Source organism: Sphingomonas sp. P3_C5 (genome assembly GCF_056402635.1).
Genome location: NZ_JBFUHA010000001.1, coordinates 170,363 through 285,705, shown reverse-complemented (window position 1 = coordinate 285,705; position 115,343 = coordinate 170,363). Strand labels below are relative to the sequence as shown.

The 115,343-nt window shown below is 63.9% G+C and carries 97 protein-coding genes and 1 tRNA gene (2 of these 98 running past the window's edge); 57 read left to right on the top strand and 41 right to left on the bottom strand.

Translation table 11 applies throughout. The features are described from left to right. Positions 1-848: the 5' portion of a threonine aldolase family protein gene (locus tag AC1DVS_RS01305; protein WP_478019557.1), read on the bottom strand. The gene continues 154 nt to the left of window position 1, outside the view; 848 of the gene's 1,002 nt are visible here — the first part of the coding sequence; its start codon is at positions 846-848; its stop codon lies off the left edge, out of view. 56 nt (positions 849-904) lie between these two features. Continuing rightward, positions 905-3,016 (bottom strand): transglycosylase domain-containing protein, encoded by a 2,112-nt coding sequence (locus AC1DVS_RS01300; protein WP_478019555.1) that lies wholly within the window; start codon positions 3,014-3,016, stop codon positions 905-907. Positions 3,017-3,213: 197 nt separating this feature from the next. Between AC1DVS_RS01300 and AC1DVS_RS01295 the strand changes: the two genes are divergently transcribed. Together AC1DVS_RS01295 and AC1DVS_RS01290 are read left to right on the top strand one after the other, a co-directional pair. Further along, positions 3,214-3,798, top strand: a complete 585-nt coding sequence (locus AC1DVS_RS01295) for an NADPH-dependent FMN reductase (RefSeq protein ID WP_478019553.1) — start codon at positions 3,214-3,216, stop codon at positions 3,796-3,798. A gap of 5 nt (positions 3,799-3,803) precedes the next feature. Then, positions 3,804-4,259, top strand: coding sequence for an SRPBCC family protein (locus tag AC1DVS_RS01290; RefSeq protein ID WP_478019551.1), 456 nt, complete (start codon positions 3,804-3,806; stop codon positions 4,257-4,259). A gap of 3 nt (positions 4,260-4,262) precedes the next feature. Here AC1DVS_RS01290 and AC1DVS_RS01285 read toward each other — a convergent pair whose 3' ends face one another. The 6 genes from AC1DVS_RS01285 to AC1DVS_RS01260 form a co-directional block, all read right to left on the bottom strand. Continuing rightward, positions 4,263-5,132, bottom strand: coding sequence for a 3-hydroxyacyl-CoA dehydrogenase NAD-binding domain-containing protein (locus tag AC1DVS_RS01285; protein ID WP_478019549.1), 870 nt, complete (start codon positions 5,130-5,132; stop codon positions 4,263-4,265). 409 nt (positions 5,133-5,541) lie between these two features. Continuing rightward, positions 5,542-6,519, bottom strand: coding sequence for an L-histidine N(alpha)-methyltransferase (egtD, locus tag AC1DVS_RS01280; protein ID WP_478019547.1), 978 nt, complete (start codon positions 6,517-6,519; stop codon positions 5,542-5,544). 1 nt (position 6,520) lies between these two features. Beyond that, positions 6,521-7,795, bottom strand: coding sequence for an ergothioneine biosynthesis protein EgtB (gene egtB / locus AC1DVS_RS01275; protein WP_478019545.1), 1,275 nt, complete (start codon positions 7,793-7,795; stop codon positions 6,521-6,523). A gap of 45 nt (positions 7,796-7,840) precedes the next feature. After that, positions 7,841-8,425 carry a cob(I)yrinic acid a,c-diamide adenosyltransferase gene (locus AC1DVS_RS01270; RefSeq protein WP_478021205.1) on the bottom strand — a complete coding sequence of 195 codons (585 nt, stop codon included), beginning with the start codon at positions 8,423-8,425 and terminating at the stop codon, positions 7,841-7,843. Positions 8,426-8,429: 4 nt separating this feature from the next. Further along, a complete protein-coding gene (locus tag AC1DVS_RS01265; protein ID WP_478019543.1) occupies positions 8,430-8,663 on the bottom strand; it encodes a twin transmembrane helix small protein in 234 nt (77 codons plus the stop codon). A gap of 9 nt (positions 8,664-8,672) precedes the next feature. Further along, the gene (locus tag AC1DVS_RS01260) at positions 8,673-9,641 is read right to left on the bottom strand and encodes a glutamyl-Q tRNA(Asp) synthetase (RefSeq protein ID WP_478019541.1); all 969 of its coding nucleotides are present in this window, start codon (positions 9,639-9,641) and stop codon (positions 8,673-8,675) included. 91 nt (positions 9,642-9,732) lie between these two features. On the opposite strand from AC1DVS_RS01260, the gene AC1DVS_RS01255 reads away from it, so the two are divergent. From AC1DVS_RS01255 to ppc, 3 genes are read left to right on the top strand one after another with little or no spacing between them, the layout of a single operon-like run. Continuing rightward, entirely contained in the window at positions 9,733-10,299 is a 567-nt protein-coding gene (locus AC1DVS_RS01255; RefSeq protein WP_478019539.1) for an HNH endonuclease, read from the top strand. Between the two features lie 45 nt (positions 10,300-10,344). Then, a complete protein-coding gene (locus tag AC1DVS_RS01250; protein ID WP_478019537.1) occupies positions 10,345-10,755 on the top strand; it encodes an EF-hand domain-containing protein in 411 nt (136 codons plus the stop codon). A 54-nt stretch (positions 10,756-10,809) separates the two neighbouring features. Beyond that, positions 10,810-13,485, top strand: coding sequence for a phosphoenolpyruvate carboxylase (gene ppc, locus AC1DVS_RS01245; RefSeq protein ID WP_478019535.1), 2,676 nt, complete (start codon positions 10,810-10,812; stop codon positions 13,483-13,485). Positions 13,486-13,515: 30 nt separating this feature from the next. On the opposite strand, the gene AC1DVS_RS01240 is transcribed toward ppc, so the two are convergent. Next, the gene (locus AC1DVS_RS01240; protein ID WP_478019534.1) at positions 13,516-13,905 is read right to left on the bottom strand and encodes an acyl-CoA thioesterase; all 390 of its coding nucleotides are present in this window, start codon (positions 13,903-13,905) and stop codon (positions 13,516-13,518) included. Further along, complete coding sequence (locus AC1DVS_RS01235) at positions 13,905-15,965, bottom strand: S9 family peptidase (protein ID WP_478019532.1); 2,061 nt, start codon at positions 15,963-15,965, stop codon at positions 13,905-13,907. The genes AC1DVS_RS01240 and AC1DVS_RS01235 overlap by 1 nt, the downstream gene beginning before the upstream one ends. Before the next feature lie 80 nt (positions 15,966-16,045). Here AC1DVS_RS01235 and AC1DVS_RS01230 point away from each other — a divergent pair, with 80 nt between their 5' ends. Next, on the top strand, positions 16,046-17,842 hold the full coding sequence (locus AC1DVS_RS01230; protein ID WP_478019530.1) for an aminopeptidase P family protein: 1,797 nt from the start codon (positions 16,046-16,048) through the stop codon (positions 17,840-17,842). Here the strand turns inward: AC1DVS_RS01230 and AC1DVS_RS01225 are convergent. Continuing rightward, positions 17,832-17,960, bottom strand: a complete 129-nt coding sequence (locus AC1DVS_RS01225) for a hypothetical protein (RefSeq protein ID WP_478019528.1) — start codon at positions 17,958-17,960, stop codon at positions 17,832-17,834. The two genes, AC1DVS_RS01230 and AC1DVS_RS01225, sit on opposite strands and share 11 nt — an antisense overlap. A 95-nt stretch (positions 17,961-18,055) precedes the next feature. Between AC1DVS_RS01225 and AC1DVS_RS01220 the strand changes: the two genes are divergently transcribed. The 4 genes from AC1DVS_RS01220 (at position 18,056) to AC1DVS_RS01205 (ending at position 19,983) form a co-directional block, all read left to right on the top strand. Next, a tRNA-Thr gene (locus AC1DVS_RS01220) sits at positions 18,056-18,130 on the top strand. A 377-nt stretch (positions 18,131-18,507) separates the two neighbouring features. Then, on the top strand, positions 18,508-18,705 hold the full coding sequence (locus AC1DVS_RS01215; RefSeq protein WP_478019527.1) for a hypothetical protein: 198 nt from the start codon (positions 18,508-18,510) through the stop codon (positions 18,703-18,705). A 510-nt stretch (positions 18,706-19,215) separates the two neighbouring features. Continuing rightward, a complete protein-coding gene (gene rnk / locus AC1DVS_RS01210; protein ID WP_478019525.1) occupies positions 19,216-19,587 on the top strand; it encodes a nucleoside diphosphate kinase regulator in 372 nt (123 codons plus the stop codon). A 90-nt stretch (positions 19,588-19,677) separates the two neighbouring features. After that, a complete protein-coding gene (locus AC1DVS_RS01205; RefSeq protein WP_478019523.1) occupies positions 19,678-19,983 on the top strand; it encodes a hypothetical protein in 306 nt (101 codons plus the stop codon). Between the two features lie 66 nt (positions 19,984-20,049). On the opposite strand, the gene AC1DVS_RS01200 is transcribed toward AC1DVS_RS01205, so the two are convergent. Then, the gene (locus tag AC1DVS_RS01200; RefSeq protein WP_478019521.1) at positions 20,050-21,090 is read right to left on the bottom strand and encodes a hypothetical protein; all 1,041 of its coding nucleotides are present in this window, start codon (positions 21,088-21,090) and stop codon (positions 20,050-20,052) included. Positions 21,091-21,530: 440 nt separating this feature from the next. Between AC1DVS_RS01200 and AC1DVS_RS01195 the strand changes: the two genes are divergently transcribed. Both AC1DVS_RS01195 and AC1DVS_RS01190 read left to right on the top strand, forming a co-directional pair. Further along, positions 21,531-23,282: a flavin monoamine oxidase family protein gene (locus AC1DVS_RS01195; RefSeq protein WP_478019519.1), complete on the top strand. Its 1,752-nt coding sequence runs from the start codon at positions 21,531-21,533 to the stop codon at positions 23,280-23,282. Between the two features lies 1 nt (position 23,283). Then, on the top strand, positions 23,284-24,984 hold the full coding sequence (locus AC1DVS_RS01190) for an alpha-keto acid decarboxylase family protein (RefSeq protein WP_478019517.1): 1,701 nt from the start codon (positions 23,284-23,286) through the stop codon (positions 24,982-24,984). A 38-nt stretch (positions 24,985-25,022) separates the two neighbouring features. On the opposite strand, the gene AC1DVS_RS01185 is transcribed toward AC1DVS_RS01190, so the two are convergent. Next, entirely contained in the window at positions 25,023-25,250 is a 228-nt protein-coding gene (locus tag AC1DVS_RS01185; protein ID WP_478019515.1) for a hypothetical protein, read from the bottom strand. Between the two features lie 227 nt (positions 25,251-25,477). Between AC1DVS_RS01185 and AC1DVS_RS01180 the strand changes: the two genes are divergently transcribed. Further along, on the top strand, positions 25,478-26,656 hold the full coding sequence (locus tag AC1DVS_RS01180; protein ID WP_478019513.1) for a mechanosensitive ion channel family protein: 1,179 nt from the start codon (positions 25,478-25,480) through the stop codon (positions 26,654-26,656). Here AC1DVS_RS01180 and AC1DVS_RS01175 read toward each other — a convergent pair. Continuing rightward, entirely contained in the window at positions 26,653-27,030 is a 378-nt protein-coding gene (locus AC1DVS_RS01175) for a hypothetical protein (RefSeq protein ID WP_478019511.1), read from the bottom strand. The genes AC1DVS_RS01180 and AC1DVS_RS01175 overlap by 4 nt on opposite strands. A gap of 127 nt (positions 27,031-27,157) precedes the next feature. Here AC1DVS_RS01175 and AC1DVS_RS01170 point away from each other — a divergent pair, with 127 nt between their 5' ends. Further along, the gene (locus tag AC1DVS_RS01170; protein WP_478019509.1) at positions 27,158-27,931 is read left to right on the top strand and encodes an SDR family oxidoreductase; all 774 of its coding nucleotides are present in this window, start codon (positions 27,158-27,160) and stop codon (positions 27,929-27,931) included. A 31-nt stretch (positions 27,932-27,962) separates the two neighbouring features. Here AC1DVS_RS01170 and AC1DVS_RS01165 read toward each other — a convergent pair whose 3' ends face one another. Further along, positions 27,963-30,188, bottom strand: coding sequence for a hypothetical protein (locus AC1DVS_RS01165; protein ID WP_478019507.1), 2,226 nt, complete (start codon positions 30,186-30,188; stop codon positions 27,963-27,965). A 322-nt stretch (positions 30,189-30,510) separates the two neighbouring features. On the opposite strand from AC1DVS_RS01165, the gene AC1DVS_RS01160 reads away from it, so the two are divergent. The 4 genes from AC1DVS_RS01160 to AC1DVS_RS01145 all read left to right on the top strand — a co-directional run bounded on the left by AC1DVS_RS01160 (position 30,511) and on the right by AC1DVS_RS01145 (position 36,254). Beyond that, positions 30,511-32,436: a hybrid sensor histidine kinase/response regulator gene (locus AC1DVS_RS01160; RefSeq protein ID WP_478021203.1), complete on the top strand. Its 1,926-nt coding sequence runs from the start codon at positions 30,511-30,513 to the stop codon at positions 32,434-32,436. Positions 32,437-32,496: 60 nt separating this feature from the next. After that, positions 32,497-33,264: a histidine phosphatase family protein gene (locus AC1DVS_RS01155; RefSeq protein ID WP_478019505.1), complete on the top strand. Its 768-nt coding sequence runs from the start codon at positions 32,497-32,499 to the stop codon at positions 33,262-33,264. Further along, complete coding sequence (locus AC1DVS_RS01150; RefSeq protein ID WP_478019503.1) at positions 33,261-34,142, top strand: NAD(P)H-hydrate dehydratase; 882 nt, start codon at positions 33,261-33,263, stop codon at positions 34,140-34,142. The genes AC1DVS_RS01155 and AC1DVS_RS01150 overlap by 4 nt, the downstream gene beginning before the upstream one ends. Positions 34,143-34,208: 66 nt before the next feature. Then, the gene (locus AC1DVS_RS01145) at positions 34,209-36,254 is read left to right on the top strand and encodes a M13 family metallopeptidase (RefSeq protein ID WP_478019501.1); all 2,046 of its coding nucleotides are present in this window, start codon (positions 34,209-34,211) and stop codon (positions 36,252-36,254) included. A gap of 4 nt (positions 36,255-36,258) precedes the next feature. On the opposite strand, the gene AC1DVS_RS01140 is transcribed toward AC1DVS_RS01145, so the two are convergent. Beyond that, complete coding sequence (locus AC1DVS_RS01140) at positions 36,259-37,359, bottom strand: pyridoxal phosphate-dependent aminotransferase (RefSeq protein ID WP_478019499.1); 1,101 nt, start codon at positions 37,357-37,359, stop codon at positions 36,259-36,261. Positions 37,360-37,531: 172 nt separating this feature from the next. On the opposite strand from AC1DVS_RS01140, the gene AC1DVS_RS01135 reads away from it, so the two are divergent. Together AC1DVS_RS01135 and AC1DVS_RS01130 are read left to right on the top strand one after the other, a co-directional pair. Then, a complete protein-coding gene (locus AC1DVS_RS01135; RefSeq protein WP_478019497.1) occupies positions 37,532-38,137 on the top strand; it encodes a DedA family protein in 606 nt (201 codons plus the stop codon). A 127-nt stretch (positions 38,138-38,264) separates the two neighbouring features. Next, positions 38,265-40,553 carry a hypothetical protein gene (locus AC1DVS_RS01130; RefSeq protein WP_478019495.1) on the top strand — a complete coding sequence of 763 codons (2,289 nt, stop codon included), beginning with the start codon at positions 38,265-38,267 and terminating at the stop codon, positions 40,551-40,553. 196 nt (positions 40,554-40,749) lie between these two features. Here AC1DVS_RS01130 and AC1DVS_RS01125 read toward each other — a convergent pair whose 3' ends face one another. After that, positions 40,750-42,006 carry a NupC/NupG family nucleoside CNT transporter gene (locus AC1DVS_RS01125; protein WP_478019493.1) on the bottom strand — a complete coding sequence of 419 codons (1,257 nt, stop codon included), beginning with the start codon at positions 42,004-42,006 and terminating at the stop codon, positions 40,750-40,752. A 157-nt stretch (positions 42,007-42,163) separates the two neighbouring features. Between AC1DVS_RS01125 and AC1DVS_RS01120 the strand changes: the two genes are divergently transcribed. The 7 genes from AC1DVS_RS01120 to AC1DVS_RS01090 all read left to right on the top strand — a co-directional run bounded on the left by AC1DVS_RS01120 (position 42,164) and on the right by AC1DVS_RS01090 (position 46,529). After that, on the top strand, positions 42,164-42,805 hold the full coding sequence (locus AC1DVS_RS01120; protein ID WP_478019492.1) for a queuosine precursor transporter: 642 nt from the start codon (positions 42,164-42,166) through the stop codon (positions 42,803-42,805). 72 nt (positions 42,806-42,877) lie between these two features. Continuing rightward, positions 42,878-43,777 carry an acetylglutamate kinase gene (argB, locus tag AC1DVS_RS01115; protein WP_478019490.1) on the top strand — a complete coding sequence of 300 codons (900 nt, stop codon included), beginning with the start codon at positions 42,878-42,880 and terminating at the stop codon, positions 43,775-43,777. A gap of 62 nt (positions 43,778-43,839) precedes the next feature. Next, positions 43,840-44,127, top strand: a complete 288-nt coding sequence (locus tag AC1DVS_RS01110) for a YggT family protein (RefSeq protein WP_478019489.1) — start codon at positions 43,840-43,842, stop codon at positions 44,125-44,127. 11 nt (positions 44,128-44,138) lie between these two features. Next, on the top strand, positions 44,139-44,441 hold the full coding sequence (locus tag AC1DVS_RS01105; protein ID WP_478019488.1) for a DUF167 domain-containing protein: 303 nt from the start codon (positions 44,139-44,141) through the stop codon (positions 44,439-44,441). Further along, complete coding sequence (gene folD / locus AC1DVS_RS01100; protein ID WP_478019487.1) at positions 44,438-45,313, top strand: bifunctional methylenetetrahydrofolate dehydrogenase/methenyltetrahydrofolate cyclohydrolase FolD; 876 nt, start codon at positions 44,438-44,440, stop codon at positions 45,311-45,313. Before AC1DVS_RS01105 ends, folD begins: the two co-directional genes overlap by 4 nt. Continuing rightward, positions 45,310-45,909 (top strand): hypothetical protein, encoded by a 600-nt coding sequence (locus AC1DVS_RS01095; protein WP_478019485.1) that lies wholly within the window; start codon positions 45,310-45,312, stop codon positions 45,907-45,909. Before folD ends, AC1DVS_RS01095 begins: the two co-directional genes overlap by 4 nt. Beyond that, on the top strand, positions 45,909-46,529 hold the full coding sequence (locus AC1DVS_RS01090; RefSeq protein ID WP_478019483.1) for a MarC family protein: 621 nt from the start codon (positions 45,909-45,911) through the stop codon (positions 46,527-46,529). Before AC1DVS_RS01095 ends, AC1DVS_RS01090 begins: the two co-directional genes overlap by 1 nt. On the opposite strand, the gene AC1DVS_RS01085 is transcribed toward AC1DVS_RS01090, so the two are convergent. Beyond that, the gene (locus AC1DVS_RS01085) at positions 46,526-48,301 is read right to left on the bottom strand and encodes an AcrB/AcrD/AcrF family protein (RefSeq protein WP_478021201.1); all 1,776 of its coding nucleotides are present in this window, start codon (positions 48,299-48,301) and stop codon (positions 46,526-46,528) included. The two genes, AC1DVS_RS01090 and AC1DVS_RS01085, sit on opposite strands and share 4 nt — an antisense overlap. 89 nt (positions 48,302-48,390) lie before the next feature. Here AC1DVS_RS01085 and AC1DVS_RS01080 point away from each other — a divergent pair, with 89 nt between their 5' ends. Together AC1DVS_RS01080 and AC1DVS_RS01075 are read left to right on the top strand one after the other, a co-directional pair. Next, entirely contained in the window at positions 48,391-48,810 is a 420-nt protein-coding gene (locus AC1DVS_RS01080) for a GtrA family protein (protein WP_478019481.1), read from the top strand. Position 48,811: 1 nt separating this feature from the next. Beyond that, entirely contained in the window at positions 48,812-49,555 is a 744-nt protein-coding gene (locus tag AC1DVS_RS01075; RefSeq protein WP_478019479.1) for a class I SAM-dependent methyltransferase, read from the top strand. On the opposite strand, the gene AC1DVS_RS01070 is transcribed toward AC1DVS_RS01075, so the two are convergent. From AC1DVS_RS01070 to AC1DVS_RS01040, 7 genes are all read right to left on the bottom strand, one after another. Further along, a complete protein-coding gene (locus tag AC1DVS_RS01070) occupies positions 49,474-50,541 on the bottom strand; it encodes a glycosyltransferase family 2 protein (protein WP_478019478.1) in 1,068 nt (355 codons plus the stop codon). The genes AC1DVS_RS01075 and AC1DVS_RS01070 overlap by 82 nt on opposite strands. A gap of 97 nt (positions 50,542-50,638) precedes the next feature. Next, positions 50,639-50,872: a type II toxin-antitoxin system ParD family antitoxin gene (locus tag AC1DVS_RS01065; protein WP_478019476.1), complete on the bottom strand. Its 234-nt coding sequence runs from the start codon at positions 50,870-50,872 to the stop codon at positions 50,639-50,641. A 96-nt stretch (positions 50,873-50,968) separates the two neighbouring features. Further along, positions 50,969-51,862, bottom strand: coding sequence for a lipase family protein (locus tag AC1DVS_RS01060; RefSeq protein WP_478019474.1), 894 nt, complete (start codon positions 51,860-51,862; stop codon positions 50,969-50,971). 101 nt (positions 51,863-51,963) lie between these two features. Beyond that, on the bottom strand, positions 51,964-54,282 hold the full coding sequence (locus tag AC1DVS_RS01055) for a TonB-dependent receptor (protein ID WP_478019472.1): 2,319 nt from the start codon (positions 54,280-54,282) through the stop codon (positions 51,964-51,966). An 8-nt stretch (positions 54,283-54,290) separates the two neighbouring features. Further along, positions 54,291-54,758, bottom strand: a complete 468-nt coding sequence (locus tag AC1DVS_RS01050; protein WP_478019470.1) for a MarR family winged helix-turn-helix transcriptional regulator — start codon at positions 54,756-54,758, stop codon at positions 54,291-54,293. An 819-nt stretch (positions 54,759-55,577) separates the two neighbouring features. Further along, the gene (locus tag AC1DVS_RS01045) at positions 55,578-57,668 is read right to left on the bottom strand and encodes a RelA/SpoT family protein (RefSeq protein ID WP_478019469.1); all 2,091 of its coding nucleotides are present in this window, start codon (positions 57,666-57,668) and stop codon (positions 55,578-55,580) included. 138 nt (positions 57,669-57,806) lie between these two features. Further along, positions 57,807-58,127, bottom strand: coding sequence for a CC_3452 family protein (locus AC1DVS_RS01040; RefSeq protein ID WP_478019467.1), 321 nt, complete (start codon positions 58,125-58,127; stop codon positions 57,807-57,809). 129 nt (positions 58,128-58,256) lie between these two features. Between AC1DVS_RS01040 and AC1DVS_RS01035 the strand changes: the two genes are divergently transcribed. Next, positions 58,257-58,745: a winged helix-turn-helix transcriptional regulator gene (locus tag AC1DVS_RS01035; protein ID WP_478019465.1), complete on the top strand. Its 489-nt coding sequence runs from the start codon at positions 58,257-58,259 to the stop codon at positions 58,743-58,745. Between the two features lie 8 nt (positions 58,746-58,753). On the opposite strand, the gene AC1DVS_RS01030 is transcribed toward AC1DVS_RS01035, so the two are convergent. Both AC1DVS_RS01030 and AC1DVS_RS01025 read right to left on the bottom strand, forming a co-directional pair. Next, positions 58,754-59,182, bottom strand: coding sequence for an acyl-CoA thioesterase (locus AC1DVS_RS01030; RefSeq protein WP_478019463.1), 429 nt, complete (start codon positions 59,180-59,182; stop codon positions 58,754-58,756). 51 nt (positions 59,183-59,233) lie between these two features. Further along, positions 59,234-60,439: an LL-diaminopimelate aminotransferase gene (locus AC1DVS_RS01025; protein WP_478019461.1), complete on the bottom strand. Its 1,206-nt coding sequence runs from the start codon at positions 60,437-60,439 to the stop codon at positions 59,234-59,236. Positions 60,440-60,645: 206 nt separating this feature from the next. On the opposite strand from AC1DVS_RS01025, the gene AC1DVS_RS01020 reads away from it, so the two are divergent. The 3 genes from AC1DVS_RS01020 (at position 60,646) to clpS (ending at position 63,946) form a co-directional block, all read left to right on the top strand. After that, positions 60,646-62,319, top strand: coding sequence for a PHA/PHB synthase family protein (locus AC1DVS_RS01020; protein WP_478021199.1), 1,674 nt, complete (start codon positions 60,646-60,648; stop codon positions 62,317-62,319). Between the two features lie 123 nt (positions 62,320-62,442). Next, positions 62,443-63,288, top strand: coding sequence for a phasin family protein (locus tag AC1DVS_RS01015; protein ID WP_478019460.1), 846 nt, complete (start codon positions 62,443-62,445; stop codon positions 63,286-63,288). Positions 63,289-63,610: 322 nt separating this feature from the next. Continuing rightward, on the top strand, positions 63,611-63,946 hold the full coding sequence (gene clpS / locus AC1DVS_RS01010; RefSeq protein WP_343891223.1) for an ATP-dependent Clp protease adapter ClpS: 336 nt from the start codon (positions 63,611-63,613) through the stop codon (positions 63,944-63,946). A gap of 14 nt (positions 63,947-63,960) precedes the next feature. Here clpS and AC1DVS_RS01005 read toward each other — a convergent pair whose 3' ends face one another. Beyond that, positions 63,961-64,659: a Crp/Fnr family transcriptional regulator gene (locus tag AC1DVS_RS01005; RefSeq protein WP_478019458.1), complete on the bottom strand. Its 699-nt coding sequence runs from the start codon at positions 64,657-64,659 to the stop codon at positions 63,961-63,963. 184 nt (positions 64,660-64,843) lie between these two features. On the opposite strand from AC1DVS_RS01005, the gene murA reads away from it, so the two are divergent. From murA to AC1DVS_RS00990, 3 genes are read left to right on the top strand one after another with little or no spacing between them, the layout of a single operon-like run. Next, the gene (gene murA / locus AC1DVS_RS01000) at positions 64,844-66,127 is read left to right on the top strand and encodes a UDP-N-acetylglucosamine 1-carboxyvinyltransferase (protein ID WP_478019456.1); all 1,284 of its coding nucleotides are present in this window, start codon (positions 64,844-64,846) and stop codon (positions 66,125-66,127) included. Positions 66,128-66,131: 4 nt separating this feature from the next. After that, positions 66,132-66,602, top strand: coding sequence for a DUF2269 family protein (locus AC1DVS_RS00995; RefSeq protein WP_478019454.1), 471 nt, complete (start codon positions 66,132-66,134; stop codon positions 66,600-66,602). Continuing rightward, entirely contained in the window at positions 66,596-67,711 is a 1,116-nt protein-coding gene (locus AC1DVS_RS00990) for a saccharopine dehydrogenase family protein (RefSeq protein ID WP_478019452.1), read from the top strand. The genes AC1DVS_RS00995 and AC1DVS_RS00990 overlap by 7 nt, the downstream gene beginning before the upstream one ends. Positions 67,712-67,755: 44 nt before the next feature. Here the strand turns inward: AC1DVS_RS00990 and AC1DVS_RS00985 are convergent, their stop codons facing one another. Together AC1DVS_RS00985 and AC1DVS_RS00980 are read right to left on the bottom strand one after the other, a co-directional pair. Continuing rightward, positions 67,756-68,529, bottom strand: coding sequence for a hypothetical protein (locus AC1DVS_RS00985; RefSeq protein ID WP_478019450.1), 774 nt, complete (start codon positions 68,527-68,529; stop codon positions 67,756-67,758). Between the two features lie 137 nt (positions 68,530-68,666). Next, positions 68,667-69,509, bottom strand: coding sequence for a LytTR family DNA-binding domain-containing protein (locus tag AC1DVS_RS00980; RefSeq protein ID WP_478019448.1), 843 nt, complete (start codon positions 69,507-69,509; stop codon positions 68,667-68,669). Between the two features lie 144 nt (positions 69,510-69,653). Between AC1DVS_RS00980 and AC1DVS_RS00975 the strand changes: the two genes are divergently transcribed. Continuing rightward, on the top strand, positions 69,654-70,646 hold the full coding sequence (locus AC1DVS_RS00975) for an alpha/beta hydrolase family protein (RefSeq protein WP_478019446.1): 993 nt from the start codon (positions 69,654-69,656) through the stop codon (positions 70,644-70,646). Here AC1DVS_RS00975 and AC1DVS_RS00970 read toward each other — a convergent pair. The 5 genes from AC1DVS_RS00970 to lgt all read right to left on the bottom strand — a co-directional run bounded on the left by AC1DVS_RS00970 (position 70,639) and on the right by lgt (position 76,052). Continuing rightward, on the bottom strand, positions 70,639-71,967 hold the full coding sequence (locus tag AC1DVS_RS00970; protein WP_478019445.1) for a cystathionine gamma-synthase family protein: 1,329 nt from the start codon (positions 71,965-71,967) through the stop codon (positions 70,639-70,641). The two genes, AC1DVS_RS00975 and AC1DVS_RS00970, sit on opposite strands and share 8 nt — an antisense overlap. A gap of 630 nt (positions 71,968-72,597) precedes the next feature. Next, positions 72,598-73,368, bottom strand: a complete 771-nt coding sequence (pgeF, locus tag AC1DVS_RS00965) for a peptidoglycan editing factor PgeF (protein ID WP_478019443.1) — start codon at positions 73,366-73,368, stop codon at positions 72,598-72,600. After that, on the bottom strand, positions 73,365-73,874 hold the full coding sequence (locus AC1DVS_RS00960; protein WP_478019441.1) for an N-acetyltransferase family protein: 510 nt from the start codon (positions 73,872-73,874) through the stop codon (positions 73,365-73,367). Before AC1DVS_RS00960 ends, pgeF begins: the two co-directional genes overlap by 4 nt. Further along, positions 73,871-74,941, bottom strand: a complete 1,071-nt coding sequence (locus AC1DVS_RS00955; RefSeq protein WP_478019440.1) for a class I SAM-dependent methyltransferase — start codon at positions 74,939-74,941, stop codon at positions 73,871-73,873. The genes AC1DVS_RS00960 and AC1DVS_RS00955 overlap by 4 nt, the downstream gene beginning before the upstream one ends. 229 nt (positions 74,942-75,170) lie before the next feature. Further along, on the bottom strand, positions 75,171-76,052 hold the full coding sequence (gene lgt, locus AC1DVS_RS00950) for a prolipoprotein diacylglyceryl transferase (RefSeq protein WP_478019439.1): 882 nt from the start codon (positions 76,050-76,052) through the stop codon (positions 75,171-75,173). 64 nt (positions 76,053-76,116) lie between these two features. Between lgt and AC1DVS_RS00945 the strand changes: the two genes are divergently transcribed. The 4 genes from AC1DVS_RS00945 (at position 76,117) to phbB (ending at position 81,954) form a co-directional block, all read left to right on the top strand. Then, a complete protein-coding gene (locus AC1DVS_RS00945; RefSeq protein WP_478019437.1) occupies positions 76,117-77,814 on the top strand; it encodes a class I adenylate-forming enzyme family protein in 1,698 nt (565 codons plus the stop codon). Positions 77,815-77,943: 129 nt separating this feature from the next. Next, positions 77,944-80,196 carry a xanthine dehydrogenase family protein molybdopterin-binding subunit gene (locus AC1DVS_RS00940; RefSeq protein ID WP_478021197.1) on the top strand — a complete coding sequence of 751 codons (2,253 nt, stop codon included), beginning with the start codon at positions 77,944-77,946 and terminating at the stop codon, positions 80,194-80,196. Further along, positions 80,193-81,200, top strand: a complete 1,008-nt coding sequence (gene hemH, locus AC1DVS_RS00935) for a ferrochelatase (protein ID WP_478019435.1) — start codon at positions 80,193-80,195, stop codon at positions 81,198-81,200. Before AC1DVS_RS00940 ends, hemH begins: the two co-directional genes overlap by 4 nt. A gap of 31 nt (positions 81,201-81,231) precedes the next feature. Continuing rightward, complete coding sequence (gene phbB / locus AC1DVS_RS00930; protein WP_478019433.1) at positions 81,232-81,954, top strand: acetoacetyl-CoA reductase; 723 nt, start codon at positions 81,232-81,234, stop codon at positions 81,952-81,954. 202 nt (positions 81,955-82,156) lie between these two features. Here the strand turns inward: phbB and AC1DVS_RS00925 are convergent, their stop codons facing one another. Continuing rightward, positions 82,157-82,534: a glycine zipper 2TM domain-containing protein gene (locus AC1DVS_RS00925; RefSeq protein WP_478019431.1), complete on the bottom strand. Its 378-nt coding sequence runs from the start codon at positions 82,532-82,534 to the stop codon at positions 82,157-82,159. 132 nt (positions 82,535-82,666) lie between these two features. On the opposite strand from AC1DVS_RS00925, the gene AC1DVS_RS00920 reads away from it, so the two are divergent. Next, on the top strand, positions 82,667-83,677 hold the full coding sequence (locus AC1DVS_RS00920) for an esterase-like activity of phytase family protein (protein WP_478019429.1): 1,011 nt from the start codon (positions 82,667-82,669) through the stop codon (positions 83,675-83,677). 66 nt (positions 83,678-83,743) lie between these two features. On the opposite strand, the gene rpmB is transcribed toward AC1DVS_RS00920, so the two are convergent. Further along, positions 83,744-84,043: a 50S ribosomal protein L28 gene (gene rpmB / locus AC1DVS_RS00915; protein ID WP_343891180.1), complete on the bottom strand. Its 300-nt coding sequence runs from the start codon at positions 84,041-84,043 to the stop codon at positions 83,744-83,746. Between the two features lie 176 nt (positions 84,044-84,219). On the opposite strand from rpmB, the gene AC1DVS_RS00910 reads away from it, so the two are divergent. The 3 genes from AC1DVS_RS00910 to AC1DVS_RS00900 all read left to right on the top strand — a co-directional run bounded on the left by AC1DVS_RS00910 (position 84,220) and on the right by AC1DVS_RS00900 (position 86,439). Beyond that, entirely contained in the window at positions 84,220-84,507 is a 288-nt protein-coding gene (locus AC1DVS_RS00910) for a hypothetical protein (RefSeq protein WP_478019427.1), read from the top strand. A gap of 96 nt (positions 84,508-84,603) precedes the next feature. Next, positions 84,604-85,032 carry a nucleoside deaminase gene (locus AC1DVS_RS00905; protein WP_478019425.1) on the top strand — a complete coding sequence of 143 codons (429 nt, stop codon included), beginning with the start codon at positions 84,604-84,606 and terminating at the stop codon, positions 85,030-85,032. Positions 85,033-85,125: 93 nt separating this feature from the next. After that, positions 85,126-86,439 (top strand): hemolysin family protein, encoded by a 1,314-nt coding sequence (locus tag AC1DVS_RS00900; protein WP_478019424.1) that lies wholly within the window; start codon positions 85,126-85,128, stop codon positions 86,437-86,439. A gap of 3 nt (positions 86,440-86,442) precedes the next feature. Here AC1DVS_RS00900 and AC1DVS_RS00895 read toward each other — a convergent pair whose 3' ends face one another. Together AC1DVS_RS00895 and purD are read right to left on the bottom strand one after the other, a co-directional pair. Next, positions 86,443-87,000 carry a helix-hairpin-helix domain-containing protein gene (locus AC1DVS_RS00895; RefSeq protein ID WP_478019422.1) on the bottom strand — a complete coding sequence of 186 codons (558 nt, stop codon included), beginning with the start codon at positions 86,998-87,000 and terminating at the stop codon, positions 86,443-86,445. 90 nt (positions 87,001-87,090) lie between these two features. Next, positions 87,091-88,365 carry a phosphoribosylamine--glycine ligase gene (purD, locus tag AC1DVS_RS00890; protein WP_478019420.1) on the bottom strand — a complete coding sequence of 425 codons (1,275 nt, stop codon included), beginning with the start codon at positions 88,363-88,365 and terminating at the stop codon, positions 87,091-87,093. Here purD and xseA point away from each other — a divergent pair. From xseA to AC1DVS_RS00865, 5 genes are all read left to right on the top strand, one after another. Next, positions 88,364-89,752 carry an exodeoxyribonuclease VII large subunit gene (xseA, locus tag AC1DVS_RS00885; RefSeq protein WP_478019418.1) on the top strand — a complete coding sequence of 463 codons (1,389 nt, stop codon included), beginning with the start codon at positions 88,364-88,366 and terminating at the stop codon, positions 89,750-89,752. The genes purD and xseA overlap by 2 nt on opposite strands. 10 nt (positions 89,753-89,762) lie before the next feature. After that, positions 89,763-89,963, top strand: a complete 201-nt coding sequence (locus AC1DVS_RS00880) for a DUF2093 domain-containing protein (protein WP_478019416.1) — start codon at positions 89,763-89,765, stop codon at positions 89,961-89,963. 146 nt (positions 89,964-90,109) lie between these two features. Continuing rightward, on the top strand, positions 90,110-90,895 hold the full coding sequence (locus AC1DVS_RS00875; protein ID WP_478019415.1) for a M23 family metallopeptidase: 786 nt from the start codon (positions 90,110-90,112) through the stop codon (positions 90,893-90,895). 292 nt (positions 90,896-91,187) lie between these two features. Further along, positions 91,188-94,370 (top strand): TonB-dependent receptor domain-containing protein, encoded by a 3,183-nt coding sequence (locus AC1DVS_RS00870; RefSeq protein ID WP_478019413.1) that lies wholly within the window; start codon positions 91,188-91,190, stop codon positions 94,368-94,370. Positions 94,371-94,437: 67 nt separating this feature from the next. Continuing rightward, positions 94,438-95,418: a 2OG-Fe(II) oxygenase gene (locus tag AC1DVS_RS00865; RefSeq protein ID WP_478019411.1), complete on the top strand. Its 981-nt coding sequence runs from the start codon at positions 94,438-94,440 to the stop codon at positions 95,416-95,418. Between the two features lie 272 nt (positions 95,419-95,690). Here AC1DVS_RS00865 and AC1DVS_RS00860 read toward each other — a convergent pair whose 3' ends face one another. Continuing rightward, positions 95,691-98,705: a TonB-dependent receptor domain-containing protein gene (locus tag AC1DVS_RS00860; RefSeq protein WP_478021195.1), complete on the bottom strand. Its 3,015-nt coding sequence runs from the start codon at positions 98,703-98,705 to the stop codon at positions 95,691-95,693. 711 nt (positions 98,706-99,416) lie between these two features. Between AC1DVS_RS00860 and AC1DVS_RS00855 the strand changes: the two genes are divergently transcribed. From AC1DVS_RS00855 to AC1DVS_RS00840, 4 genes are all read left to right on the top strand, one after another. After that, on the top strand, positions 99,417-102,596 hold the full coding sequence (locus AC1DVS_RS00855; protein WP_478019409.1) for a TonB-dependent receptor domain-containing protein: 3,180 nt from the start codon (positions 99,417-99,419) through the stop codon (positions 102,594-102,596). Positions 102,597-102,718: 122 nt separating this feature from the next. Further along, positions 102,719-104,731, top strand: coding sequence for a tetratricopeptide repeat-containing sulfotransferase family protein (locus AC1DVS_RS00850; protein ID WP_478019408.1), 2,013 nt, complete (start codon positions 102,719-102,721; stop codon positions 104,729-104,731). Beyond that, positions 104,650-105,882 (top strand): aspartyl/asparaginyl beta-hydroxylase domain-containing protein, encoded by a 1,233-nt coding sequence (locus tag AC1DVS_RS00845; RefSeq protein ID WP_478019406.1) that lies wholly within the window; start codon positions 104,650-104,652, stop codon positions 105,880-105,882. Before AC1DVS_RS00850 ends, AC1DVS_RS00845 begins: the two co-directional genes overlap by 82 nt. Continuing rightward, entirely contained in the window at positions 105,879-107,375 is a 1,497-nt protein-coding gene (locus AC1DVS_RS00840) for a putative 2OG-Fe(II) oxygenase (RefSeq protein ID WP_478019404.1), read from the top strand. The genes AC1DVS_RS00845 and AC1DVS_RS00840 overlap by 4 nt, the downstream gene beginning before the upstream one ends. Before the next feature lie 68 nt (positions 107,376-107,443). Here AC1DVS_RS00840 and clpB read toward each other — a convergent pair whose 3' ends face one another. Continuing rightward, positions 107,444-110,023: an ATP-dependent chaperone ClpB gene (gene clpB, locus AC1DVS_RS00835; RefSeq protein WP_478019402.1), complete on the bottom strand. Its 2,580-nt coding sequence runs from the start codon at positions 110,021-110,023 to the stop codon at positions 107,444-107,446. Positions 110,024-110,256: 233 nt separating this feature from the next. Here clpB and AC1DVS_RS00830 point away from each other — a divergent pair, with 233 nt between their 5' ends. The 3 genes from AC1DVS_RS00830 to AC1DVS_RS00820 form a co-directional block, all read left to right on the top strand. After that, positions 110,257-112,596 (top strand): TonB-dependent receptor, encoded by a 2,340-nt coding sequence (locus tag AC1DVS_RS00830; protein WP_478019400.1) that lies wholly within the window; start codon positions 110,257-110,259, stop codon positions 112,594-112,596. Positions 112,597-112,701: 105 nt separating this feature from the next. Next, positions 112,702-114,843 (top strand): penicillin acylase family protein, encoded by a 2,142-nt coding sequence (locus tag AC1DVS_RS00825; RefSeq protein WP_478019398.1) that lies wholly within the window; start codon positions 112,702-112,704, stop codon positions 114,841-114,843. Positions 114,844-114,907: 64 nt separating this feature from the next. After that, a protein-coding gene (locus AC1DVS_RS00820; protein WP_478019396.1) for a M16 family metallopeptidase crosses the window boundary here: on the top strand, positions 114,908-115,343 show its beginning. 2,408 nt of this gene lie beyond the right edge of the window; the window shows 436 of its 2,844 coding nt (coding positions 1-436); its start codon is at positions 114,908-114,910; its stop codon lies off the right edge, out of view.

Below are 115,343 nucleotides of genomic sequence, written 5' to 3'. Positions count from 1 at the left end.
ACTTCATTGGCCTCGACAGGATTGACCAGCCGGTCGCCCGCCGCCCGTGCCAGCAATGTCGCGCCGGCATTGGCGATGTGGGCATTCTCAAGCCACAAATCGCCGTCGAGCATCGCGAGGATCTGCGCTGCAAGGTAGCGGCCCTTGGACAGCAGCAATCCCGCGCGCTTGCGGCGATAGAGCGTCGCGTCCGCAAGCTCGGGCTTGAAGAAGATGAGGCACTCAGCACTCATCCCGCCATTCTTGACGAAGCCGAAGCTCAGCGCATCGACCCCGGCCCGCCACGTCACATCGGACGGCGCGCAATCGAGATGCGCGACGGCATTGGCAAAACGGGCGCCGTCCATGTGGAGGCCAAGGTTGCGGGCGCGGGCGAGGTCGCCGATCGCGGCGACGTCGTCGGGCGAATAGACCAGGCCATATTCAGTCGCATTGGTGATCGAGATCGCGTGCGGCTGGACCTGGTGGACGTCGTTGCGGGTCGCATCGAGCACCGCCTTGATCGCATCCGGCGTCAGCTTCGCGCCCGCCCCCTCGGCGAGCAGCAGCTTGGCGCCGTGGGTGTAGAATTCGGGCGCGCCGCATTCGTCATTCTGGATATGGGCATCGCGGTGGCAGACGATCGCGCCGTGCGGCGGGCAGAGCGCCGCGAGCGCAAGGCAATTGGCCGAAGTGCCCGACGGCACCCAGAGCGCGCGGACATCGGTTTCGAACAGATCCGAGAAGCGCCCGTCGAGCTGCTTGCTCCAGGCATCGCCGTCATAGGCGGTGTCGAGGACATTCGCATCGGCCAGCGCGGCGAGCACAGCTGGATGTACTGGGGCGGCGTTGTCGGAGAAGAAGCGCATGCTCAGCGCCTTGCTGCGAGAGGGCGGGCACGTCAACACGAACCCTTGCTTATGCCCTATTCGTCATTCTCTCGCTCCCGCTGCGGCGCGCGATCGTCACGACGGGGCGGTGGCGGGGCATCGTCGCGGCGTGACGGTTTGAGATCGATGCTGCCGTCGCGGCCGATATGGAGATTGAGGCCGAGCCCGTCGATCACGCCCTCGAGCGTCGGGCCGGGGCCGGCATCCGGATCGATCATATTGTCGGGGTCGTCGGAATTGTCGTTCACCGGCTCGGGCGCAGCCTTGGGGCCGACGCCAAGCGCCTGCTGCATGAAATCACGCCATACCCGGGCCGGGATGCCGCCGCCCGACAGGCCGGGATTGGGGCTGTTGTCGTCATTGCCGATCCAAACGCCGCAGACCAGGCCGTTGGCGAAGCCGAGGAACAGCGCATCGCGATTGTCCTGCGTCGTGCCGGTCTTGCCATAGGTGTTGACGGAGAGCGCGGCCTGTCGGCCAGTGCCGGTTTCCGCCGAGGCCGACAGCAGATCCAGCATCTCGTCGCGGATCTGCCCGGTCAGCGGGTGCGATCGCTGGGTGAGATTCTCATACCAGCTCTGGTCACGCGCTTCCTCGAGCCCGCGGGCACTGACCGGATAGGATTCATTGGCAACCGCCGCATAAGCGGAGGTCAGTTCAAGCAGCGATACGGTCGAGGTGCCGAGCGCGATCGTTGCCTCATTGGGGATCGGAGTCGAGATGCCGAGATCGCGCGCCGCCTCGATCACCCTGTTCACCCCGACCTTCTGGATCAGCCGGGCGGCGGCGACGTTGCTCGACTTGGCGAAGGCCTGGCGGAGCGTAATCGGCCCCTGATAGCGGCCGTCGCTGTTCTTCGGCGACCAGTCGCCGATCGTGATCGGCGAATCGTCGACCATCGAATCGGGGGTCATGCCGGCGCGCATCGCCGCCAGATAGACGAACAGCTTGAACGCCGAACCCGGCTGGCGCCGCGCCTGGGTCGCGCGGTTGAACGGGCTCTCGGCATAGGATTTGCCGCCGACCATCGCCACCACCCGGCCATCGGGATGCATCGCGACCAGCGCGATCTGCGCCTGGCGGAGCCCGACACGCTTCACCGCGCGCTCCGCCGCGCGTTGCAGGCGCCGGTCGAGCGTCGTCTTGACCGTCGTCTCCGTGACGATCTCGCCAGCCCGGTCGCGGGCCTCGGGCAGCACCCAGTCAGCGAAATAGGTGCCGTCGGGCAGCGGCACGATCCGGTCAGCCGCGAGCCGGGCCGGCGAGACATTGGCGGCGGTCGCCTTGTCGAGGAAGCCGGCCTCGACCATCGCCGCGACCACCAGTTTCTGGCGTTTGCGCGCCCCCTCCAGATTGACGGTCGGGGCGAGCCTGGAGGGTGCCTTGACCAACCCGGCCAGCATCGCTGCCTGGCCGATCGACAGCTTCTCCGGCGAGCGGTTGAAATAGTGTCTGGCGGCGGCGCGCAGGCCATAGACATTGTCGCCGAAATAGACGTTCGACAGATAGCGCGAGAGGATCTGGTCCTTGGACAGCCATGCCTCGAGCCAGAAGGCGATCATTACCTCGCGGACCTTGCGCGCGGCGGTGCGATCCGAATCGAGGAAGCTGTTCTTGGCGAGCTGTTGGGTGATGGTGCTGCCGCCCTCGTGCAGACGGCCCGAGCTCATATTGTGGAAAAAGGCGCGCGCGATGCCGCGTGGATCGATTCCCCAGTGCGAACGGAAGCGCCGGTCCTCAATCGCGAGGAAGGCGTTGGTGACGTTCTTGGGCAGGGTCGCGGCATCGACTGGTTTGTCGATGATCGCCCCGCGCCGCGCGATCGGCGAGCCATCGGCGGCGAGCAGGGTGATGCTCGGCGGCGTCAGCGGTTTGAGCGATTGCGAGAGTGGCGCCGTGACCGCCAGCCAGCCGACCACCAGCACGAACAACAAAATGAGCACGCCGAGCCCGCGCATGACCCAGCGCAAGCGCCGCGGCCGCCGCACGACCGGCAGGTTGGTGGTATAGGTTTCGGGGGCTTCGGGCTGGTCGAAATAATCGGCTGCGTAGCGGCCATAGCCGCTCGGCGGCGGCAGGCCCTCGGTCAGGTCGAGCGGCGTCTGGGCGCCGGGCCCGGCGGCCGGATCAAAGGGATATGGACGCATCGTCTCTCTCAACCCGTCCTGTTACGCCGCCCGAAGGTGTGTTAGCGTAATAGAACAGTGATCGCAAGCATTTGCCATAGCGCGTCCTAACAGCAGGCGCGCCAGCTTGCGAGGGCTCCGACGCGAACTGGCCATTGAGGCACAAGTGCGCAATCGCTATCCAGCTTGAGCGCGCCTCCGCGCCCTAAGGATCCCGAATGACCGATTCCCCCGCCCCATTACCACTCGTCGTGGGGATCGGCGGCACGATCGGCGGGATCTCGTCGACCGAGCGCGCACTCCGGATCGCGCTCGATGCTGCGTGCAAGGAGGGTTTCCGCACCCGTATGTTCGGCGGCGCCGACATGGCGCGGCTGCCGCTTTACGATCCGAGGGCGACCACGCGGACCGAACATGAACGCGAGTTCGTGGAGACGGTGCGCCAGGCATCGGCGCTGATCATCGCCAGCCCCGGCTATCACGGCAGTATCTCGGGCGTGGTCAAGAACGCCCTCGATCTCCTCGAGGAGACCGCGCGCGACGAGCGGCCCTATCTCGCCGACATGCCGGTCGGGCTCATCGCAACCGCATATGGCTGGCAGGCGACTGGGAGCACGATCGCGGCGCTGCGCTCGATCGTCCATGCGTTGCGCGGCTGGCCGACACCCTTTGCCGCGGCGATCAATACCCAGCTCACCAAGTTCGACGATGAAGGCGGCAGTAGCGATCCGGCAGTGCTCGAGCAGCTCTCGCTGATCGGCCGCCAAGTCGCCCGCTTCGCGCCGCTGGCCCAGAATGGATGACCATCATGGATGACGGGATCAGATGGGCGCGAGGGTTTGAGCCCGAAGCGTCCCCTGTCCATGTCGTCAACCGGATCGATACCGGGACAGCGGCCCCGATCGTCTGGCGGCGGCTCATCAATGCCATGGGCTGGCCCGCAATCTATGAGAATGCCAGTAATGTGAAGGTCGAGGGCGGCGGCGGCGATCTGTTCGCGGGCGCGCGCTTCACCTGGAAGACCTTCGGCATCGCGCTCGAAAGCGAAGTGAAGGAGTTCGAACCCGAGACCCGCATCGCCTGGCTCGCAACCGGCCTGGGCGTCCAGGCCTATCACGCCTGGCTGATCACGCCGAAAGCCAGCGGCTGCACGATCCTGACCGAAGAGACCCAGCACGGCCTGGTCGCTCGCTCGGGCCGGCTGATCTTCCCGAGCCGTATGGAGCGCTGGCACCAGAAATGGCTCGAGGCGCTCGCCGCCTGAGCCTTACCGCGTCGGCACTGGCTCATCACCCGAGTAATCATAGAAGCCCCGGCCCGTCTTCCGACCGTACCAGCCGGCCTCGACATATTTGACCAGCACAGGCGCCGGCCGGAATTTGGGATCTCCCGTCCCTTCGAACAGCACCCGGGTGATTTCCAGGCAGGTGTCGAGCCCGATGAAATCTGCGAGCGTCAGCGGACCCATCGCGTGATTGAGGCCGAGCTGGCAGGCGAGATCGATGTCGCGGATCGTCGCCACGCCTTCGCCGAGCGCGAAACAGGCCTCGTTGAGCATCGGCATCAAGACACGGTTGACGATGAAGCCCGGCGCATCATTGGCGCGGACGACCTGCTTGCCGAGCGCTTTCGCATAATCCTCGACCAGCTGCACCGTCGCGTCTGAGGTGGCGAGGCCGCGGATCAGTTCGATCAGCCCCATTACTGGGACCGGATTGAAGAAATGCACGCCGACGAAGCGCTTCGGATCGGGCGAGGCCTGGGCGAGGCGGGTGATGGGGATCGACGAAGTGTTCGAGGCGAGCACCGCCTGATGGCCCAGTACCTTGCCGACCTCAGCGAAGATCGAACGCTTGATCTCCTCACGCTCGGTCGCCGCCTCAATGACGAGCCCGCAAGAGGCCATGCCATCGACGCCCTCGATCGGCTCGATCCGGGCGAGCGCCTGGTCACGCGCTTCGGGAGCGATCTTCTCCTTCGTCACCAGGCGGTCGAGCGCCTTGGCGATCCCGGCCTTGCCCGCTTCGGCGCGCTCCTTCGAGACGTCGGTCAGCAGCACATGATAGCCGGCCTGTGCCGAGACCTGTCCGATCCCCGCGCCCATCTGCCCCGCCCCGATCACGCCAATCGTCTGCATTGCTTTGCTCCGCTCATCGCTCGTCGCGCCGCTCCTATCGACTCGAGCAAGCCCGGGCTAGGACCAGCAACGCATGGCCCGATCGGGCTGGCTGTTCCGGCAAAATTTTTTCTGGCTGTTATGTTGGAAAATCTGGCTGAAAAACACGCCTATTTTCAGTGTGTTATGATATGTCTGGCTGTTATTCAATAACAGCCAGGAACAGCCAGCATAACAGCCAGCTATCAGCCAGCAAAACGGCAATAACAGCCAGCTATCAGCCAGGAACAGCCAGCCCCGCCGGACAGGCCGAGGCTGTTTCGCTCCCGCCCGAGGCAGTGAGGATATGAAGCCAGTCATGGGAAAGAGCGGGATGGGATATGCCCATCCGGCTCCGGGCTGCCATGATCCGCGCTCGGGTTGAATCAATCTAAGGTGCGAACCGTGCCGGCTGCGCTTCGGCGAGGATCACCGCGAATAGGCCCTCGGGGTCAGTCCATTCGGCAATCGGCGTCCAGCCGCCCGCGCGGAGCAGGATGCGCCCGTCGCGACGGCCATATTTGTGGCTGTTCTCGGTGTGGATCATTTCGCCCGCCTGCATCGCGAAGGGGCGCCCCTCGATGGTGAAGGCAATGTCCTCGAGCGCCTCGAGATGCATCTCGATCCGGGCGCGATCGTCATTCCAGATCGCGCGGTGGCGGAAGGCATGGATCGGGATCGTCGCACCGAGCTCGCGGTTGATCCGTTCGAGCAGGTTGAGGTTGAACGCAGCGGTCACGCCCTGCGCATCGTCATAGGCTGAGACCAGTCGCTGCTCGTCCTTGATCCGGTCCATCCCAATCAGCAGCATCGATCCCTCGCCGAGCGATTCCTTCATCGCGCGCAGCAGATCGACCGAGGAATGCGGGATCATGTTGCCGATCGTCGATCCGGGGAAGAAGCCGAGCTTCGGCGTCTCTGCGATCTGCTCCGGCAGGGCGATGGGGCGGAGGAAGTCCGCCTCGACCGGCAGGACCGGAAGCCCCGGAAACGCCGAGGCGAGCCCAGCTGAAGATTCGCGGAGGAAATCGCCCGAGATATCGATCGGCACATAGGCAGCCGGGCTGACGCTCTGGAGCAGGATCGGCGTCTTGGTCGAGGAGCCCGACCCGAATTCGACGACCGCCCGGCCCTCGCCGGCGAGCGTCGCGACCTCGGGACAGGCCTCGCGCAGGATCGCCGTCTCGGTGCGGGTCGGATAATATTCGGGGAGCTCGGTGATTTCCTCGAACAGTTCGGAGCCGCGCCTGTCATAGAACCAGCGCGCCGGGATCGCGCGCGGCCTTACCTCGAAGCCGCGCAGCACATCGGCCCGAAACAACGGATCGGCGAGCGTGACATCGCCGTCCTCGATTTCCTGTTTGAGCACGTCAGACGTCCTTTGCCAGGCGAACGCCGGTGAATTGCCAGCGCTGGTGGGGATAGAAGAAGTTGCGGTAGCTCGCGCGGACATGGCCGCGCGGCGTGGCGCAGGAGCCGCCGCGCAGCACGAACTGCCCGCTCATGAACTTGCCATTATATTCGCCGACCGCGCCGTCGGCTGGCCTGAAGCCGGGATAGGGACGGTAGGCGCTGCCGGTCCATTCCCACACATCGCCGAAGAAAGCTGGGCTCTGCGTGGCAGGTCGGGGCTCGACCGCGCCGGCAACATCAAGTTGGTTGCCGCCGAGCGGGTCATGCTGGGTAGCTGCCGCCTCCCACTCCGCCTCGGTCGGCAACCGCGCGCCGGCCCAGCTCGCATAGGCATCCGCCTCATAGAAGCTGACATGGGTAACCGGGGCGGCGGGGTCGATCGGGCGGCGTCCGTCGAGCCCGAAGCGAGTCCAGACTCCGTCCTGTTGTTCCCAGTAAAGCGGGGCGGTTATGCCCTCTGCCTTTACCCAAGCCCAGCCGTCGGAGAGCCAGTGGCGTGGCTCGGCATAGCCACCATCGGCGATAAAGGCGGCCCATTCGCCATTGGTGACGGTGCGATCGGCGATTGCGTGAGGGCTGAGCAAGGTCGCGTGGCGCGGCGTTTCGCAATCGAACGCGAAGCCTTCACCCTGATGGCCGATCTCGGTGACCTCGGCAGCACCGGTGATCCAGCCGATCGGCCCGGGCATTTCGACCGGCACCTTGCGCTCGCCCGGCCAGATTGCAGGTTCGATCGGATTCTGCGCCATAAGATGGAGCACATCGGTGATCAGCAGTTCCTGATGCTGTTCCTCGTGATGACAGCCGAGCATTATCAGTTCGGTCGCGGCGGCTGGCAGGTCAGGTAACGCGGAGAGGATCGCGGCGTCGACATGCGCGCGATACGCCAGCACCTCGGCGAGCGTCGGCCGCGTCACCATGCCGCGCCGCGCCCGGCTATGGCGCTGACCTTCAGCTTCGTAATAGCTGTTGAACAGGAACGGGAAGCGACCGTCGTGGAGCGTATAGCCCTTCACGAAATCGCGCAGGATGAAGGTTTCGAGGAACCATGTGGTGTGCGCCAGATGCCATTTGGCGGGTGACGCATCCTCCATCGACTGGACGGTGGCGTCTGCGTCGGAAAGCGGCGCGACCAGCGCCTCGCTCAGCGCGCGAACACCGGCGTAGCGCGCCGCCAGCGCATCGCGGTTCAGGAGGGGGCGGTTCAGCAGAGGCTCGGATTTTGTTCGCATTCTGTTCTCCTCTTTCCAGAACGCGCACATGAAAGTCAAGCCGAGCTACGGCCCTGTCTGGCCGCGGGATGCGCCCGGCACCCACAAAACGTCGCCTGCGCCCTTTTGGTTCACGGCGCGGGCGGCGACGAACAAATAGTCCGACAAGCGGTTGAGATAGGAAAGCGCCGCCGGATTCAAAGGGGTGATCTGCGTTGCCGCCACCGCAGTGCGCTCGGCGCGGCGAGTGATGGCCCGGGCGAGGTGAAGCGCAGCCGCGCCCGCGCTGCCGCCGGGCAGGATGAAGCTTCGCAACGGGCTGAGATGATCGTTCATGGCGTCAATCTCGGATTCGAGCCGCGCCACCTGCTCCGCGACGATCCGCAGCGTCATCTCCGATGGGGCGAAGTCGTCGCCCGGCGTCGCGAGATCGGCGCCGAGATCGAACAGGTCGTTCTGGATCCGGGTCAGCGCTGTCGCCGTTTCGCCGGGGCCAAGCGCTGCAATGGCGACACCGATCGCGCTGTTCGCCTCATCGACATCTCCGATCGCGACCATGCGCGGATCAGTCTTCGCAACGCGCGATCCGTCGACAAGGCCGGTGGTGCCGTCGTCGCCGGTGCGGGTGTAGATCTTGTTGAGCTTGACCAGGGGGTCAGTTCTTTCCGGCGAGAACCAGGATCACCACCACGATCATGATCGCGATCGCCTGGAAGAAGATGCGGTACTGCATCGCCTTGTTCGACTTCAGCGCCGACGCGCTCGGGCCCTGATTGCCGTCCCTGACCTCGTTGCTCGCATTGAGCAGGAAGATCGCGAGGCCACGAACCAGCATGGCGACGGTCGCGATCATCGCCGCGATCAGGAGGATGAAGAGGAAAGTGCTCATGGGCGCAATCTAGGCTTCCGACAGCCGAAAGCCAATGGGGAGGCGGCCGTTTCGCAGGTCGTCGGCAAGCGCGATGCCGTTCACGCCAGCTTCTCGCATCGATTGCAGCGTCGGTGCCTTGTTGCGCTTGGCAAGGCGTTCGCCGGTCTCATCGGCGAGCAAAGCATGGTGGCGATAGATGGGCGTCGGTAGATCGAGCAGGGCCTGGAGCAGGCGGTGGACATGCGTTGCGGCGAACAGATCGCGCCCGCGCACGATATGGGTGATGCCCTGGGCTGGGTCGTCGATGGTGACGGCGAGATGATAGCTGGCCGGGGCATCCTTGCGGGCGAGGATGACGTCGCCGTGGATTTCCGGTGTTGCAATGACGTCGCCGGCGATTTCATCGTGCCATATCAGCTCACCGTCATGCCGGATTTGTTCCGGCATCCACTTGGCGGCTTGGGGATGCCCCTGCGGGTTTTGCTCCACGCTGCCCGGTGGACCCCGGAACAAGCCCGGGGTGACGGAGGGGAGTGAGGCGGTCGCCTTCGCCATATCCAGCCGCCACGCATGTTGCTCGCCCGCCATTCGTCGTTCGCGCTCGCTCGCAGCGAGATGGCGGCAGGTTCCCGGATAGACCGGCCCGGCATCGCCATGCGGTGCTGACAGGCTGGCGGCGATCTCCGCGCGTGTGCAGAAACAGGGATAGAGCAGCCCCATCGCCTTCAATCGGTCGAGCGCTTCCGCATAAGAGGCCAGCCGTTCCGACTGGAGCAGCACCGGCCCGTCCCAGCTCAGCCCGAGCCATTCGAGATCGCGCAGGATCGCCGCAATGAACTCCGGCCGGCTCCGCGTGCCGTCGATATCCTCGATGCGCAGCAGGAAGCGCCCGCCGGCTTCCCGCGCCCGATCATGCGCAAGAATTGCCGACCAGGCGTGGCCGATGTGCAACAGCCCGGTGGGGCTGGGCGCGAACCGGGTGACGATTTCGCTCAAACTGGCTCTTGACCGCGAGTCGCGCGCCGTGCTGTCATCATGGCGTCATCCTAGTCGGCGAATGCCGCGCCAGGAAGCGAGGGGTAGTCACGTGTATCATCCCGATCTGATCCGGCACCCCGATAGCTGCCCGGCGCTCGTGCTCAATGCCGATTATACGCCGCTGAGCTATTATCCCCTGAGCATCTGGCCGTGGCAAACCGCGATCAAGGCGGTGTTCCTCGACCGGGTCGATATCGTCGCGCAATATGAGCGCGAGGTGCGCAGCCCCTCGGCGCGGCTCAAGCTGCCCTCGGTGATCGCGCTGAAATCCTATGTCCGGCCTTCGGCTTTTCCGGCCTTCACACGGTTCAACCTGTTCCTGCGCGACAAATTCGCGTGCCAATATTGCGGTTCGGGCAATGATCTGACCTTCGACCATGTCGTGCCGCGCGCCCAGGGCGGGCGGACGACCTGGGAGAATGTCGTCACCGCCTGTGCGCCCTGCAATCTGAAAAAAGGCGGGCGCACGCCCAAGCAGGCCGGCATGCCCCTCCATATCGGCGCCATCCGCCCGACGAGTTGGCAGATGCAGGAACATGGGCGCCGTTTTCCGCCCAATTATCTGCACGATACGTGGCACGACTGGCTCTATTGGGACGTTGAGCTGGAAGCCTGAGCGGCGGCATCTTCGCGCCGGCGCGGCACGAAGAAAGATGTCACGATGCGGATCGGTCCAGCTCTCCTGCTCGTTGCGACGCTTGCAGCCTGTGTTGGCGGGTGCTCGAAGAAAGTGCCTGACGGCACGGGCGCGGAGAATTTCCGGCCGCCGACCAACCAGACCCGCGCAGACTATCTCGACATACTCAATCGAAATTTCACCCGGATGGATGTGAACGGCGACGAGGCGCTTCAGCCAGACGAAATTACCGGAGTCCGTGCCGATCGCATCCGAGCACTCGACACGGATGGCGACCGGGAGGTCTGGCGCGAGGAGTTCGTGAAGGGCGGCCTGGCGCGCTTTGACAGGATCGACACCAATCATGACGGCGTGCTGACCAATGGCGAGCGTCGCGCGGGCCGCCGCGAAGATGACGCCAACGGCAGCGACATCACCGATATGCCGTCCAAATGACAACGTTGTTCATCGAAGGTTGACCTGGACGATACTGCAATGCAGCATCCTGACATGGCTGATCTCCCTTCAATTGCTAATAATCCCGACGTCCGTTTCCTGGGCAAGCTGCTCGGCGATGTCATCCGCGCTTATGGCGGGGAGACGCTGTTCAAGCGCACTGAATATATCCGCGCCGCCTCGGTCGACCGCCACCGCGGCGTAGCGGGGAAGGAAGCGACCGATCTCGGGCTCGACCGGCTGAGCCTCGACGAGACCCTCGATTTCGTGCGCGGTTTCATGCTGTTCTCGATGCTCGCGAACCTTGCCGAGGATCGCCAGGGCGTCGCCGCCGAGAAGGGCGCCGATATGGAATCCGCGCTGAAGCGGCTTGCCGATGAGGGGATCGATCACAAGGCGGTGATGGCGCTGCTCGATCATGCGCTGATTGCTCCAGTGTTGACCGCGCATCCGACCGAGGTGCGCCGCAAGAGCATGATCGATCATCGCAACCGCATTTCGGAGCTGATGACGCTCAAGGATGCCGGGCTGGCCGAGACGCCTGACGGCGATTCAGTCGATGAGGCGATCCTGCGCCAGATTGCCTTGCTGTGGCAGACACGGGTGCTGCGGCGCGAGCGGCTGTTCGTTGCCGACGAGGTCGAGACCGCGCTCAGCTATCTGCGCGACGTGTTCCTGCCGGCATTGCCCGCGCTGTATCAGCGTTGGGATCGGGCGCTCGGCGAGCGCAGCCCGAGTTTTCTGCGCCCGGGCAGCTGGATCGGCGGCGATCGTGACGGCAATCCGTTCGTTACCGCTGAGTCTTTGCGCATCGCCTTGTCCAAGGCGTGCGAGGCAGTGCTCGGCCATTATCTCGAGGCAGTGAATGCGCTCGGCGCCGAGCTTTCGATCTCGAGCGGAATCGCCGAGCCCGATGCGGCGGTCCAGCAGCTGGCGGAGGCGAGCGGGGACACCGCGCCGAGCCGCGCCGACGAGCCCTATCGGCGCGCGCTTTCGGGCATCTACGCCCGGCTTGCCGCGACCCATCAGGCGCTGACCGGCAAGCCGGCGCCCCGCCCCGGCCTTCTCCACGGCGAGCTCTATCCGGATCCGCAAAGCTTCCGAGCCGACCTTGTCGTGATCGCGCGTGCGCTTCGCGCCGGCGGCGGCGGTGCGCTGGCCTCGGGCGGCGCGCTTGGCCGGCTGATCCGCGCGGTCGAGACCTTCGGTTTCCACCTCGCCACGCTGGATTTGCGGCAGAACAGCGCGGTGCATGAGCGCGTGGTCGCCGAGTTGCTTAAGGTTTCGGGCGTCGAGGCTGACTATCTGTCACTGAACGAATCCGAGCGGGTCTCGCTGCTCCGTCATGAGCTGTCGAATGCCCGCCCGCTCTCCAGCCCTTTTGCGACCTATTCAGACGAGACCAGTTCGGAGCTCGCCATTGTCCGTGCCGCCGCTGAGGCGCATGCGAAATATGGCCCGGCCTGCATCACCCAGCACATCGTCTCGATGGCGCAATCGGTCTCCGATCTGCTCGAGGTCAATGTGATGCTGAAGGAGGTTGGTCTCTATCGGCCCGGCAATCCGGCGACGGCGGCGATCATGGCCGTGCCCCTGTTCGAGACGATCGGCGATCTGGAAGCGGCGCCCGGCATCATGACGGAGTGGTTTGCGCTGCCCGAAGCCGGCGAGATCACCCGGTCGCGCGGCTATCAGGAAGTGATGATCGGCTATTCGGATTCGAACAAGGATGGGGGATATCTCACCTCGACCTGGTCGCTGTCCAAGGCGTCGACCGCGCTGAAGCCGGTGTTCGAAAAGGCTGGCGTCGGCATGCAGCTGTTCCATGGCCGTGGCGGGGCGGTCGGGCGCGGTGGCGGCTCGGCCTTCGCGGCGATCCGCGCGCAGCCGACCGGCACCGTGCAGGGCCGAATCCGCATCACTGAACAGGGCGAGGTGATCGCGGGCAAATATGGTACCCGCGAAAGCGCGATGACCAATCTCGAGGCAATGGCCTCCGCGACGTTGCTGGCGAGCCTCGAGCCGGATGTATTCTCGCCTGCCGAGCAGGCGCGGTTCGGGGCGGCGATGGACCAGCTCTCGGATAGCGCTTTCAAGGCGTATCGCGCGCTTGTCTATGGCACCGAGGGCTTTCGCACATTCTTCCGCCAGATGACGCCGCTCGCGGAGATTTCAGGCCTCAAGATCGGCTCGCGTCCGGCGAGCCGGACAAAATCCGATCGCATCGAGGATCTGCGCGCGATTCCCTGGGTGTTCAGCTGGGCGCAGGCTCGGGTGATGCTGCCCGGCTGGTATGGGGTCGGCGCGGCCATCGCCGGGTTCGAGGACAAGGGGCTGCTGGCCGAGATGGCCGATGGCTGGCCCTTCTTCGGCGCGATGCTCGACAATATGGAGCAGGTGATCGCCAAATCCGACATGGGGATTGCCGAGCGCTACGCGGCTCTGGTCGAGGATCGCGCGCTTGCGGACAGCGTCTTCAACCGGATTCGCGACGGCTGGCAACAGACGCATGACGGGCTGCTCGAAATCACCGGCCAGTCGCGGCTGCTGGAGAAGCACCCGGCGCTCGATGCCTCGATCCGGCTGCGCCTGCCCTATATCGAGCCGCTGAACATGCTCCAGATCGAACTGATGAAGCGCCACCGCGCCGGCGAGACGGACGAGCGGATCGGCGAGGGCATTCTGCTGTCAATCAACGCGATCGCAACTGCGCTGCGGAATTCGGGCTGACTTGTTCCTCCCCGAGCTTGCTCGGGGGAACTAAGAAAGAAACGGTGCCGCCAGTTCCGGTCTCACTCGCAACAGCCGCCCCGTCGCCCGGTCGAGCAACGCCCAGGTCGACACCGCTTCCACCTTCACCTTGCCGTCGGCGCCGGTGAAGCGAACGTGCCGATCGAACCGTGCCCCTCGCGGGGGTTCCGGCACCCAGGTTTCGCCCGTCACCGTCTCGCCCGGGCCGACATTGCCGCGGTAGTCGATCTCATGCCGGGTCACGACCCAGATATAGGTATCCTGTTGGTCCGGCGTCGCGACCGCTGCCCAATGCGCGACCGCGATGTCCTGAATCCATTTCACCCACACCGCATTGTTGACGTGTCCGAGCTCATCGATGTCGGCATCCGCGGCGGTCTTGGTGAGCGTGAACGCCATCAGGCCTCGATGCCCAGCTGCCACAGCACGAATGCATGCTCCTCAGCCGCCTCGCGCAGGCTTTCGAACCGCCCCGATTTGCCGCCATGGCCGGCGCCCATATTGGTCTTGAGCAGCAGCACATTGTCGTCGGTCTTGGTTGCGCGCAGCTTGGCCGCCCATTTGGCCGGCTCCCAATAGGTCACGCGCGGATCATTGAGCCCGCCCGAAATGAACATCGGCGGATAGGCGTGCGCCGCCACCTGATCATAGGGCGAATAGGAGCGGATCAGCTCGAAGGCAGCCTTGTCCTCGATCGGATTGCCCCATTCGGGCCATTCGCCCGGTGTCAGCGGGAGGGATTCGTCGAGCATGGTGTTGAGCACATCGACGAACGGGACATCGGCAATCACCGCGCCCCAGAGTTGGGGATCGCTGTTGACCACCGCACCCATCAGCTCGCCGCCTGCCGAACGGCCGGCGATGGCGATCTTGCCGGCGCTGGTCCAGCCGTCAACGATCAGGCCTTTCGCCACGTCGACGAAATCGTTGAAAGTGTTGGTGCGCTTCTCCAGCTTGCCATCGAGATACCATTGCTGGCCGAGATCGTCGCCGCCGCGGATATGCGCGATGGCATAAGCGAAGCCGCGGTCGAGCAGCGACAGCCGCCCCGTCGAGAAGCCGGGCGGTATCGCATAGCCATAGGCGCCGTACGCGTAGAGGAAGAGCGGTGCTGAGCCGTCCTTCGGGAAATCCTTCGGATAGACGATCGACACCGGCACCTCAGTGCCGTCGCGAGCGGTGATCTTCAGCCGCTCTGTGCGGTATTTCTCCGCATCATAGCCCGAGGGGATTTCCTGCACCTTGAGCACGGTGAGCTCGCCGGTGGAGACGTCGTAATCATATTCAGTGCCCGGCGTGACCATCGACTCATAGCCGACGCGCAGCACGTCCATCGCATATTCGGGATTGTTGCCGAGGCCGGCGTCATAGCTCGCTTCGGGGAAGACGATCCGCTGCGGTGGTATGGCGGAATCGTAGCGGTGGATCTCGATCTGATCGAGCCCGTCCTCGCGCCCGTCGACGATGAAGAAGTCGCGGAAACAGTCGATCCCCGTCATGTAGAAATGCTTCGATGGGCCGATCAGCTCAGTCCATTCGCCAGGCGCTTCGATCGGGGCGGTGCAGAGGCGGAAGTTCGGATCCACGTCATTGGTGTGGATGAACAGCGTGCCGTCATGCTCATCGACATCATATTCGCGGCCGACTTTGCGCGGCGAAACGCAGATCGGCGTAGCCAGGACGTCATTGGCGGGGAGCAGATAGATCTCGCTCGTCACATGATCGCCGGATGCGATCACGATCCACTTGCGCGAGCTCGTCTCGCTGACGCCGACGCGGAAGCCTTCATCGGCTTCCTTGAACAGCTCTATGTCCTGATCGATCGGTGTGCCCAGCCGATGGAAACGGGCATTGTCGGTGCGCCATTGCTCATTGGCGAGGCCGTAGAGAAAGCCGCTGTCATCGGCGGCCCAGACGATCTCGGAGAGCATGCCCGGGATCACATCGGGTAGATGCTCGCCGGTGGTGAGGTCCTTGACCCGCACCTCGAACCGCTCAGACCCATTGTCGTCGATCGCATAGGCGAGCAGCTTCGCGTTATTGCTGACCGAGAAGGCGCCGAGCCGGAAATATTCCTTGCCCTCAGCGAGCGCCGGTTCGTCGAGGATCAGTTCGTCCGGCCCGCCCGCCACGGGTTTGCGCCACCATTTGCGATATTGGCCGCCGGTCTCGAACGCAGTCCAGTAGAGCCAGTTGCCGTCCTTTTGCGGAACCGAGCTGTCGTCTTCCTTGATGCGGCCCTTCATCTCTTCATAGAGCTTGTCGATCAGCGGCTTGTGGGGTGCCATGACCTTTTCGAAATAGCCGTTCTCCGCCTCGAGATAAGCGAGCACGTCCTTGTCGGTAACATCGGGATAGCCGGGATCCTTGATCCAGGCATAGGGGTCTTCAATGGTGACGCCGTGAATGGTGAAGCTGTGTGGGCGCTGCTCGGCGATGGGGGGCTTGGATGCGGTCATGTCTCCCCATACCGTCCGGGCCGAGCTTGTCGAAGCCCCGTTCTTTCTTCTAATCCTCGCAGCCAAGAGGAGTTCTCCCCATGTCCACCTATCAAGACCGCCTCAGGGCGCTGCGCGAGCAGCTGAAGCGAGACCGGCTCGACGGCTTTGTCGTGCCGCTCACTGACGAGCATATGAGCGAATATGTCGGCGCCTATGCGCAGCGCCTCGCCTGGCTCACCGGTTTCCAGGGCTCGGCGGGCAGCGCGGTAGTGCTGCCCGAGGAAGCCGCGATCTTCACGGACGGGCGCTATACGCTGCAGGTGCGCGAACAGGTCGATGGCCGCGACTGGGAGTTCGTCTCGGTGCCGGGGACCAGCATGTCCTCCTGGCTAGGCACGCACGCGGCCGCTGGCGCCCGCGTCGGCTACGATCCCTGGCTGCACACCCGCGCCTGGGTCGAGGAGGCGCGCAAGGCCCTGGCCGAGCGCGGCGCAGAGCTGGTGGCGGTCGACACCAACCCGGTCGATGCGGTCTGGCCCGATCGGCCGCAGCCTTCCGATGCGAAGCTGGCGGTGCAGGACGATGCCCGCGCCGGGCAATCCTCGGCCGAGAAGCGCGCCGCGATTGCCGACTGGCTTGCCGAGCGCAGGGCGGATGCAGTCATCTTGTCGGCGCTCGATTCGATTGCCTGGACGCTCAATGTGCGCGGGCAGGACGTGGCGCATACGCCGGTCGCGCTGGCTTATACGATCGTCGATGCGGATGGCACCGCCGATCTGTTCGTGGCGCCAGAGAAGATCGGCGATGATGTCCTCCAGCATCTCGGCAACGCCATAAGGGTGCGCGATCGAGCTGCCTTTCCGGCGGCACTCGGCAAATATGCCGGCAAACGCGTCGCAGCTGATCCCGAGCGGGCGGTCGCGGCGATCTTTGGGCGGCTGGAGGCAGGCGGGGCGACGGTGCTGCCGCTGCGCGACCCGGTGATCCTCGCCAAGGCGATGAAGAACCCGACCGAGATCGCGGGCCACCGTGCCGCGTCGGTTCGCGACGGCGCCGCGCTCGCGCGGTTCCTGAAATGGGTCGAGGAAGAGGCGCCTAAGGGCGGCCTGACCGAGCTTTCCTGCGTGGCGAAGCTGCAGGAATTCCGCGAGGCGACGGGCGTGCTCAAGGACACCTCGTTCGACACCATCTCGGCGACGGGCGCACACGGTGCGAGCCCGCATTATCATTCGACGCCCGAATCGAACGTGCCGCTCGAGCCGGGTCAGCTCTATCTGGTCGATTCGGGCGGTCAATATGCGGACGGCACGACTGATGTGACGCGCGTCCTGCCGATCGGCACCCCTAGTGAAGAGATGCGTGATCGCTTCACCCGAGTGCTCAAAGGCCATATCGGTCTTGCCACCGCGATCTTCCCGCCCGGCACCAACGGGGGCCAGCTCGATTCGTTCGCGCGCCGGCCCTTGTGGGAAGCGGGTCTCGATTTCGCCCACGGCACCGGCCACGGCGTCGGCGCCTATCTTGCGGTGCATGAAGGCCCGCAGCGAATCGCCAAGCCGAGCTATCCCGGTGGCGGCCCGTCGGAGCCGCTTCGGCCGGGCATGATCATCTCGAACGAGCCCGGCTATTACAAGGCGGGCGAATACGGCATCCGGATCGAGAATCTGATCCTGGTCGAAGAGCGAATCATTTTGGGCGGCGACGAGCCGATGCTCGGTTTCGAAACGCTGACCTTCTGCCCGATCGAGCGCTCGCTGATTATTGCCGATCTGCTGACTGTCGCAGAGCGTGACTGGCTCGACACGTACCATGCGGGGGTGTTGGAGATTCTCGGGCCGCAGATGGAAGGTGCCGAGCTCGCATGGCTCCAGGCGAAATGCGCGCCTATCGGCTAGGGTCCTCCTCGCGCGGCGTGGGCGGGGCTTCATTTGCCCGCGCCTGCGCTTTCCGCTTGCGCAGATTCTCGCGCAATGCGGCCGCGAGACGCGCCGCCTTTTCGTCCTTCTCGGCCATGCGTGCTTATCCTGTGCCGGCTTCGCCTTGACAATCCCGCCGCCCTCGTCTCTTAGGCGCGCTCCCGCGGCGGCTTCACAGGCCTGGCGGGAATTGCTGCCGTAGCTCAGTGGTAGAGCGCATCCTTGGTAAGGCTGAGGTCGTGAGTTCAATCCTCACCGGCAGCACCATTTTCTCCTGATTGTCAGGAGTATGTCTCCGAGAGCTACGCGGACGCTGCGATTGCGTGACGTGAGGGATTAGTCTTCCTCCTTCCATCGATAGCAACTCGCGGGGACGTGGGCGCATAGCTCGCACAGAATTTGACTTTCCCCCGCGACGGCCCATGTTGGAAGCATGTCCGCGACGATCTCCATCCGGCATTCGGAAGTACATCCGGGTAGCAGTACCGAGCGCCTCCCGGCCCTGGGCTAGCGTCTGTCTGCAGGCGCCTGACCAGGGCCCACCTCCCGTCATCCAACCGAGGGTTGGACCTTTAGAAAAACGCGCGGTTTCCGCGCGCGCGGCTCTGCCGGCGCGCGGCCGAACCGTCGTCGAGGAGGCTAAAATGGATCGTTTCGTCGTTGAAGCAGAGAAGAAAGTGGTCGGAATCGCAATGCGGGTGCCCGGTGGGTTCCGCTTCTTCTGTTCGGACCCCGATTTTCGTTCCCTGGACCGGAAAATCTTTCGGCGCGCAAAGGGGCTGGTCAGCCGGGTAGCCGAGTTCGCGCGGGCGCGACGGGCGTGCCGCAGAGCAGCTTGCTAAGCGTGCAGTAATGAACAGCAATATCCGCGACCCACCAATTCCGAATTGCCAGGGGGTGTGCCGGCCGATATCGACATAACGGTCGTCGACTGCGTCCGATAGAAATCTCGCTCTAAGTATTGAGTAACCGTAGCGCGGCTAATTCGAAGCGTGATATTGAAAGAGAGCGGCTGTGTTGTGCCTCCAAAATATCACGTAATATTCGTGGCTTTATTATCCTTATGACGGGCGCCTTAATGATACTTATTTACGTGGAGTGGATGGGCTTGACTGCATTGAGATGCGTCCCCACCTTATAATTATGCATCATCCGCAAATCTTTCGGCGCTATTGGAGCCATTCGGGACAACTGGTCGCAGGCCTCTAGCCCCAGGGCCGCGCGCTATCGGCAGCGGGTCTGGGGAAATTGGAGCGAGGACTGAAAACGCGCACCGTCTCAGGTGCCTTTCGGCCTCAACCGGCCCTCCCGATTTGGTGAGCATCATGCATATGATTGAGACGAGGGGCAAAATGCCTCTAATACATATTGCCAACGAAGATTATGACGCGATCGCGGAACTGGCATTGCAAATGGCGGACCGCGAGCCCGGCACATCCAGATTGATCCTGGACGAGCTCGATCGAGCTCGGCTCCATCCAACTGGAGAGCTCCCCAGCAATGTCGTGAGGCTCGGCTCCGACGTCGAGTTCTTCGACGATCTGACCGGTACAAGCAGGCGCGTACGATTGGTCCTGCCCTGGCAGGCCGACACTGCGGCAGCGTGCCTGTCGGTCATGACACCTGTCGGGACTGCGCTGATGGGTATGAGCGTGGGCCAGCAGATCAGCTGGCCCGGTCCAAACGGTCGCCAGCGCACTCTCGAGATTCTCCAGGTCAGCTAACGGCCTCGACCGGCCGCTCACGCGGACGAATCAAAACGCAACGCGGGCGCAGCGCCTCAGATCGCGCGCGCCCGGCACCGGAGATATGAAGTGAACACCCATTATTCTTCTCATAGTCGACCATTGTCGGACATCGGGCTGAAGGCGGAACTCCTTCTGGGACGCTATCCTTCAATCAGCGAGCGCGAACTGGAAGACCTCATCGAGATTTTCCCTCGCTTGCCTATCCTCGATCTTGCCATGATGACGGGGGACGATCGGATTTCGGCAAAGGTGGCGGAGTTCCATCAAGCTCACAAAGCGAGGTTGAAGACGCCAAAGGCGACGTTGATTGCCCTGATCGGTACTTTCCTTTTGGTGCCGGCAGTGACGGTTGCGCTGGCATGGTCCGGTTGAATCAGTTGGCCAGCGACGAGCGCCCGCTTCGAATGTCTGCGATCTCCCTGACTTCGGCTGCAAAACTCAGCGGCGACGCAGCTTGCCGAACAGGCGTGCCAGCAAGCCGGGGCGCGGCTCAGCCATAACCTCGGGCTCCACCGACTCCACGGGCGCCACTGGCTCACGAATGCGCTGACGGAGCGTCTGGGCGCTGGGCGGCGCCTCGACGGTCGGATCGTCGCGGGGAACCCAGGGCTTCATGCTCAAGGTGGCGAAACCCGGCTGGGCCGGCGCAGCGCGCTTGGACGCGAGAGTGGAGATCCGCTCCGGTCCGAGGACTGAGACGAAATCATTGCTCATCCCGATCGTGCCGGCGATGAGCCGGCAGCCGGCGGGAAGACAGTCTTCGGATACCGCCCGTTCGGCCGCCTGCATGAAGCGGACGGCCAATAGCCAGCTGCCGAGGATGAATTCGACATAGCCGCCGGGTGCGCGACCCTGGACCTCGTCGCGGCCGTCGCGGAGGAAATAGCGATGCTTGCAGGTGATGAGCGCGGTATTGAGCCGGGCAAGACCTGAGAAGGTCAGATGGAATTCGACATCCTCTTCCGCGTCGACCCAAGCCGGCAGGTCGCTGTCGCACTCGGCGAGGATATCGGCCTTGCTCGCCTCGCTGAAGGAGAATGCTTCGTCCGAATACAGGCCAAGGAGCAGATCGGGCTCATAATCTTCGTTGCCTTCGAAAACCAGATCAGGCGGATTGGTGAGGCCGAGCGTGATCGCAGTGATCGGCGGACCTTCCCATTCGGCGAGGATGGGGAGGAGGTCTTCCCAGCCCGTAAGGACCACATCGGCGGCGGGCGTCGCCTTGCACAATTGGGCCAGCGAACCGTTAAAGCCGGCAAGCTCGGCAGCGAGCAAAGCGTCGGCTTCGGCAACGCGTCCAGCGGTGAGCAGGCTGCGCATGTTCGCCGCCCAGGCGCGCTCGCCATCCGCTTCGAGAAACGTCATTTGCAGTGGGTGCGGTTCGGCCGGCTCGCGATAGAAGCGCACGCCCTTGGTGCTCGAATCCGGTATGAACGCAACTTGCGGATCTGGCGCGTTACTGCGCGAATAGGCATTCATTGCGATGCTCCTCCCCCCGGGCTCACGCCGCGATCGCTCGGCTAATCTAGCGCGAAACGGTTAATCGAAGATGTGGATAGCGGGTGCGGTGGAGCGGTTTTTTCGAGGGTGGCGAAGGGGTTGCTGCGCTCAATCCTCACCGACGGCGCCCGCGTTCAAAAATGAAGCCCGCCAAAAAATAAAACTGATGTCCGATCGATCTCCCTTCATCGGCGTCAGCAAGGCCCCACAGCCTTGTATAGGCAGTCCGCCCGGCACAGTTCCAAAGTATCGTCATATTGGTTTTTAATGCTGCCGGCGCGCAGATTTACACCCCTTTGTCCGAATGCTAGCTCTTTCGCGCTCGGTACATTCGCCTCTGCTTGAAACCAACGGGTCGACTCCTGTCGATGGCGTTTGCCGTGCTGTGACCAGGCCAGACCGATATGGGGGAGAGCGATATGGATCTCGATGTAGCGATAGTGGGCGGTGGTTGCTCCGGCGCGTACAGTGCCTGGCGCCTCCAGCAGGATCGCGGCGCTGACCAGTCGATCGGCCTGTTCGAATATTCGGATCGCATCGGCGGGCGGCTCTACTCCGTCACCATGCCGGGGCTGCCCAACGTCAAGGCCGAGCTTGGCGGGATGCGCTATATCCCGACGCAGCACATCCTGGTCGCTGACCTGATCAAGCATCTGAAGCTCGAGACCAAAGATTTCCCGATGGGCGCGCCCGCCCCGGTCGGCTCGAACTGCAATCTCTTCTATCTGCGCGGCAAGCATCTGCGCCTCCACGAGCTCGCTGACCCGGAGAAGGTGCCTTACAATCTCGCCTGGTCGGAACGCGGGCTCGGGCCGACCAACCTGCAGGTGCAGGTGATGAACAACCTCTATCCCGGCTTCGCCAATCTCAGCCTGTGCCAGCAGATGCAGGTCAATGTGTTCGGCAAGCCGATGTGGAAATACGGCTTCTGGGACCTGATGTTCCGCGTCCTCTCGAACGAGGGCTATCAGTTCATGCGCGACGCCGGCGGCTATGAGGCCAATGTCGCCAATGCCTGTGCGGTGACTCAGCTCCCCGCCACTGAATATAGCGACGATACCAAGTTCCTGACCCTCGCCGACGGCTATGACCAGCTGCCGATCACGCTGGCGAAGGAGTTCAACGACGACTTTGCCGGCAAGACGCCCAAGGGCAAGCGCGTCTTCATGAACCACCGGCTTGAGGAAATCCTGATCGGCTCGGGCGACTGGCCCTATACGTTGATCTTCCGCCAGACGCTCACCGACGAAGAGAAGAAGACCAGTGACGTCGCAGACCGGCAGCCGATCAAGGTCCGCTGCAAGAAGCTGATCCTCGCCATGCCGCGCCGCAGCCTGGAGCTGATCAAGAGCAGCTTCTTCGATGATCCCTGGCTCAAGAAGAACATCCCCTCGGTCCTCATCCAGAGCGCGTTCAAGCTCCTCCTCGCCTATGAAACGCCGTGGTGGCGTGCGCAGGGCCTCGTCGCCGGCCGCTCGGTCACGGATCTGCCGGTTCGCCAGGTCTATTATTTCGGCACCGAAGGCGAGCAGGAGAGCGGCCAGCCATTCCTCAACTCGCTGCTGATGGCCAGTTACAACGATATGGGCACAGTGCCTTTCTGGAAGGGCCTTGAACGCGGCAAACCCTATCTGGGCTATCGCCCCGCCTGCCTCGAAAGCGGCGTTGCGGAGGCCCTTCCGCTCGCGCCCAAGACCGGCTTTCGCGCCACGGCGGAAATGGTCGATGTCGCCAACCGCCAGGTTGCGCAGGTCCATGCCCTGCCACAGATCCCCGATCCCTATGCGGCGGTCTACCATACATGGAACGAGGATCCCTATGGCGGCGGCTGGCATGAATGGAAGGCCAATTTCCGCCTCGACAAGATCATGTGCCAGATGCGAAAGCCAGTCGCCGATCTCGATATCCACATCGTCGGGGAGGCCTATTCCTACGGCCAGGGCTGGGTCGAAGGCGCGCTCGATGTCGCTGAATCGATGCTCCAGGATTTCTTCGCGATGAAGCCGCCCAAATGGCTCGATCCCAGCTATGCGCTGATGCCGAACCCCTGCCCGCCAGGCGATCCCTGCGTCGGCTGCGGTGACCTTGAAGGCTGCGTCCCCTGCTTCAATTGCGGCACGATGCTTGCGTCGATCACCCCCAATTGCCTGTGCGCGGTCGAGGAGGGCTGAAATGAACGTCGCCGAATACATCCTCGCCCGGCTCGCCGAGGCGGGCCTCACCCATATGTTCGCGGTTCCCGGGGATTATGCCTCGCCCTTCCTCGAAGCGCTCGACACGATGCCGGAGATCATCCGCGTCCCCAATATCAACGAGCTCGGCTCGGGCTATGCCGCGGACGGCTATGCGCGGTTCAAGGGCATTGGCGCAGCGTGCGTGCAATATGGCGTCGGGACGTTCAGCGCGCTCAACTGCGCTGCGGGCTCCTGGGTGGAGCGGGTGCCGGTCGCGATCATCTCGGCGAGCCCGTCGAGCAGCAACCGGCTGCTCGAACGGCAGGAGCAGATCCTGTATCACCATTCGACCGGCGATCTCGAGGTGAACCAGAAGGTCTTCGCCCATGTGACGGTGGCGTCGGAGATCATCACGGATCCCGATTTCGCGCCCGAACAGATCGATCGCGCGATCACCGCGATGCTGACCTTCCGCCGTCCGATCTATCTCGAAGTGCTGCAGAATGTCTGGACCCAGCCTTGCGCGAAACCGAAAGGCCATCTCGCGCCGGTCACGCAGACGAGCAATGCCAAGTCGCTCGGCAAGCTGATCGCCGCTGCCTGGGGCAGCATCCTCAGCGCGCAGGAGCCGGTGCTGTGGTTCGGGGTCGAAATCCAGCGTTACGGCCTGCAGGACCTCGCGCAGAAGCTGGTGGATGTCAGCGGATTGCCCTTCACCACGACCAGCCTCGGCAAGACGGTGCTTGACGAAGCGCAGCCCCAGTTCATCGGCACCTATGCCGGCCCGGCCTCTCCCGCGCTCACCCGCATGATCATGGGCGCCTGCGATTGCCCGATCGCGCTCGGGGCGATCATTACGGACGATTATCTCGACATCATGGCCTCCAGCTATGCCGATATGATCTCGGTGAATGACGAGGATGCGCGGGTCGGCATCGACTATTTCGCGCAAGTGACCCTGGCCGATTTCCTGAAAGGCCTGATCGCGCGGTTCGAGGAAGACGAGGCTTTCCCGCGCAGCTTCGAGGTGCCCGATATCGCCGACGATGCCGATGAGGCGACGGTGGGCAAGCACCTTACCTATAATGTCTTCTACCGCGAGCTCTCCAGCTTCCTGAAGCGCAAGCACCTGCTCGATTCCAGCGTGCTCGTGCTCGGCGAGAGCACATCGCTTTACGTGTTCGGCAATCTGTTCGGCCTGCCGCGTGACAGCTTCGTCGCACAGGCGGCCTGGGGCTCACTCGGCCATGAAACCGGCTGCGCGCTTGGGGTCGCACTCGGGTCGGACAAGCGGCCCTGGGTGGTCGCGGGCGATGGCGGCTTCATGATGATCTGCCAGGAGATCTCGAGCCTTGCGCGCGCCGGGGTCAACGCCGTGGTGTTCGTGATGAGCAACCGGGGCTATGCGATCGAGCAGGCGTTCGTCGACATCAAGGCCTTCACCCCGCAGGGCGAATTCGCCGCCTTCGATGTGCTGCCCCGCTGGGACTATCTCGCGCTCGCCAAGGCTTATGGCGCGAAGGGCTTCCGGGTCGAGACCACCGATCAGCTGGCCGCCGCTCTTACCGAGATCAAGGCATTGACCAATGTGCCGGCGCTGGTCGAGGTCGTGATCCCGCCAAAGGATCTCGCTCCGCAGCTGGCTCGCCTGGCCGCTCCACCGCCCGCACTGCGGAAATACAACCACACGCCGGAGTGATGCGGCGATTGCGGGTCACCCGTGCGGCGCAGCGCCCTTCAGCAATGGCCGGGGTCGCCGGGATCATCCAGCGACCGGAGTGCGGCAAGCACGTCATCGATTGGCAACGGACGCTTCACGCCCGGCGGGCGACGTAGCGCGGGTCGCGAGTCGACCGCATGCGCGTCTGACGCCCAGGAAGCGAGAATCGCGCGCTTCACCTCGGGCTCGAGCTGGGGATGGGTGACCACGTCATAGGGACTCCTGAAAATGGGAGATGCAGACATTAATCCCTCCTTCCGGTTTGCATCTTTGGACACGGGTCGCGAACAATCGCCCGTTGGCGGCCGAAAAATAGGCAAATCGGAATCGGCTTCAAGAACTGCCGGGGCGTTTTTTCGAAGCGTTTTGCGGGTCGCTATCTACCGGAATCCGAGCGCCGCCGCGCCGTGCGCCTGCCTCCATCCACGGGTGCGGAATGGAACCCTGTCAGGCTCCAGCTCTTCTTGCCCCCATGACCAATCAGACCCACCCCCTCGGCACCATCCAGCCAAGCGCTTTGCCGCTCGAGCTTCGCAGGATGACGCAGGATGCCAGTGCCTGGTTCCAGTCGCATTGGCTTCAGATCGCGGTCGCGACCGCCATTGGCATCGTCATTTTCCTGCTGCTTCATCTTCTTCGTCGGTGGAGCCTGAGGCTGTGCAAACGAGGCGAGGGCGTCGCCAGCTGGTACAGCATTATCGGCCGCGCCCTCACCAGGACGGGGAATCTGTTCATCATCCTCGTCTCGGCACGGCTCGTCGCCGGCTATGCCGATGCGCCGCCCGCGATCCACACCACGATCAATTTCGGTTTCACGATCGCCGCGGTGTTCCAGGCGGCGATCTGGCTGCGCGAGTTGATCTTCGGCATCGTCGAGCACCGTACGATGGAGGAGGAGTCGCGCGGGCAGGCACTGGCGAGCGCGATAGGGATCATCCGGCTGCTGGTGACAATCGCGCTGTTCGCCATCGCCACGGTCGTGGTGCTTGGCAATCTGGGCGTCAACGTCACCGGGCTGATCGCCGGTCTCGGCGTCGGCGGCATTGCGATCGGGCTGGCGGCACAGGGTGTCTTCGCTGACCTGTTCGCCGCCCTCGCGATCATTTTCGACAAGCCGTTCCGGCTCGGCGATTCGGTATCCTACGACAAGGGATCGGGTTCGGGGACTGTCGAGGCCATCGGCCTGAAGTCGACGCGGGTCCGGGGCGGCAATGGCGAAGAGCGCATCATCGCGAACAAGAAGCTGCTCGATTTCGAGATACTGAACACTAGCCGGCGCGCGCACAATCGCTTCAAGTTCGATTTCTATCTCGGCTTCGCTACGCCGCCGGACATGGTCGAGCGAGTGCCGGCGCTGCTCAGGGACGCGGTCGAGGCCTCAGGCTACAAGCTGGTCCATGGCGGCCTGAACGGCTTCAGCGACCACGGACTCAGCTATGATGTCGAATTCGAATCCCGTGACACTGATTTTCCCGCCGACGCTCGGGACAAGGTGGCCGCAGCCATTCTCGCGCGTTTCCGGGATCATGATATCAGCTTCGCCTATCCGACGAGCGTGAACCTGATCGCTGAGAAAACGAAGCCGACGCCGCCGGCCGAGCCGAAAACGGCGAACGGCCTCGCCCATAACCACTCCAAAGATCGAAGCTAATCCCGCGATCCAGCGCCGGTGTGGATCGGGCCGTCGCCGGCGGCGCTGTCGCTGTCATAGTCCTCGCCTTCATTGCCGCCACCGGCGCCCGCACCGCTGCCATGCACTTCACCGGACGGATCTGCCGCGCCTTTCTCCTGTTCTTCCCGCCATGCCTGCTGGCCGCGGCTGTCATATTCCTGCCCGGAATATCCGTCGCCGGTCCCCACCGCTCCGATGCCCGACCGGGCCGGGACATGAGGCGGACGCTTGCCGGCCTCGGGCGGTTGGTTCGCGAGATCGGCGGTCGTCGTCGCGCCAGGATTCTGCTCGCGGATATCAGCCGATGGATCGGCCCCTTCGCTGGCGTTCGGTTGATCACCTTGCTCTGACATGGCCTGTCTCCTTCGCTTCCTCAACGCGCAACCTCGCAAAGCGATCATCCCGACATCGGCGCATGACCGGCCGAGGGAACCGTGGCGCCGATCGCTGCTTTTTGCTTCAAGCAACGGAGCGAAAATCATGTCTTTTCTCGCCGAATCCCCAGACCTCGCGGACGCCCATACGGAGCAACCCAGCCTGGCCGGGCGCCGAGCGCTGATTACCGGCGGCACCACGGGCATCGGCCGGGCAATCGCTGTTCTGCTAGCTGCGGAAGGTGCCAAGGTCTTCGTCTGCGGTCGCGACCCGCGCCATCTGGGTGACGCGCTCGAGCGGATTCGCGAAGTCGGCAACGGTGAGGGCATCGCCATCGATCTGGCTGAGCGGGAATCGGCGGCCAGGCTCTACGACGCCGCCACCGCCTATCTCGGCGGGCTCGACATCGCGGTCATCAACGCAGCGGTTCCGGCCGACGCGCTCGGCGAGGCCACAGAGCAAGACCTCGAATATCAGATAGCGACCGACTTCACCGCCTATCTGCGAACAACGAAGGCAGCGGTAAGCCGCATGGGCGCGGGCAGCGACGTGGTGCTCATCGGGTCAATGTCCGCGGTCTCGCGAATGGCCGGATCCTCGATCTATATAGCGGCCAAGTCGGGTATACAGGGCTTTGCGCAATCGCTGCGCAAGGAGCTTGGCGAGAAGGATATCAAGGTCGGCCTGATCGAACCGGGCTTCACGGGTGCCGACTTCCAATACCCGGAATTCCCACCGGAGAAGCAACGCGAGCTGATCAATCAGGATAAGATGTTGCGCGCTGAGGATATCGCGGCCGCCGTACATTTCATGCTGACGCAACCCCGCCGGACCGCCGTCTCGCTGATACGGGTCGAGACGAGGCTCGATCATCCCTGACCGAACCTAATTCGGATGCCTGTTTAGCCCGTCATTCCCAGCTGAGGATCAGGCGCCCATTAGCCGGGACGCGAAAGTCCAGGCGATCCGCCGTCTTGCCATGGGGCCGCAGCGCGTCCCCGTCAGCCGTGGTCAGCTTGAATTTCGTCAGCTTCCGGCGTGGTAATCGGACCAGGCTCAGGCCCGCAGTGCAGGTCTCGCCACCGTCGAGATGGATGCTCAGCGCGCGATTGCCGGTCCGCTCCATCGCCATGATGAAATGGTCGCAGAACAGCCTGAACGGCGCGCCTTCGATGCTATGGAACGCCCTGCTCGCAAAGACGAGCGCAGCACCGGCGCCGTAAATCTCCTGGCCGACCTGGCCCGCGGGCTGACCATCCACATACAGATCTTCGACCGGGAAAGAGAGCCCGCGGTCGATATGACCGTTGCGGTTCTCGGTTGCGAGCGCGTCCTTCGGGAGTGCGTCCGGATAATAGAACCAGGCCCGGTCGAGCGCATATTTGCAATATTCGCTGATCAGCATCCGCGCCGCCGGCTCGAGCTCGGGGCCACTGTCGCGGAGATAGCATTCAAAGGCGGCGAAGGAATCGAAGCACTCGTAGATCGCCATATAGGGCGCGTCCTGCAGGCACGTGGCGCCAAGGAAGTTGTGATATCGCGCGGCAAACGCGATCTCGGATTCCCAAATCGCGCAATTATGGAAGAAGCTCGCGAGATAGACATAGCTCTGCTCGCGATAGCGTTCGACGTTCGTGATGCGCCACAGCCTCAGACATGCCGCCGCGCCCCAGGCCGTCAGATTTGCCTGATAGTTGAGGTTGAAACGCATGCCCTGCGCCGCGTCGATCGCAGCCCGAGCCTCTTGGAGGAAGCGCTCCTCATCGGTCATTTCATAAGCCTGGAGCATCACCCAGGCATAGATACCGCCGACGTCCGTCTGCCCGCGCCGGTCGGCATCGGCGACCTTGGTGATCACCGAGAAGTCGGTGACCTTGTATTGGATCGGCCATCGATAGTTGAAGTGATGAGCGGCCTTGATGCCGAAATCGACCGACTTCAGGAAAAGAGCCCGCGCGTCCTTGTCCCCGTCGAGCGCGAGGTTCGCGAGGTTCATCATCGGGTGATAGAGATACCATGAGTCGACAGCATCCGCGTCCTTGTCGTCGCCGACATTGGGCAGATAGCGCCTGATCGTGCCGAGCTTCGCATCGTAGAACCGGCTCAGGCCGCGCAAGAAACTGGCATCGAGCTTCGCCGGCTTTGCCCGCCATGCGCCGTAGCGCCGCATGGCGCCCAGCAATGAGAGCTGGACCATGCTGTCGGGATATTCCGCGTCGGTATAGGGATGGGCATAGACATGGCCATAATGGCGTACCGTTGCCTTTGGTGACGTCTCGAGATCGGCCAGTGTCCGCTCGGCGCGGCCGACCCAATCGCGATATTCGGTATAGGGCAGATCGAGCGCCGTATAGGCTGCACCCAGCATCTGCACGAACAGGCGTGCCGATTCCCGTTCGTGCGCCGCCGGCTCGTCGCGAAAGACCATGATGGAGTCGGACAGCGTGATCTCTACGCCCGCCGGCAACGGATCGGTCGGCGGCGTCCCGCTCTGTGGCGGGGTAGGTGGAAGATAGCCGAGCTCGGGCCATTCGCCGCCAACCGAGCCGTCGGGCTTCGTCTTCGTCGCGCGGTAATAGTCGTTCATCGAGGTGAGTTGCTGGAAATAGAGCAGGCTGCCGAACGCGGGTTCCTTCATGTGCAGATAGAGAAGGCCGCTGTTCACCCCGCGCTGCGCCGCCTCGACATGGCCGCCCGCGCCCATCGGATCGTCGCGTTCGTCGAGCGGATACAGATCGCGCGGCAGGAATGGTACGAGAATGGGCGCCGACGGTGTCAGCGTGACAATGGTCCGCAGGCGATGAAGGTCGTCACCGTCAACGCGGAGCGCAACGCTATGGCGCCCCAGGACGCTGTCGAGCTCGAGCCGCAAGGCTTCCCCGATCTGGCTGCCGCGTACGCGCGCCGATATGCCGCCCGGCGCGTGCGCAACGCGGAGCGCCACCCCGCCCTTGCCCGGCCTTCTGACGATCGCCCAGACGTCATCCGCCGACTGCCTCACATCGACGGTCAGGTCGCCAAGGCCGAACGTGGCGATGGGCTTCATCGTCTCGCCCCGTAGGGCTGCCTGGAGCTCGAGAACGAAGGGGCTGACGGCGGACCTGGCCGTTTCCCTGATGCTGGTCGCCTGATTCAAGCGCGGTCTCCCTTGTCGGTTGCCGGCGATCCGCCCGGCGTGCGAGTTCAATTCCTCATGGGCGCAGTCGGGCGCCGCCGCAAAAGCGCTCGGCTCGCGGTGCGGTTCCTTATGTCGTCGCCATCATTCCGGCCTTGGCAGGCATCTGCAATGTCTTCGGCAATTGCTGTCGCGATGTATCCCTAACGCCACAGCGCAGGCAGGTTCGGCGGAACCTCGCCGTACGCGCGGAACGTCAGCGCCCCGTCCCGTGTTATGACAACTCAATGAACCCGTCGGCTGACTGGTGGGGCGGAACGGGAGGCTTTTCTTGACGGATGTGATGCAGCGATTCGACGCGTCGCTGACGGACGAGGGCCGTTATCGGATGCTGGTCGAGTCGATAACCGACTATGCCATCTATATGCTTGATCTGGGCGGCTGCGTCGCCAACTGGAATGCCGGGGCGCGGCGTTTCAAGGGGTACAGCGCCAACGAAATCATCGGCGAGCATTTCTCCCGTTTCTACACGGAGGAAGATCGCGCGGCTGGCCTCCCCGAGCGCGCACTGGCGACGGCGGCACGGGCGGGCGTGTTCGAGGCCGAAGGCTGGCGTGTCCGCAAGAATGGCGAGCGTTTCTGGGCACATGTCGTGATCGACCCGATCCGCGATGCCGAGGGCGTGCTCATCGGATACGCCAAGATCACGCGCGACCTGACCGAGCGGGTCCGTGCGCAGGAAAGCCTGCGGCAGAGCGAGGAACAGTTCCGCCGGCTGGTTCAGGGCGTCACCGACTATGCGATCTACATGCTCAATCCGGATGGGCGGGTCGCGACCTGGAATATCGGTGCCGAACGCATCAAGGGCTATCTTCCCCACGAGATCATCGGCGAGCATTTCTCCCTCTTTTATACCGAGGAAGACCGGGCTGCGGGCGAGCCGCGCCGCGCGCTCGAAACCGCCGAGCGGGAGGGCCGCTACACCAGGGAAGGATGGCGGGTCCGCAAGGACGGCACGCGATTCCGGGCAAGCGTCGTCATCGATCCGATCCGTAACGATCTTGGCGAGCTGATCGGCTTTGCGAAGATCACGCGCGATGTGACCGAGCGCGAAGAGGCCCAGCGCGAGGTCGAGCGCACACGCGAGGCGCTTGCCCAGTCCCAGAAGATGGACGCGATCGGCCAGCTGACCGGCGGCATCGCGCATGATTTCAACAATCTGCTGATGGCTGCGTTGAGCAGCCTTACCCTGCTCCAGAAGCGCCTGCCGGCCGATCCTCAGGCGCTGCGCCTGCTCGAGAATGCCGTCCATGCGGTCGAGCGCGGCACGACCCTGACTCAGCGCATGCTCGCCTTTGCGCGCCGGCAGGACCTGAAGCCCGAGCGAGTTGACATCCCGACCCTGGTGCGCGGCATGACCGATCTCCTGTCGCGGTCGCTCGGCCCCGCCTACACCATCGAGACGCGCTTCCCGCTGACCCTGGGCACCATCATCGCGGATGCGAACCAGCTTGAAATGGCGCTGCTGAACCTGGTGGTGAATGCGCGCGATGCCATGCCGGAAGGCGGGACGATCACCATTGCGGCGCGCGATCGCATCGTCAGGCCCGATGATTCCGAAGGGCTGGCGCCCGGCAATTATGTAAGCCTGTGCGTATCCGACACCGGTTCGGGCATGGATGCCGAGACGCTGGCGCGCGCCATGGAGCCCTTTTTCACCACCAAGGGGGTGGGCAAAGGCACTGGCCTCGGCCTGTCGATGGTTCATGGGCTTGCCGGACAATCGGGAGGGCGGCTCCTGCTCGAAAGCCGCATGGGTGAGGGGACTGTTGCCGATCTCTGGCTGCCGACGGCCGATGCACCGCCGGAGCCGGCGGTGATCTTCGAGACCGTTCCCGTCGCTTCCAGCGCGGGCCGTCCCCTCAAGGTGCTGGTGGTCGATGACGACGTGCTGGTCCTGATGAATACGGCCGCGCTGCTGGAGGATCTCGGCCATCTGGCGCTTGAGGCCAATTCAGGTGCCGAGGCGCTCGATATCCTCCAGCGTGAGCCGGGGATCGACCTTGTCATCACTGATCAGGCGATGCCCGCGATGACCGGTGTCCAGCTCATTGCCAGCATCAAACAGGCGCGCCCCGACATGCCGATCGTGCTCGCGACCGGCTATGGCGAGCTCCCCCCAGGCGCTGACCAGAACATCCTGAAGCTCGGCAAACCCTTCCACCAGCGAGACCTTGCAAAGGCGCTCGTCACCGCACTGGCGGCGTGACGCGGGCGGAACGCCATGCCGGATCTGGCGTTGGGAGGAGCCGCTTGGAAGGATTGCGCGGTGGATGTGTCGACGAAGCGGTGGCCGGCCATTCTCTGGATCGTCCGCCACGGGCAGAGCGCAGGAAATGTAGCACGCGATGCTGCGATGGACGCGCAACTCGATCGCATCGCGCTCGATGCACGCGATGTCGATATCCCGCTGAGCCCGCTTGGCGAGCGCCAGGCACTGGCGCTCGGTGAGTGGTTCGCCGCCTCGCCTGAGCAGCGGCCCGAAGCGGTGCTGGTCTCGCCTTATGCCCGGGCGGTGCGGACCGCCGAGCTGATCCGCTCCGCCGGCGGCATTGATCCGGCCGAACCACTGTGCGCGGACGAGCGGTTGCGCGAAAAGGAATTCGGGATTCTTGACGGGCTCACAACGATCGGGGTGCGCAACAGCTTTCCGGATCAGGCGGCGTTCCGTGCGCTGCTCGGCAAATTTTATCATCGCCCGCCGGGCGGAGAGAGCTGGTGCGACGTGATCCTGCGTCTGCGCTCGCTGCTCGACACGATATCGCTGCATTATGCCGGGCAGCGTGTTCTGATCGTCGCCCATCAGGTCGTTGTGTTGTGCCTGCGCTATATCCTCGAGCATCTGGACGAGGCGCAGATCCTCGCGATCGACGCCGAGGGCGATGTAGCGAACTGCTCAGTGACGGAATATCGCTTCGATCCGGCTGCCGGCAAACAAGGCGGCCTGGTTCTGAAGCGGTACAATGATCTGACCGCAATCGATGACGTCGTGCCCGTCACGCGCGCGAAGGATCCGCCAGTGGCGGTCCGCGGATGATCGCCACACGTGCAATAGACAAGGGCTGGCTCGACGCGCATCCCCTGCCCACCATTGAGGGCCTGGATAAAGAGGAGCGCGGTCGCGCCGTGCTGGTTGGCGGATCGACTGTCGTGCCCGGTGCACTGCGCCTCACCGGGGAGGCAATTCTTCGAGGTGGCGCGGGCAAGCTGCAGATCGCGACCGTCGAGCAGGCTGCTCTCCCGCTCGGCATGCTGTTCCCCGAGGCGGCGGTCGTGCCATTGCCGGCCGACGATCAGGGCGAACTGGCCGGCGGTGCGCAGAGTCTCCGGCCGCGTCTGGAGCGGTGCAGCACGCTCATCATAGGGCCGGCCATGCGGGAGCGCCCGCAAACCGCCAGACTCGTTTTCGATCTGCTGGAAAGCCTGGAGAAAAGTACTCCGTTCCTGCTCGATGCAGGGGCGATGACGGCAGTCCGATCCAACGTCGAACGCCTGCGGGTGGTGGCAGGCCGCGGCGTTCTCACACCCCATCACGGTGAGCTTGCGACAATGCTGGAGATCGAGAAGCAAGCCGTCGCCGCCGACCCGGCCTGGGCAGCTTCCGACGCCGCAACGCGCTTCGGTTCGGTCGTGGTGCTCAAATCGGCTGAAACCATTATCGCCGATCCGTCGGGTGAGCTGCTTCGCTACACGAGCAAGGCGCCTGGCCTCGGTACGGCGGGGTCCGGAGACGTGCTCGCAGGCATTATCGGAGGGCTGCTTGCCCGCGGCGTCGAGCCCGTAGTGGCTTCAGGCTGGGGCGTCTGGCTGCACGGCTCGGCGGGTGAAGCCGCCGCCGCGGCGAGTGGGCCGATCGGCTTCCTTGCGCGGGACCTGCTCCCGCATCTTCCAGCGCTAATCGCAAGGGCAGGCTGACGCGGCTTCGCCGATTGCGGGCATTCAGGGCGCGTGATAGCTCACCAATACACTGGAGGGCTTCCCATGCGCATTTCACGACTCGCCATCATCCTGTTGCTCGGCGCCTCGAGCGTCGGCCTCGCGTCGAGCGCGATCTCGGCGCCTGCGCAAAAGGCCAAGCCAAAATATGGCGCCTGGGGCGTCGACTATGCGACGATGGACAAGGGCACGAAGCCAGGCGATGATTTCTTCGGCTTTGCGGAAGGCAGCTGGCTGAAGAGCGCGCCGATCCCTGAGGACCGCTCGCGCGCCGGCTATAATTACGACCTCCCCGATCTCGCTGAGAAGGATGTGCGCGGTCTGGTCGAGGATGCCCTGCGTCAGCCCAACCCCGAGCCTTATGTCCGCCAGATCGGCGATTTCTATGCGGCCTGGATGGATCAGGCCGGCATCGAGGCGCGAGGCCTCGCGCCGCTGACGCCGTGGCTGGCAAAGGTTTCGGCGGTGAACAGCCGCGAAGCGCTGGTCCAGCTGATGGCCGACCCTGCTTTCGCAGCGCCGATCCGGATCGGCATTTCGGCCGACGAAGCCGATCCCACCCGCTATACCGTCACCACCGGCCAGGCCCGGCTCGGCCTGCCGACCCGCGATTACTATCTGCTGCCCGGCGAGAAATATGTCGGAATCCGCAAGGCGTACCGCGACTATATCATCGCCATCCAGCAGCTTGCCGGCATCCCGGACGCGGCCGCCAAGGCTGACCGGATCATCGCGCTCGAGACTCAGCTATCGCAGGATCAATGGACGCCCGAGCGGCGCCGCGATCCCAAGGCCACCTACAACCCGATGGACCGGGCAAAGCTCGCCGAGCTCGCGCCGCAATTCGACTGGCCGGCGACGCTCGATCATCTCGGCCTCGCGGCGATGCCGACCGTCGTTGTGCGCGAGCCGAGCGCAGTCGCCGCGGCAGGCGCGCGAATCGCCGATGTGCCGCTCGAAACCTGGAAGGACTATCTCGCCTTCCGCTTCGTCAGCGATCATGCGCAGTTCCTGCCCAAGGCGTTCGACGATGCCCGCTTCGGTTTCTACAGCAAGACGCTGAACGACGTGCCGACCCAGTCGGAACGCTGGAAGCGCGGCGTACGGCTGCTCGACGGCGCGCTCGGCGAAGCGGTCGGCCGGCTTTATGTCGCGCATCACTGGTCAGCCGACACCGATCGCCAGACCCAGGAACTCATCGCTGATCTGCGCGCTGCCTATGCCGACAAGATCAACCACGCGCCCTGGATGGACGCTCCGACCCGCAAGGAGGCGCTGATCAAGCTCGCAGCCTTCGATCCGCGGATCGGCCACCCCGCGACCTATATCGACTATGGCAAGATGGCGATCAGCCGTACCGATCCGCTCGCCAATGCGGTCAACGCGAACATATTCGACTGGCAGCTCCAGCTCTCACGACTCGGCAAGCCGGTCGATCGCAGCCTGTGGGACATGACCCCGCAGACAGTGAATGCCTATTACGATCCGACGATGAACCAGGTGACCTTCCCGGCCGCGATCCTGCAGCCGCCCTTCTTCGATCCGGCGGCTGATCCGGCGGTCAATTATGGCGAGACCGGTGCTACGATCGGCCATGAGATGGGGCATGGCTTCGACGATGAAGGCCGGCAATATGACGCACAGGGCCGGTTGCGCGACTGGTGGACCAAGGATGCGGCTGACAAATACACCGTCCATGCCCAGATGCTGGTCAAGCAGTTCGATGCCTATGAGCCGATCCCCGGCACGCATATCAAAGGCCAGCTTACGCTCGGCGAAAACCTCGCTGATCTGGGCGGGCTCGAAGCTGCCTATTCAGCCTATCGCCGCTATGTCTCGCGCCACGGCGAGCCGCGGGTGATTGACGGCTTCACCGGCGACCAGCGCTTCTTCATCGCCTATGCGCAGAGCTGGCAGGGCAAGGCGCGCGAGAATGCGCTGCGGGCACAATTGCTGTCCGATCCGCACAGCCCGGAGATGTACCGGGTGAATGGCATCGTCCGCAATTTCGATCCCTGGTATGCGGCCTTCAATGTGAAGCCGGGCGACAAGCTCTATCTGGCGCCGGCGGACCGGGTGCGCGTCTGGTAGGTCCTCAGTCGCGCAACGCGGCGGAGATTGCCTTCAATCCGCCTTCCAGTTCCTCGGCGGTCGGCCAGCCATAGCCGAGGCGGAAATGCGTGTCGGGCCGTTCGAACCAATGGCCCGGCCCGACATAACAGCCATGCTCTTCGAGCAGCCGCTGGTAGAAGCCCTTGGTGCCGCCGCGTGGTTCGACGCGCATGCGCGGGAAGCAGACCACGCCACCCTGTGGCGGCACCCATTCCAGCAATTCCTCGCCGGCCATCCATTCGGTGACGCGGTCGCGACGACGGCGCATTTCGGCAAGGGTCGGGATCAGCAGGACGTCTCGCCTGGCGAGGATCTGCTCGGCGATCCATTCATCCACAACGCTGCCGCAGATGGCGATCTGCTCCTTCGCGGCGAGGAAGCGCTCTTGCAAAGCTGTGTCGCGGGTGACGATCCAGCCGATCCTGATGCCGGGAACGCCATAGGCCTTCGAAAGCGATGCCACGCTGATGACATGGTCGCCGAGCGACGCCGCTAAGGGCAAGGGACCGTCGAACGACAGGTCGCGATAGGTTTCGTCGACCAAGAGGATGCAACCATGCGCTTTGGTGAGCGCGACCAACGCCCCCAACTCGCCCTCGTCCAGCATCGTGCCGGTCGGGTTGTGCGGGCAGGTGATGCTGACCATCCGCGTATGCGGCGTGATCGCCGCCTCGATCGCTTTGGGGTCAATCGTGAAACCGGACTCAAAGCTCAGATCAATATGCGTGACGTCGCAGCCGATCGCGCGCGGCGTCTCGAGGTTGGTGGCATAATTGGGTCGGATCACGACGAGATGATCGTCGGGTGCAAGCAAGGCGGTCGCGATGATGAACAGGGCGCCCGCCGCGCCGACCGTGACCAGCACGTCGTCAGCGGCAACACCGCCGCTCGTCTCGGCGATCAAGCGCCGCAGTTCGGCACCGCCGCGATGCTCGCCATAGAGCAAGATCAGGTCGGGGATGGTGAGTCCGAGGCCGGCGATGCTGCGATCCGCGACCGAGCTTTCGGAGAGGTTGTAGCGGATCCGCCCATATCCGAACTCTTCGGGCGATTCGATCTCGATCGGCATCCGGGCGTAGCGCATCGATTCCCCCAATAGGCTCGATCACATGATAGCTGGGGCGGCTCTTCGAGACAAAGGGCGGACCGGAAGAACCTGTTCCTCCCCGTGCAGGGGAGGAATAGGAGTGAACCGCCCCGCGCATTCCTCGCCACAAGTCTGGTCACAAGCCGCCTTACCGGGCATCCTTCGGCCAATGGCGATCGAAACCCTTGTTGCCCGCTACGGCCTCGCCGCGATCTTCCTCGGCGCCGGTATCGAAGGCGAAACGTCAGTCATCGCCGGCGGCGTTCTCGCCCACCGGCACCTGATCCCGTTATGGGGCGCGATCCTCGCCGCCTCCCTCGGTTCGTGCGTTGCCGACCAGCTGTTCTTCGCCGCCGGTCGCTATTTCCGCGAGAACCGCCGCGTTCGCGCCATGACCGCGAAGCCCGCCTTCGCCAAGGCGCTGGTGACGTTCGAGCATCATCCGACCCTGTTCGTGATCGGCTTCCGCTTCCTCTATGGCCTCCGGACAGTCAGTCCAGCCGCGATCGGCACGACGCATATCCGGACCCGCATCTTCGTCCTGCTCAACGCCCTTTCGGCTGCAATCTGGGGGACGCTGTTCACCGGCATCGGCTATGGTTTCGGCGGCGGGATCGAGCGCCTGCTCGGCGGCTTGTCCGTCAGCCGCCTGATCCCGATCGCCGCCGCCGGCCTCGTGCTGCTGATCGGCACCGCCCAGCTCGTCCGGTGGCTGCACCACCGCTACGCCGATCGCTGCGAAGGGCGGGCCGCCCGCGCGGCGGCCGTCAGCTGATCAGCAACCCGGCCGGCGGAAGCCCAAAGAGGTGACCAGGCCGCTCGGCTCAACATGCTGATGCACAGCAGAGATTTCCTTTGGCCAACGAAAATGCCAGCACACTGAGGCAAGTCAGGCGTGTGCGATGATCTGGTTCGACAGGGGCGAGGGCACCGTTGATTCAACTGCAGCCACGCGAGCTGTAGAAAAATCAGGTCGTCCTGGAACTAGGGCGGCCCTGACCCATTCAGAGGATAGAAAATTGAAATATATAGGATTTGCGGCCGCACTGGTGGGGCTGCATGGCACCGCGTTCGCGCAATCGGTAAAACCAGTCGTCAACAAAATGGGGACATTTCAGGAGATTCAAGCGGGCGATACACTTGTCGACGGACAAAATAGAAAGGTTGCTTATCAAACTCAGTTCGAGATCACGGATTACTGTACGGCGGCGGAAATCGCCTCGAACATATCGACCTGCGCACAGGCAGCCATCAACGCAGCCCAGGCGACTGCAAGCGTAAGCTTTGGCGGGGTGATGGTCCATTTCTCCGGACAAAAGTCTCCCTATCAGCTTACCGGTGCTCCGCTGAGAATCACCAGCAGTTTTGTTGGGTTGGTCGGAGATACAACTCAAGGAACTTTCATCAATTGTGCCAATGGGTCCAGCGACTGTATCGTGATCGGTCAGGCAACTGGCTCGGGTATCCGCGATAACGTGATCCGTGATCTTGGCGTGTGGGGGAGCGGCAAGACGGGTGGTGCCGGGCTGCATATTTATAACAGTTACCGCACGCTGGTCCAACATGTCGATTTGGAGAACATGGTTCGCGGAGTCGACGTCGAAACAAACACCAATAGTGTCACGCTGGAGCATGCCACGATCGTCGTCAATCAACCAGCTTCGGACTATGGAATTTACTGGCACGCCCCAGCGGATGGTTCATCCCGCTCGGATGTGTTGACCTTTAATGATGTCGTGATCGATGGCCAGTGGTCGAATGCCACGGGCTGGATGTGGAGTGGCCTCGCGAATACCGCTGGCGGTTCAAGCTTGCGCATCCTCCACATGAATTATGGCATCCGGGTGGTCAATCCTGTCGCGAGTTCAAGCTTTGCCCCTTCTTTTCTCAACATACACGACCTTGAGCTCGAAGGATTCAAGACACGAGCCTTGTCGATCGAAGCCGGTTACGAATTTCGCATCACAGGTTCGGATATCACTAACCTTGCCGGCAGCAACGGCAATGCAGATGATTATGCGGTTGCCTGCTACGCCGACACTGCCGGGACCATCACGCGCGGTTTGATGATCTCGAACACACGTATCGGAGACAGTCGCAAGTCCGGTCTCTATTCCGAGTGCCGTGGAACCCAGCTCGATAACGTGCAATTTTTCACGACCAGCTACGCAGGCACGAATCTATACCCAGTAATCCAGCTTGCATCGACTGCCCAGGACAGCAGTTTCACGAACATTGTTTGCGAGGAGTTCGGCGGGAGCGCCAGGGCTTCCAACTGTCTCAACATTGCATCGGGAGCGGCAAATATCCGTGCCGTGAACTTCGTCACCAACTATATCAACTCGACCTGGATTTCCGATCCAGGGGGTGCTGCACTCACCAACGCCCCTCGCCTTTCGATTGGAACGTTCAACCCGGCTGTTGACGGCGCTCATTCCGGCATGCGCGTCGATCAGAATACGGATACAATATTCAAGGTCGCCAATGGTGCCACCGGGACAAATGCGGCTGCGCGGTATGATTGGTCAACCGGAACGCCAAACGCATATGCCATTGCGGCGCTCAAGGATAACGCAGGCTCGCCCTATTGGCAGTTTTCGACCGGTAGTGGGGTGGGGTACACGCAGTGGACGTCGAAGCTGGGCTTGGGCACTTTTAACCCGTCAACAGCGGGGGCCAGCTATGGAATGGAAATCGATCAGAATTCCGATACTATCTTCAAGGTAGTAAATGGCGCGGTTGGCAGCCTGGTCAGCTCCCGATTCGATCAGAGCACCGGAACTCCCAACAGCTACGCAATCTTCGCGTTGAAAGATAATAATTCAGTTCCTTATTATCAGATTGGTTTCGGTAGTGCGGTGAAGGCCGTCATCGTCGATCTTCCGATTCAACAGGTTACCTATAATTACGCGGTCCCACTGGCCGGAACTTCGGTGACGATTGGCGATCGTCAGGATGTGGCGATACTCAATCCATCCAACAGCCTTGCAACACTCACGATCACATTGCCGACCTGCTCGGCGCTTTATGATGGCAAGCGTGCTGGATTCTCGACGACACGAGACATTACGGCACTCACCATGAACGCAACCGCCGGCACCGTGAATTCGCCCTTCACGACTGCAACTGCAGGGCAAGTAGCGACGTGGCGGTGTGTAGGGAGCACAGCGACTTGGTTCCGCAGCAATTGACCTGCCTTACCTCGGCTTTGCTCTAGTGCCGCTCGGAAGAAAGCACCCTAATACGACATGTCCTTTGGCATAACGACCTGACAAGTCGGCGTAAATTCTTCCCTCAATCGGGTCGCGATCGGGATCAATGATCCCGTCGCGGCCCGCCCGCTTCCGTCCCCTCCCATTTGCAACTCGAAACTTCTTTGCCTCTCGGTCAGCTGATCAGCAGCCCGGCCAGCGCAGCGCTCATCAGGTTGGCGAGGCTCCCCGCCGCCAGCGCCCGCAGGCCAAGCTTGGCGATCATCGGCCGCTGGTTCGGGGCAAGGCTGCCCGTCACTGCCATCTGGATCGCGATCGACGAAAAATTGGCAAAGCCGCACAGCGCAAAGGTGACGACCGCGACGGTGTGATGCGACAGGCCCTTTTGCGCGCCGAGCGAGATATAGGCGACGAACTCATTGAGCACGATCTTCTGGCCGAACAGGCCGCCGACAATCTGCGCCTCGTTCCACGGCACATTGAGCAGATACATGAGCGGCGCGAACACATAGCCGAGCAGCCCCTGGAAGCTCAGCGTCGGATAGCCGAACCACGCGCCGACGCCGCCGAGCAAGCCGTTGGCGAGCGCGACCAGCGCGACGAAGGCAAGCACCATTGCCCCGACCGCGACGGCGAGCCGCACGCCGGTCTGCGCACCCTGCGCCGCCGCCATGATGATATTGGCCGGCTTTTCCTCGTCGTGGCTGGCCTCGGCGATCTTGATCACTTCCTCTTCGGGATTGTCGCCGAGCGGAAGCTGGTCGAACGGCGCCTCCTTGACATCGGGCATGATGATCTTGGCCATCAGGATGCCACCCGGTGCCGCCATGAAGCTCGCCGCGAGCAGATATTCGATCTGGATTCCCATCGAAGCATAGGCCGCGAGGATGGTGCCGGCGACGCCCGCCATGCCGCTGGTCATCACCGTGAAGAGCTGGGCCGGGGTGAGGCTGGCGAGATAGGGGCGGATGACGAGCGGCGACTCGCTCTGGCCGACAAAGATATTCGCCGCCGCGCAAAGCGATTCGACCTTGGACACGCCGATCACGAACTCGATCGCGCCGCCGAGCCAGCGCACGACCAGCTGCATGATGCCGAGATAATAGAGGATCGAAACCAGGCTGGCGAAGAAGATGATCACTGGCAGCGCCTGGATCGCGAAATTCTTGCCGAGCGGGTTTGCGGCGAGGCTGCCGAACAGGAAACTCGTGCCGGCATTGGCATAGCCAAGCAGATTGGCGACGCCGCCCGACAGGAATTCCAGGACTGACTTGCCCTGTGGCACATAGAGTACGAGGAACGCGATGCCCGCCTGGAGCAGGAAGGCAGCGCCGACGACGCGCGGGCGGATCGCCTTGCGGTTGTTCGACAGCGCGAACGCGATTCCCAGGATAACGATGATCCCGATGATGCCGATGGGAAAATGACTCATTGCGTGTGTACGCCCCCAAATTTGCCGCAGCTTCGCAGTTTTCCCGCCTGTTGCGCAAGAAAATTGCGGGTGCCGCGGATCAGGTCGTCCGGAGACGGATGCAGACGGCAAAACGCGCGCGATTGACGCCGGGGTGAAACGCGGTAGCGTCAGGCTGATGAACCAGACCAGTCCCGCGATCCCGCGCTCGCTCTTCGTCTATTCGATCTTCTATGGCGGCATGGTCTGCATCGCGGGCGTGCTCGGGGTGAAGCAGGTCGCTCTCGGTCCACTCGCGGTCGAGGCCGGGATCTTCGGCTTCCTGCTGCTGGTGGTGATGGGCAGCGCCGTCACTGAGTTGCATGGGCGGGGAGCGGGAGATCTGCTCGTCCGGATCGGTTTCGTGCCGCTGATCGTCTCGGCGCTCCTGATCCAACTCGTGCTCAGGCTGCCGACGGACCCGGGCATGTATCCACCCGCGATCGAGGCTTTCCCGATCGTTGTCGGGCAGAGCGCACGGATGATGATCGCCGGGCTGATTTCCTACGGCACCTCGCAGACATTGAACATCTTCATCTTCTCCAAACTGCGGCAGGGCACAGGCAAGTTGCTCTGGCTGCGTGGCATGGTGGCGAGTGTGGTGTCGCAGGTGGTCGATACGGTGCTGTTTATCTCTATCTCCTTCTACGGAGAGCGGCCGATTCTCGCGCTGATGGGCGGTCAGATGCTCGCCAAGGTGGTGCTGTCGATCGTGCTGGTGCCGTTCCTCATCACCTTCTTCGTCTGGTTCGGCCGCAAGCTGGACGCGAAGACGAACTGAGCTTCAACCCTCTCCCGAAGGGAGAGGGTAATGCGCTTTCACCCCGCCGATGATATCGGTAAGGGGCACGCCATGACCGATCACTCTCCCGATCCCGCCCTGCTCGCCAAGGCAGAGACGCTCGTCGAGGCGCTGCCCTATATGCAGCGTTATGCCGGCGCGACCTTCGTCGTGAAATATGGCGGCCACGCCATGGGCGATCCCGAGGCGGCGCGAGACTTCGCCGAAGACGTCGTGCTGATGAAGGCGGTCGGCATCAATCCAGTCGTCGTCCATGGCGGCGGGCCGCAGATCGGTGCGATGCTGAAGCGGCTCGGGGTCGAATCGCGCTTCGTCGACGGGCTTCGCGTCACTGATGCCGAGACGGCGCAGATCGCCGAAATGGTCCTGGCCGGCTCGATCAACAAGGAGATCGTCGGCTGGATCGGCCAGGCCGGCGGCCGTGCGGTTGGGATTTCGGGCAAGGATGGCGGCTTCGTCACGGCCGAGAAGGTCGGCCGCAACACGCCGGACCGGCTGCAGGGGATCGAGCGCCATGTCGATCTCGGTTTCGTCGGCGAGCCTGTCGGCGTCGATCGGCGGATCATCGACACCTTGTCGAGCGCCGGTATTATCCCGGTGGTCGCGCCGATCGCGATCGGGGCTGACGGCCAGACTTATAATATCAACGCTGACACCATGGCCGGCGCGATCGCGGCGGCGCTCGGTGCGCACCGGCTGTTCATGCTGACTGACGTGGTCGGCGTGCTCGATAAGCAGGGCAAGCTGCTGACGGATCTCGACCCGGCGGCGATTGCCGAACTGCGCGCCGACGGCACGATCAGCGGCGGCATGATCCCGAAGCTCGAGACCTGCGTCGCCGCAGTCGAAGCCGGGGTCGACGCCGCCGTCATCCTCGATGGCCGCGTGCCGCATGCGATGTTGCTCGAAATCTTCACCCGGCGCGGTGCCGGCACTTTGGTGCGCCGTTAAGCCGCCTTGTTAGAGGGCGGTTCTTTCCGCTATCGATACGACCGGCTTTGCGGAGATAGTGAGTGGTCCTGATAATCCAGATCGTCCAGGTTCTGCTCAACGTTCTCTGGTGGATCGTCATGGTGCAGGCGATCATGTCCTGGCTGCTCGCCTTCAACGTGATCAACCTTTACAACGAGACGGTGCGCGCCATCTGGCAGGCGCTGGAGAAGATCACTGACCCGATCTATCGCCCGATCCGGCGAATCATGCCCGATTTCGGCGCGCTCGATCTCTCTCCCATGGTCGTACTGCTGATCATCTACATCCTCAGCACCCGGGTGATCCCCTATTTCTATCAAATGCTGTAACCGGCGCGAGAATGCCAGCCTGGACGCTCCGCGACGACGGAATTGTCCTTGCCGTCCGCGTAACGCCGCGCTCCTCGCGTGAGGGGCTCACCGCCGGAACATCGGATCATTTCGCCGCACGGCTGACCGCCCCGCCAGTCGAGGGCGCGGCCAATGCAGCGCTCATCGCGCTCGTCGCAAAGATCTTCGGCGTGCCGAAACGGCAAGTCGTGCTGATCGCAGGCGATACCGGGCGGCTGAAGCGGCTCCACATCGCCGGCGATGTCACTGTGCTGGCGAAGATTGCCGCCAGCCTTTATGGAGACGCGCCATGAGCGCTGAAATCATCGATGGAAAAGCCTTTGCCGCCGCGCTGCGGGCGCGGATCGCGGTCCAGGTGGAGACTTTTGTCGCAGTGGCGGGCCGCCCGCCCGGCTTGGCCGTGGTGCTGGTCGGTGAGGATCCCGCCTCTGCCGTCTATGTCCGCTCGAAGCACAAGGCGGTGCGCGAGGCGGGGATGGAAGGCTTCGAATATCGCTTCCCCGCCGATGTGCCCGAGGCCGAGCTGCTCGCTCTGGTGGACCGGCTCAACGCGGACGTCAATGTCGACGGCATCCTCGTCCAGTTGCCGCTGCCGTCGCATATCGATGAGCGCGTGGTCACGACGCGGATCGACCCGGACAAGGACGTCGACGGCTTCCATCCGGTCAATGCCGGGCGCCTCGCGACCGGCTTGCACGGCTTCGTGCCGTGCACGCCGCTCGGCTGCCTGATGCTGCTTAAGGACCGGCTCGGCGACCTCTCCGGCCTCGATGCGGTGGTGATCGGCCGGTCGAACATCGTCGGCAAGCCGATGGCGCAGTTGCTGATCAAGGAGAGCTGCACCGTCACCGTCGCGCATTCGCGGACGCGGGACCTGTCGAGCGTGGTGCGCCGCGCCGATATCGTCATCGCTGCGGTCGGCCGGCCCGAGATGGTTCGCGGCGAATGGATCAAGCCCGGCGCGACGGTGATCGATGTCGGCATCAACCGGACTGCGAGCGGCCTGGTCGGCGATGTCGATTTCGCCGGTGCCGCCAGCGTCGCCGCTGCGATCACGCCGGTGCCAGGCGGAGTCGGGCCGATGACGATCGCGGTCCTGCTCCGCAATACCTTGGTCTCCGCACACCGCCGGGCGCGCGTGCCTTATGACAAGGACGCGCTGTGATCCTCGCTGTCCTGCTCGCGGCCGCCACACCGAGCGCGGCCGATGCGGAGCGCGCCTTTGCGGGCGCCGCGCAGGCGGGGCAATGGACTGCGTTTCGCCGCTTCGCCGCAGACGATGCAGTGATGTTCGTGCCAAGGGCGGCCAATGCTCAGGCCTGGCTGAAAGACCGCAAGGATCCGCCCTATTCCGTGCTGTGGTGGGCGGCGGAGAGCTATGTCGCCTGTAACGGCAACGCAGCCGTCAATACCGGCCCATGGATGCGGCCCTGGGCCAAGGCGGTCGGCTATTTCTCGACCGTCTGGCAGCGTCAGCCGGGTGGCGGCTGGAAATGGACGATGGACAGCGGCGATGCGCTCGGTACGCCCCGGCCGGCTGGCGACGGCCCGAAGATCCGCCGTGCCTCGTGCAAAGGCAGTCCGTCGACGGTCGCCGCGGTGCGCTACCGGGACGGCGAAACCGGCGAAGGCCAGTCCGAAGACCGCACGCTTGCCTGGCGCTGGCATGTCGCGCCCGATGGTGCGCGCAGCTTCGATGCCTGGCTCTGGGATGGCCGCCGGATGCAGAGCGTCGTCGCTGACCGAATCGCCGCCGGCTGATGCTCGCCCTTTATATCTCTTCGCTGATCACCTTCTTCGTGGTGATCGATCCACCCGGCTGCGCGCCGATCTATGCCGGGCTGTCGGCAGGCGCTCCGCCTGCGCACCGCCGCGCGATGGCGGTGCGGGCGGTGCTGGTTGCCTCGGCGATCCTGTTTGTGTTCGCGCTGTTCGGCGAGGATCTGCTCCACGCGCTCGGCATCAGCCTGGCGAGCTTCCGCATCGCCGGCGGCATCATGCTTTTCCTGATCGCGCTGGAAATGGTGTTCGAAAAACGCACCCAGCGCCGCGAGGACCGCGCCCAGAAGATCCTCGAGGCGCATGAGGTCGAGGATGTCTCGATCTTCCCGATGGCGATGCCGATGATCGCCGGCCCCGGCTCGATCGCGAGCGTCATGCTGCTGATGAGCCGCAACGAGGGGCTCTATCGATCGCTCGTCATCTTCGGCGCGCTGGCGACGATCCTGCTGCTCACGCTCATCGCCCTGCTCGCCGCCGGCCCGATCATGCGCGTGCTCGGCGCCAAGATCGAGGCGGTGATCACCCGGCTGCTCGGCGTGCTGCTCGCGGCGCTCGCGGTCCAGTTCGTGATCGACGGGGTGAAGACCAGCCTGCTTTAGTGGATCCGGTACAGCCTAAGCGGCGATTTCTTCGGCAGCGGCAGGGGCTCGAGCCACGGGAAGGTCTTCTTGGTGGCAAGCTGGTCGTAAAAGCCACCCTTGTTCCGCACCCGATAGACGGTCGATTCGGCCATGTTCGGGCAGACCAGCAACAAGGTCGCGCCGTGGCGCTTCGCGATTGCCCGGAAATTGTCGGGGGTGCCGCCAAAGGCATGCTGCACATCCAGGATCGCGTCGCCATTGCGGTGATAGGGTCCGCCCACCGCATTGTGATGCGTCACCGTGATCAGGCGCGGCCCAAGATCGATGAAGGTGAAGATCGTCTGCGCCGGATAGCGGTCAAGCGGGGCGAGTGCCCAGATCATCGGGCAGCGGCCGCTTGCATTGTTGACCGTCTTGTTAGTTTGCTTCTCGGGCTTGGTGATTGGAAGGTAGTCGATCCCGCCCGCGAACAGGCCGGAGATCGTCAGGAACGCCGCGACCGTGCCGAGCACGCGCACAAAGACGGATTTATGGTTGAGGCACCACGGCAGGACGATCCAGCCAAGCGCCGTCGCACCCGGCAAGGCGAGCATCTGCGCCGCCGGGCCGGCGCGCGTCTGCCACAACAGCATTGCGCCCGCGAAGGTCGAGAAGAGCAAAACCGGCAGCCAGATCGCCAGTTTCGGCGTCGCGCGTGCCCGCCAGGTCGCGATGCAGGCGCCGATGATCCCGATCACCGGCAGCACCACGATCGGGAAGGCGGTATTGAACGCATGCTTGTAGATCGGCCTCGCCTCCCGGACATTGTCCAGCCAGTTGCGCGCGAGCTCGGGCGAGACCTGTTCGGGCCGCCCAAGGCATTGCGGGAAGACCAGCGCGAAGCCGATCGCGATCGCGGCGCCGGCGAGGATCGCGAGCGTCAGCCGCAGCCAGCGCTGCTCCGGGTTGATCCGCCCAAGCATGAACAGCAGCGCCCCTGCCACAACCATCACGCTCAGCCAGACCGGCGTCAGCGCGTCGCAGCGCAGCGCCTGGTTGGCATAGGAGGCGAACAAGGCGAAGCCGAGCGCGCTGCCGCCGGCAAGGGTCAGCGCATAGACCGTCATTCGCGGCGCATCGGCCCGGTCCCATACCCAGCGCAGGCCGATGATTGCGCCGGCCATCGCGCAATAAGGCAGCATCTCGAGCCCGATGGTCAGCGAAACCGCGCTCGCAACCCCAACGATCGCACCGCCCCGCGCACCCTTCGGGTCGGCGAGACCGGCCGCCGTCATGCTCAGCATGGCAAGCTGCCAGCCATGATGATCGATCCGCTCGGGCATGAACATGCCAAGCGTCGCAGCGCAGCTGGCAACCAGGATGACGATGGCGAGCGGCCAGGCGAACGGACTGACCAGCCGCCGCACGGTGGCCGACACGCCGATCATCGCGATGCTGAGCGGCAGCAGCGGGGCGATGCCGCAAGCGAGCCGCTCCGCCCAGGCCCAGCCGACGAACGGCTGGAAAAGCAGGATCAGGCCGGCGATCGGCAGGTCGACGAGCCGGCTCCAGTGAATGTCGAAACCCTGTGGCGGGTTGAGCCGGTAGTTGCGCAGATCATACCAGCCCTGGCCCTGGAGCAGGCCGCGGACTTGCATTAGCCGCATATTGTCGTCGGTGTCGGTGAGCATCAGCCAATGGACGGACGTCCAGCGCGCGAACAGATACCAGACCACGAGAACCGCCCAGGCGAAGAGCGTCAGCCTCAGCCAATGCCGCGCAAGATAGGCGCTCAGCGAGCCCGGCGCCATCGAGCCCGGCATCATGGTGTCGTCGTTCAAAGGGCTTCCCTCGCTCACGATCGCCCTCTAGTGGCATCGCTGTAAAGGGCAAGGTACGCGTGACGGCAATCATCAGACAGTTGGAAACCTGGCGGACCAGCGGCGTGCTTGGCCAGCTCATCCGCTTCGGCGTCACCGGCGGGCTGGTCACCGTGCTCTATGCTGCGGTCTACTGGCCGCTCGCCACTTATGTGATGAACCCGAACCTCGCGGTCGTGGTCGCTTTTCTCGTCGCCACCGTGGCGGGCCGCTATGCGCATGGCGCGATCAGCTTTCGCGGCTATGGCGCGCGGAGCACTCGCACCGCGCATCGCTTCTTCCTCGTCCAGCTCCTCGGTTTCTTCATGCAGCAGACCTTTACCTGGGTGCTGGTGACCGGACCCTTTTTCCACGGGCCAACCTGGTGGCCGCTCGTGCCGGCGGTGTTCGTCACCCCGCTCGTCACTTTCTGGCTCAACCGCCACTGGACCTTCGCCTGACATGGATAGAATCGTCTACGACCGCATGGCGGCGCATGATTCCACGCATTGGTGGTACCGCGCCCGCCGCGACATCCTTGCCGATTATCTCGCGCGTGAGGGCAATCTGCCGGCAAACGCGCGCATCCTTGAGATAGGCTGCGGCACCGGGCACAATTTACCGATGCTCGCCGCCTTCGGCAGCGTCGAGGCGATCGAGATCGATCCCGCAGCGCGTGAGATCGCGAGCGCCCGCCTCGGCAGCCCGGTCGGAGCAGCCCCACTTCCGGAACTCACCGGCGTAGAGCGTGGCGCCTATGATCTGATCGCAGTGCTCGACGTCGTCGAGCATATCGAGGACGATGTCGCTGCGTTGAAGGCGATGGCCACCTGCCTCAAGCCGGGCGGCAAGATCCTCATCACCGTGCCGGCGCATCAATGGATGTGGAGCGCGCATGATGTCGTGAACCACCATCATCGCCGCTATTCGAAAAAGACGCTGCTCGCGGCGATCCGTGCGGCCGGGCTGAAGCCGGGCAAGCTCGGCTATTTCAACTCGCTGCTCTTCCCGCTCGCCGCCGCCGCCCGGATCGGCGGCCGGCTGACCGGCCGCGACGACAGCGACGATTCGCCGCCGCCCAAAATCGTGAATTCGCTGTTCGAGGCGATCTTCCGCCTCGAGCGTCACCTGGTCGGCAGGGTCCCGCTTTCGCCGGGGCTCTCGATCATCACCTTGGTGTCGCCCGCGACTGGCTCGGCCACCTGATACGCCGTTATCGGCGTCTCGGCTCGATAGCCAAGCGTCGCCCGGCCCAGCACCGGCCCCGCGACATCGGCCACGAGATAAAGCGGCCGCCGCTTGGATTCGACATAGAGCCGCCCGAGATACTCGCCGATCATGCCGAGCACGAACATCTGCACCGCGCCGAGCAGCACCACCACGAGCATCGTCGAGGTCCAGCCCTGCACCGCGCTTCCGGTGAGAAAGCCGATCGCAATATAGACGAACAGCAGCAGTGACGCGCCCGTCAGGGCAAGGCCGACATGGCTGGCGAAGCGCAGGGGAGCCGTCGAAAAACCGGTAACCGCATCGAGCGCGAAGCGGATCATCTTGCCGAGCGGATATTTGCTCTCGCCGGCATGGCGCTCGGCACGGTCGTACAGAAAGGGCACCTGCCGGAAGCCGATCCAGGCGACCATGCCGCGGATGAAGCGCGCCTGTTCGGGCAGCGACAGGAAGGCGTCGAGCGCCCGCCTGGACATGAGCCGGAAATCGCCGGTGTCGAGCGGGATCGGCGTGTCGGTGACCCGGTCGAGCACGCGGTAGAAGGCGGCGGCGGTCACCTTCTTGAAGATGCTTTCGCCCTCGCGCTTGCGGCGCACGGCATAGACGACATCGGCCTGCAGGTCGGTCATCGTCGCGCGCATGTCGCTCAGCAGCTCGGGCGGGTCCTGGAGATCGGCATCGATGATCAGGATCTGCTGTCCAGCGCACAGATCGAGCCCGGCGGTGAGCGCGAGCTGGTGGCCATGGTTGCGCGACAGGTTGATCGCCACGAGGCGCGGATCGCCCTCTGAGAGGCGCTGCATCACCGGCCAGCTCTCGTCGCGCGAACCGTCATTCACGAACAGGATTTCATAATCCTCGCCGACCGCGACCTTCGCTGCCGCCGAGACTCGGGCATGGAGCATTTCGAGGCAGGCTGCCTCGTTATAGCAGGGAACGACGATGGAGAGCGCGGGACGATGCATTGGCGCGCTTTAGCGGCATGTCACGCCCCCGTCATCGGAAGATTGCGCGAGATCAAGGGCGCGAGGGTATTCACCGGTCGGGAACCCTCCGATAAACTCACCCCTTTTTACGGCGCAGACGATCGGCGCTGTCGAATGGGCGCGGTTCGCCGGATGCCTCGCCGGCGATCAAGGCATCGCGCAGGGCCTTCACCTTGCCCTCATGCTCTTCAAGCAACCGCAATCCCGCCCGCACGACTTCACTGGTCGAGCTGAAACGGCCTTGGGCGATCTGCGCTTCGATGAAGCTGGAGAAATGATCGCCGAGCGTGATCGACGTATTCTTGGTCATAGGGCTCATCCCTCGATACCAAAGAATATTATTGATTGGTATATCCTGTCAATCAAGCGATGGCATTGCGACAGCGCCGACACCGTCGTCGGCCCCTCAAGCCCCGAAGGAAGCCGGCCCTTCGCGCGCACCCAGCAAGGCGGAAACATAGTTGATCGGCGCATGGTCAGCGAGCGCGCGCCACATCACATTGCCGCTCCGCCACATCAGCTGGGCATAAGCGCGGTGCGCGGCCAGCTGGTCTCTCGCGACAGCGATCTCCGGTTCGTCGCCGACATGGATCCTGCCATCCCGGTCGATATAATGCAGACCCCGGACATGGCTGTAGATCAGGGGCGGCGGCAGCAGCGTGACCGCATCGGTGCAGTTCACGTAGCGCCGCACCGCCAGCGACGCGAGCGAGGCGACCAGCGCCTCATCGCCGACCCGGGGCGATCCGAAGGTGACGAGCTCTATCGGGCGATCTCCATCTGCCAGCCGGGCTGCGAGCACGGTCGCGAGAGCAGCGCCGAGGCTATGCCCGGTGAGCAGCAACCGCGAAGGATTGGTGTCGCGCAGCCAGGATTCGATCGGCGCGAGGATCGAAGAGAGCGCTGCCGAGAAGCCGCTATGGACCCGGCCCGGCCGGTCCCAGTTCTCGAGGATGAAGGTCGCATCCGTCATGATATCGCGGAAGGAATCCGCCTGGGTGCCACGAAAGGCAAGGATTGCATGGCCCTCGTCATTGGCCGCGGCAAACCCCTTGGCGCTGAACCCCGTGGTCCCCGGCGCTTCCTGAAACCAGCCCGTAGAGCGATAGCCGATCGCGCCGATCGCCCCGTCGATCTGCCGCTTTTCCTCCGCGTCGACCTCGAACCGCCGATAGGCCAGCCGGGAGAATTCGGCGGCAATGGCGTCCAGGCTCCAGTCACCATCCATTGCCAAAGGCGGCTGCGCCTCGGGTCGATACAGTGCCTGGTTGGAGGGGTCATAGGGGATGGGCGTCGGCATGAGCCGCGCATCCTATCGAATTGCGGCGCCAAACACGACTGTCCTGCAAGTCTGACGGCCATGGCCCGGTGACACAATCGCATCACCGGACCCGCGGGCGATCAGAAGCGATAGCTGGCCGAAACCCCCCATTCGCGCGGCCGGCCATAGCTCACCTCAGCCAGCCCGAACGCGCCACTGGCATTGCCCGAGGCGTAATAGAGCGCATTGGTGAGGTTGGTGACAAAGGCGGACAGCTGGATGGCATTGCCCGGCAGGGCATAGGTCAGCCGCGCATTGGCCAGCACATAGCCGGGCTCGGTGATCAGCGGCGTATTCGCAACGTCCTGATAGGTGCGCGAATACATGGTCAGGTCGCCGCGCAGCGAGAGCTTGCCCGAGCTGTCGAATTCATGGGTCACTTCGGCGCCCGCCGTCGCAGTGAATTTCGGCGCCTTCACAAACCTGCTCGCCAGCGTGATCGGCAGGATCTGGGTTGGGCCCAGGCCCTGGCCAACCGCTGTATATTTCGCGTCGAGATAGCCGAGCGACGCATTGGCGTTGAACCACCGCACCGGCCGCGCGACCAGTTCCAGCTCGAACCCGTTGATCCGGCCGGCGGCCGCGTTCGCCACGAAATTCTGCGGCGTCTGGTTCACCGTCAGCTGGATGTTCTTGTAGATGGAATGGAAGCCGGCAAGGTTCGCGGTCAGCGTGTGGTCGAGCAGATCTGCCTTGATGCCGAGCTCATAGCTGTCGAGCGTCTCGGGTTCATAGGCAGTCACCTCGGCGGCACTCGCCAGTGGCCGGCCGTTGAAGCCGCCCTGTTTGAAGCCCTTGGAATAGCTGGCGTAGAGCAGGATATCCTGGCTCGGCTTGTAGTTCACGCCGACATGTGGGGTGAAGTCGGACCAGCTCGCCGCCTGGGTCACGTTGATGAACTCGACATTGTCGCGCTGGCGCCGGTTGATCGATGTGAAGACCTTGTGGTCCTTGTTGTAGCGACCGCCGACCTCGATGTTGAGCTTCGGCACGATCTCGAAACTCAGCTGCCCGAATACGGCATAGCTGTAATTGTCGGTATAGTTCTTGATGAACACGGCCGGCGTGGGCGGCGGGGGTGCCGCCGGCGGCTGCAGGCCGAGCGCGAGATCGGCACGCGCGATGTCGGATGCCTTTTCCTTGAAATAATAGGCGCCGAACACATAGCTCAGCCGGTCGTCGACCGCCTTGCCGGTCAGCTGCAGTTCCTGGCTGAACTGCCATTGCTTGTCGTCGTTCACCGTCTCGCGGAAGGTGAAGGGCGTGTTGTCGCCGTCACGGTTGAAGCCTGCCTTCAGGTCGCGATAGGCAGTCACCGATTTGATCTCGGCATTGCCGATCTGGTAGCGGATCACGCCCTGCACGCCCCACAGGTCCAGGTCGTTGCGGTTGCGCCCGGTCGCATAGGTCGTGAACGGGTCATTGGTGATATAGGAGGCGTTGAGCGTCTTCAGCCCGTTCGGCGCGGTGATGTTCAGCCCCGGCGCGACATAGAGATTGTAATTGGCCAGGAAGGGTATGCCGGTGATGCCCGGCGCATTGGCGACAGCGATCAGCTTCGACGGCGCCGAATTCTCGCGCGCCCTTGTATAATCGGCGCCGATATCGATCGTCAGGTCGTCGCTCGCCTGGATCCGCAGCTTGGCACGGATCGAATCCGAATTGCGATTCCCCTCGGTTCCGCCGTCGGCCAGGCGCTTCACATAGCCGTCGCGGTGGATCGACGAGCCCGAAACGCGCAGCGCCACCGTATCGGCGATGATCGGGATATTGACATAACCCTTCACGTCGATCCGGTTGTAGCTGCCGTACGTGCCCTCGATCTTGCCCGAAAAATCATGCGTATTGGGCTGGCCGGTGGTGATCAGCACCGCGCCGCCGATCGTGTTCTTGCCGAACAAAGTGCCCTGCGGTCCGCGCAGTACCTGCACGCTGTCCAGGTCGACTGCGTCGAGCACGCTGCCGATCGAGCGGGCATAATAGACATCGTCGACATAGAAGCCGACGCCAGGATCGGAGAAGATCGCGAAGTCGTTCTGGCCGACGCCGCGGATGAAGACCGTGGCGTTGTAATTGCCGCCCGAAAGCGCGGCTGCACCATCGAAGCGGATGTTCGGGGTGAATTTGGCGATCTGGTCGAGCGTGTCGACGCTGCGACGCTCAAGCGCATCGCTGGTGAAGGCGGTCACGGCGATCGGCACGTCCTGCAGCCGCTCCGACTGCCGCCGCGCGGTCACGAGGATATCGCCCTCGGCGCTTGCCGCTCCTGCATCAGCCTGCGCCCCGTCGGCGGGGGCCGGCTCGCTCTGGGACGGCGCGGTCTGGGCATGGGCCTGGATCGGGAGCAGGGCGGCGAGAGCGGCCCCTGCGAGCAGCCTGGCGGCGTGTCGTGCAGTCATGATTCCCCTCATTTTATCCTCCTCAGGATTGCGCTCTTTCTCGAGCGTTCGATCGGTACGTCGGGTGCATTGCGCGTCCGCAATTTCAGGATGATGCGGCGAAACGCGTCGCTCTCCTCGGGCGTCAGGCATCCGAAAAAAGCCGCGTCATGGTCGCGAAAGACATCTTCGAGCTCAGCGCGCAGCGCCACGCCGGCGGCGGTGAGGCGAAGCGCGTTGCTGCGCCGGTCGCGCCCCGGCTGCCGCTCCACCGCACCGAGCGCGACCAGCTCGTTCACCGCGGCCATCGCACTGGCGGAATTGATCCCCAGTGCCTGTGCCAGGGCGGCCTGATCGCAACCCGCATGTTCCCCGATAAAGCTGATGGCAGCCGCCCGCGCGGGCGTCACGCCCAGCCGGGTCACGCAATCATGGAGCACCCCCATCGCCAGCAGGTCGAGCCGGCGCAGCTGGAAACCGATCTGGTCCGCGACCATGCCAAAGGCATTATCGTCAAGATCGCTGCGCTCGATCGTGCCTCTCCTGATGTCCCCGCGATCTCATTGGGTCGCTTTGTGACATAACTATACGTCTGGCATACAATCACCGCAAGCAGAGGTGAGGCCGACTTGGTGGAATCGGGTGGGCAGTGTGGCCGAAACGGCACATTTCAACAGCTGTGCGTGGGCGATACGGGCGTCCCGCGCGAATGGCTTGAGGATATGGAAGTGCGAACAGGACTTGCGCTGGTGCCTGGCAAGCGGGCCCAAGCCAAAGGGCACCCTCCAACCCATATCAGGGCGAATAGGCCGATCGGATCAACACCTATCCGCCACATGCGGCGTCAATTTGTGCAAAAGCTGTACAATGTTCTGTACAGATAGGAAATGTCAGTGCCCCGCATGACATTTTCGAAAAGCCCTTAGAAATCTGCCCTTCCGCGCGCCTCGAGGTGCCCAGCCTTATGGCGTGTCTCGCGAAGGCCCGGGATGGGCATGACATAATTATCCAACATGCGAGTGCGGTTTTCCGCGGTTTCCCCTCGTAAAATCCCTTCCAGCGGCCGAGATCCGCCCCGAATTATGTCACACCTCCAACATTGGGCCAGGGACTCGCCCACGCGATTCAACCCGCGCCGGAAATCGCGCATAGCGACGGTGCGCATTGTCAGCGGCGGGCGCCGTTCTTTGACATGACTGGAATTTCGCGCGCGCTCGGCGCCACGAAGGTTTGGCTGATGGGATCAAAACTGCGGGATGACGGGCGGGCCGCAAAAAAAATCGGACTCAACCATGCCTTCTGCTTGCCGCGACCCGCTAAACCCGCTCCACCATGCTCACCGCGTCCGCCGCGCGCAGCGCCGCGATCACCCGCGTCAGATGGTGCAGGTCATGCACCTCGACATCGATCGTATTGGTGTGGAATCCGGTGTCGCGGTTATCGAGCCGCATATTGACGATATTGGCCCGTTGCGCGCCGATGATCGTCGCGATCACGCCCAGCGCGCCGGGCTCGTTCTTGACCTCGACCGAGATGCGCGCGGTGCCGCCATCGGTCTTGTCGCCCCAGGCGAGGTCGACCCAGTCGGCATCGTCGCTGGTCGCCAGCGTCGGGCAGTTGATGGTGTGGACCTCGATCCCCTCGTTCGGCCGCCGCAACCCGACGATCCGGTCGCCCGGCACCGGATGGCAGCACTCGCCGAGATCGAACGCCACGCCGGGCGTCAGTCCCTTGATCGAGATCGCGCTGGTCTGCGGCGGCAGTTCACGCAGCGCCTCGGAGCCGACCGAGCCCGGCATCAGCGCCTCCATGACCGCGGCATCGGGGATGCGACGGCGGGCGATCGCCTCCATCAGCGCCGCCTCGTCGGGCAGCTTCAGCCGCTTGAGCGCGGCGCGGATCGCCTCGCCGGAGATCGGCGCGGGCAGGCGCTGGACGATCTCGTCATAGATCTTGTGCCCGAGCGCCTGATTCTCCTCCCGCTCCTTGTGACGCAGATGGCGGCGGATCGCGGCGCGGGCCTTGCCGGTGATGGCGAAGCTCAGCCAGTTGATCTGCGGCTCCTGCGCCTTGGAGCGCAGGATCTGGACCTGGTCGCCATTGTCGATCCCGGTCTTGAGCGGCACGACACGTCCGTTGATCTTGGCGCCGACCGCCTGGTCGCCGAGATCGGTATGCACGGCATAAGCGAAGTCGATCGGTGTCGCGCCCTTGGGCAGCTGGATCAGCTCGCCGCGCGGTGTGAAGGCGAAGATCCGGTCCTGATACATCGCCATGCGGGTATGCTCGAGCAGCTCCTCGGGGCTCCCGGCGGTATCGAGGATCTCGATCAGGTCGCGGATCCAGCTGACCTGGGTCTCGGGACGGACCTTGTCCTGCTTGTACGCCCAGTGCGCGGCGAGCCCGAGCTCGGCCTCGCTGTGCATCTCGGCCGTCCTGATCTGGATCTCGACCCTGGTATTGTCGGCATGGATGACGGTGGTGTGGAGCGAGCGATAGCCGTTGCGCTTCGGCGTCGAGATATAATCCTTGAACCGCCCCGGCACCATCGGCCAGCGCCGGTGGATCACGCCGAGCGCCTGGTAACAGGCCTCCTCGCTCGGCACGATCGCGCGGAACGCCATGATGTCGGAAAGCTGCTCGAAGCTGATGTGCCGCTCGGCCATCTTCTTCCAGATCGAATAGGGATGTTTCTCGCGGCCCGAGACATCGGCATCGAGGCCGTGGCGCGAGAGCAGCAGCTTGAGGCCCGAGCCGATCTTCGCGATCCGGTCGCCCCCGCCCTCTTTCAGCTGCAGGAGCCGCTTGTTGACCGATTCATAGGCTTCGGGCTCGAGCTGCTGGAAGGCGAGCGTCTGCATCTCCTTCATGAACTCGTACATGCCGATCCGCTCGGCGAGCGGCGCATAGATGTCCATCGTCTCGCGGGCGATGCGGCGGCGCTTGTCCTCGTTCTTGATGTAATGGAGCGTCCGCATATTGTGCAGCCGGTCGGCAAGTTTGACCAGCAGCACGCGGATGTCGTCGGACATGGCGAGCAGGAATTTGCGCAGATTCTCGGCCGCGCGCTCATTCTCGGTCTGCGCTTCGATCCGCGAAAGCTTGGTCACCCCATCGACCAGTCGGGCAACCGCCGGGCCGAACAGCCGCTCGATCTCCTCGATCGTGGCGACGGTGTCCTCGACGGTATCGTGCAGGATCGCGGTCGCGATCGTCTCGTCGTCGAGGTGGAGCTCGGTCAGGATGCCGGCCACTTCGATGGGATGGCTGAAATAGGGGTCGCCCGAGGCGCGCTTCTGAGTGCCGTGCGCGTTGACCGAAAACACATAGGCGCGGTTCAGCAAGGCCTCATTGGCTTGCGGGTCATAGTCGAGGACCCGATCGACGAGTTCATATTGGCGGAGCACCGGCTCAAGATGGGGCCGGGCGCTGTTGCTTGGCAACACACTTGTGCAAAATCGTCGCGATGTTGCCGTCAGGGCACAAAATGGCCGGCCGCGGCTTGTCGCCGCGGCCGGCCCAGGGGATTCCTGTCTGGCGGATGCTTATTTCGCGCGGGCGTTGCACTTGGCCAGTGCATCGGCGTCGAGCGCCTGGCCCGCGACGGTGAACGCGCTGAGGGCGCCGACCCGCTGTGCGATCAGCTCGCACACCACATTCTCGCGCTCGGGCGCCTTGTTGGCGACGAAGGCGGTGTCCTGCCACTTCCACACGGTGGTGTGGGTGACGAGGCTGGTCTTGGTCGGCTTGGCGACGGGGACAGCCGTGTAATAGCCGCCGGCGGGTGCCTGGGCCTGGCCGGCGATCGGCGAGAGCAGCATGACAGTGCCGACAAGGGCGGTGGCGATCTGGCTAAAACGGGTCATTTTCTGTCCTCCTTGAATTCAGTTGCGAATCACTACCTAGTGCATTAAGTCTCAAGTTGCAACTAAAAACTTATATGACGTTTCCAAGGCGGCGAAAATGCGATACGCTGCGGGACGGTGAGGATATTTATGGACGGCAAACTCCGCGAACCCCTGCGCGACCTGGCCGAATGCAGCCTGCCGGCGGCACTCGAAGCGATGGGCGAGCGCTGGTCGTTCCTCATATTGCGGGCGGCCTTCAACGGCCTCTATCATTTCGAGGAGTTCCAGTCGGAGCTCGGCATCGCGCGCAACATCCTGGCCAACCGGCTGGCGCGGCTGGTCGAACACGGCATCCTCAAGCGCGATGCGCTGCCCGAGGATCGCCGCAAGATCGAATATCGCCTTACCGACAAGGGCATGGCGCTGCTCCCGACGATGATTGCGCTGCGCCAATGGGGCGAGCGCTGGGAGACAGGCGTGGTCGCGACGCCGGTGCTGGTCGATGCCCGCGACATGCGGCCGATCGCGCCGATCGACGTCCGTGCCTGGGACGGGCGGGTGCTGACCAAGCACGATCTGCTCTGGGCGCTGCCCGAGAATGTGAACCGCGACCACGAGATCCGCGCCGCGGAGTAGCGGACCGCTTACTCGGCTGGCAGCGCTTCGAAAAAGGCGCGGACCGGATCGGCGATCGGCAACGGCTGCCCGCTCGGCAGGTGCACATTCACGATCACCATATCGATCACGGTGTGAAGCGCCCCGGTCGTCGCATGGCAAAGCTCGAAGCGCTGGGTCAGGCTCGACGTCCCGATCCGGGAGATGCGAACAAAGGCCTCGATCGTGTCGCCGAGCGCGAAGGGCTTGAGATAGTCGATCTCGGCGCGGCGGACATGGAACTCGGTCTCGGTCCAGGCCTCGCCCAAAGCTGCCTCGATCCCAGTCCACTCCCAGAACTCAGTCACCGCGACATCGGCATATTCAAGATAGCGCGAGTTGAACACGACCTTCTGGCCGTCGATCTCCGCATAGCGGACGCGGAAACGGGTGGAGAAGGCAAAGCCGGGGCGGGTCATCCCGAGCCGATGGCGGCGCGCGGCGTCGCCGTCAATCCGGGAGGGCCCGGCCTAGCCAGTGCGCGCCGGGGTGTTGACGCCCATGCTCAGCAGATAGCGCTTCACGTTCCGCGCCGCCTGACGCAGCCTCTGCTCGTTCTCGACCATGGCGATGCGGACAAAGCCCTCACCATTCTCGCCGTACCCGACCCCCGGCGCGACCGCGACCTTGGCATGGGTCAGCAATTGCTTCGAGAATTCGAGGCTGCCGAGATGCGCGAGCGCAGGCGGAAGCGGTGCCCAGGCGAACATCGAAGCGCGCGGTGCCGGGATGTCCCAGCCAGCGCGGCCGAAGCTCTCGATCAGCACGTCACGGCGGCGCTGATAGAGCTGGCGATTCTGCTCGACAATGTCCTGCGGCCCGTTGATCGCAGCGACCGCGGCCGCCTGGATCGGGGTGAAGGCACCATAATCGAGATAGGACTTCACCCGGGTCAGCGCCGAGATGAGCTGCGGATTGCCGACCGCGAAGCCGATCCGCCAGCMGGCCATCGAATAGGTCTTGGAGAGCGAGGTGAACTCGACCGCGACATCCTTCGCACCCGGCACCTGAAGGATCGAAGGCGTCGGGCACCCGTCATAATAAAGCTCGGAATAGGCCAGGTCGGACAGCACCCAGAGCTTGTGCTCCTTCGCGAACGCCACGACCCGCTCATAGAAAGCGAGGTCGACCACCTCGGCGGTGGGGTTCGAGGGATAGCCCATCACCAGCACCGATGGACGCGGCACGGTAAAGGCCATCGCGCGCTCGAGCGCTTCCCAATAATGCTCGTCGGGCGTGGTCGGCACGCTGCGGATCGTCGCGCCGGCGATGATGAAGCCGAAGGTGTGGATCGGATAGCTCGGGTTCGGCGCCAGCACGACATCGCCGGGCGCGGTGATCGCCTGCGCCAGATTGGCCAGCCCTTCCTTCGAACCAAGGGTGACGACCACCTCTGTATCGGGGTCGAGATCGACGCCGAAGCGGCGCTTGTAATAGCCTGCCTGGGCCTTGCGCAGCCCGGGGATTCCCTTCGAGGCCGAATAGCCATGCGCGTCCGGTTTGCGCGCGACCTCGCACAATTTGTCGATCACATGTGGCGGCGGCGGCAGATCGGGATTGCCCATGCCGAGATCGATGATGTCCTCGCCGGTCGCGCGCGCCTCTGCCCGCATCGCATTGACTTCAGCGATGACATAGGGCGGCAGGCGGCGGATACGGTAGAAATCATCAGTCACGGTGAACTTCCTCATGGTCGCAAAGGCGACATCGAACGTCTATACCAGACGGGACCGACGCATGCGAAACCAAAAGTCGCCTGCGCCAAAGGAGATTATGCGATGCTCGGCGCAGTGGCGATGATGACCGGAGATACGCAGTGAGCGAAACCACGGCCACAGCCGCGCTTCCCAGCCTCGAAGAACTCCAGCACTGGACCTGGGTGATGGGCCGCGCGCAGCAGATGATGCTCGAAAGCGGCCTGTCCGCCGCGACCGCGGCTGGCCAGCAGGACCTCGGCCTGCCGGTGATCCCCGGCATCAACGATCCCGCGACGATCAAGCGCGCCGAAGCCTTTTGGACTGACAGCCTAGATCTCTGGCAGCGCTTTCTCGACCCGTCCAAAGCGGCACCGGCCGATGACAAGCACGCCCGCGACAAGCGCTTCGCCGCCCCGCAATGGCGCGACAATCCCCTGTTCGACTGGATTCGCCAGAGCTATTTCCTGATCTCGGACCATATGCTTGAGGGCATCGATGCGATGCCGGGCGTCGACGAGCGACAGAAAGAGCAGCTTCGCTTCGCCGCCAAGGGTTTTCTCGACGCGATGAGCCCGAGCAACTTCCCGGCGACCAACCCGCAGGTGCTCGAAAAAACGATCGAGACCGGCGGTGAGAATCTGCTGAAGGGCCTGCAGCACATGCTGGCCGACATCGCCAAGGGGCAACTCACCCACACCGATCCGGACGCCTTCGAACTTGGCCGCAACCTCGCCACGACTCCGGGCAAGGTGGTGAAGCGCACCCCGCTCTACGAGCTGATCCAGTACAGCCCGACCACCGACAAGGTCCTCGCCGTCCCGCTGGTGATCTTCCCGCCCTGGATCAACCGCTTCTACATCCTCGATCTGACGCCCGAGAAGAGCTTCATCCGCTGGGCGGTCGATCAGGGCATCACCGTCTTCATGGTCTCGTGGAAATCGGCGGACGCGAGCATGAAGGATGTGGTCTGGGACGACTATGTCGAGGCGCAGATCGATGCGATCGACACGATCCGCGAAGGGCTGAAGGTCGAATCGGTCCATGCCATCGGCTATTGCGTGGCGGGCACGACGCTCGCGGCGACACTGGCGGTGCTCGATGCGCGCGAACAGGCCGAGAAGGTGAAGAGCGCGACTTTCTTCACCGCCCAAATCGATTTCGCGCGCGCCGGCGAGCTGCTCAACTTCATCGACGACGAACAGCTGACGATGATCCGGAATCTGTCGCCCGAGGGTTTTCTCGACGGCCGCTATCTCGCGCTGACATTCAACCTGCTCCGCGGGCGCGATCTGATCTGGAACTATGTCACCAACAATTACCTGCTAGGCGCGGACTATACGCCATTCGATCTGCTTCACTGGAATGGCGACACGACCAATCTGCCGGCGAAATGGCATCTGAGCTATCTGACCGATCTCTATCGCGACAATCTGCTGGTGAAGCCGGGTGCGCTTGCGGTTCATGACACGCCGATCGATCTGAGGCGCGTCAGGACGCCGTCCTACGTCCAGGCCGGCCGCGAGGACCATATCGCGCCCGCCGAAAGCGTGTGGCGAATCACTGAACATTTCGCCGGGCCAGTGAAGTTCCTGCTCGCCGGCTCCGGGCATATCGCTGGCGTGGTCAACCCGCCCGCGGCCGGCAAATACCAATATTGGCTCAACCCTGAGCCGGTGAAGACGCTGGCGGAATTCGTCGCCGGCGCGATCGAGATCAAGGGAAGCTGGTGGCCGGACTGGATCGGCTGGCTGCGCGAGCAGGACCCGTCCACCGTTCCCGCCAAGGGTGCGCGCAAGCCGGGCAAGGGCAGCCTGAAGGCGATCGAAGACGCGCCCGGAACCTATGTAAGGGCGCGCTAAACAACTGCCAAAAAAAGCTTAAACTGCAGCCATTACGGTTATGTTGCAGTGCAACAAATCTCTTGCGAAATGTGCAGCACTTAGCTATATTGCAGTGCAGCAAGCATTCAGCAGGAGGCCGATATGGCCATCAAGGGGCGTAAGCCCAGTACGACAGCGAAGGCAGCGGCGTCGCCGAAGCCTGCCGCCAAGCCGCCCGTGAAAGCGCCGGCCAAGGCAGCGGCTGCCGCCAAGCCTGTGACGAAGCCGCCGGTCCCGGCAGCAGCGGCCAAGGCCGCGGTTGCCGCTCCGGCGAAGCCAGCGCCCGAAGCGATCAAGCCAGTCGAGATCGCGCCGGTCGCGCCGAAAGTCGAGCTGCCCGCGCCTGCTCCGGTTACGCCGGAACCGGTGATCGAAATGGCAGCCGAGCCCGCAGGGAGCCCAGAACCCGTTGTTCCGGAGCTCTCCATTCCAGAGCCCGTACTCGTCGTCGAAACACCCCCTCCCGTCGCCCCCGCGACGGTCGCCACCATCCAGAAGGAAGTGACTATCATGGAAGCCAATCTGAAGAACGCCGCTGAAAAGGCCCAGACCTATTTCGCTGAAGCCAATGAGCGCGCCAAGGCCGCTGTCGAGAAGGGCACCAAGCTTTTCGAGGAAGCCAATGAGTTCTCGAAGGGCAATATCGAAGCCATCGTCGAATCCGGCAAGATCGCTGCCAAGGGCATCGAGACGCTCGGCCAGGACGCTGCCGATTACAGCCGCAAGCAGTTCGAAGGCGCGACCGCCGCGCTGAAGAGCCTGTCGGCCGTCAAGTCGCCGACCGACTTCTTCAAGCTGCACAGCGACTATATGCGCTCGGCGTTCGACTCGGTCGTCGCGCAGACGTCGAAGAACACCGAAGCGATGCTGAAGCTCGCAGGCGAGGTCGCCCAGCCGATCTCGAACCGCGTTGCGGTTGCCGTCGAGAAGGTGAAGATCGCAGCGTAAATCACGCTGACGATCGAAAAAACGGAAGGGCGGTCCCGCGGGGCCGCCCTTTTCGTTTTGTGCAGAAAGACGGCGCCACCCTGCGCCGCCATTCCAACGATGCTGCGCATCGCCGGAACCTTGAGCGGCTCCGCCCGCTCCCTCACCCGGCCTCCCATTCAGGATATTCTGTGGGAGGCCGGGTGAGGGAGCGGGCTGGTGCCGCGTCAGCGAAGCTGAAATAGACACGAAACAGGGTTGATGGGCTTTCACCCCCTTGCCCTTGGCCCCGCGAGTGCCATATTTTCGACCTCACATGATCAATGATCTCACCACGACGGCAATGGCCGAGCGCCGCGATGGCGATGGCGGCGATGACGAAGGCACTGGCCTCGGCATCGCGACCCGCACCCGCACCCGGACCAAGCAGCCGACGCCGTATCGGGTGCTGCTGCTCAACGACGATTATACGCCGATGGAATTCGTCGTGCTGGTGCTCCAGCGCTTCTTCAAGATGGATATGGAAGCGGCGACTCGAGTGATGCTCCACGTCCACCAGAAGGGCGTCGGGGTGTGCGGCGTGTTCAGCTACGAGGTCGCGGAGACCAAGGTTGCGCAGGTGATCGAGTTCGCCCGGCAGAACCAGCACCCGCTGCAATGTACGCTGGAAAAGGCCTGATCGCTTAGGGGGATTTATCGCCCCGCGGGCAGCCAGCTGAGATCCAGCCCCGCATGGCGATCGACGAACTTGGCCGCCCGCGCCAGCGCACGCTCATCGGTTAGCGTCACGCGCCCACCCGCGCGCGCGATAACCCCCTCTTCCTCCAATTGGCGCAGCATGCGGTTGACATGGACCGCGGTGAGGCCGGTCGCGTCGCCAATCTCCTCCTGAGTCAGCCCGAGCGCGAAACTGTTGCCCAGCCCTTTGTCGAGCATCCGCAGCCGGCTGCACATCTCGAGCAGGATCGCCGCGACGCGGGCCTTGGCCGAGGTGCGGCCTAGCGCGGCAAGCCGGTCAGTCAAAGTGGCGCGCTCGATCTGGTTATGGACCAGGATCAGCCCCGCAAGCCTCGGATGGCCGCTGATCAACCGACTCATCGCTGATCGCTCGAACGGTGAGACGACCGCGTCGGTCAGCGCGGTGATCGTCTCGGGCGCCTCGCGATAGACGAGAGCTGAGACTGCGATCATGTCGCCGGGGAACAGGAAGCGCAGGATCTGGCGGCTGCCGTCGTCGAGCAGGACCGAGCTCATCATCATGCCCTTGCGCAGGATGAACAGCTCTGCGCCGACGTCGTTTTCGCGCTGCAGCGTCGCGCCGCGCCGCAAATTGCGCTCGCGCTCCTCCAGCTTTTCGAGGGCAGCATGTTCGGCGGGGGTCAACGCGACCATGGCGCCTAATTTTTCGGCGAAACAGCTGCCCGACACTCGATCGCCCCCTAAACCCGGGACAGCCAGAGCATCGCAGGAGAATCAGTGCATTAAAGTCGATCAAGCATTGTTACAGCGATGTTGCCGGCGCTCGGAGGATGGACGCGGCGCTTGCGTGGCGACGCGCAGGCGATAGAAGCCGCCAATGGACCGTATCCTCATCCGCGGCGGCAAACGCCTGTCGGGCAAATTGCCCATCTCCGGCGCGAAGAACGCCGCCCTCACCCTGATGCCCTGCGCATTGCTTACCGAGGAGCCGGTGACGCTGCGCAATCTGCCGCGGCTCGCCGATGTCGACAGCTTCGGCCATCTGCTCAACCAGCTCGGGTGCTCGACTCAGATCGAAGGCGCGCGACCTGAGGATTTCGGCCGAGTAATGACGATTCGCGCCGGCAAGCTGACCGCGACCGAGGCGCCCTACGATATCGTTCGGAAGATGCGCGCGTCGATCCTGGTGCTCGGTCCGCTGGTCGGTCGCGCGGGCGAGGCGACTGTGTCGCTGCCGGGCGGCTGCGCGATCGGCAACCGGCCGATCGACCTGCATCTGAAGGCAATGGAGGCGCTGGGCGCCGAGATCGAGCTGTCGGCGGGTTATGTGAAGGCGACGGCGCCCGGCGGCAGGCTGCCCGGCGGACGCGTGACCTTTCCGATCGTCTCGGTTGGAGCGACCGAGAATGCGGTGATGGCGGCGGTTACCGCGAAGGGCGGCTCGATCATCGAGAACGCGGCGCGCGAGCCCGAGATCGTCGATCTGTGCAATTGCCTCGTCGCGATGGGCGCCTCGATTTCGGGGATCGGCACCGAGACGCTCGAGATCGAGGGCCGCGATCGGCTCCACGGCGCCACTTACCGGGTAATGCCTGACCGGATCGAGGCCGGCAGCTATGCCTGCGCCGCMGCGATCACCGGCGGTGCGCTCGAGCTGGTCGGTGTGAAGATGGACGATATGCGGGCGACGGCTGCGGCGCTGATCGAGGCCGGCGTCACCATCGAGGAGCGCGGCGACAATCTCTATGTCGAGGCAAAGAACGGCCTGGGGCCGCTGACGCTCTCGACTGCCCCATTCCCGGGCTTTGCGACCGACATGCAGGCGCAGTTCATGGCGATGCTGACGCTTGCCGATGGTGCCAGCGTGCTGACCGAGACGATCTTCGAAAACCGCTACATGCACGTGCCCGAGCTGGCGCGGATGGGCGCTGACATCCAGGTCCGCGGCCGCACCGCCGTCGTGCGCGGCGTCGACAAGCTGGTCGGCGCGCCAGTGATGGCAACTGACCTGCGAGCCTCGATGAGCCTGATCCTCGCCGGTCTGGCCGCTGAGGGCGAGACCCAGGTTCAGCGCGTCTATCATCTCGATCGTGGCTATGAGCGGCTCGAGGAGAAGCTGAGCGCGGTCGGCGCCGATATAGAACGGGTCAGCGACGGCTGAGCCGGTGGATTCCTATCTCCTCGTCAAGACACTCCACATCATCAGTGCGACGATCCTGTTCGGTACAGGCGCCGGCATCGCCAATTTCTTTCTCTTTGCCAATCTGAGCCTCGATGTCGCCGCGCGGCGATTCGCCGCCGCGATGACGGTGCGCGCCGATTTCATGTTCACGCTGCCGGCGGTGATCATCCAACCCCTGAGCGGGTTCTGGCTGGTGTGGAAGGCGGGCTTTGCCTGGAACGATGCCTGGCTGGTCTGGACCTACGCGCTTTATGCGCTGGCGGGGATATGCTGGGTGCCGGTCGTGCTGATCCAGATCCGGATGAAGCAGATGCTGGAGCGCGAGGCGACCGGCGAAGCGATCGATCAGACCGCGTATCGCCGGCTTTTCCGGCTCTGGTTCGCGCTCGGCTGGCCGGCCTTTGGCGGCCTGATCGCTGTCTTCTTCCTGATGGTGTTCAAGCCGTCATGGTGATGCGCGTCCTGGTCATTGGCGGTTACGGCAATTTCGGCAGCTATATCGCCAAGGCCCTGGCCGACGATGTGGCGATCCAGCTGCTGATCGGCGGCCGGTCGGAGTCAAAGGCGAGGTCCTTCGCCACTGAACTGGCCGCGACTCATCCGGCCGAGGCGCATGCCATCGATATCGACGGCGATATCCCTGCGGCACTCGCCCGAATCAGACCGGACATCGTCATCCACACGACCGGCCCGTTCCAGACCCAGGATTACCGCGTCGCGCGTGCCTGTGTCGGGCAGGGATGCCATTATGTCGATCTTGCCGACGCGCGCGATTTCGTGGCTTCGATCGGCACGCTGGATGATGCGGCGCGCGAGCAGGACGTGCTGGTCGTCAGCGGTGCCAGCTCGGTGCCATGCCTCACGGCCGCGGTCATCGACGACTATCTGCCGGGCTTCGCTGAGCTCGACAGCGTCGACTATGGGATCAGCGCCGCCCAGCAGACCAATCGCGGGCTGGCGACGACCTCAGCCGTGCTCAGCTATGTCGGCAAGCCCTTCACCGCGCTCCGCGATGGCATGATGCGCACTATCTACGGTTGGCAGGATCTGCACGCTGAACATTATCCCCAGCTCGGCACCCGCCTGTTCGGTGACTGTGACATTCCGGACCTGACGCTGTTTCCGGCGCGCTATCCCGGCTTGCGGAGCCAGCGCTTTTCGGCCGGGCATGAGCTGGCGGTTTTGCATATCGGGACCTGGTTGCTGAGCTGGCTCGTCCGCTTCGGCCTGGTCCGGTCGCTGGCGGATCATGCCGAGCCGTTGCTGCGGCTTGCGTTGCTGTTCGACCGATTGGGGTCGAGCCGGAGCGGCTTCCATATGTATCTGTCGGGGACCGGCCATGATGGCGCTCCGCGACAGGAGCGCTTCTTCCTGATCGCCCGCTCGGGGCACGGTCCTTATATTCCCTGCATGCCGGCGATCCTGCTCGCCAGGAAACTGGCGCGGGGCGAGCTGACCCGGCGCGGCGCCACGCCGTGCCTCGATCTGATCACGCTCGCCGACTATCTCGCTGCTCTGGAGGGGTTGGACATCTCGGTAGTGCGGGACGTCGTCACGGGCTGATCGAGCCGCGCCACCCGGTGCGCAGTGTCGGGGGCTCTACCCGTTCAGGGGGCGATCTTGATCGCTTTGGAGCTGTCGACCATCTCCGCGAACACCATCTTGGTCGGCGTTGCCTTGATCAGCATCGCCTTGATGTTGGCGTCGGTTGCCGGCGTGCCATATCGCGCCTGCCACGCCCGGCCCGCGACGGCGACGAGCTCATTGGCGCCCTTGTCGGTATAGAGCCACGCCCGTTCGGCCGCGATGATTTCGCGGAAATGCTCGTTCTTCGGTCCCCAGAATTGCGCGTCTCCCGGATAGGGCGCTCGCCCCTCGGCCCTTTGATAGGCGCGGCCGATCATGGCGCTCCGCTCCGCGGGCGACGCATTGAGCTTGGTGCTTTCCTTCACCACGATCGATGCGAACCAGGCCTTGCTCGCCTTGACCTGAGCGTCCCAGCTCGCCTGCTCCACCGCGGTGGACGGGCGCCCATAGACCTCCAGATAGGCGTTATCGATCGCCTCGGCGCGCAGCGCCGCGCCGGCCGGCTTGGCGATCAGCATCTTCAGGAATTTGGCGGTGTCGAGAAAGGTAATGCCCTGCGACACCTGTGCCGACATGCCATATTCGGGGGTCACCATCATTTTGATCCATTCGTACGGCTCGGATGGCTTCGGGTCGCGGCCGAGCACGAGGACGCTGCCCGCGGCGAAGGCGGCATTCATTTTATCGATGTTGTCCATCGCCTTGAGGCGGTTGTCGACGAGCTGCGCGGAGGCGCCGGCCGGCACCAGAGCGAGCATCGCCGCAGCGCATGCCATTCGAACAAAGATCGTCATCGCGTTTCCCCCGGGGTCGAAGCCTGCCTTGCGACCTTGTTCCTGTACGGCGCACCCTAGGCCCTGGACGCGGTCGCGCAAAGAATAAGTCCGACCTGGCCCCAATCCGAATCGCCAGATCGCATCGAGCGCCTCCCCTATGATCTCGCCGCGCTGGAGGGGCGGGACGTTGTCACGGGCTGATCGAGCCAGCCGAGGCCGCGCAACATCGTGACGGTGCGGCGCGCGACCGGCACGTCCATGCCGTTGACGAGACGCAGCCGCATGGTGCGCGGCGGGCCATCGATCCGAAGAACCGCCGACCGCGCGACCCACCAGGACCGGTGGACGCGACAGCCTTCGATTGCCGCGACATCCTCGACTGCGCGCGCCATCGGCATCAGCAGCAGGTCGGAGCCGAGCGCCGTGTGCACGCGGACATAATGATCCTCCATCGCCATGCAGATAATGTCAGTGCCGAGCCGGGGCGGAAGCAACGCGAACAGACCGGACGCGTCATCGGGCTCGCCGCCAGCTGTGTGATCGGGCGTTCGGTGCGGCGTTCGTGCCGGCGACAACAGGCCAGTCCAGAAGGCATAGCCGAGGGTTACCGGGCCGGCGAGCACCAGGACCTGCATGAACCAGTCGAGCTGGCTCAGCGACAGCTGGGCGAGATTCGGCCAGAAATAGAGCGCCAGCGCGCTGGTCGCGAGCGCTTGGGGCAGGCTGGCGGCCATGACCAGAAAGGCAGTGGCGATCCAGAGCGGGATCCCGCTCCGCGCCGCCAGCAGGCGCGCCAGCACGAAGGCGGAGCCATAAAAGGCAACGCCAAGCCACATCGACAAAACCCAATAGGCGATGCGGGTGAGAACGCTGCCGTTGAGATAGCTGCCAAAGGGCCCGACAATACCCAGGAAAACGCCGACAATCGTGGCGGCGACAATTGCCCACGCCACCCTCGCGGCCGAGCCATTGCGTGCTGCCCTGTGCTGCGCCTCCATCGCTTCGCTCTAGCGGCGGGCGCGGCCGGCGGCAAACCCGCCCGACCATCCACGAACCCGCTCGCCCATCGGCGAAGTCGCGCTCGCCAAGGTATGAAACGGGTCGCATCCGAAAGGGCATCCAGCACCCTTTTGGAGGATTCCATGCCCTGGTTTTTTCGTACGCTCCCGATCGTTGCCTGTCTGTTCGCGGTGGCCATTTCGCCGTCGCAAGCGGTTGCCGCTGAGCCCTCTTCTCCGTCCGTCGGCTTTCAGCATCTTCAGGAGGCGGACGGTACCGATATCGGTATCTGGTATCCCACGACCGCTCCGGCTTCGTCCCGGCCGATCGACCTCTACACCCAGGACGTCGCGGCCGATGCTCCGATCACAGGCAAGAGGCTGCCGCTGATAGTGATCTCGCACGGCAATGGCGGAAGCTATGCCGGCCATTATGATACCGCGCTGGCACTCGCCCATGCCGGCTTTGTGGTCGCCGCGCTGACGCATCCCGGCGACAATTGGCACGACCAGACCCATGCGACCGATGTCGTGGCCCGCCCGAAGCAGTTGAGCCAGCTGGTGAGTTATATGCTCAGTACATGGTCTGGCCGCGCTGCGCTCGATGCCAGTCGTGTCGGTGCCTTCGGCTTTTCGGCGGGCGGGTTCACCGTGCTGGCGGCCGCCGGCGCAAGGCCTGATCTCGGCCGGGTCGCACCCCATTGCGCCGCGCATCCCAGCTTCTTCGACTGCTCCCTGATCGCCACCCACCCGATCCCGGCGCCGATGGCTGCGACCGACTGGCCCGCCGATCATCGTCTCAAGGCCATCGCGGTCGCCGCTCCGGCTTTGGGGTTTGCCTTTGACCGCGCCGGGCTTGCCGGTGTGACCATCCCGGTCCAGCTCTGGCGCGCCACGGACGACCAGATCCTGCCGCACCCCTTTTACGCTGAGGCGGTGGCGACCGCGCTGCCGTCGCCACCCGATTATCATCTTGTGCCGAACGCCGGCCATTTCGACTTTCTGGCGCCGTGCAGCCCGGCGATGAAGGAACGCCTCGCCTATCTGTGCCAGAGCGCCCCCGGTTTCGACCGCACCGCTTTCCACGCCGAATTCGACGCGGCGGTGGTGGCCTTTTTCCGCAAGACGCTCAGATAGCGGCCAGCGCCTGATCGAAGTCGGCGATCAGATCGTCGGCATCCTCCACCCCGATCGAGATGCGCACCAGATTGTCAGTGATGCCGAGCGCCTGTTTGCGAGCATCGGGCACTGACAAATGGGTCATCGCGGCGGGGTGGCTGGCGAGCGTCTCGGTGCCGCCGAGGCTGACCGCGAGCTTGGCGATCTTGAGGGCGTCGAGGAAGGCGAAGGCTTCTTTCTCGCCGCCCTTGATGATCAGCGAGAAGGTCGATCCGGCGCCGGTGCAGTGGCGGCGATAGATATCGGCCTGGCGCTCCATGCCGGGCGTATCCTCAAGAAAGCCGAGATAGCCGACCCGCTCGACCTTCGGGTGCGTGCGCAGATAGTTGCAGACCTTCACCGCATTCTCCCCGGCCCGGCTCATGCGAAGTTCGAGCGTCTCGAGGCTTCGCAGCAGCATCCAGGCGGTATGGGGATCGCAGATGGTGCCGATCGTGTTGCGCATCAGCCGGATCGTGTTGATGTGCTCCTTGGAGCCGAGCACGCCGCCAGCGACGAGATCGCTATGGCCGCCGGCATATTTGGTCAGGCTATAGACGACGATATCGGCACCATGTTTCAGCGGCTGGAGCCAGAGTGGGCCGAGGAAGGTGTTGTCGATCGCGATCGGCGGTTTATCGGCTGCGTTCTTGAAGATCTCGTCCCGGCTGGCGGCGACTGCCTGGATGTCGACCAGCGCGTTGGTCGGGTTGGCCGGGCTTTCGAGATAGATCAGCGCAACACGGCCGGTCGCTGCCTTGGAGAGGACGGCATCGATCTCTTCACGGGTCGCGCCCGCCGGGAAATCGAGCCAGTGAACGCCGAAGCGCCCGAGGATGCGCGCGATCAGCGTCTCGGTCGCAGCGTAGAGCGGGCCGGAATGGACGATCGTGTCGCCCGGCTTGACCATCGACAGGAACAGGGTGGCGATCGCCGACATGCCCGACGAGAAGGCAAGCGCGTCCTCGGCCTCTTCCCAGATGCCCAGGCGATCCTCGAGGATTTCCTGGTTGGGGCCGTTGAAGCGCGAATAGACAAGGCCTTCGGCGCCGCCGGGGCGTTTGCCGGTGACGCCCTCGAAATGGCGCTTGCCCGCTGCTGCGTTGGGGAAGACGAAGGTCGAGGTGAGGAAGATCGGCGGCTTGAGCGACCCTTCGGACAACATTGGATCATAGCCATGGCCCATCATCAGGGTTGAGGCTTTGAGCTTGCGGTCGCCGATCGTCTCGACCGAAGGCTTGGGCTTGGTGCGGGCGGCGATGCCGGTGAGATCGGCTTCGGTTTCGTTCTTGATCGCCATGGGGAGTCCTGCGTGTGAGAGGTGATTGAGTCAGTCCTAACGCGAGATAGTCACATTTGATACCTCTTGCGGCAACAAAAGGCGGATCGCGAATGCCTCCGCACCGTAACCGACCGCGACCGCGCTCGTTCCTTCCGGGCTGGAGCGCTGGGCCTGCCTTTCGCAGTGACAAGATGAGGTTCGGTGATGCGCTGGAACCTGACCCGAAGCGCCGATTCGAACCTCGCGCGGCGGCCGGTATAATGGCCGTCCGCCCCCTGTTCCTGTTATTCGCAATTAACAGGGAGAATTTTATTTTTTGGCCCGATTTTGCCCCGTTTGTTGGATTTTTTCGGCAAATTTAATGCGCTTATTCAAGGCCTTGAAAGGCGCTCTCCCTGTTATTGAATAACAGGGAGGCGTGTTGGAGATAACAGGGAGAGGTGTTGGAAATAACAGGGAGAGCCGTACCCGGGTACAGGGAAGGAACAGGGACAAGCGGAACACCGAGGTTTCGAGCGTCATGTCAAAGAGCCGAGCCGGAGTTTTTTACGCTCCGTCCGGTTTGCACATTGCTACGATTCGAACTGCGGTTGAATCAGTTGATACGGGGTGGCGTAGCCAGCCGCTTCACCCAGATCGGCCCTCAATTCAAAGTCCGATGATCGAAATCTGACGGCCATAGCTCGGCTCGCCCCTCAGCGTGGCGCGGCGATAACTGAAGAAGCGGTCCGCGTCCGCGCAGGTATCGAGGCCGAGTGCTTCGATCCGCCCTATCCCGGCCGAGGCGAGGCGGTGAACGACATAGGCTTCGAGATCGAACTGGCGGTGGCCGGGCTTGCCGGGGGCGAAGAAGCGTTCATTGGCGGGATCGTCGGCTTCGAAGCGGCGGGCGAAACCGTCATCCACTTCATAGCTCGCCCGCGCGATGCATGGCCCGATGGCGGCGGCGATCCGCTCGCGCCTTGCCCCGAGCTTTTCCATCGCGTCGATCGCCGCGTCGGTCACGCCGCCGATGGCGCCCTTCCAACCGGCATGCGCCGCGCCGACCACGCCGGCCTCGCGGTCCGCGAACAGCACCGGCGCGCAATCCGCGGTCAGGATGCCGAGCGCGATTCCTGGCCGATCAGTGACCAGCGCGTCGCCCGGCGGGCGATCGTCGAACCCGGTCAGAGCGCGCACGACATCGGCTGAATGGATCTGGTAGAGCGTGACGAGCCGCGCACCCGGCAGCACTGCCTCGGTCGCGCGCCGCCGGTTTTCCGCCACTTTGTCGGCGTCGTCATCAGAGCCGATGCCGACATTCAGCCCGGCATGGTCGCCGGTCGAAACGCCGCCGCGCCGCCCGAGAAAGCCATGCGCTACGCCCGCGAGCGAACGGGCGCGGATGACTTCGACGTCAGCTGCTTCGCTTGTGCTCACAACACCAGCCGCATGATCCGGTCGTCGTCGATCGTCTCGCCGACGCGGAAGGCGTAGCGCCCGATCTCGCTGAAGCCGTAGCGCTCATAGAAGCGCTGCGCGCGGTGGTTGTCGACATAGACGCTGAGGATGATCTCTTTCGCGCCGTGGCTGCGCGCATGGCCAAGCGACCATTCCATCAATTCCTGGGCGACACCCTGGCCCTGCCACGGACCGAGCACATAGAATTGATAGAGCTCGATGGCATCGGGCCGCCATTCGCCGGGGAAGGTGACCGGGCCCATCTTGACGAAGCCGATGATCTCGCCGTCGTCGAGCGCGAGCCGGACGGCGAAATCCGGATCGGACAGTTGTGAGGGCAGGCCGTTCGCGCCGAACGCCTCGTCTAGAAAGGCAGCGAGGTCCGACTGGCTATAAAGCGTGCCGAAGGTCTCGGTGAAGGAGCGCCGCGCCATCGCGGCAAGCGCCGGGCCGTCGATCGTGCGGGCATCGCGATAGGTGATCATGCGAAGCCTGCCGGGCTCGGCCATGCCGTTGATGTGACAGCGAGCGCCTTGAACAGAGTGCCCATCGCGCCGGTCAGCCGCTCGCGATCGGCGGCGATGCCAGCGGCGCGATCGGGCGCGGCGGCCGCAAGCGCTGCCGCCCGCGCGTCGATACCGAGCGCGGTCAGCAAGGCGCCCTGATTGATAACGGCCGAGGCATTGGCCCCTTCAGCCAGCGCTGCGGCGGCGAGGGTTGCGAAATCGACATGCGCGGTCAGGTCCTGCTCTCCCGGATTCTCGAACGGATTGGCGAAGGCGTGCGCGCGGACTGCCTGAAGCGTGTCGCCGATCGCCGGGCCTTCATAGCCATAGTCGATCGCGAGTACAGCACCCCCCTGTACCGCGATCGCCTGGGCGAGCGCGCGCATGACGGCGACGCTGGCGGGCGAGGTCTCGATGATCGATCCCGGCGCTGCATCGCGCAGGGCGGGTGGAATGACGGTGTCAGGCACCTGCTTGCCGGCGATCGGCAGGAACAGCACGTCCTGGCAGGCGACCAGCCGTTCGTGCCATGCCGTTTCCGCACGGACGAGCTGGCGGATCGGCAGGGCGTCGAAGAATTCATTGGCGATGACGATCAGTGGACGGTCTTTGGGGAGCGTCGCGACCTCGTCATGCCAGGTCGCTTCCGGCACGCGTTCGGCCTGGGCGGCGCGGAGAGTCGGGCTCGTCTCGACGAAATGGACTGGCGGCGTGAGGCCTGCCTTCGCCATGGCGCGGAGCGCATCGGCGGCAAGCGTGCCGCGCCCCGGGCCAAGCTCGACCCAGGCGATGTCGGGCCGTCCGGCCCGGTCCCAGAGATCGGCGCACCACAGGCCGATCAACTCGCCGAACATCTGGCTGATTTCGGGTGCCGTGGTGAAATCGCCGCCCGCGCCGAGTGGATCGCGGGTCGCGTAATAATGCGCGTTAGCGGCGGCCATGAACTGGGCGATCGAGATCGGTCCCGCGAGCGTGATGGCGCGTGCGAGGCGATCGGCGAGAGAGGGCTCAATCCCCCCCGCGCCTGAGCTAGGTGATTCATACATCTAGCTGCGCCTTTTTCTCCCTCTCCCCTTGTGGGAGAGGGAAGGGGCCCATCGCTTTAGCGATGGGAAGGGTGAGGGGGACTCCCGTTGGTCTAGCGCTGCCGAACCTCACTCCCCCTCATCCTTCCGTCGCTTCGCTCCTCCCTCCTTCTCCCACAGGGGGAGAAGGAAAGAAGGCTTTCGAATTCGATACATGCATGCCCTAGCGCGCCTGCGCGAGGGGAAGAGGTCACGCTACGCTCTCGCTCCCGGCGATCGGCTCGACCCGTTCGCGGCGCTTTGCCGACGTCGCGATCAGATAAATGCCGCCGATGATCATCGGCAGGGTCAGCACCTGGCCCATATGGATGGTGGTCGCGAAGAAGGTCCCGGCGAACTGCGAATCGGGCTCGCGGAAGAACTCAACGGTGAAGCGCGCCAGACCGTAAAAGAGCAGGAACAGGCCGACCAGCTTGCCCGGATCGTAGCGCGCCTTGGTCTTCCAGAAGGCGAACCACAGGATGGCGAACAGGACGATGCCCTCGAGCCCGGCCTCGTAAAGCTGGCTCGGATGGCGCGCGATATCCTCGCCGGTGCGCGGAAAGACGATTGCCCAGGGCAGGTCGGATTGCTTGCCCCACAGCTCGCCGTTCACGAAATTGGCGAGCCGGCCGAAGAACAGGCCGAACGGCACACAACAGGCGAGATAGTCATGAATCCGGAGCCAGTTGAGCTTGTGCTGGCGCGCGAACAGGATGAGGCCGAGCGAGGTGCCGATCATCCCGCCATGGAAGGACATGCCGCCATCCCACAGCTTCAGGATCTGCAGCGGATTGGCGAACATGCTCGGCGCGTAGAAGATCGCATAGCCGAGACGTCCGCCGAGGATGATGCCAAGCGTCGCGTAGAAGACGAGGTCGTCCGCATGGCGGCGCGCCATCGGGCTTCCCGGGGTCGCGATCAGCTTGAGCAGATACCACCAGCCGACCAGGATCCCGGAAATATAGGCGATCGAATACCATTTGATGGCGAATTCATGCCCGAACAGGGGGATTTTCACGAGTTCGGCGTGGAGATGAAGGTCCTCGAACCGGATATGGTTCTGGGCGTCGGCAAGGGCGGTCAGGATCAAGGCTTTTCCCCAAGGGTTCGGACCTCCATAAAGAGCCCCAACGACAAGACCAAGGGGAGACGCGATGCGCACCGAACTTGACCGGCGGATGGACGAGGGGCTGGCCATGTTCACTGGCGAGGGCGGGCCTTTGCCGCTCGGCACGATCACGCTGAACGGCGTCGAACTGCCGCTGATCACCACCGTCCCGCCGGCGCTGCCGGCCTATTTCGCGCATTATGCCGCCGAGCATAAGGACAAGACCTTCCTCGTTGCGGGCGAAGAGCGGCTGACCTTTGCCGAGGTCTATGCCGAGGCGGAGAAGGTGGCGCGCAGCCTGGTCGGCGAAGGGCTGGTGAAGGGCGAGCGGGTCGGCATCGCGATGCGCAATTCACCCTCCTGGATCGCGCTTTATATGGGGATCCTGATGGCCGGCGGGATCGCCTGCCTGCTCAATGGCTGGTGGCAATCGGAGGAGCTGGCTGAGGCGATCAACGATGTCGGCTGTACGCTCGTGTTCGCCGATCCCTCGCGCACCAAGCGGCTTGGTGCGATCGAGGGACTGACGATTCCCGTGTTCGAGATCGACGATCTCCTGCCGCTCGCCAAGGCGATGGCCTCAGTGACGCATAGCTGGCCACGGGTCCCGCTGCCTGTGCTGACCGGCGACGATTCAGCGACGATCTTGTTCACCTCGGGCTCGACCGGCCAGTCCAAGGGCGCGCTCAGCGATCACCGCGCCGTGCTGCAGGGGGTGTTCAATTATCTGACCCAGGCGCTGGTGATGCTCGGCATCGCCACGGCCGACGGCAAAGCGCTCGAGGGACAGCCGGCGACTTTGCTCAACGTGCCGCTGTTCCATGTCACCGCCGAGGTCCCGGTTTTCCTGCAGAGCTTTGCGATGGGCCGCAAGCTCGTGCTGATGCAAAAATGGGATGCCGAAGAGGCGATGCGGCTGATCGAGGCCGAGGCGATCAGCTATTTCGTCGGTGTGCCGTTGATGAGCTTCGAGATCCTCACGCACCCCAATCGCGCGAAATATAATCTCTCGACTGTTACCGATTTTGCGGCCGGCGGCGCGCCGCGCCCGGTCGAGCATGTCCGGCGGATCAAGGAGGAGATGGGCGGCGCGCCGTTGCTCGGATACGGGTTGACCGAAACCAATGGCGTCGGCTGCGGCAACTGGCGCGACAATTATCTCGCCAAGCCCAATTCGACCGGCCGCGCATCGGCGCCTCTGGTCGATCTCGCCATCCTCGACGGCAATGGCCGCCCGGTCACGCAAGGGGCGCGGGGCGAGATCGCGATCAGGTCGGTGTGCAATTTCAAGGAATATTGGAACCGGCCCGAAGCGACCGCCGCCGCCTTCACTGCCGACCGCTATTTCCTGACCGGCGATATCGGCTATCTCGACGAGGACGGGTATCTGTTCATCGTCGATCGCAAGAAGGACATCATCATCCGCGGCGGCGAGAATATCTCGTGCCAGGAGGTCGAGGCGGCGATCTACGAGAATCCGGCGGTCGCCGAGGTCGCCGTGTTCGGGCTGCCCGATGAGCGGCTCGGCGAGGTGCCGGGCGCAGTGGTGAAATATCGGCCCGGCGCCGCGCTTACCTCCGAACAGCTTTGCGCTTTTCTTTATGCGCATATCGCCGCGTTCAAGGTGCCGCAGCGGATCTGGACCTCCGAAGACCCATTGCCGCGGCTGGGGACGGAGAAGATCGACAAGGTGAGCCTGCGTGCGAAATACCGTGCGATCGCGGAGGCCGAGGCGGCGGGGTAGGACGCCTCCCAAGGCCATCGATATGCGGCTCGCGACTTTTTCCTCTCCTGTGGGAGAGGAAAAGCAGATCAGGCCGAGCGATTGTCCGAGCCCCTTCCACCGCTCGCCACCGCACGATACAGCAGCCCGATGGCGGCGCGGGACATGCTCGGAAATATCGACCGGCGGCGGCTGCTGATCGGCGGCGGCGTTGGCGTCGGGTTGCTGGTCGCATGGGGCATCTGGCCGCGCCATTATGCGCCGAACCTGACAGCGGCGAAGGGCGAGACGATCTATGGCGCCTGGCTCAAGATCGGGGCCGATGGCCATGTGACGGTCGCAGTGCCGCAAGCCGAACATGGCCAGGGCGTCTATACGACATTGCCGCAGATCGTCGCCGACGAGCTTGGCGCCGACTGGCGCACGGTGGCGGTGGAGCCGGCGCCGCTCAACCCGCTTTATGCCAATCCGATGGCGGCCGATGTGCTGTTCGAGGGGGTGTTCGATGCACTGCCGGAGGCGCTTCGATCGAGCCACGCCTCGCGAACCGCGCTCGAGCTGACCGGCGGCTCCACCTCAGTCCGCGCGTTCGAGAATGATCTTCGCCAGGCCGGCGCGGCGGCGCGGGTGCTCCTGTGCAAGGCGGCGGCGGCGCGGTGGAAGGTCGATTGGCGCGCGTGCGGCACCGCCGGCGGGTTCGTCGTCCATGGCGGCGACAAGCTCCGCTTCGGTGAGCTCGCCGCCGAGGCGGTCGGGGGATCGCTACCCAATCCGCTGCCACTGCGCGGCGGCGATGCGAATCGGCTCTATGGCCAGTCGCTGCCCCGGCTCGATGTGCCGTCAAAGGTCGATGGCTCGGCCAATTTTGCCGGCGATGTCCGCCTGCCTGACATGGTGTTCGCCGCAATCCGCCAGGGGCCGGTCGGCGATTCGCGGCTGATCGCCGCCGATCGCGCTGCAGCCGATCGGGTGCGAGGGCTCTTGTCGGTGGTCATCAATGATCGCTGGGCTGCTGCGATCGGCAATAACTGGTGGGCGGCGAACCAGGGCCTGACCGCGCTCAATCCGACCTTCGAGACCAAGGGGGCGATCATCAGCTCGTCGAGCATCGACGCTGCGCTGACCGCCGCGCTCGACGGGCCGGGCGAACGTATGGCGCGCGAGGGCGATCTGGCGGCGGCGTTCAAGGGCGCGCGGCTGGTCACCGCCGAATATCGCGCCGGGCTCGGCGTCCATGCCGCGATCGAGACGATGACGGCGACCGCGGATTTCAGGGACGGTCAGCTCGAAATGTGGCTGCCGACCCAGGCGCCCGGGCTTGCCCGGTCAGCCGCGGCGGCTGCGATCGGCATCAGCGAGAGCAGGGTGATCATCCACCCAATGCTGATCGGTGGATCGTTCGGCGCCAATCTCGAACATCAGGCGGCGGAACAGGCGGCGATCCTCGCGCAATCGCTCAAGCGGCCGGTCCAGCTCGTCTGGTCGCGGAGCGAGGATATGCTCCATGATCGCTATCGTCCGCCGGCCGCGGCGCGGATGTCGGCGCGGCTCGGGCCGAACGGGCAGATATTGGGCTGGCTTGCCAAGATCGCTGCGCCGAGGACCGGGCACGAACTCGCGGGGCGGCTGATGGCCGGCGACAAGACGGTTGGTGCCGCGCTGGCGCTGCCTGGGATGGGGCCGGGGATAGGTGATCGTTACGCAGTCGCGGGCGCCAAGCCCTTCTACCACATGCCGACTTATGCGATTGATCATCATCCCGCCGATATCGGGGTGCCGACCGGGCATTGGCGCTCGGGCGCGCACAGCTACACCGCCTTTTTCACTGAGTGTTTCCTCGACGAGCTCGCGCATGTCGCCGGGACCGAGCCGTTGTCGTTCCGGATCGGCATGCTTGGCGGCGATGCGCGGCTTGCGCGCTGCCTGTCGACCGCTGCCTCGCTCGGCGGTTGGGAAGGCGGCGTGCAGGGCAGTGCCCAGGGCATCGCTTGCCACAAGTTTCGCGGCAGCAATATCGCGGTGCTGGCCGAAGCGCATATCGGCGACGATCAGAGCGCGGTGGTCGACCGGATCGTCGCGGCGGTCGATTGCGGGCGCCAGATCAATCCCGATGTGGTGCGCCAGCAGATCGAGGGCGGGCTGATCTTCGGCATGGCAGCGGCGCTGGGCGGCTCGACCAGCTTCACCGAGAATCTGGCTGACGCGCGTACGCTCGGCGATCTCGATCTGCCAAGGCTGTCCGATACCCCGGATATCACCGTGGAGTTGATCCGCAGCGAGGCGGATCCCGGCGGCGTTGGCGAGCTCGGCGTGCCGGCGATCGGCCCGGCGATCGCCAACGCGCTCCAGGCCTCGACCGGTTACCGGATCCGCAACCTGCCGCTGTTGCACGGGGACGAATGACCCCGCCCGAAGACCATCCCGCCATTCCGGCGCGCAAGCTCGGGGTGCTGCTGATCAATCTCGGCACCCCCGACGCACCGGATGCGCCCGCGGTGAAGCGGTATCTCGCCGAATTCCTGTCGGACCGGCGGGTTGTGGAGATCCCGCAGATCGTCTGGCAGCCGATCCTGCGTGGCATCATCCTCACCACGCGGCCGAAGAAATCCGCGCATGCGTATCAACAGGTCTGGCGTGAAGATGGTTCGCCGCTTGCGGCGATCACGCGGTTGCAGGCCGAGGCGCTGAAAGACGCGTTCGGGCCCGGCGTGCTGATTGATTGGGCAATGCGCTACGGCAATCCCTCGATCGCGGCGCGGCTGGCGGCCATGAAGGCGGCCGGGTGCGACCGCATCCTGCTCGCGCCGCTTTATCCGCAATATTGCGGCGCGACGACGGCGACCGCAAACGACAAGGCGTTCGAGGTGCTTGCAGGGATGCGCTGGCAGCCGGCGATCCGGACCTTGCCGCCCTATCATGATGACGCGGCCTATATCGGCGCGCTGAAGGCTTCGGTCGAAGCATCGCTCGCGGCGCTCGATTTCGAGCCTGAGGCGATTGTCGCCAGCTTTCACGGCATGCCGCAACGAACGCTCGAGCTCGGTGATCCCTATCATTGCCAATGCCGCAAGACTGCGCGGCTGTTGTCCGAGGCGATGGGCCGCGAGTTACTGGTCGCCTTCCAGTCGCGCTTCGGGCGCGCGAAATGGCTTGAGCCGGCCACGGACAAGGTCCTGGAAGCGCTGCCCGGCAAGGGCGTGAAGCGGGTCGCGATCGTCGCGCCGGGCTTTTCGGCGGACTGCCTCGAAACGCTCGAAGAGCTGGCGATTCGCGGCCGGGAGAGCTTTGTCGCGGCGGGCGGCACGCAGTTCGCCTATCTGCCCTGCCTCAACGACAGCGCGCCTGGCGTCGATATGTTGCGATTATTGATCGCGCGAGAGCTTGAAGGCTGGAACGTCACCCCCTAGCCTTGGCCACCAAGAAGGCGAGGAGAGAGCCATGGCACGTGTTGCGATCGTTACCGGGGGCACCCGCGGGATTGGTGAGGCGATCAGCCTTGCGCTCAAGGAAATGGGCATGACGGTCGCCGCGACCTATGCTGGCGATGACAAGAAGGCGGCGGAGTTCACGGCGCGGACCGGCATCAAGGCCTATAAGTGGGATGTCGGCGATTTTGACGCGTGCCAGGCGGGCTGTGCGCTGGTCGCCGAGGAGCTCGGGCCAGTCGATGTCGTCGTCAACAATGCCGGCATCACCCGGGACGGCACCATCCTGAAGATGACCTATGCGATGTGGAAGGAGGTCATGGACACCAATCTCGGCGGCTGCTTCAACATGGCCAAGGCAGTGTTCCCGGGCATGCGCGAGCGCAAATGGGGGCGGATCGTCAATATCGGGTCGATCAACGGCCAGGCCGGACAATATGGCCAGGTCAACTATGCGGCCGCGAAATCGGGCATTCACGGCTTCACCAAGGCGCTGGCGCAGGAAGGCGCGCGCGCTGGCGTGACGGTCAATGCAATCGCACCGGGCTATATCGATACCGACATGGTCGCTGCAGTGCCGGCTGACGTGCTCGAGAAGATCGTCGCGAAGATCCCCGTCGGGCGGCTCGGCCAGGCGCACGAGATCGCGCGCGGGGTTGCGTTCCTGTGCTCGGAGGAGGGCGGGTTCGTGACTGGGTCGACGCTGTCGATCAATGGCGGGCAGCATATGTACTGACGGGCGCAGGCGGCACTGCGTGCCGCCGATGCGCGAAGCGCAGCGCCCGGCACGGCCGGCGGGTGGGCATCGCCCAACCCGACCGACGGCGGCTTTGCCGTCGGCGCTTCTGTAGTCTGCGCTCAAACCCCAAAAAATCGAGGGCCGGCCCCGCTAATGCGGAACCGGCCCTCTCCCTCGATACGCTACGCGAGGGAATTCGTTAGCGGCGGCAGTAGCGTGGATCGTCCGAGCGATCGATCGCGCGGCCGGCGAGTGCGCCGGCACCGGCGCCAAGCACAGTGCCGAGGGTACGGTCGCCGCGCCCGGCGATGCCGTTGCCGAGCAGGCCGCCTGCGATCGCGCCGATGATCGTGCCGGCGTCGTTGTTGCAGCGGTTGCGATAGTTGCGGCGGTTATCGCGATAGTCGCGGCGATAGTCGCGATACCCGCGATCCTGATAATAGCCGCGATCATAGTCGCTATAGCGCTGATCCTGGTAATGGCGCTCATAGCGCTGCGCCGCGGCGGGCGTGGCGGGGATCAGGGCGGAGGCGCCCACGGCGAGGGTTGCGGCTGCGAGGCTGAGCTTCCTGAACATGATCATTCTCCTTTCCGGGTCGTTGAGTCGCTTATGCCCCTGCCGGTTTGAGCGCGTCCTGAATGGAGTCGTTAGCGTGCGTTCAGGAACATCGCGGTTGCGCGAGGCCCTCGCGTCGATCAGGGCCGGGCGATGCGCATCCTCTATTCGGTCCTGCTCCTGCTGTTCCTGATACCGGCTTGGATGGGGCCGTCCCAATTGCCGTTGCTTGCCGACGAGCCGGTGTTCGAGGCACGTCGCGTTATGCTCGACCCGGCGAATCCCGGTCTGCGCCGGGTCGGCCAGCTCACCTGGCTGGGCGGGGTGCAGCTCATCGGCAGGGCGACCGCGTTCGGCGGCTTTTCCTCGATGCAGGTGTCCGGCGATCGCTTCACGCTGCTGAGTGACGGCGGCAATATCGTCCGCTTCCGGATGGATTCGCGCGGCCGGCTGAGCGAACGCAGTTTTGGCGACCTGCCGGCGGGGCCGGGCACGGGATGGGAAAAAGAGGACCGGGACAGCGAATCGATGACGGTGGATCCGGCTACGGGTCAGACCTGGCTTGGATTCGAGCGCGCGAACGAGATCTGGCGCTTCACGCCCGGCCTGTCGCGTAGCGAGGCGCACTCCGCGCCGAAGGTGATGGCGGGCTGGCCTCCCAATGGCGGCGTCGAATCGATGGTGCGGCTGAAGGATGGCGGCTTCATCGTGATCTGCGAGACCGATCCGTGGCCGCACGGCAAGGGCAGGGCGGCGATTCGCTTTACGGGCGATCCGACGGTGCATCCGCGCGCCGGATTCACCTTCAGCTTTCTGCCGCCGCCCGGATTCAACCCGAGCGATGCGGCATTGCTGCCTGACGGAAGACTGCTCGTCCTCACCCGGCGCTTCAGGCTGCCATTCGAATTCGCGGCCAAGCTGGTGGTGGTCGATCCGGCCGCGATTCGGCCGGGCGCAATGGTGCACGGGCGCGAGGTCGCGACTCTGGCCACGCCGCTGATCCATGACAATTTCGAGGGGCTTGCCGTTACGCGCGAGGGCAGTGCAACGATCGTTTGGATCGTTTCAGACGATAATCAGATGTTTTTGCAGCGCAGCCTGTTGCTGAAGTTCAGGCTCGAGCCCGATCCCCCACCTGCCGCTCCCCGACCTGTGCGCCGCTGAAACGACACCGGCCCGCTTCCCCGTTGGAGAAGCAGGCCGGCAATCAGTTCGGGAAAACCGAAAGGGTTAAGCGGCGACCGACGCAGCGCCGAGCTTCTTGCGAACGTCGCGCTTGAGGCGACGTGCACGAAGCGAGAGCTTGTCGTCAGTGGTCTTGACCAGCCAATTGTCCAGCCCGCCGACATGCTCGACCGAGCGGAGCCCGTGAGTCGAGACGCGCAGCTTGACGCTGGTGCCGAGCGCTTCCGACATCAAAGTGACATTCTGCAGATTCGGCAGAAAGGTGCGCTTGGTCTTGTTGTTGGCATGGGAGACGTTGTTCCCAACCAGCCGGCCCTTGCCGGTCAGTTCGCAAATCCGCGACATAAGTCGTATCCTGAGGTTCGGCCAAAGGGCTGCAACAGCCCTGTAAAGGCGGCGCGGATAGCCGGATCGGGACAGGGCGTCAACCGATTCAGCCTTTACCGATGCAACCTACCGGGTGAAGTAGCGTTAATTACGGTAACGATTCGATTTACGCATCGAAATCCAGGAGAATGCCCATGCGCTTCTTGCTCGCCCTGATTGGCCTCGCCGCCGTCGTCGTAGCTGTGATGCTGTCGCTCGGCCTGATGACTCTCAAGACCACGCCAGGCTCGCTGCCGAGCGTCAGCTTGAACGGCGGTTCGGCGCCCACGGTCAACGCGAATCTCGCGACAGTGACGATGGGCACCGAGAACAAGACGATCAACGTACCGACCGTCACTACCACCGAGAAAACGATCACCGTGCCAACTGTCACGATGACGAAGCCCGGTGAGGCGACCGCCAACACCACCGCCGCTAAATAAACACTAAGCGAAGCCGGCAGGCATGAGGACGCCGTCCGGGCTGGCTCGGGCGGCGTTGCTGCGGCAATAGGGGCTGTGTTTCCGATCCCTGCCCCGATGCGCGCCGCGCTCGACGCCGCCGCCCAAGCCGCCGCGGCCGGCGAAGTGCMGGTCGGGGCGGCTGTCGTCCTTGACGGCAGGATTCTCGCGGTTGCCGCCAATGCGCCGCGTACCCTCCATGATCCCACCGCGCACGCCGAGATGCTCGCGATTCGCGCCGCCGCCGAAGCGATCGGTGATGATCGGCTATCCGACTGCGATCTCTGGGTGACGCTGGAGCCCTGTGCGATGTGCGCCGGCGCGATCGCTCATGCCCGGATTGCCCGGCTCTATTATGGTGCGAGCGATCCCAAGGGCGGGGCGGTCGAGCATGGGCCAAGGCTGTTCGCGCAACCGACGGTGCACCACCGGCCGGAAGTCTATCCAGGGATCGGCGAGGGTGAGGCCGGCGCCCTGCTGAGGGACTTCTTCGCCGCGCGGCGCTGACGTCTTCGGCATCCGATTCGCAACGCTGTAATCGCGAACGATCATCGCGCGGTTGTGAAGCGGCGCGAAACACGCCAAGGAAATATGAGCGCCATGGCACCGCTTCCCCCCTTCCCCTGGATCGACGTCGCGATCATCTTCGCGCTGATCGTCTTGAACGGCGTGTTCGCGATGTCCGAACTCGCGATCGTCTCGTCGCGCAAGGCGCGGCTCGAGGCGATGGCACGGGCGAAGAAGCGAGGCGCGCGTACCGCGCTCGCGCTGGCGGCCGATCCCGGCAAGATCCTCTCCACCACGCAGATCGGCATCACGCTGATCGGCATCCTGGCGGGCGCCTATTCGGGCGCTAGCCTGGGCGGCCCCGTCGCGGCGCGGCTCGCCTTTCTCGGGCTGTCCAGCGAAACCACCCAGACGATCGGCTTCGGCATCGTTATCGCCATCACCACCTATGCCTCGCTGGTCGTCGGCGAGCTGGTACCCAAGCAGATCGCGCTCCGTGCGCCCGAGCCGATCGCGGCGATCATGGCCGGGCCGGTGCAGGGGCTCGCCTGGGCGACCGCGCCGATCGTCTGGCTGCTCGATTCGTCGAGCGGGCTGCTGTTTCGCCTCATGCGGCTGAAACGGGAAACCGAAGATCATGTCACGGCGGAAGAACTCCACCTGATCGTCGCCGAGGCGTCGAAATCGGGTGTGATCGAGGAGCATGAGCGGTCGATCATTTCAGGCGTCGTCCGCCTCGCCGATCGGCCGGTGCGCGAGGTGATGACGCCGCGCACCGATATTGAATGGATCGATGCGACCCTCGACGATGCCGGCATTCGCGCAGCGCTGGTTGCTGCGTCGCACAGCCGGTTGCCGGTTACCGAAGGCTCAGTCGACACGGTGATCGGCGTCGTCCAGGCACGTGACATCGTGATCGCCCTGTTCAAGGGCGAGCCGCTTGATCTTCGGGTGCTGATGCGCCAGGCGCCGGTCGTGCTCGACCAGATCGACGCGATGGACGCGCTCGATGCGCTCCGCCAGGCCGAGGTGCCGATGGCGCTGATCCATGATGAATATGGCCATTTCGAAGGAATCGTGACCCCGGCTGATCTGCTTGCCGCGATCGCCGGCGAGTTCGCTTCCGATACTGATCCGGACGAGGCGCCGTCCGTGGTCGAGCGAGACGATGGTTCGTTGCTGGTCGCCGGCCAGACGGCGGTGGATGCGCTCGCCGAACGGCTCGGCATCGATCTGCCAGAGGACCGCGACTATGCGACGGTCGCCGGGTTGGCGCTTGCGGTGTTCCGACATTTACCCGGCGAGGGCGAGAGCTTTGTCGAGCAGGGCTGGAAGTTCGAGGTTGTCGATCTCGATGGGCGCCGAATCGACAAGCTGCTGGTCAGGCGCGCGGCGAAGCGGGAATGAGCCCTAATTGCCGAGCTTGCCGAATGCCGCCTCATATCCGGCCTTGTCGCCAGCGTTCAGCAATTTTGCCTGTTCGATCCAGCGGTCGCGCGTCATCCGTCCCTTGAAGGCGCCGAGCCTGGCGTCGAGATTCTCAGCCTCGGTGGGCGTAAGCGCGGCGATCTGGTCGACTCGGGTAAAGCCGAGTTCAGCGAGCGTTGCGGCGAGCTTTGGACCAAGACCCTTCAGTTGAGTGATCTCTATGGTCGCCGGTGCCGACGGAGCTTCAGGTTCGGCGACAGGTTCGGGCGGAAGGTCGACGGCGAGCGCTGCGGGGCTGGCATCGAAAGGTGCGGCAGCGGCTATCGGCTCGTCAGCGAGTGGCGACCGGGCATCGGGCGGCGGCGGAGCGGCGGGGGCTGTGGTGGATCCCGGGGCGCCTTTTTCCGCGGCTTCGCGATTCGCCACCAATTGCTTTTCGCCCGCGACGCGCTGGCGCTTGAGCGAAGCACCCCAAAGGATGCCGAACACGACGACAATTGCGAACAGCGCGAGCAGGCCGAGAATGAGCGTGTTTTCCATGTGATCGCTTCCGTGGAGTTGCCAACCCGCCTTACCGCAGGGGCACCAGTAAAGACCATGGCTACCGCGCTGTTACGCCGGTGAGGCGGCTCAGCTCGCCGAATTCCCGCTGCGCGCTATTTCGCGCCAGCCGATATCGCGACGGCAGAAGCCGGATGGGAAATCGATCGCATCGATGCCACGATAGGCGCCGGCTTGAGCAGCGGCGACATCGTTCCCGGTCGCGCTGACGGCGAGCACGCGCCCGCCCGATGCGACAAGGCTGTTCTCATCGCGGCGCGTGCCAGCCTGGAAGACCACCGCGCCGTGCGCTTCTGCCTTGTCGATTCCGGCGATTGCGCCGCCCGTCTCAGGCATGCCGGGATACCCTTTGGCGGCCATCACCACGGTGAGCGCGGTGTCGGTCGAGAAGAGCGTCGCGGGATGGTCGGCGAGCTTGCCCTCGGCGACGGCGAGAAGCAGCTGGAGCAAATCCTCTTCGAGCCGCATCATCAGCACCTGGCACTCCGGGTCGCCGAAGCGCGCATTATATTCGATCAGCTTGGGGCCAGTGTCCGTCAGCATCAGCCCGGCGAAGAGTACGCCTGAAAAAGGTATGCCGGCGGCCTTCATTGCCGCGACGGTGGGCAGGATGATCTCGCCCATCGCCCGGGCTTCGAGCGCCGGCGTCAGCACCGGCGCAGGGCTGTACGCGCCCATGCCGCCGGTATTGGGGCCGGTATCGCCCTCGCCGACGCGCTTATGGTCCTGCGCCGATCCGAACGGCAGCACCGCCTCGCCGTCCGTCAGGACGAAGAGGCTGACCTCTTCCCCCTCGAGAAATTCCTCGATCACCGCTTCGGCATCGCGCACGGTGAACAGGTCGGCGATTGCCGCTTCAGCCTCGGCACGCGTTGTCGCCACCGTCACGCCCTTGCCCGCAGCGAGACCGTCAGCTTTCACCACCACCGGGAGCCCGAAATCGCCAAGCGTGGCCAGCGCACCGTCGAGCGAGGTGACCCGGGCATAGCCGGCGGTCGGGATGTTCGCGCGCGCGCACAGATCCTTGGTGAAGCCCTTCGAGCCTTCGAGCTGCGCCGCGGCCTTGTTCGGCCCGAACACGGCGATACCCATCATCCGGATATTGTCGGCAAGCCCATCGACCAGAGGCGCTTCGGGCCCGATCACCACCAGGCCGATCGAGTGGCGATGGCAGAAATCGATCACTGCGCGGTGATCGGCGGGGTCGATCGGCACGAGCTCGGCATGGTTCGCGATGCCGGGATTGCCCGGCGCTGCATATAATTTCGTGAGCCGCGGCGATTGCGCGAGGCGCCACGCCAGCGCATGTTCGCGACCACCGGATCCGATCAGCAGGACATTCATGGCCGACCCATTCTCCGACAGCACCCAGGAACGGGCTGCGCGGCTCGTAGCCGAGCCGGTCGCCGGCGACAACGCCGCACCGGTCAGCGTCGGCGAACTGGCGCTGAAGCTCAAGCGCGTGGTCGAGGGCGAGTTCGGCCATGTCCGGCTGCGCGGCGAGATATCGGGTTACAAGCGCGTCGCCTCCGGCCATGCCTATCTGAGCCTCAAGGATGAGAGCGCGGTGATCGACGGCGTGATCTGGAAGGGCCAGGTCTCCGGGCTCGCCTTCCAGCCGCAGGATGGCGTCGAGGTCATCGCGACCGGGCGGATCACCACCTATCCGGGCCGCTCAAAATACCAGATCATCATCGAGCGCATGGAGCTGGCCGGCGAGGGCGCGCTGATGGCGCTGCTCGAGAAGCTGAAGGTGAAGCTCGCAGCCGAGGGCCTGTTCGACGTTCGCGCAAAGAAGGTGCTTCCTTATCTCCCGCTGGTGATTGGCGTCGTCACCTCGCCCACCGGCGCGGTGATCCGCGATATCCTTCACCGGCTTGAGGATCGTTGCCCCACCCGTGTCATCGTCTGGCCGGTCAAGGTCCAGGGCGATGGGGCGGCGGCCGAGATCGCGGCGGCGGTCCGGGGCTTTGACGCGATCGCGCCGGGCGGACCGGTTCCACGACCTGATCTCATCATCGTCGCGCGTGGCGGCGGCTCGATCGAGGATCTCTGGGCATTCAATGAGGAAGCCGTGGTCCGCGCGATCGCCGGCTGCTCGATCCCGTTGATTTCCGCGGTCGGGCACGAGACCGACACCACGCTCGCCGATTTCGCCGCGGACCTGCGTGCGCCGACGCCCACCGCGGCGGCCGAGATGGCGGTGCCGGTGCTCGCCGATTTGCGGCTAACGCTCGACAGCTTCGGTCAACGCACCGAGCGTTGCGCGCGTCGCTATCATGAGCGCGCCCGCGAGCGTCTCGACGCTCTCGTCCGCGTGATCCCGCGCCGCGATGCCTTGCTCGGTCCGCAACGGCAGCGTGCCGACGATTTAGGCGCCCGGCTCGATCGCGGGCTGGAACGCCGTGTGACGCTGGCGCGGGGCGTGCTCGACCGGTCGGCCGGAGCGCTCAGGATCTCAGTGCTCGATCGCCAGCTCGCCGCGTCGAAAGGCCGGCTCGAACAAACCTGGCGGCTGATCGAATCGCTCAGCCACAAGAGCGTGCTGGAGCGCGGCTATGCCTATGTGACGGCGCGGACCTCGGGTGACGTCGCGGGTTCGGCAGCCGCGGCACGCGGGGCGGGCGCCCTTACGCTTCACTTCCGGGACGGGTCTGTCGATGCACGGGTTGAGCGCGCGGGCAGCAAGGCATATGAGAAGGCCAGCCCGGACCAGCCGAGCCTGTTGTGAGTAGAGTTCCATGTTGATGTCGAATACCGATCGGCCTGCGCGCCTCCATTATATGGCCAATGGCTTTCGCGTGCTCGCGACCGGCGACCATGTCGTCTGCGCCGTATCTGGCGCGCGCATCACGCTTGAGGATCTGCGCTACTGGAGCGTTTCGCGGCAGGAGCCCTATGCCACTCCCGAACTCGCGACACGGGCACTCGCGCCGCAATGAAGAAGGGGCGGCGCTGGGTTGGGGGAAGTGTCGCGCTACTGATCCTGGGAAGCTGCACTGCGGCGGCCGAGCCTCCTCACGCTCTCCAGCCCGCTCAGCCACCTGTCCCTGTGGCAACGCCCGCACCCCCGTCGGCGCCGGTTCCAATGCCTCAGCTGTCCCGCACGGCCTTCAGCTATTCTGGCAGCATGATCCAGGGAGGCCTGGTGATCGGCACTGCACCCGCCCGCACCAGCCTGCTCACCTTTGACGGTGCAACGGTGCCAGTCGCGCCCGACGGCCGCTTCCTGATCGCGTTCGATCGCGATGCCGGTCCGACCGCGACGCTGGTCGCAACGCTCGAAGACGGCGGCACCCTGCGCGATGTGCTGACGGTCGCGCCGCGCGCCTGGGATATTTCGCGGCTCGATAGCCTACCGAAGTTCCCGGTGCCGCAGCCCGAATTCGAAAAGCTGCGCCCGGCCGAGCTCGCGCAGATCAACGCCGCTCGGCATACCCCGGTAGTATCGGACGGCTGGCGCCAGCCCTTTATGTGGCCGGTGCTCGGCCGCATCTCGACTTTGTTCGGCTCGCAGCGGATCTACAAAAATGGTGAGGCGGGCTCCTATCATTCAGGCATCGATATCGCCCGGCCGACCGGTACTGTCGCGCTCGCCCCTGCCGACGGCGTCGTCATCCTCGCGGCGGATCATCCCTTCACGCTGGAGGGCAATCTGCTGATGATCGACCATGGCATGGGGCTCAACAGCGCCTTTCTTCACCTCTCGAAGATCACGGTCCATGTCGGTGAGCGGGTGCAGCGCGGCCAGCCGGTCGGACTCGTCGGCATGACCGGGCGCGCGACGGGTCCGCATCTCCACTGGAGCATGAAGTGGCGCGATTCCCGCATCGATCCGCTGCTCGTCGCGGGGCCGATGCCCGTCGCGCAATAGCAAGTGGCGCATTCGCGCTTGCAATAAAGTTACGTATAAATGGCGCTCAACTGCACCGACATGTCGCGCCTGTGTCATTTGGGATACACGCGACCTGAAAGGTGCGGATCGAATCTGAATGGGACCTTTACAGTAGCTGACCGCTTGTCCCATCAATTGACCATGTCTCTGGGGCCGTATTGCGTGCGGTTGACGGGGGCTTGGCAATTACCCTGCCGGATCGTGAACATACGGGCAGCAGGGCCAAGCGAGGGAAAAATTCGTGATTCACAACAGCCTTTTTGCGCGGAAGATGAGTTTGCTCGCCACCGTGGCACCAATGTCGATCCTGCTGGCAGCGGCTCCTGCCTATGCGCAGGACCAGGCCGCCCCGCCCGCCGCAGCTGACACTGCATCCAAGGATGCGGCCGACAACGAGATCCTCGTCACTGGCTCGCGCATTCGCCGGCCCGACCTCGAATCGACCGTGCCGATCGCCACGATCAAGGGCGACGACATCTACGCTCAGGCAAACCCGAATGTCGGTGAGGTGCTGAACAACCTGCCGCAACTGCGCAGCACCTTCGCGCAGCAGAATCCGGGCCTTGGCATCGGCATCGCCGGCCTCAACCTGCTCGATCTGCGCGGCCTGGGTGTCTCGCGCACTCTGGTGCTGGTCAATGGCCGCCGCCATGTGCCTTCTGATATTCAGAACACCGCCTCATCGGTTGACATCAACACTATCCCCACGGACCTGGTCGATCGCGTCGACATCGTCACTGGCGGCAACTCGGCGGTTTATGGTTCGGACGCCATCGCCGGCGTCGTCAACTTCGTAATGAAGGATCATTTCGACGGCCTGCAGGTTCGTGGTGGCGATACCATTCCGCAATATGGTGAAGGCGGCAATCGCTACATCTCGGCCATCGCAGGCAAGAACTTCGCTGACGGGCGTGGCAACATCGCTGCAGCCTTTGAGTATACCCTGCAGGACCGCCTCTTTGGTTCAAACGTTCCCTGGTTGCGAACGGTCGACAATTTCACCACCCGAGACACCGACGCCAGTGGCAGTGACGGTATTCCCGATACCGTATTCTCGCACGACGTCCGCTCCTCGACCATCGCCCGCTACGGCCTGATCCCGATCATCGAAGCGAAGAATCCGAATGCCCCCTGCGGCGTCGGTATTCCGAACGGTGCCGGCACGAGCACCAACTATAGCTGCGATTACATCTTCAACTCGGTGGGTGGTCTCAATCCGGTGACCGGCACCCGTGTCAGCACCGGGCCGAACGGCACCTGGCTCGGCGGTAATGGCGACAACAATCGCGAAGATCAGCTGCTGTCGATCATGCCGTACAATCAGCGCATCGCCGCCAATGTGCTGGGGCATTTCACGTTCAGCGATGCTCTCACCTATTTCTTCGAAGCGTCATATGCCCGCGTTCACACGATCGGTTCTAACTCAGGTCCGGCGTTCAACCAGGGCGCCGGCGTCACGTTTGCCGATTCTCGGGCCAACTTCCGGCTGGACAACCCGTTCCTGAGCCCTGCTGCGCGGGCGACGCTCACCAGTGCGATCCTCGCTTCGGGCGCCAGGCCCAGCCTGACCAGCATCACGGCGCTGACCGCGACCGACATCACCAATATCGGCAATGGCTCCTTCCGCTTCCCGGTGGCGCGCAACCTGACCGATCTCGGCATTCGTGACGAGGACGCGCTGCGCGAGACCTTTCGCTTCGTCTCGGGGTTCCGTGGTAACATCACGCCGCACCTGAACTACGAGATTTCCGGCAACTATGGCCGCACCAATGAGAAGATCAACATTCTCGGTAACGTGAATGTCCAGCGCCTGTTGCTGGCATTCGACGCAGGCATCGATCCCGCAAACCCGGGCGCGGGGATTCAGTGCCGGTCGAAATTTGCAGGCGGTTCAGCAGCTAATCCAGTGGCAGACGTTGATGGTGCCGCCACGCTTGCTGCCGATATCGCGGCGTGCGTGCCGTACAACCCGTTCGGTGGCGCCGACAACACCGCCGCGAAAAACTATATCGTCAATAACTCGGGCGACCATGGTCACCTTGAGCAGTGGGATCTCACCGGGTTCGTCTCGGCCGATTCGGGCGGCTTTTTCAACCTGCCCGGCGGCCCGATCGGGGTTGTGCTCGGCGGCGAATGGCGGCGGGACAACGCCATGTTCACGGCGGATCCGGACATTCAGAATGGCCTGACGTTCCTGAACTCGCTTCAGACCTTCGATCCGCCAAAGTCGGAAGTGACTGAGGGCTTCGCCGAATTGAATGTGCCGATCCTCAAGGACATGCCTTTCTTCAAGAGCCTGAGCGTCAGCGGTGCGGGGCGCGTCTCGCACTATAATCGTGCAACTGGCACCGTTTGGGCATGGAATTTCGGCGGCGAATGGGCGCCCGTCTCCGATATCCGGTTCCGGGCCAATTACGGCAAGTCGGTGCGTGCGCCGAACTACACAGAGACCGACGCTCCGCTGGGCCAGGATTTTGCGCCCGGTTTCGCTGACCCCTGTAACGCCAGCCGTATCGGTTCGGGTGCGCCGTCGCGCCAGGCCAATTGCACGGCCGCACTTGGTGCCGCACTCAACAACGCTGACTTCCAGAGCCTGACGAGCCTTACCTATTCGCTCGAAATCCGGAGCGGCAGCAATCCCTTGCTGAAGGCTGAAACCTCCAAGTCGTTGACGGTTGGCGCGGTAGTCACGCCGCGTTGGTTGCCGGGCTTCGATGTCACGGTCGATTACTACGACATCAATGTGCAGAACGTGATTTCGTCGGCGAGTGCCCAGACTATCGTTAATCTCTGCTATGATACCGGTCAGTTCTGTAATCTGTTCCAGCGGAACCTCACCGGCAATACCCTGGCTACCGGCGAGGTGCCAGGAGAGATCATCAGCGGGTCGCTGATCCAGGCAGGGCTGAACTTCGCTTCGCTGAAGCGTCGGGGCATTGACGTTCAGGTGAATTACAATCACTCGCTCAGCGCCAATACCCGCCTCAGCGTCCGCGGTTATTACACGCACCAGCTCAAGAACAGCAACTACACCGATCCGACGAAGCCCAATTTCGAGACTCGCGTTCTTGGGCAGCTCGGCGATCCGAAGGATGAAGTGGTATTCAACGCCGACCTGACCGTCGGGAAGGTCACCTTCGGCTATGGTGCGCACTATATCGGCCCGATGCTGACTACCGCATATACGAACCTGTATTCCATCAACGGCCTCCCGCCTGCGAATGCGGACATCATCAACATCACGCACTATCCGTCGGTTCTTTACCACGACGTTCGCCTCTCGGTTCAGATCGGCTCGACCAGCGCGAGCCGGAAGGGCTTCCAGTGGTTCGTCGGTATCCATAACCTGGCCGACAAGCATCCGCCGCTCGGCACGGCCGCGACCGGGTCAGGCAGCGCGATCTATGACGTGCTCGGACGCAGCTTCTTCTCGGGTTTCCGCGCTACGTTCTGATCCAGCGCGATTGCTGATATTCTGGGGGCGGGAGGAAACTCCCGCCCTTTTTTTGGTGTTCCGAATCATGCTCTTGAATGCGGTTGAGGAGGCTTATCGAATCGTCGCGGCTGGGCGCGTCGCTGAGGCGGTGGCTTTGCTGGAAGCCGCGGGAGAGGCGAACGACGCCGTGGCGCTTATGGAGCTTGCGGTCTGGCATTTGCGCGGCACGCCGGTTCCACGCGATCTGGCGCGGGCACGAACCATGCTTCGGCGCGCGGCGACAATTGGCCATGTCGATGCAGCGCTCATGGAGATTGCGCTCGTCGCCAACGGCAGCGGCGCACCCCCAGATTGGGCAGCAGCACGCACCCTGCTCGAGCGGGCGGCTGCCGACGACCCGGTGGCGGCGCGGCACGCGACGCTGCTCGACAAAATGGCGCTTGATGGGACGGGCATGCCGAAAACGCCTCCTTCGTCGGAGCGCCTGAGCGAGTCCCCAGACGTCAGGCTTTTTGCCAATCTTTTCACGCACGAGGAATGCGCTCACATCGCTGAAGTCGCGGCGCCCTCGCTGGCACCGTCAGTGGTCGTCGATCCCGACACTGGGCGGCAATCGCCAAACCCGGTGCGAACTTCGTTTGACACCGTCATCGGGCCGACCGGCGAAACGCTTGCAATGCGCGCATTGCTGAATCGGATCGCTGCCGCAAGCGGCACCCAGCCCGCGCAGGGTGAGCCGCTATCCGTGCTCCGCTACACCATCGGCCAGCAATATCGCCCCCATTTGGACGCGCTGCCGGCAACAGACAACCAGCGCGTCGCAACTGCGATCCTCTACCTCAACCACGGCTATGCGGGCGGTGAAACGCGTTTCACGGCCAATGGGCTGACGGTCGCCGGCAAGGCGGGTGATCTGCTGTTATTCTCCAACCTCCAGCCCGATGGTCGTCCAGATCCGCGCACTCGGCATGCCGGGCTGCCGGTTCGCAGTGGAACGAAGTGGATTGCAACACGCTGGATCCGCGCGAAGGTCTATGACCCATGGAGCTATCGCGAAGGCGCGTAGTGGGGAATCGGACCTGCCCCCGGCCGATCCTCCGCCTGAGGACGGCAGCACCTGTCGCTGGCCTGGCATGATGCGACGCGGCAACCGCGACCTTGGAAGATAGTCAAAAGCCATCGCGCGGCCGACGAGGATCGTCGCGCGATCAGGCCATCGACGATGAACGTCAGGTTCCCAGCGGTGAGCGCCGTGGCTCTGCCAATTTTCTGTGCCGCCAAAAAGAAGGGGCGGCCCCTTTCGGAGCCGCCCCAGTCATTCACCCAGTTCTGAAGTGATCAGAACTTGAAGTTCGCCCCGGCCCGGAATGTCCGGCCGATCAGACCTGGCGTGTGCCAGCTCGTCAGGTTGTTGGGCGAGCTCGAATAGGAAGCCGGCGCGATCGGCGCACGAGCGCCGAAAAGGTTGCCGATGTTGATGTAGAACTGGAACTTGTCATTCACTGTCGCCGTGGCGTTCAGATCCACATAGATGAAGTTCTTGACATAGCAGAACGAGTTCCCGGTCGGGTCGGCCGGTGTCGTGCCGTAGAGGTTATTAGCGCAGGAAAGGTCAATGACATTGTTGACGGGCGCAATCTCATCCGCCGCTACTTCCTTGATCTTCCCCATATAATAAGCGGTAGCGGTGAGGGAGAATTTGTCGAACGCCAGCGTATTCTGCCAGTTGCCGCGCCAGCGTGGCGTGCCATTGCCCGAAGACAGTTCGTATGGCCCCAGGGTACCCGCATATTTCTGTACGACGGGGCCGTTATGCAGATCGAACTGGAAGGTGTCCGTCATTTCGAGCTTGCTGGTCCAATGCACGCCCGACGATACCTGGATCGATGCCGTCGCGGCCAGATCGATGCCCGAGATGATCTCGTAGTTGGCATTGACGAACGGCACGTTGAGAATCAGCAGGCGCGGCAGTGCGTTCGGATTCGAAGGATCCGCCGCATCGATCACGTTGCACGAATAACCGGGTCCTACGGCAGCCAGAGCAGCGCAACCCGCTGCTGCGGCTGCTGCGGCCGATGCATAGGTGTTGCTGGCAACCGAGAAATAGGCATCCTGGGCGGCGCCCTTCAGCGGCCCGCCGACGATCAGGTTCGACTTCTTGATGTTGAAATAATCGGCCGTGAAGGTGAACCAGCGGGACGGCTGGAAGATGGTGCCCAGCGTAAAGCTGCGTGACGTTTCCGGCTGGATATTGGGATTGCCGGTAGCGCCGCTGCCCAAACCATAGACCGTGGAATAGGTCGGGTTGGAAGCGTGCGCAGCGATGAAAGCGGCCTTCGGTGTGTAGTTCGAGAACCCGGCATAAGAGCTGCGTGAGTTCGATTCAGCGAAGGTCGGCGCACGGAAGCCCTGCGAGTATGTACCGCGAACCGAGAAGAATGGTACCGGCGAGAACTTCACCCCAACTTTCGGCGAGAAGTGGCTGAAGCCTTCCGAATAGTGATCGTAACGGCCCGACAGATTGAGGTTGAGCGTATCGAGGATCGGCGCATCGACCTCGAAATATCCCGCCACCACATTGTGCTTACCATAGGCAGCTGACGTGTTGAGGTTGTACGTCGCGAGGTCCGGGTTGCGGGTATTGTTGGTCAGGTCCTCATGCCGGAACTGGCCACCGACGGCGATCTTTGCGTCACCACCCGGCAGCTGGAAAAGTGTGCGGCTGATCGACGCGTCCACAGCCACCAGCCATGAATTGGATGGTGTGGTGACGGCGGGCAGGACCGCGTTGCGAACCGCCGCCGTGTTCAGGCTGGGATTGACGAAGTTGTAGGAGCCCGTGTTGATCGCCTTCAGCAGACCCGCGATATTCGGGTAGCCATAGTCGGTCAGCGAGAGATTGTCCCTGGCGCCAACGGCGTCAACCTTCCATTCCCAGCTGTCGCCGAAATGCCCATTGAGGCCGGCAGTAGCACGGTAGACCTGATTGGTGCGCGAGCTGCCCGACTTCACATCGCCGAACAGATAGTAGATGCGTGCCGCGCCGTTCGACGGATCGGCTGCATAGGCCGCCGCATAGGGGTTGTTCGGGTTGAGCTGGCGATCAGCCGCAACCGAGCAGTTAACGCCCGACGAACAGATATAGACCGGCAGCACGATGCCCGGATTGCTTGATGCGAGCGATGGCGAGCCGCCAAATGGCTGGGTCTGGCGAATGCCCTGTGGCGGCGCGATGATGTCGACGCGATCATGTGTGTAGCTCGCGGTTACATAGCCCTCAACCGAATCGCTCAGGCGGAAGCTCAGACGGCCGCTGAAGCCGTAACGCTCCTGCAGCGGCAGGATCTGGCGATATTCGTCCTGCAGGTTGTGCTTGCAAGCAGAGCCGATCTGCGACGCAGTGTTGACGGTGAACTTGCCGTTGGCGCAGGTCGGGCTGAGTGTCTGGAACAGCGCCGGGGTCGTGATGTTCGAAACCGAGCCGGCCAGCGGATTGTTGAGATCGGTCTGACGGACGCGCGTGACGATAGCGTCGGGCGTCGATGTCGTCAGCGAATCGTCAGCGCGATTGCTGTCCTTGCCGCCGATGGGCGAAAGATCGAGGGTGTTGAACGGAAATCCGCGATCATGATTGGCGATCCGGCCATCATGTTCATACTCGCCGCTCACATAGATGTTGAAGCCCTGCGACGCGTAATCGCCATAACCGGCGATCAGGTGCCCGCGAAACTTCTCGCCATCACCTGCCTGTGCCACGCCGCCCTCGACACCAGCTTCGATGCCGGTGATGTGCTTGCGCGTGATGATGTTGACCACGCCGCCGATCGCATCGGCGCCATAGGTCGACGATGCGCCGTCCTTGAGCACTTCGACGCGCTCAATGTTGCTGATCGGAATGCTGTTCAGATCCACATAGGCATTGTGGCCATCGTCGTTGAGCGGGAAGTTGGTCGAACGCAGGCCATCGACCAGAACGGTCGTGGACGAAACGCCGAGCCCACGCAGCGAAACCGCCGCGCCGCCGGCGGAGAAGCCGCCCTGGAAGCCGTTGCCGATCGAGCCGGCGCTATCGGCCGAAATCGAGCGAACCGCGTCGGTGATGTTGGTAATGCCGGCCTTTTGCAGGTTATCGGCGGTCAACACGGTGACGGGTGACGCGCTTGCGGTTTCGGCGTGCTTGAAGAGCGAGCCGGTGACGACAATATCGTCAGAGGTGTCGACCGGTGTTGCGGCCGGAGTTGCTACGGTCGCGGGCGCATCCTGCCCGAACGCCGGGGCTGCTGCCAGAATCAGCGCAAATGGCGCTGCGGTTGCAAGCAAGCATGCCTTGCGTGCGAAATTAGTCGTATTCATCACGGATTTTTCCCCTCGCTCGACCCCGGCCCATTCGCACTCTTGCGATCTGGCGGGGTAGCTGCCAGCCCCAATCGGCCGTACGCAAATACGGCGCCCAAGGGGCAATGGCCGCCTGATGCGGTAAGCGAGGCCAGACTGTAAAGCGCGCAGTGATTCCGGCGCATGGCTTTCGACGGGCTTGTAACCAAAATGCCACACTGGTGAAACACGCCAAGTGCGAAGCGCCGGTGCGGCGCAATATTATAACCAATTCGACATTGGGGCTCGCTGAGTTCCTTGGAGGCTGCAACGCAACGCGCCGGGACGAATCACGGTTGTCCTCATGACGGACACGTGCCCATGCGGCGCTTCAATGCGGCGTCAAGTGGGAGCGGGCTCCGTGTTGAGGCCCTGATAGCGCGGCGCGTTCGATCCGGGGCCGTTCAACACGCGCATAACTGACACATTCAGAACTACTGTTGCGCCCTTGTAACAAAATTGCGTACAAGCGGTCACAAACTACTTCGACATGTCGCACATGTGGCATTTCCGCTACATGCATCCTCAAAGGTGTATGGCCGCAATGAATGCAACCTTTACAGTCGGTAGCCGCCTGCCCCATCACCCCAAAATGTCTCTGGGCTGCGTTGCACGCGGCTGACGGGGGCTCGGCAATCACCCTGCCGGACCGCGCAAAGCGGCCGGAGGGGTCAAGCGAGGGAAAAATCCGTGATCCATCCAAACCTGAGTGCAGGCAAGGCGCGCCTGCTCGCCACCGCAGCGCCTATCGTGCTGGGCCTTGCATTAGTGTCGACGCCGGCGTTCGCGCAGTCGACCGAGCAGACTCCAACTGGGGGCGCGGCCACGGTCGCGGGCCAAGACACGGCGCCGGCCGCACCCGTTGACATCGTCGTGACCGGCTCGCGCATTCCGCAGTCGGCCAACCTGATCTCGGCCAGCCCGATCACCGTCGTCAACAGCCAGGAAATCAAACTGGAAGGCACGACCAAGGTTGAGGATCTGCTCAATTCGCTGCCGTCTGTCTTCGCCAGCCAGGCGTCGACTCTTTCAAATGGTTCAGACGGCACGGCCTCGGTCGATCTGCGCGGCCTCGGCACCACGCGCACCCTGACGCTCGTCAATGGCCGGCGCCTGCTCCCGGGCGATCCCAGCCCGACGAGTGGCTCAGCTGCCGATATCAACATCATCCCGGCCTCGATCCTGAAGCGGGTTGAAGTACTCACCGGCGGCGCCTCTTCCACTTATGGCGCAGATGCGGTCGCAGGCGTTGTCAACTTCATCATCGATACCGATTTCACCGGTGTTCGGGTCGACGGCCAATACAGCCTGTTTCAGCACAACAACCGTGACAAGTTCCTGACACCGTATCTTGCCGCGAAGCAGTTCGACAATCCGAAAGGTAATGTGGCCGATGGCGGTACGGTCGACGCCACGCTGTCGATGGGTGCCAAATTCGCTGATGATCGTGGCCATGCAACGGTCTATTTCGGCTATCGCAAGGCTGACGAGATCACCCAGGCTCGCCGCGACTACAGCGCCTGCGTGTTGCAGAACACCGGCGGTGGGGTGCCCCGCTGTGGCGGCTCCGCGACCTCCGGCAACGGCAATGTCGTCCTGTTCGATACCGCGGTGACGCAGGGTACGTCGACGATCTACACCTTCACGCCGAACGGCGGCTTCGCCAACACGACGACGCTGTATAATTTTGCGCCGACCAACTTCTATCAGCGCAACGACGAACGCTACACCGCGGGCCTGTTCGCGAACTACGAGATCAATGACGCGATCAAGCCGTACATGGAATTCATGTTCATGGACGACAAGACGGTGGCCCAGATCGCGCCGTCGGGTGATTTCGGCAACACGTTGACGGTCAATTGCGACAATCCGCTGATGTCCGCGCAGCAGCGCGCTGTGGTCTGCGATTCGGACAATCTCATCAACGGCTTCCTCGGAACCTTCCCGACTGCACAGAGCGCGCCCTACAACACCAACCCGAACGCGCCGCCGCTGGTATTCACCGACTCGCTCGGCCACACCTATAATCAGGGTTTCTTCCAGCTGCTCCGCCGCAACACCGAGGGCGGGCCGCGGCGGGCCTCGCTTGAGCACACCAACTTCCGCGGTGTCCTCGGGACCAAGGGGACCATCAGCCCGAACTGGTCCTATGATGCTTATTATCAATATGGGCGGACGAGCTACAAGCAGGTCTATTCGAACGAATTTTCCGCCGCTCGCCTGGCACGCGCGCTGAACGTCGTCACCGATACACGTCCGGGCAGCGCGACCCTGGGTCAGCCGGTCTGCCGCTCGAAGATCGACGGGTCGGATCCCAACTGCGTTCCATACAACGTGTTTGGCGGCGCGGGCGCGGCGAGTGCGGCTTCGGTCGCTTATCTGTCGGCCACAGGCTTCCAGCAGGGCGAAACCACGGAGCAGATCGCGAGCGGGACAGTCACTGGCCTGCTCGGCGACTATGGGATCAAGAGTCCGTGGGCCGATCAGGGCGTCGCCATCAACGTGGGTGTCGAATATCGCAAAGAATCGCTCAACCTGGAAACCGATACTGAATTCCAGACGGGTGACTTGACCGGACAGGGCGGTGCGACCCTGCCGATCTCCGGAAGCTTCCATGTGTTCGAGCTGTTCGGCGAAACCAAGATTCCGATCGTTCACGAGAACGGCATTTACGACCTGTCGTTCGATGGCGGTTATCGCCACTCGTCCTACGCCACGAGCTCGAACAACAAGTTCCAGACCGACACCTACAAGCTCGATGTCGAATTCGCGCCGATCAGGGACATCCGTTTCCGCGCCGCTTATAATCGCGCGGCGCGCGCGCCGAACATCCAGGAACTGTTCGCGACGCCAACCGTCGGCCTGAACGGTGCGACGGATCCGTGCGCCGGCGGGCCGACCTCGGCGACCAACTATGGTTGCCGTGCGCAGGGTCTTGCGGTTGGTCAGGGTACGTCAGCCAACCCCTCGGGCCAATATAACGGTCTGATCGGTGGCAACCCGAATCTGAAGCCGGAAATTGCGACGACCAAGACGCTTGGTGTGGTGTTCCAGCCGCGCTTCCTGCCCAAGTTCTCGCTGACGGTCGACTGGTTCGACATCAAGATCAAGAACACCATCTCGCCGCCGGCGCAGGATGCGATTCTGAAGGATTGCGTCGCCAATGCAACGGCCACGGTCACGCCGATCTCGTGCGGCTTCGTCCATCGCGATGCTGGCGGTTCGCTCTGGCTGACGCCCGGCGGTTACGTCAACAACCTGCCGAACAATCTGGGCACGATCAACACGCGCGGTATCGAAGTAAGCTCCGCCTGGTCGACGAACGTGTTCAATGTCGGCACTCTCGGTCTCAGCATGACCGGCACCTATCTCAGCAAATATGCGGTCAACAATGGCATCACACAGCCTTATGATTGTGCCGGCTATTATGGCCCGACCTGCAGTTCCGGGGGCACGGTCAGCAGCGGTGCGCCGTTGCCGAAATGGCGCCATAAGGCACGCGCCACGTTCACACTCCCCGCGGGCCTGAGTTTGTCGGCGCAGTGGCGGTATATCGGTCCGGTGACGGCCGAGACGCTCCAAAAGAACAACCAGTCGCTCAACGGTGCGTTCAACTACGATCCTGGTCTGCACATCAAGTCGTTCAGCTATTTCGACCTCGCATTCACGGCCAAGGTCCAGGACAAGTTCACCTTCCGTCTGGGCGTCAACAACATCTTCGACAAGTCGCCGCCCTTCGTGACGAGCGGTAACGCAGGCCGCGACGGCTCGAACCTGTGCCCGACGGGTCCATGTAACGGCAACACCTATCCAGCGACCTATGATGCGCTGGGCCGGTATCTGTTTGCAGGCGTGACGCTCGACCTCTGAGGCGCGCCTGACTGAAACTGCCGGGGCGGCCGATCTTCCGATCGGCCGCCCTTTCTTTTGCCGTTATTCCCTAAGCAGCGGCGGGATTGCGTTGAGAGGCCGGGGTGGTCCACACTCGAACAATGGCAGCCACATCCATGATTGATCCGCAAATCGCCGACATCCTGCGGCAGGCGATGAGTGCCGCGCAGGGCGGCGACCTGAGGCGCGCGCAATCCCTGGCCGAAGGTGCCTTGCTGCGCGGTGGCGATGTCGTACCGCTCAATGCATTTCTCGGCATGCTGCACGCGCGATCAGGCGATCCGGCTGCCGCTGCGACGCATCTGCGGGCTGCGAACAGTGCGCGTCCCGGTGATGTGACCATCGCCTGCAATCTCATTGCGGTGTTCATCGAGACGGGCGAGCACGCCGCCGCACTGGACATCGCGGCCCGGGCGCTCGCTGAATCCGGCCCGACATTGAGCGTATTGCGCTATTATGGCTTTCTCGCTCAGACGCTCGAGCGGTTCGATGAGGCGGTCGATGCCTATGAGCAGGTCGTCGCCCAGGCGCCCGACGATTTCGAAAGCTGGAACAATCTGGGCAACGCCCATAACGCGCTGGGGGATTATGCCAGCAGCGTTTCGGCGCTCGAGCGCGCGGTCGTGCTCGATGCTCGGGCCGCACCCACCAGGCTCAACCTCGCCGAGGCATTGCGCAACGCCGACCGGATAGCCGAGGCGGAGGTGGTGCTGCGCAAAGCCGCCGCGGATTTCCCTGATGATCCACAGCCGCTCCACGGCCTTTACGTGCTCTGCAAACGCGAGATGCGTCAGGATGACGCGTTCGAAGCGCTCGAACAGGCCGTCGCGCGAGATCCCGACAATGCCGATTATCAGCTCAAGCTCGGCGTGGAATGCGGCATCATCAGCCGGATCGACGAAGCGGAGCGCGCCTATCGCCGGGTCATCGAACTCGATCCGACAATGGCCGACGCCTATTTCGGTCTTGCCATCCAGTTCGAGCATACCAATCGCGAAGATGAGTTCGCGCCGCTGATCGAGCTTGCTGAAGCGAATGGGCTGCAAGAGGGTGCGATCGCCTTTTTACGCGGGCTCGAGCTCCGCAGGCAGAAGCGCTTCGAAGAAGCGCTCGCCGCACTTTCGCTGGTGCCGGCTGATATCGAGCCGGAACGCACCGAGCATATCCGCGCGACCGTACTCGATCGGCTTGGCCGAAGCGACGAAGCCTTTGCCGCGTTCGAAGAAGCCAATCGGTTGCGGCAGGAGGGGCCGACCGATCCGTGCCGCCGCGCGGCTGAACTCCGCACCTCGATCGAGAGCGAAGTGGAGCGGTTCACCCCGGCGTGGGTGGCGAGTTGGGCGCCTTCCGCTCCACCCATCGAACGGCCTGATCCGGTTTTCCTGGTAGGCTTTCCGCGTTCCGGCACGACCCTGCTCGACACGATCCTGATGGGGCATGAAGGGACCACCGTTCTCGAGGAGCAGCCGCCGCTCAACCATGTCGATACCAGCATTGGCGAATTTTCAGGGATAGCAGGGCTCGACGAGGCTGGAATTGTCGCCGCACGCCGGCGCTATTTCGAAGAAGTTTCGAAGATCCAGAATCTGCCGCCGTCGAGCTTGCTCATCGATAAGTCGCCGCTGTTCCTGCACAAGGTACCGTTGATTCACCGGCTCTTCCCGAACGCCCGCTTCATCCTGGCGCTACGTCATCCCTGCGACGTGCTGCTGAGCTGCTATATGAGCAATTTCAGGCTGAATTCGGCCATGAGCAATTTCCTGCGCCTGGAGGATGCCGCCGCGTTCTACGATCTGACCTTCCGCTATTGGGAGCGTGCTCGAGAATTGCTGCCGCTCAACGTCCACACCGTGGTGTATGAGCGACTGGTCGAGGATGTTGAGGCCGAGGTCCGCCCTTTGTTCGATTTTCTTCGGCTCGACTGGCGTGACGAAGCGCTCGATCACGTCAGTACCGCCCGGGGGCGGGGCCTGATCACGACCGCCAGCTATGCGCAGGTGACCGAGCCGATCTACAAACGGGCGGCCGGCCGGTGGCAACGCTATCGCCGACATCTCGAGCCGGTTCTGCCAGCCCTTGCACCCTGGGCCGAGGCATTTGGCTACACGCTTTGAGCGCTGAAGCCGCCCTGATGGCGGAGGCCGACCGGGCTCTGGCCGTGCAGGATTTTGGTCGCGCCCAGGATTTGCTGCGCCAGGCTGCGATTGTCAGTCCCGACAACTTTTCCATCCTGATGCGGCTGGCGGGGGTCAGTCGCGCGCTGGGGCAGCCTCGCGTCGCGCTCGATGCGGTGCACCGCGCCCTTGCCGTCTCACCACTCGACTTCACGGCGCTCTTGATGCGCGCGAGCCTGCTCCAACGGATTGGGGATTCAGGGGCGGGAGAGGCGTGGGGCAACGCGCTGGCGCAACGGCCCGACGCCACCGTGCCACCGCAACTCGCCATTGTGGTTGCCGAGGCGGAGCGTGAACACGGCACCTGGCTCAATGCACGCGAGGCGCGGCTGAAGGCGGCGACAGGCGATACCGAGGCGACCGCCGACGATGCCGAACGCAAGCGCATCGTCCGTTTCCGCAATAATATGCTCAGGCGTACGCGCGTGTTTCACAGCGAGCCAACGCATTTCCACTTCCCGGAACTCATCGAGCGGGAATTTCATCCCCGCATGCTGTTTTCCTGGCTCGCTGATCTCGAAGCAGCGACCGACATCATCGCCGTCGAGCTCCAGTGTGTCATGGCGGCCGAACGCGCCGAGCTGGTGCCCTACGTCCAGTATCCCGATCACGCTCCGCTCAGGCAATGGCAGGCGCTCAACCGTAATCTCGATTGGACGGCAATCCATCTGCTGCAGAATGGTCGGCGTATTGAGGCCAATGCGCGGCACTGCCCCGAGACCATGGCATTGCTCAATCGTCTGCCGCAGCCGCAGATCGCGGGTTGCTCGCCCAACGCGATGTTCTCGCTGCTCGCGCCCGGAACGCGGATTCCACCACATAATGGTGTCGCCAACACAAGACTGGTCTGTCATTTGCCGCTGATCGTGCCCGAAGGCTGCTGGTTCCGTGTCGGCGCCGAAACGCGGGCATGGCAGCGAGGCGAAGCGTTCGTTTTCGACGACACGATCGAACATGAAGCGTTGAATCCGACTGATGCCCTGCGTGTCGTCTTCATCCTTGATGCCTGGCACCCCGAGTTGAGCCGGGTGGAGCAAGCCGCTGTCGCGGCGATGATGGAGGCAGAGGGAGTGGGGGCGAGCGGGCTGTGAGCGCCACGCCGGATTCGCTGCGACGCGATGACCCCGAGGCGCTGGCCAGATGTGCGATCGAGGCTCTCGACAATGGCAACGAGGCGGAACTGCTCCCGCTGGTCCACGCGGCAGCCAGGCTGAGCGGGAGCAATGCGTTGTTGTGGCAATGCACCGGCCTGCTGCAGCGTGCGCTTGGCGAGCATACTCTGGCGCTCTCCTCGTTCGAGCGCGCAGCAGGCCTAGCTCCGGCCGATGCGAAGATCGCGCAGGGAAGAGCGCAGGTGGCCCTTGAAGCCGGCAGCGATGCGGTCGCGCTGTTCGAGTGCGCACGTGCCCTTAATCCGAGCGACGGTGGCGTGCATCTGGGGCTTGCCGCTGCACGCTTTGCTGCGGCTGACGCGGCGCGTGCAATCGATGAGCTCGACGCGTTGCTGGTACAGAATCCCGGCTGGATAGAAGGCCATGCGACGCTGGCGCGGCTGCGCGCGATGATGGGCGAGCAGGCGATGAACTCCTTCGGGCGCGCACTGGCTGCCCAGCCGCGCAATGCGGATCTGTGGCAGGCGTTCGTCCGGACGCTGACCGAGAACGAGAATCACGCAGCCGCGCTGGAGGTGCTCGGGCGCGGTCGCGCTGCGCTGGGCGACGAAACGTTCCTCGTCGCCGACGAAGCCTCGTTGCTTTCGGAGATGGGGGCTCTCGAAAATGCAGACGTGATTTTCGGCCGCATGCCGGAGAGTGGTGATCAAGCGGCGGCAGTCAGCCGCGTCCGGCATTTGTTGCGCATCGGCCGGTTGGCCTCAGTCCTGCCGATCATCGACGCCTGGGTGGAGCGGCCCGATGCAGTGGCAATCTGGCCCTATGCGGCGCTCGCCTGGCGCATGACGGGCGACCCGCGCCAACTCTGGCTCGAGGGTAATGACGACCTGGTGTCGGTAATCGATTTCGCTGATCGGCTGCCTGATCTGGATGCGCTTGCCGCGACGCTGCGGGCGCTGCATCTCGCCCGTGCCCAGCCGCTCGATCAGTCGGTGCGCGGCGGCACGCAGACAGACGGGCATTTGCTACTGCGGATCGAGCCTGAGATCCGCGCGCTGCGCGCCGCTTTGGTTGCTGCGGTCGAAGCACATATCGCTCGGCTACCGCCGATCGACCCGACCCATCCGACGCTGCGCCATCGCCGCGACCGCCCCATACGCTTCGCGGGTGCCTGGTCCGTGCGGCTCAACGGTGCCGGACACCATGCCAATCATGTCCATCCGGCCGGATGGTTCAGCTCGGCGCTGTACGTCGCCGTGCCGGGCGACGCGGAGCGAGGACCTGGCGACGCGGGCTGGCTCACATTGGGCGAACCGCCGGCCAGTCTTGGTCTCGGTCTGCCGCCCACGCGGCGGATCGAACCGCGACCCGGCCGACTCATACTCTTCCCCTCGACCATGTGGCACGGCACGCGGCCCTTCGCCGCGGGCGAAAGGCTGACTGTTGCGTTCGACGTCGCCCCGCCGAACTGAAGCACGGCGGCTCTTCGGGAAGAGCCGCGCCTCCTTTGCCAATCGACCGAAGCAGGCGGCTATGGCGCTTACGCGACCGTCAACTCCAGCTTCCCGTCACCTTCGTCGACCCGCACCATCGACCCGTCCTTCACATCACCGCGCAAGATCAGGTCGGCCAGAGGGTCCTGCAGATAGCGCTGCACCGCGCGCTTCAGCGGCCGCGCGCCATAGACCGGGTCGTATCCGACCCGCCCCAGCCACGCCCGCGCACCGTCGCTCAGCTCGAGCGTCACCTTGCGATCGGCGAGCAGCTTCTGCACGCGCGAAACCTGGATATCGACGATCGGTGCCATTTCGCCCTGACCGAGCCGGTGAAACAGGATGATCTCGTCCAGTCGGTTGAGGAATTCCGGGCGGAAATGGCCGCGGACGATCTCCATCACCTGCGGCTCGACGCTCGCGACGTCTGCGCCATCGGGAAGCCCTGACAGATATTGGCTGCCGAGATTCGAGGTGAGGATGATCAGCGTATTCGAGAAATCGACCGTACGGCCCTGGCCGTCCGTCAGCCGGCCGTCGTCGAGCACCTGGAGCAATATGTTGAACACATCGCCGTGCGCCTTCTCCACCTCGTCGAACAGCACGACCTGATAGGGCCGGCGCCTGACGGCTTCCGTCAGCACGCCGCCCTCCTCATAGCCCACATAGCCGGGAGGGGCACCGATCAGCCGCGCGACGGCATGCTTCTCCATGAACTCGCTCATGTCGATGCGGACCATTGCGGCTGGGTCATCGAACAGGAATTCAGCAAGCGCTTTGGTCAGCTCGGTCTTGCCGACACCGGTTGGCCCAAGGAACAGGAAGGAGCCGAGTGGCCGGTTGGCCTCCTGCAACCCCGCCCGCGCACGCCGCACCGCGGTCGACACAGCGCGCACTGCCTGGCTCTGGCCGATCACCCGCTTGCCGAGCGCTTCCTCCATGCCGAGCAGTTTCGCGCGCTCGCCTTCGAGCATGCGGTCGACCGGAATGCCGGTCCAGCGGCTGACTACAGCGGCAATGTCGTCGGCGGTCACTTCCTCACGCAGCATCGCGCCCTTGGTTGCGCCGGCCGCTTCGTCGAGTTGACGGGTAAGCTGCGGGATGGTGCCATAGGAAAGCTCGCCGGCGCGGGCGAGATCGCCGGCACGCTGCGCCTGCTCGAGTTCGAGCCGGGCGGCATCGAGCTGTTCCTTGAGTTTGGCTTCGGCGTTGATCTTGTCCTTCTCGCCCCGCCAGCGCGTGGTCAGCTCGGCTGACTGCTGTTCGAGATTGGCGAGCTCGGTATCGAGCGTGACGAGCCGGTCGCGCGAGGCGGCGTCGGTTTCCTTCTTCAGCGCTTCCCGCTCGATCTTTAGCTGGATGATCCGCCGGTCGAGCGTTTCGATCTCCTCGGGCTTGGACTCGACTTCCATGCGGATCCGGCTTGCCGCCTCGTCCATCAGGTCGATTGCCTTGTCGGGCAGGAAACGATCGGTGATGTAGCGGTTCGACAGGGTCGCCGCGGCGACGATCGCGGCATCGGTGATCCGGACGCCGTGGTGGAGCTCGTACTTCTCCTTCAGCCCGCGCAGGATCGAGATCGTGTCGGGAACCGTTGGCTCGCCGACGAACACCGGCTGGAAGCGCCGCTGGAGGGCTGCATCCTTCTCGACATATTTGCGATATTCATCGAGCGTGGTCGCGCCGACGCAGTGGAGCTCGCCGCGCGCTAGCGCCGGCTTGATCATGTTGGAAGCATCCATCGCGCCGTCCGTCTTGCCCGCGCCGATCAGCGTGTGCATCTCGTCGATGAACAGGATGATGTCGCCTTCGCCGGCCTTCACCTCGTCGAGTACGCCCTTCAGCCGCTCTTCGAACTCGCCGCGATATTTGGCGCCGGCGATCAGGCTGCCCATATCGAGCGACATCAGCTTCCGGTCCTTGAGCGTATCGGGCACGTCGCCATTGGCGATACGCAGCGCGAGGCCTTCCGCGATCGCGGTTTTGCCGACGCCGGGTTCGCCGATCAGCACCGGATTGTTCTTGGTGCGGCGCGCGAGGATCTGGATGGTGCGGCGGATCTCCTCGTCGCGGCCGATCACGGGGTCGAGCTTGCCGTCGCGTGCCGCCTGAGTGAGGTCGCGGGCGAATTTCTTGAGCGCGTCGAACCGGTCCTCGGCACCCGGCGTGTCGGCGGTGCGGCCGCCGCGAACCTGGTTGATCGCTGCGTTCAGTGCCTCGGCCTTCACCCCGGCCGCGGCGAGCGCCTTGCCGGCTGCGGTAGTCGAGGCGAGCGCGAGCGCCACCAGCAGCCGCTCGACGGTGACATAGCCGTCTCCGGCCTTGGTCGCGATCTGCTCGGCTGAATCGAGGATACGCACCGAATCATTGTCGAGCCCCGGCGTCTGCTGCGCGCCGCCGCCCGAAACCGCCGGGATCTTGGCGAGTGCCGCATCGGTCTCGGTCACAGCGCGCTTCGCGTCGCCGCCGGCCGCGGTGATCAGCCCGGCCGCCATGCCCTGCTCGTCCTCGAGCAGCGCCTTCAGGATATGCTCGGGCGCGATCCGCTGATGGCTCATTCGGATGGCAACGGTCTGCGCCGATTGCAGAAAGCCCTTCGCGCGATCGGTGAATTTTTCCAGGTTCATCAATGTCCCTCCAATAACCCACGCGATATGGTGTTGCACTTTTGCAACACAAGGCCTTTGCCGACATGTCTCGCAGCTGGCGACCGGTCGATACGTAGTTGTCACAAAGTCGACTTGCCAGTCTCACACGATTGTCTTGAAACTCGCATAATTGTGCAACGCACAACGCCTAGGCGGCGGGGGCGGCCCTGAAACGGGTGACGCCAGAAAAGATATCCAAGGGGACCCCATCAATGCGCCATTTTTCCGCCTGCCTGCTGGCGGGCACGGCCCTGTGCTCGCCGCTTGCCGCTTATGCCGCCACCGACGAAAAGCCGGCGCCCCTCGATGCTGCCGCCGATCCGGCGACCGCCCCTGGTCCGCTCGCCGACGACATCATCATCGTCGGTCACCGCGAGACGCGCCAGGTCCAACAGATCAGCCAGGCCGACATCGCGATCCTCGCTGCCGGCACGAGCCCGTTAAAGGCGATCGAAAAGCTCCCCAGCGTCAATTTCCAGTCGGCTGATCCGTTCGGCAGCTATGAATGGTCGGAGCGCGTCTCGATCCGCAGCTTCAACCAGAACCAGATCGGCTTCACGCTCGACGGGATTCCGCTTGGCGATGGCAGCTACGGCAACACCAACGGCCTCCACATCAGCCGCGCGATCTCGTCGGAGAATATAGGCCAGACCATCGTGTCGCAGGGCGCGGGATCGATCGGCACCCAGGCGACCAACAATCTCGGCGGCACGATAGAGTTCGTCTCGAGCGATCCCTCCGCGCATTTCGGCGTCACCGCCAACGGCACCTATGGCACCGAGAACACCCTCCGGGCCTTTGGCCGGATCGACACCGGCGAGCTCGGCGCTGGCGGCCCCAGTGCCTATGTCTCCTACGGCTTTTCCGACATGGACAAGTGGAAAGGCGCGGGGAAGCAGCGCCAGCATCAGGTCAATGCGAAGGTCATCGCTCCCATCGGTGGCATCCGTCTGGTCGGCACCTTCAATTTCTCGGACCGGCGCGAGAATGACTATCAGGATCTGTCGCTCGATATGATCCGCCGGCTCGGCTACAGGAACGACAATATATCGAACAATTTCCCGCTCGCGGTGCTGATTGCCGATGTGGCGGCCAATCGCGGCGACAGCGGCGCGCCCAAGCTCAATCCGGCGGCGGGCACCGTCTACCCGGCGCCTTACGCGACCGTCGACGATGTCTATTATGATGCGTCAGGCTTGCGGCGGGATTATCTCGGTTCCTTCGGCATCGAGACGGCCAAGGACGCGCCGATCCACGGCCTGCTCAAGGGCTATTACCATTCCAACCATGGCCAGGGGACCTGGTTCACCCCCTATGTGCCCTCGCCGACCGGCGTGCCGATCTCGGTGCGGACGACTGAGTATGACATTCACCGCAAGGGCGTGTTCGGCTCGATCGGCGGCAAGCTCGCGTTCAACGATATCACCCTCGGCGGCTGGTATGAGATGAACGATTTCCGCCAGGCGCGGCGCTTTTACGCGCTCGACAGCCGCACTGCATCGAGCCGCAACTCGCTCGATTTCCAGACCAACCCGTTCTTCACGCAGTGGGAGCTGACCTACCAGACCGAGACAGTGCAATATTATGTCCAGGACAAGATTGCGCTCGGGGATCTAACGGTCGATCTCGGCTGGAAGGGGTTCGCGGTCCATAATAAGGCGACGCCGGTCGTCGGCGGCGGCCTGGCAAGCGGCAGGATCTCGACGACCGACTGGTTCCAGCCGCATGCCGGCCTGAACTACAAGGTCAACGACAGTGCCGAGCTGTTCGCCGACTTTACCCAGGCGAAGCGCGCCTTCGTCTCGGCGGCGACCAGCGGCCCCTTCGCGACGTCGCAAGCCGGGTTCAACGCGCTGCTGACGACCAACAAGCTGAAGCCGGAGGAATCGAACACCTATGAAGCCGGCGGCCGCTATCGCAACGGGCCGTTCAATGCACTGCTCGCTGTCTATTATGTCGATTTCAGCAATCGCATCATCGCCACCACGGTCGGTGCGGGCATCCAGGGCAATCTTGCAACGCTCTCGAATGTCGGTTCGGTCCGCTCCTACGGCATCGAGGCAGCGGTAGAGGCAAGGCTCGGCCATGGCTTCGGCGTGTTCGCGTCGTACAGCTACAATGACTCGACGTATCGCGACAATGTACCGGTCGCGCCCGATCTCTCGACCAATCCGCCGACGCCGCGCCCGCCGATCGCAACCGCCGGCAAGACGACCGTCGACAGCCCGAAGCACCTCGCCAAGGCCGAGATCACCTATGACAAGGGGATGTTCTTCGGCCGCTTCGGCGCGAACTATATGAGCAAGCGCTACTTCACCTACACCAACGACCAGTCGGTGCCGGGCCAGGTGATCTTCGACGCGACGGCGGGGGTGCGTTTTTCGCTGCCCGACGATCGCAAGATCGAGGTGCAGCTCAACGCGACCAATCTATTCGACCGGAAATATGTTTCGACGATCGGCTCGAATGGCTTCGGCAACAGCGGCGACAACCAGACCTTGCTCGCCGGCGCACCGCAGGCGTTTTTCGTCACGGTGAAGACAGCTTTCTGATCATCGCGCGGCCGCCGCTCCTGGGAACGGGGCGGCGGCAATCGCGCTCGCGCAGACCGCCGTGAGCAGCTACACCCTCCCGCAAGATAGAACAGGCGAGGGTGGATGCGGCGATTTTTCGTGCGGGGTGCGGCTGGGCTGGCCATTTTGCTGATCCTGGTCGCGATCGGCCTCGCCGTGTGGGAACCGCTGACCGCGACGGCCCCCGCGCCGCCGCCGGCGCATGCCTATGACGTGAAGATCGCCCGCGACACTTTCGGCGTGCCGCATATCTTCGGCAAGACCGATCCCGATGTCGCCTATGGCATTGCCTATGCCCATGCCGAGGATGATTTCTCGACGTTGCAGGAAGTGCTCGCGATGACGCGCGGGCGGCTTGGTGCGATGACAGGGGAGGATGGCGCGAAGAGCGACTATGTTCTCCATCTGCTCGGCGCGCGCGAGACGGCAATGCGCGACTATATGAAGCAGCCGGCCGATGTGCGTGCACTGCTCGACGGCTATGCCTCCGGCCTCAATCGTTATGCCGACAAGCACCCGGACGAAATCCGGCTGGCAAAGCTGTTCCCCGTCAATGGCGAGGATGTCGCGACCGGTTTCGTGCTGCGCTCGCCCTTCTTTTTCGGGCTCGATCAGGTGCTCGGCGCGCTTGCCGGCGATACGCCGCTGCCGTCCGAAAGCGCGGGTCCGGTGCCCGATGCACCCGACATCACGCCGATCGGCCCGAACGGCAACGAGAACGGCTCCAACGCCTTTGTCGTCGCGCCGAAGCGTTCGGCTGACGGCTTCACCCGTCTCGTCTCCAACTCGCACCAGCCATGGCGCGGCGGCGTCGCCTGGTATGAGCTGGTGGTCCATTCCGGCACCGGCTGGAATTTCGCCGGGGCCACCTTTACCGGGGCGCCCTACCCACTGCTTGGCCACAACCAGAATCTGGGCTGGACCAACACCGTAAACCGGCCCGATCTGACCGATGTCTACAAGCTCGTCCTCGACGGTGACGGCACGCATTACCGGTTTGATGGCCAGTGGAAGCCGCTCCAAAAGACCCGGGTCTGGCTGCATGTGAAACTGTGGGGCCCATTCGTTCTGCCTGTACCGAAGATGGTACTGCGCGCGGTGCAGGGCCCGGTGATAGAAACGCCGAAGGGCGATTTCGCGATCCGCTATGCGGGCGCCGACCAGCTCAGGATGGTGGAGGAATATTACCGCCTCAACCGCGCCCGCGATTTCGGCGAATGGCAGCGGGCGCTGGCGATGCAGGCGGTGCCGGCGACCAATTTCCTCTACGGCGACGCCAAGGGCAACATCGCCTATTTCTACAATGCCAGCTTCCCAAACCGGAAGACGGGCTATGATTATGCCCATGTCCTGCCCGGCGACACATCGCGCGATCTGGCGGCGGGGACGGTGCCGTGGTCGCAGGTGCCGCGCAACATCAACCCGGCCTCCGGCTTCCTGATCAACGCCAACAACACCCCATTCCAGGCCGCGGGTGCAGGGTCGGAGATCAATCCGGCCGACTATTCGCCGTTGCTCGGAATCGAGACCGATACCACGAATCGCGCGACGCGCGCGCTCGAGCTGATGGGCGCCAATCCGAAGATCAGCGATGCCGATCTCCATCGCATCAAGTTCGATACTGGCGTCAGCCATGTCAGCTGGGCCGCGAAATGGTTTGCCGATATCGCGGCCGTCGATCCCACGGGCGACCGGACTCTGGTCGATGCCAAGGCGCTGCTCGCAAAGTGGGACTGGAATTATGATGGCAAGGGCCCGGCGGATTCCCTCGCTGCGTTGCTGCTGCGCGCAGGCAATAAATGGCATTATCAGCGCCACCCAGAAGCCGATCCGCGCGACGCGCTCGCCACCGCCGCTGCCTATCTGAAGACGCATTTCGGCAGGCTCGATCCGCCGCTCGGCGACATATTGCGCGTGCATCAGGGCAAGGTCGATCTGCCGATGGATGGCGGCCCCGATGTGCTGCGGGCAGCCGCCTTGTGGGACGATGCGCCCGATGGCCGGCTGATGGTGAAACATGGCGACAGCTTCATCATGTTCATTGCCTGGGACAAGAATGGCAAGGTCAGCTCACAGTCGATCCAGCCCTTCGGTGCGGCGACGACCCGGCCGGATTCGCCGCATTATGCCGATCAGGCGCCCTTGTTCGTGCGGCATGAGTTGAAGCCGGTCTGGTTCAACCCGGCAGACCTCAAACAGCATCTGGAAAAGGTCTATCGGCCCTGATTGCGTGGCCGCGCGCGCTGCTATACCATGGCAAGACAGTCTTTCGTTTCGAAGGTATAACTTCATGAATATCAAGCTCTTTGCGCTGGCCGGCGTGGCGCTCGGCGCGCTTGTTGCCCCAGTCGCCGCCTCGGCGAAAACTGCTGCCGCCGCTCCGGCGAAAAGCGCCGCCGTAGCTCCGGCACCAGTCTCCGCCTTGGTGAAAAGCGTCGACATTCCATACGAGAAATTCACGCTGCCCAACGGCCTCAGAGTGATCGTCCATACAGATCGCAAGGCGCCGATCGTCGCGGTGTCAGTCTGGTACAATGTCGGCTCCAAGTTCGAGCCTGTAGGCAAGACCGGTTTTGCCCATCTGTTCGAGCACCTGATGTTCAACGGCAGCGAGAATGCGCCGGGCGATTTCTTCACGCCCTTGAAGGAAGTCGGCGCGACCGATTTCAACGGCACCACCTATTTCGATCGCACTAACTATTTCGAGACGGTGCCCGCGCCTGCGC

Excerpts from the sequence above, each read along its gene's own strand:
- AC1DVS_RS00830 (WP_478019400.1), top strand. The coding sequence starts at position 110,257 with ATGCGCCATTTTTCCGCCTGCCTGCTGGCGGGCACGGCCCTGTGCTCG.
- AC1DVS_RS00860 (WP_478021195.1), bottom strand. The coding sequence starts at position 98,705 with ATGAATACGACTAATTTCGCACGCAAGGCATGCTTGCTTGCAACCGCA.
- AC1DVS_RS00945 (WP_478019437.1), top strand. The coding sequence starts at position 76,117 with ATGCGCACCGAACTTGACCGGCGGATGGACGAGGGGCTGGCCATGTTC.
- AC1DVS_RS00990 (WP_478019452.1), top strand. The coding sequence starts at position 66,596 with ATGGTGATGCGCGTCCTGGTCATTGGCGGTTACGGCAATTTCGGCAGC.
- AC1DVS_RS01105 (WP_478019488.1), top strand. The coding sequence starts at position 44,139 with ATGCCAGCCTGGACGCTCCGCGACGACGGAATTGTCCTTGCCGTCCGC.
- AC1DVS_RS01075 (WP_478019479.1), top strand. The coding sequence starts at position 48,812 with ATGGATAGAATCGTCTACGACCGCATGGCGGCGCATGATTCCACGCAT.
- AC1DVS_RS01215 (WP_478019527.1), top strand. The coding sequence starts at position 18,508 with ATGGATCGTTTCGTCGTTGAAGCAGAGAAGAAAGTGGTCGGAATCGCA.
- AC1DVS_RS00985 (WP_478019450.1), bottom strand. The coding sequence starts at position 68,529 with ATGACGATCTTTGTTCGAATGGCATGCGCTGCGGCGATGCTCGCTCTG.
- ppc (WP_478019535.1), top strand. The coding sequence starts at position 10,810 with ATGGCTGATCTCCCTTCAATTGCTAATAATCCCGACGTCCGTTTCCTG.
- AC1DVS_RS01180 (WP_478019513.1), top strand. The coding sequence starts at position 25,478 with ATGACCAATCAGACCCACCCCCTCGGCACCATCCAGCCAAGCGCTTTG.
- AC1DVS_RS01200 (WP_478019521.1), bottom strand. The coding sequence starts at position 21,090 with ATGAATGCCTATTCGCGCAGTAACGCGCCAGATCCGCAAGTTGCGTTC.
- AC1DVS_RS00955 (WP_478019440.1), bottom strand. The coding sequence starts at position 74,941 with ATGTATGAATCACCTAGCTCAGGCGCGGGGGGGATTGAGCCCTCTCTC.
- AC1DVS_RS01030 (WP_478019463.1), bottom strand. The coding sequence starts at position 59,182 with ATGACCCGCCCCGGCTTTGCCTTCTCCACCCGTTTCCGCGTCCGCTAT.
- clpB (WP_478019402.1), bottom strand. The coding sequence starts at position 110,023 with ATGAACCTGGAAAAATTCACCGATCGCGCGAAGGGCTTTCTGCAATCG.
- AC1DVS_RS01300 (WP_478019555.1), bottom strand. The coding sequence starts at position 3,016 with ATGCGTCCATATCCCTTTGATCCGGCCGCCGGGCCCGGCGCCCAGACG.
- AC1DVS_RS00900 (WP_478019424.1), top strand. The coding sequence starts at position 85,126 with ATGGCACCGCTTCCCCCCTTCCCCTGGATCGACGTCGCGATCATCTTC.
- AC1DVS_RS01120 (WP_478019492.1), top strand. The coding sequence starts at position 42,164 with ATGAACCAGACCAGTCCCGCGATCCCGCGCTCGCTCTTCGTCTATTCG.
- AC1DVS_RS00895 (WP_478019422.1), bottom strand. The coding sequence starts at position 87,000 with ATGGAAAACACGCTCATTCTCGGCCTGCTCGCGCTGTTCGCAATTGTC.
- clpS (WP_343891223.1), top strand. The coding sequence starts at position 63,611 with ATGGCCGAGCGCCGCGATGGCGATGGCGGCGATGACGAAGGCACTGGC.
- AC1DVS_RS01005 (WP_478019458.1), bottom strand. The coding sequence starts at position 64,659 with ATGGTCGCGTTGACCCCCGCCGAACATGCTGCCCTCGAAAAGCTGGAG.
- AC1DVS_RS01130 (WP_478019495.1), top strand. The coding sequence starts at position 38,265 with ATGATCTGGTTCGACAGGGGCGAGGGCACCGTTGATTCAACTGCAGCC.
- AC1DVS_RS01290 (WP_478019551.1), top strand. The coding sequence starts at position 3,804 with ATGGATGACGGGATCAGATGGGCGCGAGGGTTTGAGCCCGAAGCGTCC.
- AC1DVS_RS01055 (WP_478019472.1), bottom strand. The coding sequence starts at position 54,282 with ATGACTGCACGACACGCCGCCAGGCTGCTCGCAGGGGCCGCTCTCGCC.
- xseA (WP_478019418.1), top strand. The coding sequence starts at position 88,364 with ATGGCCGACCCATTCTCCGACAGCACCCAGGAACGGGCTGCGCGGCTC.
- AC1DVS_RS01065 (WP_478019476.1), bottom strand. The coding sequence starts at position 50,872 with ATGACCAAGAATACGTCGATCACGCTCGGCGATCATTTCTCCAGCTTC.
- folD (WP_478019487.1), top strand. The coding sequence starts at position 44,438 with ATGAGCGCTGAAATCATCGATGGAAAAGCCTTTGCCGCCGCGCTGCGG.
- AC1DVS_RS01050 (WP_478019470.1), bottom strand. The coding sequence starts at position 54,758 with ATGGTCGCGGACCAGATCGGTTTCCAGCTGCGCCGGCTCGACCTGCTG.
- AC1DVS_RS01195 (WP_478019519.1), top strand. The coding sequence starts at position 21,531 with ATGGATCTCGATGTAGCGATAGTGGGCGGTGGTTGCTCCGGCGCGTAC.
- AC1DVS_RS01015 (WP_478019460.1), top strand. The coding sequence starts at position 62,443 with ATGGCCATCAAGGGGCGTAAGCCCAGTACGACAGCGAAGGCAGCGGCG.
- AC1DVS_RS01125 (WP_478019493.1), bottom strand. The coding sequence starts at position 42,006 with ATGAGTCATTTTCCCATCGGCATCATCGGGATCATCGTTATCCTGGGA.
- AC1DVS_RS01140 (WP_478019499.1), bottom strand. The coding sequence starts at position 37,359 with ATGCGCTACGCCCGGATGCCGATCGAGATCGAATCGCCCGAAGAGTTC.
- AC1DVS_RS01020 (WP_478021199.1), top strand. The coding sequence starts at position 60,646 with ATGGGCCGCGCGCAGCAGATGATGCTCGAAAGCGGCCTGTCCGCCGCG.
- AC1DVS_RS01190 (WP_478019517.1), top strand. The coding sequence starts at position 23,284 with ATGAACGTCGCCGAATACATCCTCGCCCGGCTCGCCGAGGCGGGCCTC.
- AC1DVS_RS01060 (WP_478019474.1), bottom strand. The coding sequence starts at position 51,862 with ATGCCGACGCCCATCCCCTATGACCCCTCCAACCAGGCACTGTATCGA.
- AC1DVS_RS00910 (WP_478019427.1), top strand. The coding sequence starts at position 84,220 with ATGCGCTTCTTGCTCGCCCTGATTGGCCTCGCCGCCGTCGTCGTAGCT.
- AC1DVS_RS00920 (WP_478019429.1), top strand. The coding sequence starts at position 82,667 with ATGCGCATCCTCTATTCGGTCCTGCTCCTGCTGTTCCTGATACCGGCT.
- hemH (WP_478019435.1), top strand. The coding sequence starts at position 80,193 with ATGACCCCGCCCGAAGACCATCCCGCCATTCCGGCGCGCAAGCTCGGG.
- AC1DVS_RS01240 (WP_478019534.1), bottom strand. The coding sequence starts at position 13,905 with ATGGCGTTCACGCTCACCAAGACCGCCGCGGATGCCGACATCGATGAG.
- AC1DVS_RS01090 (WP_478019483.1), top strand. The coding sequence starts at position 45,909 with ATGCTCGCCCTTTATATCTCTTCGCTGATCACCTTCTTCGTGGTGATC.
- AC1DVS_RS00825 (WP_478019398.1), top strand. The coding sequence starts at position 112,702 with ATGCGGCGATTTTTCGTGCGGGGTGCGGCTGGGCTGGCCATTTTGCTG.
- AC1DVS_RS01295 (WP_478019553.1), top strand. The coding sequence starts at position 3,214 with ATGACCGATTCCCCCGCCCCATTACCACTCGTCGTGGGGATCGGCGGC.
- AC1DVS_RS01235 (WP_478019532.1), bottom strand. The coding sequence starts at position 15,965 with ATGACCGCATCCAAGCCCCCCATCGCCGAGCAGCGCCCACACAGCTTC.
- AC1DVS_RS01225 (WP_478019528.1), bottom strand. The coding sequence starts at position 17,960 with ATGGCCGAGAAGGACGAAAAGGCGGCGCGTCTCGCGGCCGCATTGCGC.
- AC1DVS_RS01135 (WP_478019497.1), top strand. The coding sequence starts at position 37,532 with ATGGCGATCGAAACCCTTGTTGCCCGCTACGGCCTCGCCGCGATCTTC.
- AC1DVS_RS00975 (WP_478019446.1), top strand. The coding sequence starts at position 69,654 with ATGCCCTGGTTTTTTCGTACGCTCCCGATCGTTGCCTGTCTGTTCGCG.
- AC1DVS_RS01160 (WP_478021203.1), top strand. The coding sequence starts at position 30,511 with ATGCAGCGATTCGACGCGTCGCTGACGGACGAGGGCCGTTATCGGATG.
- AC1DVS_RS00940 (WP_478021197.1), top strand. The coding sequence starts at position 77,944 with ATGGCGGCGCGGGACATGCTCGGAAATATCGACCGGCGGCGGCTGCTG.
- AC1DVS_RS01265 (WP_478019543.1), bottom strand. The coding sequence starts at position 8,663 with ATGAGCACTTTCCTCTTCATCCTCCTGATCGCGGCGATGATCGCGACC.
- rpmB (WP_343891180.1), bottom strand. The coding sequence starts at position 84,043 with ATGTCGCGGATTTGCGAACTGACCGGCAAGGGCCGGCTGGTTGGGAAC.
- rnk (WP_478019525.1), top strand. The coding sequence starts at position 19,216 with ATGCCTCTAATACATATTGCCAACGAAGATTATGACGCGATCGCGGAA.
- AC1DVS_RS01040 (WP_478019467.1), bottom strand. The coding sequence starts at position 58,127 with ATGACCCGTTTTAGCCAGATCGCCACCGCCCTTGTCGGCACTGTCATG.
- AC1DVS_RS01250 (WP_478019537.1), top strand. The coding sequence starts at position 10,345 with ATGCGGATCGGTCCAGCTCTCCTGCTCGTTGCGACGCTTGCAGCCTGT.
- AC1DVS_RS01070 (WP_478019478.1), bottom strand. The coding sequence starts at position 50,541 with ATGCATCGTCCCGCGCTCTCCATCGTCGTTCCCTGCTATAACGAGGCA.
- AC1DVS_RS01285 (WP_478019549.1), bottom strand. The coding sequence starts at position 5,132 with ATGCAGACGATTGGCGTGATCGGGGCGGGGCAGATGGGCGCGGGGATC.
- AC1DVS_RS01085 (WP_478021201.1), bottom strand. The coding sequence starts at position 48,301 with ATGGCGCCGGGCTCGCTGAGCGCCTATCTTGCGCGGCATTGGCTGAGG.
- egtB (WP_478019545.1), bottom strand. The coding sequence starts at position 7,795 with ATGCGAACAAAATCCGAGCCTCTGCTGAACCGCCCCCTCCTGAACCGC.
- AC1DVS_RS01150 (WP_478019503.1), top strand. The coding sequence starts at position 33,261 with ATGATCGCCACACGTGCAATAGACAAGGGCTGGCTCGACGCGCATCCC.
- AC1DVS_RS01035 (WP_478019465.1), top strand. The coding sequence starts at position 58,257 with ATGGACGGCAAACTCCGCGAACCCCTGCGCGACCTGGCCGAATGCAGC.
- phbB (WP_478019433.1), top strand. The coding sequence starts at position 81,232 with ATGGCACGTGTTGCGATCGTTACCGGGGGCACCCGCGGGATTGGTGAG.
- AC1DVS_RS01170 (WP_478019509.1), top strand. The coding sequence starts at position 27,158 with ATGTCTTTTCTCGCCGAATCCCCAGACCTCGCGGACGCCCATACGGAG.
- AC1DVS_RS01230 (WP_478019530.1), top strand. The coding sequence starts at position 16,046 with ATGTCCACCTATCAAGACCGCCTCAGGGCGCTGCGCGAGCAGCTGAAG.
- AC1DVS_RS00870 (WP_478019413.1), top strand. The coding sequence starts at position 91,188 with ATGAGTTTGCTCGCCACCGTGGCACCAATGTCGATCCTGCTGGCAGCG.
- purD (WP_478019420.1), bottom strand. The coding sequence starts at position 88,365 with ATGAATGTCCTGCTGATCGGATCCGGTGGTCGCGAACATGCGCTGGCG.
- AC1DVS_RS00980 (WP_478019448.1), bottom strand. The coding sequence starts at position 69,509 with ATGGAGGCGCAGCACAGGGCAGCACGCAATGGCTCGGCCGCGAGGGTG.
- AC1DVS_RS01185 (WP_478019515.1), bottom strand. The coding sequence starts at position 25,250 with ATGTCTGCATCTCCCATTTTCAGGAGTCCCTATGACGTGGTCACCCAT.
- AC1DVS_RS01145 (WP_478019501.1), top strand. The coding sequence starts at position 34,209 with ATGCGCATTTCACGACTCGCCATCATCCTGTTGCTCGGCGCCTCGAGC.
- AC1DVS_RS00850 (WP_478019408.1), top strand. The coding sequence starts at position 102,719 with ATGGCAGCCACATCCATGATTGATCCGCAAATCGCCGACATCCTGCGG.
- AC1DVS_RS00880 (WP_478019416.1), top strand. The coding sequence starts at position 89,763 with ATGTTGATGTCGAATACCGATCGGCCTGCGCGCCTCCATTATATGGCC.
- AC1DVS_RS01175 (WP_478019511.1), bottom strand. The coding sequence starts at position 27,030 with ATGTCAGAGCAAGGTGATCAACCGAACGCCAGCGAAGGGGCCGATCCA.
- AC1DVS_RS00960 (WP_478019441.1), bottom strand. The coding sequence starts at position 73,874 with ATGATCACCTATCGCGATGCCCGCACGATCGACGGCCCGGCGCTTGCC.
- argB (WP_478019490.1), top strand. The coding sequence starts at position 42,878 with ATGACCGATCACTCTCCCGATCCCGCCCTGCTCGCCAAGGCAGAGACG.
- AC1DVS_RS00925 (WP_478019431.1), bottom strand. The coding sequence starts at position 82,534 with ATGTTCAGGAAGCTCAGCCTCGCAGCCGCAACCCTCGCCGTGGGCGCC.
- AC1DVS_RS00865 (WP_478019411.1), top strand. The coding sequence starts at position 94,438 with ATGCTCTTGAATGCGGTTGAGGAGGCTTATCGAATCGTCGCGGCTGGG.
- AC1DVS_RS00970 (WP_478019445.1), bottom strand. The coding sequence starts at position 71,967 with ATGGCGATCAAGAACGAAACCGAAGCCGATCTCACCGGCATCGCCGCC.
- AC1DVS_RS00875 (WP_478019415.1), top strand. The coding sequence starts at position 90,110 with ATGCCTCAGCTGTCCCGCACGGCCTTCAGCTATTCTGGCAGCATGATC.